117 protein-coding genes (1 of these 117 running past the window's edge) are annotated in these 110,519 nt (G+C 66.0%); 39 read left to right on the top strand and 78 right to left on the bottom strand.

Translation table 11 applies throughout. The annotated features are described in order from the left end of the window. The 14 genes from ACP15K_RS09615 to ACP15K_RS09550 form a co-directional block, all read right to left on the bottom strand. Nucleotides 1-216: the 5' end (the start) of an NADH-quinone oxidoreductase subunit J gene (locus tag ACP15K_RS09615; RefSeq protein ID WP_193141761.1), read on the bottom strand. It extends 399 nt beyond the left edge of the window; the window shows 216 of its 615 coding nt (coding positions 1-216); its start codon is at nt 214-216; its stop codon lies off the left edge, out of view. 20 nt (nt 217-236) lie between these two features. Beyond that, nucleotides 237-731: an NADH-quinone oxidoreductase subunit NuoI gene (nuoI, locus tag ACP15K_RS09610; protein ID WP_193141762.1), complete on the bottom strand. Its 495-nt coding sequence runs from the start codon at nt 729-731 to the stop codon at nt 237-239. 1 nt (nt 732) lies between these two features. Continuing rightward, the gene (nuoH, locus tag ACP15K_RS09605; RefSeq protein WP_193141763.1) at nt 733-1,770 is read right to left on the bottom strand and encodes an NADH-quinone oxidoreductase subunit NuoH; all 1,038 of its coding nucleotides are present in this window, start codon (nt 1,768-1,770) and stop codon (nt 733-735) included. Between the two features lie 138 nt (nt 1,771-1,908). Further along, a complete protein-coding gene (gene nuoG, locus ACP15K_RS09600; RefSeq protein WP_424990386.1) occupies nt 1,909-3,927 on the bottom strand; it encodes an NADH-quinone oxidoreductase subunit NuoG in 2,019 nt (672 codons plus the stop codon). A 4-nt stretch (nt 3,928-3,931) separates the two neighbouring features. Further along, a complete protein-coding gene (locus ACP15K_RS09595; RefSeq protein WP_193141765.1) occupies nt 3,932-4,426 on the bottom strand; it encodes a DUF3291 domain-containing protein in 495 nt (164 codons plus the stop codon). Nucleotides 4,427-4,514: 88 nt separating this feature from the next. Continuing rightward, nucleotides 4,515-5,810, bottom strand: coding sequence for an NADH-quinone oxidoreductase subunit NuoF (nuoF, locus tag ACP15K_RS09590; RefSeq protein ID WP_193141766.1), 1,296 nt, complete (start codon nt 5,808-5,810; stop codon nt 4,515-4,517). A 10-nt stretch (nt 5,811-5,820) separates the two neighbouring features. Next, nucleotides 5,821-6,063, bottom strand: coding sequence for a DUF5337 domain-containing protein (locus ACP15K_RS09585; protein WP_193141767.1), 243 nt, complete (start codon nt 6,061-6,063; stop codon nt 5,821-5,823). Further along, nucleotides 6,056-7,075: an NADH-quinone oxidoreductase subunit NuoE gene (gene nuoE, locus ACP15K_RS09580; RefSeq protein WP_424990385.1), complete on the bottom strand. Its 1,020-nt coding sequence runs from the start codon at nt 7,073-7,075 to the stop codon at nt 6,056-6,058. The genes ACP15K_RS09585 and nuoE overlap by 8 nt, the downstream gene beginning before the upstream one ends. A gap of 102 nt (nt 7,076-7,177) precedes the next feature. Beyond that, on the bottom strand, nt 7,178-8,389 hold the full coding sequence (locus ACP15K_RS09575; RefSeq protein WP_424990384.1) for an NADH-quinone oxidoreductase subunit D: 1,212 nt from the start codon (nt 8,387-8,389) through the stop codon (nt 7,178-7,180). Nucleotides 8,390-8,403: 14 nt separating this feature from the next. Then, nucleotides 8,404-8,565, bottom strand: coding sequence for a hypothetical protein (locus tag ACP15K_RS09570; protein WP_193141770.1), 162 nt, complete (start codon nt 8,563-8,565; stop codon nt 8,404-8,406). After that, nucleotides 8,565-8,990 carry a thioesterase family protein gene (locus ACP15K_RS09565; RefSeq protein WP_424990383.1) on the bottom strand — a complete coding sequence of 142 codons (426 nt, stop codon included), beginning with the start codon at nt 8,988-8,990 and terminating at the stop codon, nt 8,565-8,567. Before ACP15K_RS09565 ends, ACP15K_RS09570 begins: the two co-directional genes overlap by 1 nt. Next, the gene (locus ACP15K_RS09560) at nt 8,990-9,592 is read right to left on the bottom strand and encodes an NADH-quinone oxidoreductase subunit C (protein WP_424990382.1); all 603 of its coding nucleotides are present in this window, start codon (nt 9,590-9,592) and stop codon (nt 8,990-8,992) included. Before ACP15K_RS09560 ends, ACP15K_RS09565 begins: the two co-directional genes overlap by 1 nt. A gap of 27 nt (nt 9,593-9,619) precedes the next feature. Next, on the bottom strand, nt 9,620-10,153 hold the full coding sequence (locus ACP15K_RS09555; RefSeq protein WP_193141773.1) for a NuoB/complex I 20 kDa subunit family protein: 534 nt from the start codon (nt 10,151-10,153) through the stop codon (nt 9,620-9,622). Further along, nucleotides 10,144-10,509: an NADH-quinone oxidoreductase subunit A gene (locus tag ACP15K_RS09550; protein WP_193141774.1), complete on the bottom strand. Its 366-nt coding sequence runs from the start codon at nt 10,507-10,509 to the stop codon at nt 10,144-10,146. The genes ACP15K_RS09555 and ACP15K_RS09550 overlap by 10 nt, the downstream gene beginning before the upstream one ends. Nucleotides 10,510-10,794: 285 nt before the next feature. Between ACP15K_RS09550 and ACP15K_RS09545 the strand changes: the two genes are divergently transcribed. After that, the gene (locus tag ACP15K_RS09545) at nt 10,795-12,108 is read left to right on the top strand and encodes a glycosyl hydrolase 108 family protein (RefSeq protein ID WP_424990380.1); all 1,314 of its coding nucleotides are present in this window, start codon (nt 10,795-10,797) and stop codon (nt 12,106-12,108) included. A gap of 6 nt (nt 12,109-12,114) precedes the next feature. Here the strand turns inward: ACP15K_RS09545 and ACP15K_RS09540 are convergent, their stop codons facing one another. The 3 genes from ACP15K_RS09540 to ACP15K_RS09530 are packed head-to-tail and all read right to left on the bottom strand — an operon-like array spanning nt 12,115 to nt 14,552. Further along, a complete protein-coding gene (locus tag ACP15K_RS09540; protein ID WP_193141776.1) occupies nt 12,115-12,600 on the bottom strand; it encodes a lysozyme inhibitor LprI family protein in 486 nt (161 codons plus the stop codon). 8 nt (nt 12,601-12,608) lie between these two features. Then, nucleotides 12,609-13,829 carry a DegT/DnrJ/EryC1/StrS family aminotransferase gene (locus tag ACP15K_RS09535; protein ID WP_193141777.1) on the bottom strand — a complete coding sequence of 407 codons (1,221 nt, stop codon included), beginning with the start codon at nt 13,827-13,829 and terminating at the stop codon, nt 12,609-12,611. 48 nt (nt 13,830-13,877) lie between these two features. Beyond that, nucleotides 13,878-14,552, bottom strand: coding sequence for an HAD-IA family hydrolase (locus ACP15K_RS09530; RefSeq protein WP_424990379.1), 675 nt, complete (start codon nt 14,550-14,552; stop codon nt 13,878-13,880). 128 nt (nt 14,553-14,680) lie between these two features. Here ACP15K_RS09530 and moaA point away from each other — a divergent pair, with 128 nt between their 5' ends. After that, entirely contained in the window at nt 14,681-15,688 is a 1,008-nt protein-coding gene (gene moaA / locus ACP15K_RS09525; RefSeq protein ID WP_193141779.1) for a GTP 3',8-cyclase MoaA, read from the top strand. A gap of 7 nt (nt 15,689-15,695) precedes the next feature. Here moaA and ACP15K_RS09520 read toward each other — a convergent pair whose 3' ends face one another. The 4 genes from ACP15K_RS09520 to ACP15K_RS09505 form a co-directional block, all read right to left on the bottom strand. Beyond that, nucleotides 15,696-16,622, bottom strand: a complete 927-nt coding sequence (locus ACP15K_RS09520) for a sulfotransferase domain-containing protein (RefSeq protein ID WP_424990378.1) — start codon at nt 16,620-16,622, stop codon at nt 15,696-15,698. 13 nt (nt 16,623-16,635) lie between these two features. Beyond that, on the bottom strand, nt 16,636-17,799 hold the full coding sequence (locus ACP15K_RS09515; protein ID WP_424990377.1) for a M20 aminoacylase family protein: 1,164 nt from the start codon (nt 17,797-17,799) through the stop codon (nt 16,636-16,638). A 74-nt stretch (nt 17,800-17,873) separates the two neighbouring features. Beyond that, entirely contained in the window at nt 17,874-19,145 is a 1,272-nt protein-coding gene (locus ACP15K_RS09510; protein WP_193141782.1) for a DUF3422 family protein, read from the bottom strand. 64 nt (nt 19,146-19,209) lie between these two features. Then, complete coding sequence (locus ACP15K_RS09505; protein WP_226925871.1) at nt 19,210-19,668, bottom strand: phasin family protein; 459 nt, start codon at nt 19,666-19,668, stop codon at nt 19,210-19,212. 211 nt (nt 19,669-19,879) lie between these two features. Between ACP15K_RS09505 and selD the strand changes: the two genes are divergently transcribed. Next, the gene (gene selD, locus ACP15K_RS09500; RefSeq protein ID WP_424990376.1) at nt 19,880-22,087 is read left to right on the top strand and encodes a selenide, water dikinase SelD; all 2,208 of its coding nucleotides are present in this window, start codon (nt 19,880-19,882) and stop codon (nt 22,085-22,087) included. Here selD and mnmH read toward each other — a convergent pair. The 3 genes from mnmH to ACP15K_RS09485 form a co-directional block, all read right to left on the bottom strand. Then, a complete protein-coding gene (mnmH, locus tag ACP15K_RS09495) occupies nt 22,068-23,138 on the bottom strand; it encodes a tRNA 2-selenouridine(34) synthase MnmH (protein ID WP_424990374.1) in 1,071 nt (356 codons plus the stop codon). The genes selD and mnmH overlap by 20 nt on opposite strands. A 189-nt stretch (nt 23,139-23,327) precedes the next feature. Continuing rightward, on the bottom strand, nt 23,328-25,862 hold the full coding sequence (locus ACP15K_RS09490; RefSeq protein WP_424990373.1) for an ABC transporter permease: 2,535 nt from the start codon (nt 25,860-25,862) through the stop codon (nt 23,328-23,330). Further along, entirely contained in the window at nt 25,859-26,554 is a 696-nt protein-coding gene (locus ACP15K_RS09485) for an ABC transporter ATP-binding protein (RefSeq protein WP_193141787.1), read from the bottom strand. Before ACP15K_RS09485 ends, ACP15K_RS09490 begins: the two co-directional genes overlap by 4 nt. Here ACP15K_RS09485 and ACP15K_RS09480 point away from each other — a divergent pair. The 15 genes from ACP15K_RS09480 to ACP15K_RS09410 all read left to right on the top strand — a co-directional run bounded on the left by ACP15K_RS09480 (nt 26,553) and on the right by ACP15K_RS09410 (nt 40,206). After that, nucleotides 26,553-27,248: an arylesterase gene (locus ACP15K_RS09480; protein WP_193141788.1), complete on the top strand. Its 696-nt coding sequence runs from the start codon at nt 26,553-26,555 to the stop codon at nt 27,246-27,248. The genes ACP15K_RS09485 and ACP15K_RS09480 overlap by 2 nt on opposite strands. An 86-nt stretch (nt 27,249-27,334) precedes the next feature. Further along, nucleotides 27,335-27,991 (top strand): ABC transporter ATP-binding protein, encoded by a 657-nt coding sequence (locus ACP15K_RS09475; RefSeq protein WP_424990372.1) that lies wholly within the window; start codon nt 27,335-27,337, stop codon nt 27,989-27,991. After that, nucleotides 27,988-30,405, top strand: coding sequence for an ABC transporter permease (locus ACP15K_RS09470; protein ID WP_193141790.1), 2,418 nt, complete (start codon nt 27,988-27,990; stop codon nt 30,403-30,405). Before ACP15K_RS09475 ends, ACP15K_RS09470 begins: the two co-directional genes overlap by 4 nt. 94 nt (nt 30,406-30,499) lie before the next feature. Beyond that, complete coding sequence (locus tag ACP15K_RS09465; RefSeq protein WP_394355466.1) at nt 30,500-31,594, top strand: lipocalin-like domain-containing protein; 1,095 nt, start codon at nt 30,500-30,502, stop codon at nt 31,592-31,594. Beyond that, nucleotides 31,587-32,144, top strand: coding sequence for a pyridoxamine 5'-phosphate oxidase family protein (locus ACP15K_RS09460; RefSeq protein WP_424990371.1), 558 nt, complete (start codon nt 31,587-31,589; stop codon nt 32,142-32,144). Before ACP15K_RS09465 ends, ACP15K_RS09460 begins: the two co-directional genes overlap by 8 nt. Before the next feature lie 92 nt (nt 32,145-32,236). Then, nucleotides 32,237-33,238 (top strand): ester cyclase, encoded by a 1,002-nt coding sequence (locus tag ACP15K_RS09455; protein ID WP_193141792.1) that lies wholly within the window; start codon nt 32,237-32,239, stop codon nt 33,236-33,238. A gap of 183 nt (nt 33,239-33,421) precedes the next feature. Continuing rightward, a complete protein-coding gene (locus ACP15K_RS09450; RefSeq protein WP_424990370.1) occupies nt 33,422-33,907 on the top strand; it encodes an MmcQ/YjbR family DNA-binding protein in 486 nt (161 codons plus the stop codon). 75 nt (nt 33,908-33,982) lie between these two features. Further along, nucleotides 33,983-34,747 (top strand): SDR family NAD(P)-dependent oxidoreductase, encoded by a 765-nt coding sequence (locus tag ACP15K_RS09445; protein ID WP_424990369.1) that lies wholly within the window; start codon nt 33,983-33,985, stop codon nt 34,745-34,747. Next, entirely contained in the window at nt 34,744-35,646 is a 903-nt protein-coding gene (locus ACP15K_RS09440) for a 2-dehydro-3-deoxygalactonokinase (RefSeq protein ID WP_424990368.1), read from the top strand. Before ACP15K_RS09445 ends, ACP15K_RS09440 begins: the two co-directional genes overlap by 4 nt. Then, entirely contained in the window at nt 35,643-36,251 is a 609-nt protein-coding gene (locus ACP15K_RS09435) for a 2-dehydro-3-deoxy-6-phosphogalactonate aldolase (RefSeq protein WP_424990367.1), read from the top strand. The genes ACP15K_RS09440 and ACP15K_RS09435 overlap by 4 nt, the downstream gene beginning before the upstream one ends. A 36-nt stretch (nt 36,252-36,287) precedes the next feature. Beyond that, a complete protein-coding gene (locus tag ACP15K_RS09430) occupies nt 36,288-37,304 on the top strand; it encodes an aldose epimerase family protein (protein WP_424990366.1) in 1,017 nt (338 codons plus the stop codon). A 206-nt stretch (nt 37,305-37,510) separates the two neighbouring features. Continuing rightward, a complete protein-coding gene (locus ACP15K_RS09425) occupies nt 37,511-38,008 on the top strand; it encodes an ureidoglycolate lyase (RefSeq protein WP_193141798.1) in 498 nt (165 codons plus the stop codon). Nucleotides 38,009-38,019: 11 nt separating this feature from the next. After that, nucleotides 38,020-38,625: a flavin reductase family protein gene (locus tag ACP15K_RS09420; protein WP_193141799.1), complete on the top strand. Its 606-nt coding sequence runs from the start codon at nt 38,020-38,022 to the stop codon at nt 38,623-38,625. Between the two features lie 71 nt (nt 38,626-38,696). Next, nucleotides 38,697-39,575: an S-methyl-5'-thioadenosine phosphorylase gene (locus ACP15K_RS09415; RefSeq protein WP_193141800.1), complete on the top strand. Its 879-nt coding sequence runs from the start codon at nt 38,697-38,699 to the stop codon at nt 39,573-39,575. A gap of 97 nt (nt 39,576-39,672) precedes the next feature. Next, the gene (locus tag ACP15K_RS09410; protein WP_193141801.1) at nt 39,673-40,206 is read left to right on the top strand and encodes an adenine phosphoribosyltransferase; all 534 of its coding nucleotides are present in this window, start codon (nt 39,673-39,675) and stop codon (nt 40,204-40,206) included. Between the two features lie 111 nt (nt 40,207-40,317). Here ACP15K_RS09410 and ACP15K_RS09405 read toward each other — a convergent pair whose 3' ends face one another. From ACP15K_RS09405 to coxB, 11 genes are all read right to left on the bottom strand, one after another. After that, the gene (locus ACP15K_RS09405) at nt 40,318-41,739 is read right to left on the bottom strand and encodes an FAD-binding oxidoreductase (RefSeq protein ID WP_424990365.1); all 1,422 of its coding nucleotides are present in this window, start codon (nt 41,737-41,739) and stop codon (nt 40,318-40,320) included. Further along, nucleotides 41,732-42,559, bottom strand: coding sequence for an MBL fold metallo-hydrolase (locus ACP15K_RS09400; protein WP_424990401.1), 828 nt, complete (start codon nt 42,557-42,559; stop codon nt 41,732-41,734). The genes ACP15K_RS09405 and ACP15K_RS09400 overlap by 8 nt, the downstream gene beginning before the upstream one ends. Before the next feature lie 58 nt (nt 42,560-42,617). After that, nucleotides 42,618-43,205, bottom strand: a complete 588-nt coding sequence (locus ACP15K_RS09395) for a GNAT family N-acetyltransferase (protein WP_226925857.1) — start codon at nt 43,203-43,205, stop codon at nt 42,618-42,620. Then, on the bottom strand, nt 43,202-44,464 hold the full coding sequence (locus ACP15K_RS09390) for a M16 family metallopeptidase (RefSeq protein WP_424990363.1): 1,263 nt from the start codon (nt 44,462-44,464) through the stop codon (nt 43,202-43,204). The genes ACP15K_RS09395 and ACP15K_RS09390 overlap by 4 nt, the downstream gene beginning before the upstream one ends. Then, a complete protein-coding gene (thrC, locus tag ACP15K_RS09385; RefSeq protein WP_424990362.1) occupies nt 44,461-45,852 on the bottom strand; it encodes a threonine synthase in 1,392 nt (463 codons plus the stop codon). The genes ACP15K_RS09390 and thrC overlap by 4 nt, the downstream gene beginning before the upstream one ends. Before the next feature lie 3 nt (nt 45,853-45,855). Next, complete coding sequence (locus ACP15K_RS09380; protein ID WP_193141806.1) at nt 45,856-46,533, bottom strand: SURF1 family protein; 678 nt, start codon at nt 46,531-46,533, stop codon at nt 45,856-45,858. Nucleotides 46,534-46,617: 84 nt separating this feature from the next. Beyond that, nucleotides 46,618-47,418 (bottom strand): cytochrome c oxidase subunit 3, encoded by an 801-nt coding sequence (locus ACP15K_RS09375; RefSeq protein ID WP_193141807.1) that lies wholly within the window; start codon nt 47,416-47,418, stop codon nt 46,618-46,620. A gap of 29 nt (nt 47,419-47,447) precedes the next feature. Then, nucleotides 47,448-48,026, bottom strand: coding sequence for a cytochrome c oxidase assembly protein (locus tag ACP15K_RS09370; RefSeq protein WP_193141808.1), 579 nt, complete (start codon nt 48,024-48,026; stop codon nt 47,448-47,450). Next, nucleotides 48,023-48,211: a hypothetical protein gene (locus tag ACP15K_RS09365; protein WP_193141809.1), complete on the bottom strand. Its 189-nt coding sequence runs from the start codon at nt 48,209-48,211 to the stop codon at nt 48,023-48,025. The genes ACP15K_RS09370 and ACP15K_RS09365 overlap by 4 nt, the downstream gene beginning before the upstream one ends. Then, a complete protein-coding gene (gene cyoE, locus ACP15K_RS09360) occupies nt 48,211-49,152 on the bottom strand; it encodes a heme o synthase (RefSeq protein ID WP_424990361.1) in 942 nt (313 codons plus the stop codon). The genes ACP15K_RS09365 and cyoE overlap by 1 nt, the downstream gene beginning before the upstream one ends. 61 nt (nt 49,153-49,213) lie before the next feature. Then, nucleotides 49,214-50,074: a cytochrome c oxidase subunit II gene (gene coxB, locus ACP15K_RS09355; protein WP_193141811.1), complete on the bottom strand. Its 861-nt coding sequence runs from the start codon at nt 50,072-50,074 to the stop codon at nt 49,214-49,216. 176 nt (nt 50,075-50,250) lie between these two features. Here coxB and tldD point away from each other — a divergent pair, with 176 nt between their 5' ends. The 6 genes from tldD to ACP15K_RS09325 all read left to right on the top strand — a co-directional run bounded on the left by tldD (nt 50,251) and on the right by ACP15K_RS09325 (nt 57,857). Continuing rightward, nucleotides 50,251-51,672, top strand: a complete 1,422-nt coding sequence (tldD, locus tag ACP15K_RS09350; RefSeq protein ID WP_424990360.1) for a metalloprotease TldD — start codon at nt 50,251-50,253, stop codon at nt 51,670-51,672. A gap of 152 nt (nt 51,673-51,824) precedes the next feature. Beyond that, entirely contained in the window at nt 51,825-52,985 is a 1,161-nt protein-coding gene (dprA, locus tag ACP15K_RS09345; protein ID WP_193141813.1) for a DNA-processing protein DprA, read from the top strand. 107 nt (nt 52,986-53,092) lie between these two features. After that, complete coding sequence (gene topA, locus ACP15K_RS09340; protein ID WP_193141814.1) at nt 53,093-55,819, top strand: type I DNA topoisomerase; 2,727 nt, start codon at nt 53,093-53,095, stop codon at nt 55,817-55,819. 241 nt (nt 55,820-56,060) lie between these two features. After that, nucleotides 56,061-56,765 carry a CoA transferase subunit A gene (locus ACP15K_RS09335; protein ID WP_193141815.1) on the top strand — a complete coding sequence of 235 codons (705 nt, stop codon included), beginning with the start codon at nt 56,061-56,063 and terminating at the stop codon, nt 56,763-56,765. Between the two features lie 5 nt (nt 56,766-56,770). Further along, nucleotides 56,771-57,208: a DUF1801 domain-containing protein gene (locus tag ACP15K_RS09330; RefSeq protein WP_193141816.1), complete on the top strand. Its 438-nt coding sequence runs from the start codon at nt 56,771-56,773 to the stop codon at nt 57,206-57,208. 22 nt (nt 57,209-57,230) lie between these two features. Beyond that, the gene (locus tag ACP15K_RS09325) at nt 57,231-57,857 is read left to right on the top strand and encodes a 3-oxoacid CoA-transferase subunit B (protein ID WP_193141817.1); all 627 of its coding nucleotides are present in this window, start codon (nt 57,231-57,233) and stop codon (nt 57,855-57,857) included. A gap of 2 nt (nt 57,858-57,859) precedes the next feature. Here ACP15K_RS09325 and ACP15K_RS09320 read toward each other — a convergent pair whose 3' ends face one another. After that, nucleotides 57,860-58,603 (bottom strand): hypothetical protein, encoded by a 744-nt coding sequence (locus ACP15K_RS09320; protein WP_424990359.1) that lies wholly within the window; start codon nt 58,601-58,603, stop codon nt 57,860-57,862. A 103-nt stretch (nt 58,604-58,706) separates the two neighbouring features. On the opposite strand from ACP15K_RS09320, the gene ACP15K_RS09315 reads away from it, so the two are divergent. From ACP15K_RS09315 to ACP15K_RS09305, 3 genes are read left to right on the top strand one after another with little or no spacing between them, the layout of a single operon-like run. Then, nucleotides 58,707-61,109, top strand: coding sequence for a ligase-associated DNA damage response DEXH box helicase (locus tag ACP15K_RS09315; RefSeq protein ID WP_424990358.1), 2,403 nt, complete (start codon nt 58,707-58,709; stop codon nt 61,107-61,109). A 49-nt stretch (nt 61,110-61,158) separates the two neighbouring features. Next, nucleotides 61,159-61,842, top strand: a complete 684-nt coding sequence (pdeM, locus tag ACP15K_RS09310) for a ligase-associated DNA damage response endonuclease PdeM (RefSeq protein ID WP_424990357.1) — start codon at nt 61,159-61,161, stop codon at nt 61,840-61,842. After that, complete coding sequence (locus ACP15K_RS09305) at nt 61,839-62,276, top strand: PaaI family thioesterase (protein WP_193141821.1); 438 nt, start codon at nt 61,839-61,841, stop codon at nt 62,274-62,276. The genes pdeM and ACP15K_RS09305 overlap by 4 nt, the downstream gene beginning before the upstream one ends. Before the next feature lie 109 nt (nt 62,277-62,385). On the opposite strand, the gene folD is transcribed toward ACP15K_RS09305, so the two are convergent. The 18 genes from folD to ruvC form a co-directional block, all read right to left on the bottom strand. Next, nucleotides 62,386-63,288 (bottom strand): bifunctional methylenetetrahydrofolate dehydrogenase/methenyltetrahydrofolate cyclohydrolase FolD, encoded by a 903-nt coding sequence (folD, locus tag ACP15K_RS09300; protein ID WP_424990356.1) that lies wholly within the window; start codon nt 63,286-63,288, stop codon nt 62,386-62,388. A gap of 81 nt (nt 63,289-63,369) precedes the next feature. Next, a complete protein-coding gene (locus ACP15K_RS09295; RefSeq protein WP_193141823.1) occupies nt 63,370-63,672 on the bottom strand; it encodes a chorismate mutase in 303 nt (100 codons plus the stop codon). A 74-nt stretch (nt 63,673-63,746) separates the two neighbouring features. Further along, complete coding sequence (locus ACP15K_RS09290) at nt 63,747-65,423, bottom strand: formate--tetrahydrofolate ligase (protein WP_424990355.1); 1,677 nt, start codon at nt 65,421-65,423, stop codon at nt 63,747-63,749. A 207-nt stretch (nt 65,424-65,630) separates the two neighbouring features. Next, nucleotides 65,631-67,550, bottom strand: a complete 1,920-nt coding sequence (gene ftsH / locus ACP15K_RS09285) for an ATP-dependent zinc metalloprotease FtsH (protein WP_193141825.1) — start codon at nt 67,548-67,550, stop codon at nt 65,631-65,633. Nucleotides 67,551-67,620: 70 nt separating this feature from the next. Further along, entirely contained in the window at nt 67,621-68,886 is a 1,266-nt protein-coding gene (gene tilS, locus ACP15K_RS09280; RefSeq protein WP_193141826.1) for a tRNA lysidine(34) synthetase TilS, read from the bottom strand. After that, on the bottom strand, nt 68,883-69,695 hold the full coding sequence (locus ACP15K_RS09275) for a tetratricopeptide repeat protein (RefSeq protein ID WP_193141827.1): 813 nt from the start codon (nt 69,693-69,695) through the stop codon (nt 68,883-68,885). The genes tilS and ACP15K_RS09275 overlap by 4 nt, the downstream gene beginning before the upstream one ends. Next, on the bottom strand, nt 69,692-70,180 hold the full coding sequence (gene pal / locus ACP15K_RS09270; RefSeq protein WP_424990353.1) for a peptidoglycan-associated lipoprotein Pal: 489 nt from the start codon (nt 70,178-70,180) through the stop codon (nt 69,692-69,694). Before pal ends, ACP15K_RS09275 begins: the two co-directional genes overlap by 4 nt. Nucleotides 70,181-70,256: 76 nt before the next feature. Further along, a complete protein-coding gene (gene tolB / locus ACP15K_RS09265) occupies nt 70,257-71,591 on the bottom strand; it encodes a Tol-Pal system beta propeller repeat protein TolB (RefSeq protein WP_424990352.1) in 1,335 nt (444 codons plus the stop codon). Continuing rightward, nucleotides 71,588-72,592, bottom strand: coding sequence for a hypothetical protein (locus tag ACP15K_RS09260; RefSeq protein ID WP_424990351.1), 1,005 nt, complete (start codon nt 72,590-72,592; stop codon nt 71,588-71,590). The genes tolB and ACP15K_RS09260 overlap by 4 nt, the downstream gene beginning before the upstream one ends. 5 nt (nt 72,593-72,597) lie before the next feature. Further along, nucleotides 72,598-73,086, bottom strand: coding sequence for a protein TolR (gene tolR, locus ACP15K_RS09255; protein WP_193141831.1), 489 nt, complete (start codon nt 73,084-73,086; stop codon nt 72,598-72,600). A gap of 2 nt (nt 73,087-73,088) precedes the next feature. Continuing rightward, on the bottom strand, nt 73,089-73,757 hold the full coding sequence (gene tolQ / locus ACP15K_RS09250) for a protein TolQ (protein ID WP_193141832.1): 669 nt from the start codon (nt 73,755-73,757) through the stop codon (nt 73,089-73,091). Nucleotides 73,758-73,844: 87 nt separating this feature from the next. Further along, nucleotides 73,845-74,255 (bottom strand): tol-pal system-associated acyl-CoA thioesterase, encoded by a 411-nt coding sequence (gene ybgC / locus ACP15K_RS09245; RefSeq protein WP_424990350.1) that lies wholly within the window; start codon nt 74,253-74,255, stop codon nt 73,845-73,847. Then, nucleotides 74,252-75,226, bottom strand: a complete 975-nt coding sequence (locus tag ACP15K_RS09240) for a cation transporter (RefSeq protein ID WP_424990349.1) — start codon at nt 75,224-75,226, stop codon at nt 74,252-74,254. The genes ybgC and ACP15K_RS09240 overlap by 4 nt, the downstream gene beginning before the upstream one ends. A 66-nt stretch (nt 75,227-75,292) precedes the next feature. Next, nucleotides 75,293-76,879, bottom strand: coding sequence for a hypothetical protein (locus ACP15K_RS09235; protein ID WP_424990348.1), 1,587 nt, complete (start codon nt 76,877-76,879; stop codon nt 75,293-75,295). Further along, nucleotides 76,876-77,502, bottom strand: a complete 627-nt coding sequence (locus ACP15K_RS09230) for a hypothetical protein (RefSeq protein ID WP_193141835.1) — start codon at nt 77,500-77,502, stop codon at nt 76,876-76,878. The genes ACP15K_RS09235 and ACP15K_RS09230 overlap by 4 nt, the downstream gene beginning before the upstream one ends. A gap of 106 nt (nt 77,503-77,608) precedes the next feature. Beyond that, nucleotides 77,609-78,637 (bottom strand): Holliday junction branch migration DNA helicase RuvB, encoded by a 1,029-nt coding sequence (ruvB, locus tag ACP15K_RS09225; RefSeq protein WP_424990347.1) that lies wholly within the window; start codon nt 78,635-78,637, stop codon nt 77,609-77,611. A gap of 4 nt (nt 78,638-78,641) precedes the next feature. Continuing rightward, a complete protein-coding gene (gene ruvA / locus ACP15K_RS09220) occupies nt 78,642-79,310 on the bottom strand; it encodes a Holliday junction branch migration protein RuvA (RefSeq protein WP_424990346.1) in 669 nt (222 codons plus the stop codon). Next, nucleotides 79,307-79,813 carry a crossover junction endodeoxyribonuclease RuvC gene (gene ruvC, locus ACP15K_RS09215; RefSeq protein ID WP_193141838.1) on the bottom strand — a complete coding sequence of 169 codons (507 nt, stop codon included), beginning with the start codon at nt 79,811-79,813 and terminating at the stop codon, nt 79,307-79,309. The genes ruvA and ruvC overlap by 4 nt, the downstream gene beginning before the upstream one ends. A gap of 329 nt (nt 79,814-80,142) precedes the next feature. On the opposite strand from ruvC, the gene ACP15K_RS09210 reads away from it, so the two are divergent. Then, the gene (locus ACP15K_RS09210) at nt 80,143-80,349 is read left to right on the top strand and encodes a DUF1127 domain-containing protein (RefSeq protein WP_193141839.1); all 207 of its coding nucleotides are present in this window, start codon (nt 80,143-80,145) and stop codon (nt 80,347-80,349) included. A 67-nt stretch (nt 80,350-80,416) separates the two neighbouring features. On the opposite strand, the gene ACP15K_RS09205 is transcribed toward ACP15K_RS09210, so the two are convergent. The 4 genes from ACP15K_RS09205 to ACP15K_RS09190 all read right to left on the bottom strand — a co-directional run bounded on the left by ACP15K_RS09205 (nt 80,417) and on the right by ACP15K_RS09190 (nt 84,927). Further along, on the bottom strand, nt 80,417-81,289 hold the full coding sequence (locus tag ACP15K_RS09205; protein ID WP_424990345.1) for a 50S ribosomal protein L11 methyltransferase: 873 nt from the start codon (nt 81,287-81,289) through the stop codon (nt 80,417-80,419). Nucleotides 81,290-81,320: 31 nt separating this feature from the next. Beyond that, on the bottom strand, nt 81,321-81,872 hold the full coding sequence (locus tag ACP15K_RS09200; RefSeq protein ID WP_424990344.1) for a sugar O-acetyltransferase: 552 nt from the start codon (nt 81,870-81,872) through the stop codon (nt 81,321-81,323). Continuing rightward, entirely contained in the window at nt 81,865-82,515 is a 651-nt protein-coding gene (gene msrA / locus ACP15K_RS09195) for a peptide-methionine (S)-S-oxide reductase MsrA (RefSeq protein ID WP_424990343.1), read from the bottom strand. Before msrA ends, ACP15K_RS09200 begins: the two co-directional genes overlap by 8 nt. Before the next feature lie 216 nt (nt 82,516-82,731). Beyond that, nucleotides 82,732-84,927 carry a primosomal protein N' gene (locus ACP15K_RS09190; protein ID WP_193141843.1) on the bottom strand — a complete coding sequence of 732 codons (2,196 nt, stop codon included), beginning with the start codon at nt 84,925-84,927 and terminating at the stop codon, nt 82,732-82,734. A 153-nt stretch (nt 84,928-85,080) separates the two neighbouring features. Between ACP15K_RS09190 and ACP15K_RS09185 the strand changes: the two genes are divergently transcribed. Together ACP15K_RS09185 and ACP15K_RS09180 are read left to right on the top strand one after the other, a co-directional pair. Next, nucleotides 85,081-85,794, top strand: coding sequence for a DUF484 family protein (locus ACP15K_RS09185; RefSeq protein ID WP_193141844.1), 714 nt, complete (start codon nt 85,081-85,083; stop codon nt 85,792-85,794). Further along, nucleotides 85,791-86,711 (top strand): tyrosine recombinase XerC, encoded by a 921-nt coding sequence (locus ACP15K_RS09180; RefSeq protein WP_193141845.1) that lies wholly within the window; start codon nt 85,791-85,793, stop codon nt 86,709-86,711. The genes ACP15K_RS09185 and ACP15K_RS09180 overlap by 4 nt, the downstream gene beginning before the upstream one ends. Nucleotides 86,712-86,739: 28 nt before the next feature. Here the strand turns inward: ACP15K_RS09180 and ACP15K_RS09175 are convergent, their stop codons facing one another. The 5 genes from ACP15K_RS09175 to folK all read right to left on the bottom strand — a co-directional run bounded on the left by ACP15K_RS09175 (nt 86,740) and on the right by folK (nt 91,338). Then, entirely contained in the window at nt 86,740-87,483 is a 744-nt protein-coding gene (locus ACP15K_RS09175) for a pyridoxine 5'-phosphate synthase (protein ID WP_424990342.1), read from the bottom strand. 57 nt (nt 87,484-87,540) lie between these two features. Further along, nucleotides 87,541-88,149, bottom strand: coding sequence for a DUF2062 domain-containing protein (locus tag ACP15K_RS09170; protein WP_319022472.1), 609 nt, complete (start codon nt 88,147-88,149; stop codon nt 87,541-87,543). A gap of 33 nt (nt 88,150-88,182) precedes the next feature. Beyond that, nucleotides 88,183-90,303, bottom strand: a complete 2,121-nt coding sequence (locus ACP15K_RS09165; protein ID WP_193141926.1) for a RelA/SpoT family protein — start codon at nt 90,301-90,303, stop codon at nt 88,183-88,185. 37 nt (nt 90,304-90,340) lie between these two features. Then, entirely contained in the window at nt 90,341-90,694 is a 354-nt protein-coding gene (gene rpoZ / locus ACP15K_RS09160) for a DNA-directed RNA polymerase subunit omega (protein ID WP_193141848.1), read from the bottom strand. 77 nt (nt 90,695-90,771) lie between these two features. Further along, the gene (gene folK, locus ACP15K_RS09155) at nt 90,772-91,338 is read right to left on the bottom strand and encodes a 2-amino-4-hydroxy-6-hydroxymethyldihydropteridine diphosphokinase (protein WP_193141849.1); all 567 of its coding nucleotides are present in this window, start codon (nt 91,336-91,338) and stop codon (nt 90,772-90,774) included. 156 nt (nt 91,339-91,494) lie between these two features. On the opposite strand from folK, the gene ACP15K_RS09150 reads away from it, so the two are divergent. After that, nucleotides 91,495-92,073, top strand: coding sequence for an NYN domain-containing protein (locus tag ACP15K_RS09150; RefSeq protein WP_193141850.1), 579 nt, complete (start codon nt 91,495-91,497; stop codon nt 92,071-92,073). A gap of 72 nt (nt 92,074-92,145) precedes the next feature. On the opposite strand, the gene ACP15K_RS09145 is transcribed toward ACP15K_RS09150, so the two are convergent. Next, entirely contained in the window at nt 92,146-92,742 is a 597-nt protein-coding gene (locus ACP15K_RS09145) for a cytochrome P460 family protein (RefSeq protein ID WP_193141851.1), read from the bottom strand. 171 nt (nt 92,743-92,913) lie between these two features. On the opposite strand from ACP15K_RS09145, the gene ispH reads away from it, so the two are divergent. Genes ispH through ACP15K_RS09120 form a run of 5 tightly spaced genes read left to right on the top strand, consistent with a single transcriptional unit; the run spans nt 92,914 to nt 95,995 of the window. Next, nucleotides 92,914-93,864 (top strand): 4-hydroxy-3-methylbut-2-enyl diphosphate reductase, encoded by a 951-nt coding sequence (ispH, locus tag ACP15K_RS09140; protein ID WP_193141852.1) that lies wholly within the window; start codon nt 92,914-92,916, stop codon nt 93,862-93,864. After that, entirely contained in the window at nt 93,861-94,313 is a 453-nt protein-coding gene (locus ACP15K_RS09135; protein ID WP_193141853.1) for a DUF3429 domain-containing protein, read from the top strand. Before ispH ends, ACP15K_RS09135 begins: the two co-directional genes overlap by 4 nt. Continuing rightward, entirely contained in the window at nt 94,310-94,909 is a 600-nt protein-coding gene (locus tag ACP15K_RS09130; protein ID WP_424990341.1) for a class I SAM-dependent DNA methyltransferase, read from the top strand. The genes ACP15K_RS09135 and ACP15K_RS09130 overlap by 4 nt, the downstream gene beginning before the upstream one ends. Next, on the top strand, nt 94,902-95,372 hold the full coding sequence (gene rnhA / locus ACP15K_RS09125; protein WP_193141855.1) for a ribonuclease HI: 471 nt from the start codon (nt 94,902-94,904) through the stop codon (nt 95,370-95,372). Before ACP15K_RS09130 ends, rnhA begins: the two co-directional genes overlap by 8 nt. Further along, entirely contained in the window at nt 95,369-95,995 is a 627-nt protein-coding gene (locus ACP15K_RS09120) for a trimeric intracellular cation channel family protein (RefSeq protein ID WP_193141856.1), read from the top strand. The genes rnhA and ACP15K_RS09120 overlap by 4 nt, the downstream gene beginning before the upstream one ends. Here the strand turns inward: ACP15K_RS09120 and fmt are convergent. The 3 genes from fmt to def (ACP15K_RS09105) all read right to left on the bottom strand — a co-directional run bounded on the left by fmt (nt 95,992) and on the right by def (ACP15K_RS09105) (nt 97,982). Beyond that, nucleotides 95,992-96,891: a methionyl-tRNA formyltransferase gene (gene fmt, locus ACP15K_RS09115; protein ID WP_193141857.1), complete on the bottom strand. Its 900-nt coding sequence runs from the start codon at nt 96,889-96,891 to the stop codon at nt 95,992-95,994. The genes ACP15K_RS09120 and fmt overlap by 4 nt on opposite strands. 9 nt (nt 96,892-96,900) lie before the next feature. Beyond that, entirely contained in the window at nt 96,901-97,398 is a 498-nt protein-coding gene (gene def / locus ACP15K_RS09110) for a peptide deformylase (RefSeq protein ID WP_193141858.1), read from the bottom strand. Nucleotides 97,399-97,460: 62 nt separating this feature from the next. Then, complete coding sequence (gene def / locus ACP15K_RS09105) at nt 97,461-97,982, bottom strand: peptide deformylase (RefSeq protein WP_424990340.1); 522 nt, start codon at nt 97,980-97,982, stop codon at nt 97,461-97,463. A 98-nt stretch (nt 97,983-98,080) separates the two neighbouring features. On the opposite strand from def (ACP15K_RS09105), the gene ACP15K_RS09100 reads away from it, so the two are divergent. After that, nucleotides 98,081-99,277, top strand: a complete 1,197-nt coding sequence (locus ACP15K_RS09100) for a MalY/PatB family protein (protein ID WP_193141859.1) — start codon at nt 98,081-98,083, stop codon at nt 99,275-99,277. Between the two features lie 15 nt (nt 99,278-99,292). Here ACP15K_RS09100 and ACP15K_RS09095 read toward each other — a convergent pair whose 3' ends face one another. The 6 genes from ACP15K_RS09095 to ACP15K_RS09070 form a co-directional block, all read right to left on the bottom strand. Then, entirely contained in the window at nt 99,293-100,039 is a 747-nt protein-coding gene (locus ACP15K_RS09095; RefSeq protein ID WP_226925858.1) for a DUF4344 domain-containing metallopeptidase, read from the bottom strand. Continuing rightward, entirely contained in the window at nt 100,039-100,818 is a 780-nt protein-coding gene (cobM, locus tag ACP15K_RS09090) for a precorrin-4 C(11)-methyltransferase (RefSeq protein WP_424990339.1), read from the bottom strand. The genes ACP15K_RS09095 and cobM overlap by 1 nt, the downstream gene beginning before the upstream one ends. A 49-nt stretch (nt 100,819-100,867) precedes the next feature. Next, a complete protein-coding gene (locus ACP15K_RS09085) occupies nt 100,868-101,722 on the bottom strand; it encodes a D-amino-acid transaminase (protein ID WP_424990338.1) in 855 nt (284 codons plus the stop codon). Between the two features lie 96 nt (nt 101,723-101,818). Next, nucleotides 101,819-102,250 (bottom strand): thioredoxin family protein, encoded by a 432-nt coding sequence (locus ACP15K_RS09080; protein WP_226925859.1) that lies wholly within the window; start codon nt 102,248-102,250, stop codon nt 101,819-101,821. 126 nt (nt 102,251-102,376) lie between these two features. Beyond that, nucleotides 102,377-102,985, bottom strand: coding sequence for a DNA-3-methyladenine glycosylase I (locus ACP15K_RS09075; RefSeq protein ID WP_193141862.1), 609 nt, complete (start codon nt 102,983-102,985; stop codon nt 102,377-102,379). A gap of 68 nt (nt 102,986-103,053) precedes the next feature. Continuing rightward, nucleotides 103,054-103,899 carry a transcriptional regulator gene (locus tag ACP15K_RS09070; protein WP_193141863.1) on the bottom strand — a complete coding sequence of 282 codons (846 nt, stop codon included), beginning with the start codon at nt 103,897-103,899 and terminating at the stop codon, nt 103,054-103,056. 119 nt (nt 103,900-104,018) lie between these two features. Here ACP15K_RS09070 and ACP15K_RS09065 point away from each other — a divergent pair, with 119 nt between their 5' ends. Continuing rightward, on the top strand, nt 104,019-104,273 hold the full coding sequence (locus tag ACP15K_RS09065; RefSeq protein ID WP_319022473.1) for a DUF2061 domain-containing protein: 255 nt from the start codon (nt 104,019-104,021) through the stop codon (nt 104,271-104,273). On the opposite strand, the gene parA is transcribed toward ACP15K_RS09065, so the two are convergent. The 4 genes from parA to ACP15K_RS09045 form a co-directional block, all read right to left on the bottom strand. After that, a complete protein-coding gene (gene parA / locus ACP15K_RS09060) occupies nt 104,231-104,869 on the bottom strand; it encodes a ParA family partition ATPase (protein ID WP_193141865.1) in 639 nt (212 codons plus the stop codon). The two genes, ACP15K_RS09065 and parA, sit on opposite strands and share 43 nt — an antisense overlap. A 141-nt stretch (nt 104,870-105,010) precedes the next feature. Further along, nucleotides 105,011-105,721 carry a hypothetical protein gene (locus ACP15K_RS09055; RefSeq protein WP_193141866.1) on the bottom strand — a complete coding sequence of 237 codons (711 nt, stop codon included), beginning with the start codon at nt 105,719-105,721 and terminating at the stop codon, nt 105,011-105,013. Continuing rightward, nucleotides 105,706-106,350: a glycine zipper domain-containing protein gene (locus ACP15K_RS09050; protein WP_424990337.1), complete on the bottom strand. Its 645-nt coding sequence runs from the start codon at nt 106,348-106,350 to the stop codon at nt 105,706-105,708. The genes ACP15K_RS09055 and ACP15K_RS09050 overlap by 16 nt, the downstream gene beginning before the upstream one ends. 283 nt (nt 106,351-106,633) lie before the next feature. Beyond that, nucleotides 106,634-108,157 (bottom strand): hypothetical protein, encoded by a 1,524-nt coding sequence (locus ACP15K_RS09045; protein ID WP_424990336.1) that lies wholly within the window; start codon nt 108,155-108,157, stop codon nt 106,634-106,636. 95 nt (nt 108,158-108,252) lie between these two features. On the opposite strand from ACP15K_RS09045, the gene lepA reads away from it, so the two are divergent. Further along, a complete protein-coding gene (gene lepA / locus ACP15K_RS09040) occupies nt 108,253-110,052 on the top strand; it encodes a translation elongation factor 4 (protein ID WP_193141869.1) in 1,800 nt (599 codons plus the stop codon). A gap of 38 nt (nt 110,053-110,090) precedes the next feature. On the opposite strand, the gene ACP15K_RS09035 is transcribed toward lepA, so the two are convergent. Continuing rightward, the coding region (locus ACP15K_RS09035) for an IS5 family transposase (protein ID WP_424990092.1) at nt 110,091-110,519 on the bottom strand (429 nt) is incomplete at its 5' end.

Below are 110,519 nucleotides of genomic sequence, written 5' to 3'. Positions count from 1 at the left end.
GAACAGGAACAGCACGGCCACCGCGCCGACGTAGACGATGATCAGCAGCATGGCGACGAATTCCGCGCCCAGCAGGACGAACAGCCCCGCCGCGCTGAGAAACGCCAGGATCAGCCACAGCACCGAATGCACCGGGTTTTTCGAAATGACGGTGAACAGCCCGCCGGTGATGACGGACAGGGCGAAGCCGTAGAATGCGATATCAGCGACGGTCATGGTCGGATCCTTCCTTCGGCTCAGCGATAGGGCGCGTCGAGTTCGAGATTGCGTGCAATCTCGGCCTCCCAGCGTTCGCCGTTGGCGAGCAGCTTGTCCTTGTCGTAGTACAGCTCTTCGCGGGTTTCAGTGGCGAACTCGAAGTTCGGGCCTTCAACGATGGCATCCACCGGACAGGCTTCCTGGCAGAAGCCGCAGTAGATGCATTTGGTCATGTCGATGTCATAACGCGTGGTCCGGCGCGAGCCGTCCTCGCGTGGTTCGGCATCGATGGTGATGGCCTGCGCCGGGCAGATCGCCTCGCACAGCTTGCAGGCGATGCAACGCTCTTCCCCGTTGGGATAGCGGCGCAGCGCGTGCTCGCCGCGAAACCGCGGGCTGAGCGGGCCTTTTTCATGCGGATAGTTCAGGGTGGCCTTGGGCGCGAAGAAGTACTTCAGCCCCAGCTTCATGCCCACAAGGAAATCCTTGAGCAGGAAATACTTGCCGGCGCGGGTCCAGTCGATTGACGACATCTCAGCCTCCCACAACCCAGCGGGCATAGGCGCCGCCGAAAAGTTCGAATTTCGCGAAGAACGCCACAAGAACGACCCAGCCCAGCGACAGCGGCAGGAACACTTTCCAGCCCAGGCGCATCAGCTGGTCATAGCGGTACCGCGGCACGATGGCCTTCACCATGGCGAAGAGGAAGAAGAAGATCGCCATCTTGCCGACCATCCACAGCGCCCCGTCGGGCAGGCCCGGAATGGGCGACAGCCAGCCGCCGAAGAACAGCAGCGAGTTCAGGGCGCACATCAGGAAGATGGCGATGTATTCGCCGGCCATGAACAGCAGGAACGGGGTCGAGGAGTATTCGACCTGATAGCCCGCCACCAGTTCGGATTCCGCTTCCGGAAGGTCGAAGGGCGGGCGGTTGGTTTCCGCAAGGCACGAGATGAAGAAGATCACCGCCATCGGCAGATGCGGCAGCCAGTACCAGTTGAAGAAGCCGAAACTGCCATCCTGCGCGGCCACGATATCGCCGAAGTTCATCGAGCCGGTCGAGATAATCACCCCGATGATGATCAGGCCGATCGACACCTCGTAGGAGATCATCTGCGCGGCAGAGCGCAGCGAGCCAAGGAAGGGGTACTTCGAGTTCGACGCCCAGCCGCCCATGATCACGCCGTAAACCTCAAGCGAGGAGACCGCGAAGACGAACAGGATCGCCACATTCAGATCGGCCAGCACCCAATTGTCGGTGAAGGGAATGACGGCCCAGGCCAGCATGGCCAGCACGAAGCTGGTCATCGGCGCCAGCATGAACACCGTGCGGTCGGCCCCGGCGGGCACGACGATTTCCTTGACCACGTATTTCAGGGCATCGGCCACGGTCTGCAGCAGGCCGAAGGCGCCCACCACGTTGGGCCCGCGGCGCATCTGCACGGCGGCCCAGATCTTGCGGTCGCCATAGACCAGAAACAGCAGCGAAATCATCACGAAACCAAGCACCGCAAGGCACTGGGCCACGATGATCACCGCAATCCCGGCGTTGGTCGAAAAGAAGTCATCCATCGGTGGTCACCTCCGGGGTCAGGGCAGCGGCGCGGCACGCGGATGCCTCGTGGTAAACAGCTTTTGCGACCTCAAAGCCAGCCGCCACAAGGGCGCTTGTGCGAGTATGTCGCGGGAGTTCGAAACGCGGCATCCGGGTCACTCCGCCGCGAGGGACGACGCGCCCCGCGCCTTGGCCGCCGCGCTGAGTTCGGCCATCAGGGCCGAGGCGCGGGCGATCGGGTTTGTCAGGTAGTGATCCTTGATCGCATTGCGGAAATCGGCCGATGCGGGGGTGTCCAGTTCGGGCAGAACCCAGTCGTTTTCCGGCACGGTGTCGATCTTCTTCAGATGCGGCACGTCCTTGACCAGGTGCTGGCGCAGTTGTGCCAGGCTGTCATAGGGCAGCGTCGCGCCAAGCTGCGCCGACAGGGCGCGCAGGATCGCCCAGTTCTCTTTCGCCTGTCCCGGCGGGAAACTGGCGCGGGCGGCCAATTGCGGGCGGCCCTCGGTGTTCACGAACAGGCCCGATTCCTCGGTCCAGGCGGCCCCCGGCAGGATCACGTCGGCGCGATGCGCGCCCCGGTCGCCGTGGCTGCCCTGGTAGATCACGAAAGGTCCGGCATCGATGTCGACCTCATCGGCACCCAGGTTGTAGATCACCTCGGCCCCGTCGATGGCGGCCAGCAGACCACCCTCGGTCACGGCACCCACATCCAGCGCACCGACGCGGGCGGCGGCGGTGTGCAGCACCAGGAATTTCGACTCGGTGGTTTCGGCGAATTTCATCGCCTGCGCCAGTACGGCAGCCCCATCGGCCTCGCGCAGCGCGCCCTGCCCGATGATGACCACGGTGTCCTTGCCGATGGCGCCGGTATGATCCTCTTCCATCAGGCCCATCAGACCATCGCGGCCCGTGCCCAGATGCGCGTAGTCATAGGTCAGATTGACGGCTTCGCCGATCACGCCGACCTTGGCCCCGGCCAGCCACGCCTTGCGGATGCGCGCGTTCAGCACCGGCGCTTCGTCGCGCGGGTTGGTGCCGATCAGCATGATCGCCTTGGCGGTGTCGATGTCCTCGATCCGGGCGGTGCCCACATAGGCCGACCGGTTGTCGGCGGGCAGACGCGCGCCATCGGTGCGGCATTCGACGGTGCCGCCCTGCCCTTCGATCAACTGCTTGAGCGCGAAGACCGCTTCGACGGGGGCCAGATCGCCCACAAGGCCCGCAACCTTCTTGCCCTTCATCGCGGCAGCCACGGCGGTCAGGGCTTCATCCCAACCGGCTTTGCGCAGCTTGCCGTTTTCACGAATGTACGGCGTGTCCAGACGCTGGCGGCGCAGCCCGTCCCAGACGAAGCGCGACTTGTCGCTCAGCCATTCCTCGTTCACGCCATCATGGTTGCGCGGCAGGAAGCGCATCACTTCCCGGCCCTTGGTATCGACGCGGATGTTGCTGCCTAGCGCATCCATCACGTCGATGCTTTCGGTCTTGGTCAACTCCCACGGGCGGGCGGTGAAGGCATAGGGTTTCGACACCAGCGCGCCCACCGGGCACAGGTCGATGATGTTGCCCTGAAGGTTCGAATCCAGCGTTTCGCCCAGGTACGAGGTGATCTCGGAATCCTCGCCGCGCCCGGTCTGGCCCATCTGGCTGATGCCCGCCACCTCGGTGGTGAAGCGCACGCAGCGGGTGCAGGAGATGCAGCGTGTCATATGCGTTTCGACCAGCGGGCCGAGATCCAGATCGGTGGAGGCGCGCTTGGGCTCGCGGAACCGCGAGAAATCCACGCCGTAAGCCATGGCCTGATCCTGAAGGTCGCATTCGCCGCCCTGGTCGCAGATCGGGCAGTCCAGCGGGTGGTTGATGAGCAGGAACTCCATCACCCCTTCGCGGGCCTTCTTGACCATCGGCGAGTTGGTTTTCACCACAGGCGGCGCGCCCTCGGGACCGGGACGCAGATCCTTGACCTGCATCGCGCAGGAGGCCGCCGGCTTGGGCGGACCGCCCACAACCTCGACAAGGCACATGCGGCAGTTGCCCGCGATCGACAGGCGCTCGTGATAGCAGAAGCGCGGCACTTCGATGCCGGCCTGCTCACAAGCCTGGATCAGGGTCATGGCCGGATCGACCTCGACCTCCCGGTCGTCGATGATGATCTTGCGCAGGTCACTCATCCGCTTACTCCGCTGCGATGGGCGCACAGCCGCGGGATTTCCACAGCTTGGCGTCTTTCAGATGGGACCAGCCGAACGCGTGGTCGCTGTCCCCATGGGTTTCCTTGTGCTCCAGCCGGGCCAGAGCCTCTTCCAGTGTCGGGTGATGCCCCGCAGGCACCCACCACATGACGAAATGCTGTTGTCCGAGGATCTCGAACCACTCGGCGCGGCGCTCATAGAACTGCCGGTGCACGGTGTTGAACACGAAATGCTCAAGGCTGGGTGCGTCCTGCCAGACGGTCAGGTTGGTCACGAACTGCGGGTCATCGCCGATGCTGGTCTCGGTGTTGCCGGTGCCCGGTTCGCCCGAGCCTTCCATCATCCAGACAAATCCCGGCGAGCGTTTGCCCAAACCGTTGACCCGGTCCAGCGCAGTCATGAAATCGGCCACACGCGGATCATCGGTGGGCGCCAGAAGACGCCCGATGTTCAGCTCGGCAAGATGCTGCTGCGTCATGACAGGCCCCCGCACCACACGGGTCGCGCGACCCGAACCGGGTCGCGGACAGGCGGCAGGGCCGCGCGCGATATGTGGGCTGCGCGGATCACTCGGCCGCCACGGCACTCAGCCGGCCGGATTTCTGTGCCTTGATGCGATCTTCGATCTCGTCGCGGAAATTGCGGATCAGGCCCTGGATCGGCCAGGCCGCCGCATCGCCAAGGGCGCAGATCGTGTGACCCTCGACCTGCTTGGTGACCTCGAACAGCATGTCGATCTCTTCGACCTCGGCCTCGCCCCTCACCAGGCGCTCCATCACCCGCATCATCCAGCCCGTGCCTTCGCGACAAGGCGTGCACTGGCCGCAGCTTTCGTGCTTGTAGAACTTGGCCAGACGCCAGATCGCCTTGATGATGTCGGTTTCCTTGTCCATCACGATCACCGCCGCGGTGCCAAGGCTGGAGCCTTTTTCCTTCAACGCGTCGAAATCCATGATCGCGTCGCGCATGTTCTCGCCGCGTACACAGGGCACCGAGGATCCGCCGGGAATCACCGCCAGCAGGTTGTCCCAGCCGCCGCGGATGCCGCCGCAATGTTTTTCGATCAGCTCCTCGAAGGGGATCGACATGGCCTCTTCGACGACGCAGGGATTGTTCACATGGCCCGAGATTGCATAAAGCTTGGTGCCCGCGTTGTTGGTGCGGCCAAAGCCCGCGAACCATTCCGGGCCACGGCGCAGGATGGTCGGCACGACGGCGATGGATTCGACGTTGTTCACCGTGGTCGGGCAGCCGTAAAGGCCCGCGCCTGCCGGGAACGGCGGTTTCATCCGGGGCATGCCCTTCTTGCCTTCAAGGCTTTCGATCAGCGCGGTTTCCTCGCCGCAGATATAGGCGCCAGCGCCGTGCGAGAGATAGAGGTCGAAATCCCAGCCCGAACCAGCCGCGTTCTTGCCCAGAAGGCCCGCGTCATAGGCCTCGTCGATGGCGTTCTGCAGAGCTTCGCGTTCGCGGATGTACTCGCCGCGAATGTAGATATAGGCCGCATGGGCGCCCATCGCGAACGAGGCGATCAGGCAGCCTTCCACCAGGGTGTGCGGATCGTGGCGCATGATCTCGCGATCCTTGCAGGTGCCGGGCTCGGATTCGTCGGCATTGACCACAAGGTAATGCGGGCGGCCATCGCTTTCCTTGGGCATGAAGGACCATTTCAGACCGGTGGGAAAGCCCGCGCCACCGCGTCCGCGCAGGCCGCTGGACTTCATCTGGTCGACGATCCAGTCGCGGCCCTTTTCAAGGATGCCCGCGGTGCCATCCCAATGGCCCCGCGCCTGCGCGCCCTTCAGGCTGCGGTCATGCATGCCGTAGAGATTGGTAAAGATGCGATCTTCATCTTTCAGCATTGCCGTCTCCTTACTTCCCGCCGCTTCGGGCGGCCCGGCGCGCACGCCAGATCTGTGTCGTCACGACGAGCGCCCAGATGAGCCCCGCCATCGCCGCGAAATCGAACAGGAACACATAACGATCCGGCAGTCCCAGGATCGGACCCAGCAGTTGGGCCCCCATCCAGAGCAGCATGGTGCCCGCAATCACCAGCGCCACGAGGCGCGATTGGCGGGCCAGATGCCGGTCGGTGTCGTGCTCCTTGTCAGCCATCCGCGTCCTTGATCAGTTCTTTCGCCTGCGCGACCCAATCATCGCGCGAGACACGGCCCTTGAAGGCGATCAGGTTCTCGTCCACCCAGGCAACCTCGGACTCGGTCCAGCTGGCGATCTGGTCGAAATGGTAGACGCCGATCTCGTTCAGCGCGTTTTCCAGTTTCGGGCCGATGCCCTTGATTTTCTTCAGATCATCCGCGCCGGTGTCGCGCGCACCGGTCAGCAGCGCCGGCTTGTCGCCGACCTGCGGATCAGCGGCGGGCGCCGGGATCGGGGCGCTGGGGGTGGGCAGCTTGAATTCGCGGTCGCTCCAGGGGGCGCGCAGGGGCACCTCGGTGCCGTCGATGCGTTTCACCGTGTCGCCGATGTCCGTGGCCAGCGCGACAGACGCATTGGCGGGCAGCTTGTCGGCCTCGTGTGCGGTCAGCGAGGTCAGGCCCTTGAGCGGCTCCGACGCATAGCGGCCATTCTGCGGACCCGGCACCGGCACCTTGCCCGCGCGCAGGTCGTCCAGCAGTGCGGCGAAGCTCTCGGCGGTCAGATCTTCGTAATAGTCCTTGCCGATCTGGGCCACGGGCGCGTTGGCGCAAGAGCCGAGGCATTCGACCTCTTCCCAGCTGAGCTTGCCATCTTCGGACAACTCATGGGCGTTGGGGGCGATCTTGTCCTTGCAGACGGCGATCAGATCCTCGGCCCCGCAGATCATGCACGACAGGGTGCCGCAGACCTGCACATGCGCCACCGAGCCGACCGGCTGCAACTGGAACATGAAGTAGAAGGTCGCGACTTCGAGCGCCCGGATGTAGGCCATGCCCAGAAAGTCCGCCACATGTTCGATCGCCGGGCGGGTCAGCCAGCCTTCCTGCTCCTGGGCACGCCACAGAAGCGGAATGATCGCCGAAGCCTGACGGCCTTCGGGGAACTTGGTGATCTGCGCCTCGGCCCAGGCCTGGTTGGCAGGGGTGAAGGCGAAACTGTCGGGCTGGTCGGGATGAAGACGACGAAGCATGTCAGACGCGGTCCTTCGGAATCGGGCGGGAGGCTGCGCGGCCGCGGGGGACGCCTCCGGCGGGAGTGTTTTGGCCAAGAAGAAGGGGCAGGACGGCGCGCATCAGCGATCGATCTCCCCGAACACCACGTCGAGCGAGCCGATGATGGCGGCCACATCGGCCAGCTGGTGGCCGCTGGCCATGTAGTCCATCGCCTGCAGGTGCAGGAACCCCGGTGCGCGGATCTTGGAACGGTAGGGCTTGTTGCTGCCGTCGGCCACAAGGTAAACGCCGAATTCGCCCTTGGGCGCTTCGACGGCGGCATAGACCTCGCCCTCGGGCACGTGGAAGCCTTCGGTATAGAGCTTGAAGTGATGGATCAGGGCTTCCATCGAGGTCTTCATGTCGCCGCGTTTCGGCGGCGCCATCTTGCCGCGGGCCATGACCTCGCCGGGCTCGTTGCGCAGCTTCTCGCAGGCCTGCTTGATGATCTTCAGGCTTTCGCGCATTTCGGCCATGCGGACGAGGTAGCGGTCGTAGCAGTCGCCGTTCTTGCCGATGGCGATCTGGAAGTCGAACTCGTCATAGCATTCATAGGGCTGGCTGCGGCGCAGGTCCCAGGGCAGGCCCGAGCCGCGTACCATGACGCCCGAGAACCCCCAGTCGAGGATGTCCTGTTCGGTTACGATGCAGATGTCGGCGTTGCGTTGCTTGAAAATGCGGTTCTCGGTCAGCAGACCGTCGATGTCGTCCAGCACGCGCGGGAATTCATCGGCCCATGTGTCGATATCCTCGATCAGTTCGGGCGGCAGATCCTGGTGCACGCCGCCGGGGCGGAAATAGGCCGCGTGCAGGCGGGCGCCGCAGGCACGCTCGTAAAACACCATGAGCTTTTCGCGTTCCTCGAAACCCCAGAGCGGCGGCGTCAGCGCGCCCACGTCCATGGCCTGCGTGGTCACGTTCAGCAGGTGGTTCAGGATGCGGCCGATCTCGGAGTAGAGCACCCGGATCAGCGAGCCCCGGCGCGGCACCACGGTGCCGGTCAGCTTCTCGATCGCCAGGCACCAGGCATGTTCCTGGTTCATCGGCGCCACGTAGTCGAGGCGGTCGAAATACGGCAGGTTCTGCAGGTAGGTGCGGCTTTCCATCAGCTTCTCGGTGCCGCGATGCAGCAGGCCGATGTGGGGATCGCAGCGTTCGACGATCTCGCCGTCCAGTTCCAGCACCAGGCGCAGCACGCCGTGGGCCGCGGGGTGTTGTGGCCCGAAGTTGATGTTGAAGTTGCGGATCTTCTGTTCGCCTGTCTGGGCGTCGTCGAAATTCGTTCCGTCCATGTCCTCGCCCTCTCCTAGTCTTCGGCCCGGGCGGCCATCACCCAAAGCAGCACGATCAGCCCGAAGGGGATCAGCGCCGTCAACGCCCAATACGGGTTCACCCGGTAGTGGGGCAGCAGTTTGAAAAGCGGCACGATGGTCAGCGCGCTGAGCACCAGGAACCAGAGCATCTGCATCAGGCACCCTCCCCCGGACGCTTGGCGGCGACGCGTTTTTCGAAACGCTCTTTCCCGATCAGGCCGCGCAGGTGCCGGCCCTCGCCGATCAGGTCGTGACCATCGTGGCCGCGCACCTTGAACCAGATGAAATTGCCGTCGATCGACTGCACCTCGGTGTCCACCGTGACCGTCAGCCCCGGCGGGGTCGGTGCGCAATGGGTCAGATCGAAGGCGGTGCCCAGCGAGCATTCGCCGTCTTCGTAGAACGGCGCCAGCTGTTCGACGCAGGCCCATTCGAACAGGCCGATCATATAGGCGCTGGCCAGCACGGCGGGCATGTCGTCCATGACCCGTGCATCCGGGAACAGCCGCGGCACCACTTCTTCAGGGCGGATCACCCGGCTGAAGGTGGCGCGGGCACCTATTTCGAGACCGGGCTTCATCAGGCGTCCTTTTTCTCGTCGCCGGGAAGGATGTATTCGGCCCCTTCCCAGGGCGACATGAAGTCGAACTGGCGGTATTCCTGAACGAGGTTCACCGGCTCATAGACCACGCGCTTTTTCTCTTCGTCATAGCGCACCTCGGTATAGCCGGTGGTCGGAAAGTCCTTGCGCAGCGGATGGCCGCGGAACCCGTAGTCGGTCAGCAGGCGGCGCATGTCGGGGTGGCCGGAAAAGATCAGCCCGAACATGTCGAAAACTTCACGCTCGAACCAGTTCGCCGCCGGATAGACCGACACCAGCGAGGGCACCATCTGATCCTCGCGCACGGCGAACCGTACGCGGATCCGCTGGTTCTGGTACATCGACAGGAAGTGGTAGACCACGTCGAACCGCTTGTCGCGCGCGGGATAATCCACGGCGGTAATGTCCACCAGCGACGAGAAGCGGCAGGTCTGGTCGGTCTTAAGATAGTCGCAGAAGGCCAGCAGCGAGGCCGGGGTCACGGTCACGGTCAGTTCGTCGAAGGCGATCTCGGTGCTGACCACGCAATCGGGGCGTGCCAGCTCGATATGCGCCGCCAGTTCCTGAAGCTGTTCGGTCATGTCCTTGGTCCTCTGGGCGATGCGCGGTTAGCGGATAAGGGTGCCGGTGCGGCGGATCTTCCGCTGCAACTGCAGGATGCCATACAGCAGCGCCTCGGCCGTGGGCGGGCAGCCCGGCACATAGACATCCACCGGCACCACGCGGTCGCAGCCACGCACGACGGAATAGCTGTAGTGATAATAGCCGCCGCCATTGGCGCAGGAGCCCATGGACACCACGTAGCGTGGCTCGGGCATCTGGTCATAGACCTTGCGCAGCGCCGGGGCCATCTTGTTGGTCAGCGTGCCCGCGACGATCATCAGGTCGGACTGGCGCGGCGAGGCACGCGGCGCTGTGCCGAACCGCTCCATGTCATAGCGCGGCATGGCGGTGTGCATCATCTCGACGGCGCAGCAGGCCAGCCCGAAGGTCATCCAGTGCAGCGAGCCGGTGCGCGCCCAGTTGATGATGTCCTCGGTCGAGGTCAGCAGGAAACCCTTGTCTTGCAGTTCCTTGTTCAGGCCCTGCGTGGCGACTTCGCGGTCCGGGCCCGCGGCGTTGGCTGCGGTGCTCACTCCCATTCGAGCGCCCCCTTCTTCCATTCATAGGCAAAGCCGATGGTCAGAACCGCAAGGAACACAATCATCGACCAGAACCCCACCATCGAGATGTCCTTGAAGGCCACCGCCCAGGGGAACAGAAATGCCACTTCCAGGTCGAAGATGATGAACAGGATCGCGACCAGGTAGAAGCGGACATCGAATTTCATGCGCGCATCGTCGAATGCGTTGAAGCCGCATTCATAGGCGCTGACCTTTTCGGGGTCGGGATTCTGCACCGCCAGCAGGGCGGCGGCCAGGATCAGGACCAGACCTAGTGCCACGGCAATGCCCAGAAAAACAAGGATGGGCAGGTACTCTCGAAGCAGTTCGTCCATACCGGATTGCCTCCCGCGTAGCTTTTACGACCGTTGTGGCCTTGGACTTACTCCCCCCCATCGGGGCGGTCAACTCGCCACCCAAATGGATATCCAGCTAAAATCACTATTAATCAATACCTTGTCGTTCGACCTTGGTGCTTAGCGCCGTAATGACGCAGGACCTTGAACCAATATCCCCGCGCGACTCGCCGTGCGCAGCCCAGGGCAAGCCCGCAACACCTGACGTTGACTCGGTTACGATGTGAAACCCACAGTGGTTAACAGGCTGCGCCCGGAGGTCCCATGAGCCCGCTACTCGGAATTGCCGTCAATATGCTTCCCGGACTGGCCAAGCGCCTGACGCGAGGTTCCAGACCCGAAACCCAGGATCTTGTAGAGACCGTTGTACGCGAGGTGCTGAACACGGACGATCCGCAGGAAGCCGCCCTGCGGTCGGAAGATCCGCAGCTGTCGGGCGAGTTGCGCCTGCGGCTGGCCGAAATCGAAGCCGCCGCCGACAAGGCCGATCAGGAGGCGCAGGAAAAACTGCGCCAGGCCCAGCTTGAAAAGCTGCGCCTGGATATCCAGGCGGCGTCGGAACAGCGCGCCGGACAGCTGGACGAACTTGAAAAGCGTCTGGACGACAAGCAGGACGCGCGATCCACCATGGTGGATCTGAACAAGTCGGGCAGCTATCTGGCCTGGGGTCCGGTGCTGGTGTCGACGGTGGTGGTGGTGGGGTTCTTCGTGACCCTGATCTCGCTGGTGTTCCTGGTGAAGAACGGCACCGCCAACGCCACCGAGGGCGCGGGACAGTTGATCCTGCAGATCCTCAACATCGCCGTGGGCGCGCTGACAGCGGGCTTTGCCACGGTTATCAGCTTCTGGCTGGGATCCTCGAACGGATCCCAGAAAAAGGACATCAACGCGGCGCAGGCGCAAAACACCGTGGCACAGATCCAGAAGGACAATGTGCGGGCCACGCAGGCGATGGTGGATGCGCAGAACAGGCAGACGGCCGACCTGATCCAGCGCATGTCCACCGCGGCGAACCCGGCCCCGGTCATGGCTGCGGCCGCAGGCGGCCCCAAGGCCAAGGACGCGCGCCAGTTCGTCAAATGCCTGGACATCATCTTCATGCACGAAGGTGGCTATGCAGATCATCCCGAGGATCCGGGCGGCGCCACCAACATGGGCATCACCCACAAGACACTGGCAGCATGGCGCGGTCAGCCGGTCACCAAGGACGACGTGCGCGACCTGACTCGCGAGGAAGCCGGAGAGATCTACCGGGCCAACTACTGGAACGCGCTGAGCTGTGACGGCCTGCCCGCCGGGGTGGATCTGGTGGCTTTCGATTTCGGCGTGAACGCTGGGGTTCGGCGGTCAGCCAAGCTGTTGCAGAAGCTGGTGCATGTGGAACAGGATGGTCAGGTCGGCCCGATCACCGTGGGCGCCGCACAGACGCTGGAGGCCGAACACATCATCAACGCGTTCAGCGACGGCCGGATGGAGCATTACCGCAGCCTGAAAACCTGGGACACCTTCAAGAAGGGCTGGACCCGGCGCACCACCGAGACCCGCGCCACGGCTTTGGAAATGTCCAAGAACGGCTGAACCGCGTCACGGCGCGTCAGCCAACCATTCCCGGAAGTCCAGCACCCGGTCCGCGGTCATGCCCAGCTTGCAGTCGGCACCGATGAGGCTTCGGATCGTGCCCGAGCTGAAGCGCTGATACTGCCAGGCACACTCGGCATCACGATAATCCACCCAGGCCCGCTGCGCTTCCAGCAAGCGCGCGCTGTAGCCGCCCTCGGCCCCGGCATCCTGCGCATCCTGCGCCTCGGCCAGCGCCTGCACCTCGGGCCAATAGGCGTTCAAAAGCGCCTCCCAGGCCTCGATTTCCTTTCCCAGACATTCGACGTCTCCGGCGGTGGAGCTATCGCCGCTGGCCTCGGAACAGGCTGCGTAGACCGTTTCGACACAGTCTTGCTGATCGTCTCGCAGATCGCTGGCCTCGACGCAGGCGCGCAGGTCGCCCACGGCATCGGCATGGGCTGGGACGGCAAGACCGGCCAGAAGGGCGGCAAGGGCTAGGGGGGAGCGCATGGGCGACCTCACGGGGCTGTGGGTTCAAGGGGATGGCGGGCGGTGGATTGCACCGCGATCACCTCATCGCGGATGATGCGGGCAATCAGGGTGCAATCGTCAAGGCTGAAGGTCAGGGGCAGGCGCATGTCCAGAAGCCCCGCCAGTATCCGATCCGTTGCCGGTTGCCGAACGGGATCGGAATAGCTCCAGTGCTCATATCGCGACGTGAAGCCCGTGGGTTGCGGTGCGCCGAACCATTTCAACTCCACCCCCCGCGCCTTGCAGCGGGACAAGACCGCCGCGATGGCCTCGGGCGGCCAGTCCGGCAGGCGGAACTGGATCGATGAGCCGACATAGGCCTCGGCCTCGGGACGGGCGATCAGGGTCAGGCCGGGGGTGTTTCGCAAGCCGTCTTCCACCCTGCCATAGCGCGCGTTCCAATCAGCACAACTGGCATCCAGCGTAGCCAGCTGCGGGCGCAGAAGTGCGGCGCGCAGGTTGTCCATGCGGCACGACATGTTGGGGATTTCGGCCGGGTTGTCGGGATAGGCATCGCGCGATGGTCCCGCCGGGTGCCGGTCGAAGAACATATAAGCCCCCGACAGGATCGTGGCGCGGGCCATCAGGGTCGCATCGTCGCTGGTCAGAAAGCCACCCTCGCCCGAGTTCATGTGCTTGTAGGTCTGGGTCGAGAAACAGGCCACGCGGCCATGCTGGCCCGAGCGCACGCTGTTCCAGCGCGCCCCCATGGTGTGGGCGCAATCCTCGATCACCGTGACCCCGGCGGCGTCGCAGATCTGCATCAGCCGGTCCATGTCGCCCAGATGGCCGCGCATATGCGACAGCAGCAGCACCCGCGCCTGCCCGATCTTGGCGGACAGATCGTCCAGATCGATCACCAGGTCCCCGGTCACTTCGACGTACACCGGGCGGGCACCGACGGCAGCCACGGCACCCGGCACCGGCGCCAGGGTGAAGGCGTTGGTCAGCACCGCCTCGCCCGGCTGCACGCCTGCAGCCCGCAGCGCCAGCGCCATTGCCGCCCCGCCCGAGGCCACCGCCAGACAATAGCGCGCGCCCTGCCAGGCGGCGTATTCCTGTTCCAGCAGCCCCACCTCGCCCGGTTCCGCGCCCACAAGGTTGTAGCGGTGCAGTCGCCCCGATTGCATGACCCGCAGCGCCGCCTGCTGCGCGGCCTCGGGGATCGGGGTTTGCTGGGTGAAATTGCCGGTGAAGATTTCGGTCATGGCAGAACGCTCGCCCATGCGGCCGGGTCGGTCAAGGGTTGGCCGCGCTTACGCGGGGGCGGGCAGAAGCGGCGCCAGCACCGTTTCCAGATCGCCATAGCCGCTCAACAACGCCTCGGGCGCAAGATCGGACACCGCCATGCCGTCCGGGCCAAAGGTCACCAGAATGCAGGGAATGCCGGCCGCCCGCGCGGTGTCGCGGTCGGTCTCGGTATCGCCGATCAGCACCGCGCGCGCCGGATCGCCGCCGGCCAGACGCACCGATTCCCGGAACGGCAGCGGGTCGGGCTTGCGCACCGGATAGGTGTCGGCCCCCACCAGCGCGTCGAACAAATCGGCCACCCCCAGACGATCGAGCAATTGCCGCGCCAGCCCCTCGGGCTTGTTGGTGCAGATGGCGGTGCGATAGCCCGTGCTGCGCAACCGGGTCACGGCCTCTACCGCGCCGGGATACAGGCAACTGTGCGTGTCGATGGCCGCGCCGTAAGCCTCGAGCAGGATCGGGTATCCGGCCTCGATGTCAGCCGCGCCATAGCCCAGCCCGGCCCGGTCGAAGCCAAGCGACAGCATCGCCCGGCCACCGCGAAAGGCGGTGGCTTGATCGGCCTCGGGGCTGAGCAGATCACCAAGGCCCCGGGAACGGAACACGGTGTTGGCGGCAGCGATCAGATCGCCCGAGGTATCGGCAAGCGTGCCATCCAGATCGAAAACCACGGTCGGCATAGGCAACTCCTTCGTTGGTCCTGCGTGCGATACCGCGTGGCGGCCGTGATGGAAACAGCCCTGGGTTAATCTTCACGTTATACAACACAGGACTTGCCCAAGACGGCCATCAACAATACGTCTTTGGCATGACAGCCCCGTTGATAGATCCCTTCGCCCGCCCGATTTCATACCTCCGGGTCTCGGTCACCGACCGCTGCGACTTCCGCTGCGTCTATTGCATGGCCGAAAACATGACCTTCCTGCCGAAGAAAGAGCTTCTGACGCTGGAGGAGCTGGATCGCATGTGCACCGCCTTCATCGGGCTTGGCGTGCGTAAGCTGCGCATCACCGGGGGCGAGCCGCTGGTTCGGCGCGATATCCTGACTTTCTTCCGCGAGATCTCGCGCCATCTGGACAGCGGCGCACTGGACGAGCTGACGCTGACCACCAACGGCTCGCAACTGGAACGTTATGCATCCGATCTGGTGGCCTGCGGCATCAAGCGGATCAATGTATCGCTCGACACGCTGGACGAGGCGAAATTCGCCCGTGTCACCCGTTGGGGCCGCCTGCCCCAGGTGCTGCGCGGCATCGATGCGGCCCAGAAGGCGGGGCTGCGGATCAAGATCAACACCGTGGCGCTGAAGGGCTTCAACGAGGACGAATTGTTCACCCTCGTGGACTGGTGCGCCGCGCGCGACATGGATCTGACCTTTATCGAAGTCATGCCGATGGGCGATCTGGGCGACGAGGATCGCATCGGTCAATACTGGTCGCTGGAAGATGTGCGGGCGCAACTGGCCACCCGCAGCCCGCTGACCGACCTGGCCGAGCGCACCGGCGGCCCCGCCCGCTATGTGCGCCTGGAAGAGAGCGGCCAGAAGATCGGGTTCATCACGCCGCTGACCCACAATTTCTGCGAAAGCTGCAACCGCGTGCGGCTGACCTGCACCGGCGAGTTGTACATGTGCCTGGGGCAGGAAGACTGGGCTGATCTGCGCAAGCCGCTGCGCAACCATCCCAAGGACGACGCGCCGCTGCGGGCGGCCATCCGCGCCGCCATCGCGCGCAAGCCCAAGGGCCATGATTTCGACTATTCCCGGCAGGAAGTCGCGGGCCAGATGACCCGGCACATGAGCCACACCGGCGGCTGAGCCCGGCTCAGACCGCCGCCGCGCGCCCTTCCAGCCAGTCCCGGCAATCGGGCGGCAATTCGCGCGCCGCAACCTGATCGTAAAGTGTCAGGTCGTCCCCGGCCAGCACGTCCTTCCAGCGCCCGTTGGTGCCCTTGTTGATGAAGGTGCGTGCGCCATCCCTGAACACGGCCTCGTTCCCGGTCGAGATCTGCGTGGCGGCGCGGCGCATGGATTTGAAGCTGACCGCTTCGGCAATGTCGCGGCACATCTCGCTGGAACAGGCGATGTTCAGATAGGCGGCGATCCCGGCAATCTCGGCGGATGTGTCGGCCAACAGGTCGTTGAAATGCACGAAGCGGATGTTGGGCAGGTCGCGGAAGGCCCACCATGACCGGATATGGGCCATGTTGCCCCAGAACGGATAGCCTTCGTTTTCCCACGCGAACCAGCCCCGGCTGATCCAGTCCCGAAATCCCTGGCCGATATCCCCGTCACAGCGCGGCAGGGGCGCGCCGACAAGGTTCTCGCACCCGGCAAGCTGTGCCAGCGCCATTTCGGTGTAGTTTGAGTAGTGGTTCCAGAACGACATGAACACATCGCGCGGGTCGCGCCCGATCACCAGATACTGCGCTTCGGGATCGAAGGCCGTGCCATCCGCCGGCAGATGCGATTTCAGGCAGCGCCGGTGAGTCTGGGCCGCCAGTTTCGCGACAAGATCGTCAATCGGCGGCGGTCGGAAATCGACCCATGGCGAAAACTCCCCCAGTTCCCGCGGTTGCAGATCCTGAAAGATCAGGTGCAGCACGATAGTCTGCGTCCAGGTGGTGCCGCATTTGTAGGGCGTGGTGATGATGATGTCGCCCGCGCGCCGATAGATCCTGTCCCAGCGCGTGCTGTCCAGATGGTGATTCTGATAGACGCGCGTGCGCCTTGGCAGGTTGGGCCGGGACATCGTGCTGTTTGGCCTAGGCCAGTGGCAAGCGCGCTTCGGCCAGTTCCGCCCACCACGAGCAGCCCGCCGGGATCGCCTCGTCGTTGAAGTTGTAGTCTGGATGGTGCACCGCCGCGGTATCGCCATTGCCCACCAGCACATAGGCGCCGGGTCGGGCCTGCAGCATATAGGCGAAATCCTCGCCGCCCATGACCAGCGGCGCCTCGCCGCAATCGCCCGACACCTTGCGCGCCGCTTCTGCCGCGAATTCGGTTTCGCGCGCGGCATTGACCATCACCGGGTAGCCTTCGATATAGGCAACCACGGCCCGCGCACCGGCAGCGGCAGCGATGCCTTCGGCCACCGCGATCAGCCGGTCGCGCACCTGCACCCGCACGCCTGCGTCCAGCGTGCGCACCGTGCCGCGCAGATCGACGTGCTGCGGGATCACGTTGTGCGCCTTCGAGGACGACTCGATGCTGGTCACCGACACAACCGCCTGATGCACCGGGTCGGTGTTGCGGCTGACGATGGTCTGCAGCGCCATCACGATCTGGCTGGCGGTAACGATGGGATCCACGGTGTCATGCGGCTTGGCGGCATGGCCGCCCTTGCCCTCCAACCGGATGTTGAATTCATCGGTCGAGGCGAAGAACGGCCCCGGCCGGATCGCGAAACTGCCCACGGGCTGACCGGGCCAGTTGTGCATGCCGTAAACCTCGTCGATGCCGTAACGGTCCATCACCCCTTCCTCGACCATCACCCGGCCGCCACCGCCACCCTCTTCGGCGGGCTGGAAGATCACCACCACGGTGCCGTCGAAATTGCGGGTCTCGGCCAGGTATTTCGCCGCCCCCAGCAGCATGGCGGTATGGCCGTCATGGCCGCAGGCGTGCATCGCCCCCGGCACGGTCGAGGCATAGTCCACCCCGGTGGTTTCCTGGATCGGCAGCGCATCCATGTCGGCGCGCAGCCCGATGACCCGCCCGCGCGTGTCGCTGCGCCCTTTGATGACGCCCACCACCCCGGTCCGGGCGATCCCTTCTTCCACCGTGTCGCAGCCAAAGGCACGCAACTGTTCGGCCACCAGCGCGCCGGTGCGATGGGTGTCGAACATCAGTTCGGGATGGGCGTGAATATCGCGGCGGATGGCGGCGATCTCGCCCAGCATTTCAGAGAAACGGTTCTTGATTGGCATGACGGCAGGCCCCCTTGTTCAGGATCAATCTAGGCCCGCTGCGGCCCGGTTGCCAGTGGGCGCATGGGATGTCCCTAGTGAAAGCGTTTCTTGATCCGTTCCACCATGTACCAGACCAACGCGATGACCGGCGGAGTCACCAGCGCGGCCAGCCAGGTCTTGGACAGCCCCAGCCCATAGCCCAGCGGCCCGACGATATAGAGCGCAAGGTTGATCGCGTAATAGCTGATTGCCACCACCGACAACCCCTCGACCGTCTGTTGCAGCCGCAATTGCACATCGGCGCGCTGGTCCATGCTTTCCAGCAGCTTCTGGTTCTGGGCCGAGCGTTCCACATCGACCCGGGTGCGCAGCAACTCCCCCGCACGGGTGGCACGCTCGGTCATCCGGGTCAGCCGCGCTTCGCAGGACGTAACGGTGCGCATCGCCGGATCGAAGCGGCGCATCATGAATTCGCCCAGCGTCTGTTGGCCTGACCGGCGCTCTTCACGCAGCGCCCGGATCCGTTGGGTCACAAGCGCATCATAGGCGCGCGTCGCGCCGAAGCGGAAGCTGGCCCGCGCCGAGAGGTTCTCCAGGTCGGCCGAGCTTTTCAGCAGCGAATTCAGCGTGCTTTCCGAAGGCCGATCCTCGTTGCTCATATCGGCGATCAGGGTCGACAGGTCGTTCTCGACCGCGTTCATGTGCTGGTTCAACTCGCGGGCCATCGCCAGCCCCAGCATCGACATCGACTTGTAGGTCTCGATCTCGCACAGGCGCTGCACGATGCGGCCGATCCGGTTCGGGCCGGTTTCGGGCCGGGCAAACACCGCCATGCGAATATGGCCCTGCGTGTCGATGCGAAAGTCGCTGGCCACGATCGCCGCGTCGTCGACCACATGGCTGCAGGCGACGCTGTCATTGACGAACCACTCTGCCAGCTTGCCGTCCAGGTCGGTCTCGGGGGTCAGGGTTTCGACCCGCACCAAGGCCGAGGTCACACGCACCCCGGGAATTTTCTCCAGCCAGTCGGCGGGAAACAGGTGGAAATCCTGCCCGGTGAAGGGCACCGCCGCCAGCCCGTCCGAGAACAGGGTGTAGGACACGAACTCGGTATGGCTTTCCCATTTCAGCATGTGCAGGCCGATGGCGCCGAAATAATGTGTGGCGTTGGGCTGCGGATGCTGGGCACCGAAGCGGTCCAGAAGATCCAGCAGATGCGCGCGATCCTCGTCCCGATCCCGCGCGGCGGCGTTGTCGGGACGCTTGAACGCCAGAAACAGCGCACGGCTGGGCGCTTTCAGCGACGGAAACGGGCGCGCGTGCAACTCGTTGGAGAGCGCATAGCGCAGCTCATGATCTTTCATGTCGGGGTTCTCTGGCCTCGGCGGCAATGGCAGGGGCGGCCCCCGAAGGCGCCGCCCGTCCGGATCACTTGGGTTTCTTCAGCTCGGTCATCGCCTCGTCGACCTGACCCTTCAGCTGGGTATAGGCCTCTTCGTTGGCGTCGCGCGCGCTGTCGGCCAGCTTGCGCATCAGCACCAGGGCCTTTTCCACGGCCTCGCCATAGGCTTCGGTGCGCTTGGAAATCGCGTCCGGTCCGGTGGTCTCATCCATCCAGGCCGTATGTTCGCGCGCCGCGCTGGTCATCTGGCCGAAAACCTCCATCTGCTTTTCCAGCAGATCCTTGTAGGCAGCGGCGGCGGCCTTATTGGCGTCAACCATGGCTTCGAAGTTCTTGCGGTTCATGTCGAACACACCCGACATGTCGAAGGCCGGGCTTTTCGCCGGTTCGAACGCCGAGAACATGCGGTTCGGATCGAAATACTTCTGCACGTCGTTCGGGTCGAACATCTTGAACATCTGGCTGAAATCGTATGGATTCTTCATCACGTCGGTTTTCCCCCATTCTTCCACGGGCATTCCGGAACCAGGTTCCGTCCCGCAGTGAACCATAAACAGCTTCGTCCCGCCAAGGCAGAGGAAGGCCCGTAGTGCGACAGAATCACACTGGCGCGAGCCGCCTGTTGCCCGTTTGCGAATTGCCGTATCCGCTGGGGCGGACCGGCCACATCCCGCGACCGGCGCTGGAGATTGCCCGATGATGACACCGCCCCTGCCCCTGACCCGCGACCTTGTTCTGGTCGGTGGCGGCCATACCCATGCGCTGGTTCTGCGCAAATGGGGCATGGCGCCGGTGGCGGGCGTGCGGCTGACGCTGATCAATCCCGGCCCGACCGCGCCCTATTCGGGCATGCTGCCGGGGCATGTGGCAGGGCATTACAACCGCGCCGATCTGGACATTGACCTTGTACGGCTGGCGCGTTTTGCCGGGGCGCGGCTGATCCTGGACGCGGCCACCGGCATCGATCGCGATGCGCAAGAGGTCCATGTCGCCGGGCGGGCGCCGGTGGCCTATGATCTGGTTTCGGTCGGCGTGGGCATCACCTCGGACATGCCGGTGCTGCCGGGGTTTGCCGAGCATTGCGTGCCGGCCAAGCCGCTGGGCCCCTTCGCGCGCCGCTGGGCCGCGTTCGTCGAGCAGACCGAGACGACAGGCACCCCGGCCCGCGTGGCGATCATCGGCGCCGGTGTGGCCGGGGTCGAACTGGCCCTGGCGATGGCCCACCGCCTGCACGCCGCCGGGGTTGCCGCGCCCGAGGTCACGCTGGTCGAGGCCGCCGCGCCGCTGGCCCTTCTGCGACCCAGGGCCCAGGCGCTGTTGCTGGATCGGCTGACCGATGCCGGGATCGCCCTGCGCGACAACTGCCGCATCACCCATGTCACCGAGGGCGCGCTGCATCTGGACGACGGCGTCCCGATCCCCTTCGATTTCTGCGTCGGCACCGCCGGCACCCGGCCGCATCCCTGGATCGCCGGGACCGGGCTGGAACTGACCGACGGCTTCATCAACGTCGGCCCCGACCTGCGCAGCCTGTCCGACCCGCTGATCTATGCGGTGGGCGATTGTGCCCATCTGACCCATGCACCCCGCCCCAAGGCCGGGGTGTTTGCGGTGCGCGAGGCGCCGATCCTCTATGACAACCTCAAGGCCGATCTGACCGGGCAGTCGCGCCGCCGCGCTTATGCGCCACAACGCGACTACCTCAAGCTGATCTCGCTGGGCGGCAAGGACGCGCTGGTCGAGAAAGGCCCGGTGACCCTGGCCGCACCCTGGTTGTGGCGGCTGAAGAACAAGATCGATCAGGACTTCATGGAGAAGTTCCGGACCCTGCCTGCGATGGAAATCCCGCCCCTGCCCCGCGTCACCGCCGCCGGGGTGCGCGAGGCGGTGCAGTCGCGCCCGCCGCTGTGTGGCGGCTGCGGGGCCAAGGTCGGACCGGCGACGCTGGCCCAGGCGCTGGCCCGCCTGCCCGAAACCGGTCGCCAGGATCTGACCTCGCGCCCCGGCGATGACGCGGCGATCCTGGATCTGGGCGAAGGCCGGTTCCAGGTGCTGACCACCGATCACCTGCGCGCGGTGCTGCCCGATCCCTGGCGCATGGCACAGATCACCGCGTTGCACGCGCTTGGCGACATCTGGGCCATGGGCGCGGCACCGCAGGTGGCGCTGGCCAGCCTGATCCTGCCCGCCATGCGGGACGAGATGCAGGCGCGCACCCTGTCCGAAATCACCGAGGCTGCCAGTGCCGTCTTCCGCGCTGCCGGGGCCGACCTGGCCGGGGGCCACACCACGCAGGGTGCCGAGCTCAGCCTGGGATTCACGGTCACCGGGATTTGCGACCGCCCGCCGATCGAGTTGTCCGGCGCGCAGCCCGGCGACGCGCTGATCCTGACCCGCGCGCTGGGGTCCGGCACCCTGCTAGCCGCCGAGATGCGCGGGCTGGCGGCGGGGGCGGATATGGCAGCGCTCTATGCCACGCTGGTCCGGTCGCAGGCGGATGCGGCGGCACTGCTGGCACCGCTGGCCCATGCGATGACCGATGTGACGGGCTTCGGGCTGGCCGGTCACGCGCTGGCGATGGCGCGCGCCTCGGGTGTGGGCCTGACCCTCGATCCCGCGGGGCCGGCACTCTACACGGGCGCCGAGGCGCTGGCGGCCGGTGGTGTGCGGTCGTCACTGTTCACGGCGAACCGGGCCCATGTGCTGCCGTCGATGGAAGGGTTCGATGACGGCCCGCGCAGCGCACTTCTGTTCGACCCGCAAACCTGTGGCGGCTTCCTGGCCGCTGTACCTGCCAGCGCAGCAGAGGGCGTGGTGCACCGCTTGCAGGCCATGGGCCATGCGGCCCGGCAGATCGGATCGGTGGGCATCGCGCCCGCTGGGATCATCCGCGCGGCGCGCTGACTGCCTGCTCCAGTGCCGCCGCGATGCGCGGCAGGGCGTCGGTCAATCCTTCGGGGGTCAGCGTTTCCAGGTCCACACAGGCCGTCGCCGCGCAGTCATGGCGCGCCGAGGACCGCCGGTAGCGCGGATCGTAGTGCTGCGCCATCAGCCCGGCGGCAACCTCGCCATAGGCCCCTTCCGCCACCTGCCCTTGCCAGGACGCGACCTGTGCTGCCCCGTGCAATCGCTGAAGCTTGCCGATGGTGGCGGCGAAACGCGCCGGGGCGGCCAGAAGATCAGCATAGGCGGTGAGGAAGAAGTCGGCCCGTGCCGCCAGGGGCGCCGCCAACCGCACGCGCGGTGCCGCGCACATGGCCGACCAGACCTGCGGCGGCACGATCAGGTTGCCAACCTTTGAGCTTTCGGCCTCGACCACCACCGGGCGGGCCGGATCGAACCCGCAAAGTGCCTGCGCGATGGCGCCTTCAAAGGCCTTCTGGCTGGGCTGCGGGTCCGCCCGTCCGCCGAAGATCGAGCCGCGATGCCGGGCCAGCCCCTCCAGATCCAGAACCTGCCAGCCAGATTGCGCCAGAAGCTGCAGCACCTCGGTCTTGGCGGTGCAGGTCATGCCGTCCAACACCACCAGCGGCGGCGCAATCGGCTGGTCATACAGCGCGCGCACCACCAGCCGGCGATAGCTGCGATAACCGCCCTCCAGCGTTTCGGCGCGCCAGCCGACTTCTTTCAGCAGCCAGCCGAACGTGCCCGACCGCTGGCCGCCGCGCCAACAGTAGACCAGCGGCCGCCAGCCGCCTTCGCGGTTGGCAAGCGGGCCTTCCAGATGCGCGGCGATATTGCGGATGACCAGGGCCGCGCCCATCTTGCGGGCGCCGAAGCGGCTTTCCTGCACGTACATGGTGCCGACCCGGGCGCGTTCTTCATTGTTCAGCACCGGCAGGCTGAGGGCGCCGGGCAGGTGATCCTCGGCAAATTCAGCAGGCGAGCGCGCGTCGATCAGATCGTCGAAGCCCGCCTTGGACAAATCGCGCAGATCATTGAGGAGAAAAGCCATACCTGCGCCTAGCACAGGCTGCCGTGACATGGGAAGCGGATGCGCCCGCCGCCCATTCGCCCATGGGCCGCAAAGCGGCGGGCCGGGCACCGCTTTGCGGCGCGTTTGAGTATTTTTGCCAAGAAGAAATGCGATGGTGCATGCAAGAGACGGGGCGCGCCCTGCGTTGCAGCAGCGCGGCCCCTGTCGCTAGCCCATGGCCCGCAGCACCCGCGCGGGGCGGGCAGCCAGGGGTGGCCAGGAAAAGCTGATCCCGGCCAGCAGGGTGACCCCGATGCCGCCCAGCACGATGGCCAGCGCGTTGCCCGGATCAAGCTGGAACGAACTGTCCATGACGAAGACCATGACCGCCCAGGCCGCGGTGGCCCCGGCGACAAGCGCCACGGCCCCGGCCGCCGTGCCCAGCAGCAGCGCGCGCAGGGCAAAGCCCAACAGGATCTGCGGCCGGGTGGCGCCGAGGGTTTTCAGGATTGCGGCTTCGTAGATCCGGCCGCGCACACCGGCGGCGGCGGCACCGATCAGCACCACGAAGCCGGTCAGCAAGGTGGCCCCGGCGCCATAGGACGTGGCCGCCGCAAGGCTGCGCAACACGCGTGCCACATTGTCGATGGCGTCACGCACCCGGATGGCGGTGATGTTGGGATAGGCGCTGGCCAGGTCGCGCAGGATGGCGGCTTCGGCCTCGGCCTCGGCATAGACTGTCGCGATATGGGTGTGCGGGGCACCCCTGAGGGCAGCGGGGTTCAGCGACAGCACGAAGCCGATCCCGGCGTTGGAGAAATCCACCTCGCGGAAGCTGGCGATTTCGGCCTCGATGTCGCGGCCCAGGATGTTGACCGTCAGCCGGTCGCCCAACGACAGGCCCAACTCCCCGGCCTCTTCGGCGGCGACGCTGGCCAGCGGCGGGCCATCATAGTCCGCCGGCCACCAGTCGCCGGCCACCACCGAGGTGTTGCGCGGCACCTCTTGCGAATAGGTCACACCCCGGTCGCCGCGCAGCACCCAGTGGTCGCCGGCAACCTCGCGCGCGGGCAGGCCGTTGATGCGGGTGACGACGCCGCGCAGCATCGGGGCGCTGTCAACGCGGCTGACGGCGGGGTCGGTTTGCAGGCGGGCGCGGAAGCCCTCCATCTGGTCAGGCTGGATGTCGACGAAGAAATAGCTGGGCGCGATTTCGGGCAGGTCGCGCTGGATGGCGCCGCGCAGGTTGCTGTCGATCTGGCCCACCGCCGCCAGCACGGTCAGACCCAGCCCCAGCGACAGCACCACGGCGGTGGCATCCTCGCCCGCGCCGCCGATGGCGCCCAGCGCGGTGCGCAGGGTGCGATGGTGGCGCAGCGCCTGCCGCTTGGCCAGCCAGCGTGCGCCCCGGCGCAGCCCCCAGGCCGTCAGCGCCAGCACCAGCAGGGCCGCAAGGATGGCGCCCGCCGTCCAGAGCGCCAGGCGCGGCACGTCCGACAGCGCGGTGGCCAGCCCGACAAGGGCCAGCAACAGACCGGCGATGACCAGCAGGTAGCGTAGCCGCGGCAGCCGCGCGCCGGGACCGGAGCCGTCACGGAACAGCGCCGCCGCCCGAACCTCTTCACTGCGCGCCAGCGGCCACAGCGCGAAGACAAGCGCCGTCAGCGTACCGTACAGCGCCGCTTCGGCCAGCGGTCGGGGGCTGAGCCCGAAGGCCACCGGCACCGGCAGGCGCGCCTCGATCAGCGGTGCCAGCGCCAGTGGCAGGGCCGCGCCCAGCACGACCCCGGCCGCAACGCCCAGCGCCGTGACCAGCCCGACCTGCAGAAGATAGATGGCAAAGATCGTGGTGCGATCCGCGCCCAGGGTTTTCAATGTGGCGATCACCCCGGTCTTGGAGGCCAGATAGGCGCGCACCGAGGCCGAGATCCCGACCCCGCCCACCGCCAGACCCGCCAGCCCGACCAGCACCAGGAAGGCGCTGATCCGGTCGACGAAGGCGCGCACGCCGGGCGCGCCGTTGCGGGCATCGCGCCAGCGCACGCCGCTGTCACGAAAGGCGGTTTCGGCGGCGGTTTCCAGTCCGGCCAGATCGGCGCCCTCGGGCAGGTTCAGACGGTAGCGGGTTTCATACAGGGTGCCGTCGCCCAGCAGTCCCGAAGCCTCGAGCGCCGTGCGCCGCACGATGGTGCGCGGCCCCAGTGCGAAACCGGCCGAGGAGGCATCGGGTTCGACCTCCAGCGCGGCCATCAGCACGAAGTCCTGCACGCCGAGTTTGAACCGGTCGCCGGGGGCCAGCCCCAGACGGTCGATCAGCACCTGCTGCATGACCGCGCCGGGAAGAACCGCGTCGCCGTCCAGCGCCGTGGCCAGCGGCATGTCGGGCGACAGCGTCACAGCGCCGACCAGCGGATAGGCGTCGTCCACCGCCTTGACCTGTGTCAGCCCGCGTTCGGTCACGTCACCCCGTTCGACCACCGCCATGGAGCGAAAGTCATAGACTTCGGACAGGCGCAGGGCGCGCTCTTCCATCCAGCGGCGTTCCTCGGGGAAGGCCGGGCGGTAGGTGAAGGTCATCTCGGCATCACCACCCAGGATGACCGCGCCTTCCGAGCGCAGCCCTTCCTGAATGGCACTGCGCACCATGCCGACGGCGGCAATGGCGGTGACACCCAGCATCAGGCACAGCAGGAACACGGCAAAGCCGCGCAATCCGCCGCGCAATTCGCGCCGCGCAATGCGGCTGGCGACGGCCAGGGTCATTCGGCGGCCCGCAATGCGTCTTCGCTTTCGATGCGGCCATCGCGCAGATGCACCACCCGGTCACAGCGGTCGGCCAGGTCCGGCGCATGGGTGACCAGCACCAGCGTCGCGCCATGGCGGTCGCGCAGGCCGAACAGCAGGTCCATGATCGCCGCGCCATTGGTGCCGTCCAGATTGCCCGTCGGCTCATCCGCCAGCAGAATTACGGGACGCGGGGCGGCGGCGCGGGCCAGGGCCACGCGTTGCTGCTCGCCCCCCGACATCTGCGCGGGATAGTGATCCATGCGGGCGCCCAGCCCGACGGCTTCCAACTCGGCCCCGGCACGGTCGAAGGCATCCCGATGCCCGGCCAGTTCCAGCGGTGTTGCAACATTTTCCAGCGCGGTCATGGTAGGGATCAGGTGGAAGGATTGGAACACCACACCCATATGCCCCCTGCGGAAGCGGGCCAATTGGTCCTCGTTCAGCGCCGTCAGATCCTGACCCAGCGCGTGAACCGATCCGCCGGTGGCGCTTTCTAGCCCGCCCATGAGCATGAGGAGCGACGACTTGCCAGATCCCGACGGCCCCACCAGCCCCAGCGTTTCCCCCCGCGCCACCTTCAAGGTGATGCCGCGCAGGATATCCACCGGCCCCGCATTGCCCTGCAGGGTCAGTTTGGCGTCGCGCAGCGACAGGACGGGTTCGGTCATGGGGCGGCTCCGGGGCAAGGGTCGTCTCTTGGCATATGGCGCGCGCAGCCGTGGACGCAAGTTCTTGGGCGCGCTTGTGCTGTCGCTGATCCCATTGGCCGCGGCGGCAGAGCCGGTCGTGGTGGCCGCCCTGGGCGACAGCCTGACGCAGGGGTACGGTCTGCCGGTCGAAGATGGGCTGGTGCCGCAATTGCAGGACTGGCTGGCCGAAAACGAGGTCTCGGCAAAGGTTCTGAACGCCGGGGTGTCGGGCGACACCACCGCCGGCGGGCTGGCCCGCATCGGTTGGACTCTGACCTCGGAAGTGGATGCGCTGATCGTGGCCCTTGGCGGCAACGACCTGCTGCGCGGCATCGATCCCCTCGCCAGCCGCGCCAACCTTGAAGGCATCCTGTCCGAGGCGCGCGGCCGCGGCCTGCCGGTATTGATGATCGGGATGGAGGCTCCCGGCAACTATGGTCCCGGCTACAAGGCCGCCTTCGACAGCATGTATCCCGATCTGGCCATGCGCTACGACGCGCTGCTGGTACCCGACATGCTGGCGCCGCTGAAGGCGCTTCAGGCCAAGGATCCGCAGGCGATGGCGCGCTACATGCAAGCGGATCGGCTGCATCCCAATGCCGAAGGCGTCCGGGTGATCGTCGAGACCATCGGCCCCGAGGTCGCCCGGCTGGTGGCGCGCGCCCAGCCCTGACCCGCGTCCTCCCGACCCCTGTCCGCGCCGCGCCAATGCGCTAGGTTCCCGGTGTCACGACGGCTTTTTCAGGACACCGCCCCGCCATGCTTCTCGACATTCGCGATTTGCGCAAGACCTTTCCCGGCGATCCCGCCCCGGTGACCGTGCTGGACGGCGTGTCGCTGGCGCTGGACGCGGGCGAGACGCTGGCCCTGACCGGGGAAAGCGGCAGCGGCAAGAGCACGCTTTTGACCCTGATCGCGGGGCTGGACCGGCCCGATGCCGGACAGCTGCGGATCAACGGCACCGAGATCACAACCCTGCGCGACTGCGCCCTTGCCGCGCTGCGCCGCGACACGGTGGGGCTGGTGTTCCAGCAGTTCAACCTGATCCCGTCCCTCACCTGCGGCCAGAACCTGAGCTTTCATGCCCGTCTGGCGGGCCGCGAAGACCGCGAGTGGCAGGACCAGATCGCCACACGGCTGGGGCTGGCCCCGCTGCTGGACCGCTACCCCGAGCAATTGTCGGGCGGCCAGCAACAGCGCGTGGCCATTGGCCGGACCCTTGCGGCGCGTCCGGCGCTGATCCTCGCCGATGAGCCCACCGGCAACCTGGACGAAGACAGCAGCGAAGCGGTGCTGCAACTGTTCCTCGACCTGTCGCGCGACAGCGGCGCCGCACTGCTGATGGTCACCCATTCGCAGGTGCTGGCGGCACGGCTGGACCGGCGCGCGCATCTGAGCCACGGGACAATCGAATGACCGGCGGACGAGCGGGGTTGCTGGCGCTGCTGTCGCATTGGCGGCGGCATCCGGGGCAGGCCCTGACGCTGCTTCTGGGTCTGGCGCTGGCCACCGCGCTGTGGACCGGGGTGCAGGCCATCAATGCCGAGGCGCGCGCCAGCTATGACCGCGCCGCCTCGATGCTGGACCAGCAGGGCCGCCCGGTCTGGACCCGCAGCGACGGGGCCCCCGTGCGCCTCGACACCTATGTGACTTTGCGCAAGGCGGGCTATCCGCTGGCCCCGGTGATCGAAGGCACGACGCGGATCGGCGGCCAGACCGTCACGCTTCTGGGTCTCGATCCGCTGTCCGCCCCGATCCTGCCCGAGGCCGACGCCCAGAACACCGACGGCACAGACGGCCTGGCCGCCTTCATCGGCCCGCCCGGCCAGTTCTTCGGCGCGCCCGAAACGCTGGCCCGTCTGGATCAGACCGTCGCGCAAGCGCTGGTGCCCGCCTCAGATCTCGCGCCCGGCCTTCTGGTGGGCGACATTGGCACCGTGTCCCGCCTGCTGGATCAGCCCGACACCCTGTCGCGGATGATCGAGGTGACCGCCCTGCCCGCCCATCTGCCGCCGCTGACCGACCTGGCGCCGCAGTTGACGCGCAGCCAGCCCGACCGCCGCGCCGAGATCGCCGGGCTGACCGGTGCTTTCCACCTGAACCTGACCGCCTTCGGATTTCTCAGCTTCACCGTGGGCCTGTTCATTGCCCATGGCGCCGTCGGTCTGGCTTTCGAACAGCGGCGGGCCATGATGCGCACCCTGCGCGCGCTCGGGTTGCCCGCACGCACCCTGATCGCGCTGATGGCCGCCGAACTGGTGCTGTTTGCGCTGGTCGCCGGAACCCTTGGGGTGCTCCTGGGCTACCTGATCGCCGCCGCCTTGCTGCCGGATGTGGCGGCCACCCTGCGCGGGCTTTATGGCGCACCCGCCACCGGCACGCTCAGCCTGCGGCCGGGCTGGATCGGCGCCGGGTTCGCCATGGCCGGGCTTGGCACCACCATCGCCGCCGCCCAAAGCCTGACGCGCCTGTTGCGCTTGCCGATCCTGGCCAGCGCCCAGCCCCGCGCCTGGCGACTGGCCTCGACCCGCAACCTGCGGCGGCAAGCGGGGGCGGCCATCGGCCTGATCGCCCTGTCTGGTACGTTGGCGTGGCTAGGAGATGGTCTTGCAACCGGCTTCGTCCTGCTGGGTGCGCTTCTTCTGGGCGCGGCCCTTCTGCTGCCCCCACTGCTGGCCGCAGCGCTGGCCCGCGCAGTAAAGGCCGCCCGCCGCCCGCTGCCGCAATGGTTCTGGGCCGACAGCCGCCAACAACTGCCCGGCCTGTCGCTGGCCCTGATGGCCCTGTTGCTGGCGCTGGCGGCCAACATCGGCGTTTCAACCATGGTCGGCAGCTTTCGACTGGCCTTCACCGACTGGCTGGATCAGCGGCTGGTGGCCGAGGTCTATGTGGACACCGGTACACCCGAAATGGCCATGCGTCTGCGCCCGGTACTGGACAGCGCCGCCCGCGAGGTTCTGCCGCGCGTGTTCCACGACACACGGATCAATAACCATCCCGGCGCGGTCCAGGCCCTGAGCCCGGCGGCCAGTTGGCGACAGACCTGGCCCTTGCTCGATGCAACCCCCGATGCCTGGGAGGGTCTTGCGGCAGGCACCGGCGCCTTCATCAACGAACAATTGCACTACCGGCAAACCCTCGCCCTGGGCGACGAGGTGCGCATCGACGATACCGCATATACCGTGCTGGGGATCTATCCCGACTATGGCAACCCGTCGGCCGAGGCGCTGATCGGGCTGAAGGCGTTCCAACAGCAGTTTCCCGAGGTGCCAATCATCCGCTTCGCGCTGCGGATGCCGCCCGGAGATGTGGCGGCCTTCTCCGCCCGTTTGCGCAGCGAATATGGTCTTCCGGCGGCGCAGATCATCGACCAATCCGCGCTCAAGGCCTCGGGCCACGCGGTCTTCGAACGCACCTTCGCGATTACACGGGCGCTGAACCTGCTGACGCTCGGGGTGGCCGCGCTGGCCATGTTGACCAGCCTTCTGACCCTATCGACCCAGCGCCTGCCACAGGTCGCGCCGGTCTGGGCCCTGGGCCTGCAACGCCGACATATCGGCGCGCTGGAACTGCTGCGCAGCGCGCTGCTGGCCGCCATGACGGCGGTTCTGGCGATTCCGGTCGGGCTGTGCCTGGCCTGGGTGCTGCTGGCGGTGGTCAACGTCGGTGCTTTCGGCTGGCGCCTGCCGATGACGGTGTTTCCCGGCGACTGGATCAGGCTGACAGCCCTGGCCATCCTGGCCGCGCTTGCGGCGGCGGCCCTCCCGGCCCGCAAGCTGGCCAGCCAGCCGCCCGTGGTTCTCATGAAGGGATTTTTCAGTGACCGCTGACCCGACGCTGCCAATCGTGCCCCAAGACCCAACAGCGCATGCCGCCAGCCGCCAGCCGGTCCGGCGTCCGCTGCGCACAGGACTTCCATTCTTCTTGGCAAAAATACTCACTGCCCTGCCCCAGGCCATCCGCGCCCTTGTCTGCGCATGTCTGACCCTCGTCCCCCATGCCCTGCCCGCCACCGCCCAGGGATTTGCCGGCATGGGCAGTGACGCCGACGGGTTCCAGCTGCCCGCTCCCGGCCGGGCCTTTTCCTTCCCACAGGACCACGGCGCCCATCCCGGATTTCGCATCGAATGGTGGTATGTGACGGCCAATCTCGAAGACGCCGAGAGCCGCGCATTCGGGGCGCAATGGACACTGTTTCGCGCCTCCCTGTCCCCCGATCCGGGGGAGGGCTGGACGTCCTCGCAGATCTGGTTCGCGCACGCCGGTCTGACCGATGCCAGCCGCCACTTTACCGCGCAGCGTTTTGCACGCGGCGGGATCGGGCAGGCCGGGGTCATGGCCCAGCCCTTCCACGCCTGGATCAACGACTGGGCGATGATCGGCCGGGACAACAGCGCAGAGGCGCTGGACAACTTGCAGATACAAGCCCGCGGCGCGGACTTCGCCTATGATCTGGCACTGGCTGCCGAGGGCCCGTTGGTGACCCATGGCGAAGGCGGATATTCTGTCAAGTCACCGCGCGGGCAGGCCAGCTATTACTACTCGCAGCCGCACTACCACGTCACAGGCATGCTCGATCTGCCCGAAGGCCCGGTCGCCGTGACCGGCACCGCCTGGCTGGATCGGGAGTGGTCGTCGCAGCCGCTGGCCCCGTCCCAGACCGGCTGGGACTGGTTCTCGCTGCATCTGGAGGATGACACCAAGCTGATGGTCTACCGCCTGCGCGATGCCGAAGCGGCGGATTTCGTACCCGGCACCCACATCCTGCCCGATGGCACGGCGCAGCACATTCCCGACGGGGCGATCACGCTGACACCCGAAGGCACGGCACAGGTCGCCGGGCGCGAGATCCCGGTGCGCTGGCGCATCCAGTGGCCGGACAAGGGCTATGACCTGCACACGGCCCCGCTGAACCCGCAAAGCTGGATGGACACCAACGTGCCCTACTGGGAGGGTCCGGTGACGGTGCAAGGCAGTCACAGCGGCAAAGGGTATCTGGAGATGACCGGCTATGAGTGATCCCTGGACCGACCTTGACGCCTATCACCAATGGGTCTGGCAAAAGCTGCAAGACGGGCCAAGGCGTCCCGATGCCCCGGCCCGGCTTCTGGCGCTGGCCACGGCCTCAGCCGACGGGGCCGCCGCGCGCATGGTGGTGCTACGGGCGGTCGACGCGTCCGCGAGGATGCTGGAGATTCACACCGACCTCAGGTCCGCGAAGGTCACCGAGATCCGGGCCGATCCGCGCGCGACGCTGCTGCTGTGGGATCCGGCGGATCAACTTCAGGCACGTCTGAACTGCGAGATCACTCTCGCCACGGGGGCCGAGGTGGCGCCTCTCTGGGCGGCCATTCCGCAACAGGCGCGCCGGATCTATGGCGGTGCTGCGGCCTCGGGGACGCCCTTGACCCGACCAGAACCCTTGCAAGCACCCGATGGGATGGCGCAATTCGCGGTCCTGCGCTGCAGGGTGACCGGCATTGACGCCCTGCACCTGGGGCGCGATCTGCATGCCCGCGCCCGCTGGCGCCACCAGGACGGCTGGCACGGCCAATGGATCGCCCCCTAGCAGCAGACCGGTTTCAGGGAACATTAACCTCGCAGCGTTTAGTTCAAATGCGTGCTGATTTTTCCTGTCCTGATGCGAGCGTGTTGTTCCCCATGTCTGCGCCTGTTGCCCGCCTGACCCGTCCCGCCGCCCCGCCGCCCTTTGCCTGGCTGTCGGCCTATGCCAGCCGCACCGATGTCACCCTGGCGGATGAGGCCTTCCACGCCCACGCCGTGATCCGCCTGCCCGACCGTGTGTTGCGCGGACCGCAGGCGGTGATGGCCGATGCCATGGCGCTGCGGGCGACGCTGACCGGCTGCGCAGTTCTGGGAGAGGAGGCGATCTCGGTCGATACCCGGGCTGGTCCCGGCGCGGACACCGGTGGCATGGCCGTGGCCACGCGCGCCACCCTGCAAGCCAGCCATGGCGGTGCCGGCCTCTGGGGCGCTGCCACGGGCAAGCCGGTGCAGATGCGGGTGTTGGCCGAATGCTGGCAGACCGAGGCCGGGATCCGCGACGCCTGGATGATCCGCGATACCGCGGCCCTGTTGTGCCAGATCGGGGCGGGCGATCCGCGCGGCTGGCTTGAGGCGCAGGTGCAAGCAGGCACCGTGCTGCCCGCGCCCCTGACCCCCGAAACCGACCCGGAACCGGCCTATGGCGACCGCGGCCCCGCCGGGCCAGAGGCGGACGGACTGGCCGAGATCCTGGACCGGGTGCTGGGCGGCGAGATGTCCTGCATCGGCGACCACTATGCCGAGGGTTGCGAGGCCACCTATCCGGGCGGGCATTCCGCGATTGGCCGGGATGCCGTCGAAAGTTTCTGGACCGGGTTGCGCAGCGCCTTTCCGGCGGCCAGTTTTCGCATCGATCATCGCATGGGCCATGCCCCGGCCCGTGGCGCGGCCTCGGCGGCGGTGCGATGGTCGCTCTATGGGCGGCACGACGGGTTCGGTCGCTTTGGGGCGCCCAGCGGGGCCTATGCCTATGTCATGGGTCTGACGCAGGTTGAGTTCGGTCCAAACGGGGTGCGCCGTGAATGGACGCTGATCGACGACGTCGCGATCTGGACCCAGCTTCTGGCCCCCCGCCCCGAGGCGCGTGAGGCCGGCTAATCCGGGCAGCGGATCCAGCGCGACCATCAGTCGGGTTTGCACGGCCTGCGCAGGATGGCTGTGCCGTGAAACGCCATGCCCATCGCGCCATCCTGACACGCGAGCAGCGCTCCGCCCCCCTTGCGCGGGTTTGCTTTCGCGCTGCCCTTGTGAAACGCTGGTTCCCTCACCGGGGGCCACGCCATGACCGACAGCTTTCGCCAAACCGTCAATGCCATCTGCGCCGGGTGTCCGGGTGCCGTATGCTCGGATCCCTGGGGCGGCGGGCATGATGCCTGGAAAGTCGGGGACAAGATGTTCGCCTGCCTCGGTGCCGTCGATCCCGGCGTGTCGGTGAAATGCGCCGATGTCGAAACCGCCGCCATGCTGATCGACGCGGGCGTCGGCACGCGCGCGCCCTATTTCCACAAAAGCTGGGTGCGCCTGCCCGCCGGACGAATTGCGGCACCGGATCACCCTGTCCTACGACCTGATCCGCGCCCGCCTGCCCAAGCGCATGCAGAAAGACCTGCCACCGCGCACCGGCGGCGACTGACCGCGATGGCCCCCGGTACCGCCGCCGGACAACCGCCCGGCTTGGCGCCCGGACCACTAGCGCTAACAAAAACCCGCCCCTCTGGCTGGACGCGCCGGGTTCGGGCCTCTATCACATCCCCATGGACGACTTGAGGCAACATTTCCCTGTCGGATCATTGCATCCGGCCGGTAACAAGCGGGATGTGGCATGACCAAAGCCAAAAACGCATGAGCACGACATTCGACGACCTTCGGGGCGCTTCGGTCTTTCTGACCGGCGGCGGCGCGGGCATCGGCGCGGCCCTGACCGACGGCTTTCTGGCGCAGGGCGCCAAGGTGTTCTTCGTGCAACGCTCGGATGCCTCGGACTTCTGCGCCGCGATGGAGGCCAAGCACGGCATTCGCCCCGGTTTTGCCGCCTGCGATGTCACCGACATCGACCGCCTGAAAACCTGCATGGACACGGCCGCAACCGAAAACGGGCCGATCACGGTTCTGGTCAACAACGCCGCCAACGACCTGCGCCACAAGGCGCTGGAGGTGGATGAAGCCTTCTGGGACCAGACACAGGCCATCAACCTGAAGTCCTATTTCTTCGCCTGCCAGCATGTGCTGCCGGGGATGATCTCGGCGGGCGGCGGGGCCATCGTGAACATGTCTTCGATCAGCTACATGATGGGGGCCGCCAACCTTGTGGGCTATACCACCGCCAATGGTGCGATCACCGCGATGACCCGCTCTCTGGCGCGCGAATTCGGTCCGCTGGGCGTGCGCGTCAATGCGCTGGCGCCGGGCTGGGTCTTTACCGAAAAACAGCTTGAGATGTGGGCCGATGAAGCCAGCGTCACAGCGCATCTGAACCGGCAGTGCCTGCCGCACCGACTGGAGCCTCAAGACATGATAGAGCCCGTGCTTTTCCTGGCCTCTGACGCCAGCCGCGCGATGACCGGACAATGCATTGCCGCCGACGCCGGCGTTGTGGTCAGCGGATGAGCCGAATCGACTGGATCGCCGCCGACTGGGGCACTTCTCACCTGCGGGCCTGGGCCATGGCCGGCACCGAGGTCGTCGCCGAAGCCAAATCGGTCAAGGGCATGGGCAAGCTGACCCGCGACGAGTTTGAACCGGCGCTGCTGGAATTGATCGCGCCCTGGCTGGGCGAGGCCCCGATGCAGGTCATCGCCTGCGGCATGGTGGGCGCACGCCAGGGCTGGGTCGAAGCGCCTTATGCAACGGTGCCCTGCCTGCCCGTTGCCGCGGCCCCGATGAAAGCCCCGGTCAGCGACCCGCGCCTCGACGTGCGCATTGTCGCCGGGTTGCGTCAGGACAAGCCCGCCGACGTGATGCGCGGCGAGGAGACCCAAATCGCCGGGTTCGTGGCGCTCAACCCCAACTTCGACGGGGTGATCTGCCTGCCCGGCACCCATACCAAATGGGCCCATATCTCGGCCGGGGAAGTGGTCAGCTTCCAGACCTTCATGACCGGAGAGATGTTCTCGCTTCTGGGCACCGCCTCGGTCCTGCGCCATTCGGTCGGCGCGGAGGGCTGGGATGACGACGCCTTCGTCGAGGCACTGGACGAGGCCCAGTCCCGCCCCGAACGCATGGCCGCCCGGCTGTTCGGCCTGCGCGCCGAGGCGCTGTTGCACGACCAGCGCCCCGAATCCGCCCGCGCCCGCCTGTCGGGCTTTCTGATCGGCGCCGAACTGGCCGCCGCGCGCCCCTATTGGCTGGGCCAGCAGGTTGCCGTGATCGGCGCCCCCGCCATTGCCGCCCCCTATCTGGCCGGGCTGACACGGCAGGGGCTCGCCCCGATCCAGGCCGCCGCCGACCTCATGACACGCGCCGGGCTGATGGCCGCGCGCAAACTCGCATCGGAGACCCCCTCATGAGCCGCCCGCTGATTGCCATTCTGCGCGGGATCACCCCGCCCGAAGCCCTGCCTGTCACCGAGGCGCTGATCGCGGCCGGGATCGACCGGATCGAGGTGCCGCTGAATTCCCCCGACGCGCTGACCAGCATCGGCGCCATGGCCGCGCGGTTCGGCGCGCAGGCGCTGATCGGCGCGGGGACCGTTCTGGACACCGCCGCCGTGCATGCGGTGCGCGATGCCGGCGGCCGGATGATCGTGTCTCCGAACTGCGATCCCGGCGTGATTTCCGAAACCAAGGCGTTGGGGATGGAAAGCTATCCCGGCGTGTTCACCGCCACCGAGTGTTTCGCGGCCCTGAAGGCGGGCGCCGATGGGCTGAAGATCTTCCCGGCCTTCAAGCTGGGACCGGATGGCCTGTCAGCCCTGCGCGCGGTGCTGCCCGCCGATGCGCCGGTGTTCGCCGTGGGCGGTGTCGGCCCGGCTGATTTCGCCGCATGGCGGGCGGCTGGCGCGGATGGGTTCGGCATCGGCACCGGGATTTACAAACCCGGCCGCAGTGCCGCCGATGTGGCCGCCCTGGCCGCCGAACTGATCGACGCCTGGGACGGCACCGTCCGCGCCTGACACCCGCAACCGGGCAACACAACGGAGAGACCCCTCATGGCCACGACAGACCCCGGTATCGCCCCCTTCGGAACGCTTGCCGACGGCACGGATGTGCAAAAGGTCACCCTGAACGATGGCACGCTGAGCGTGGCGATCCTGACCTTCGGCGCCATCGTGCAGGATGTGCGTCTGGCCGGGGTGCCCCACAGCCTGACCATCGGCACCGAGGATATGGCGACCTACGCGGGGCCCATGGCCAGCGCCGGCGGGCTGATCGGGCCGGTGGTCAATCGCATTTCGGACGGCAGTGCCGACCTGGACGGCAAGACCTATCGGTTCGAGCGCAACCAGGATGGCCAGCACACCTGCCACGCCGGCGCGGCGGGCACCCATCGCAAAGTCTGGACGCTCGCGGAGCGCACCGACACCCATGTCGAGCTGACCCTGACCCTGCCCGACGGTGAGGGCGGGTTTCCCGGCACCCGGACGGTCACCGCGCGCTATGCGCTGACGGCCCCCGGAACGCTGGAGATGCAGGTCACCGTCTCCACCGATGCCGCCACATGGATCAATTTCGCCAATCACAGCTACTGGAACCTGGATGGGACCGACACCTATGCAGGCCATCGCCTGACCATCGACGCGGAGCGCTATTGCGTGCCCGGCCCCGGCGACCTTGCCACCGGGGAGGTGCGGTCGGTTGCGGGCACGCCCTATGATTTCCGGCAGGAGCGCACCCTTGCACCCGGGCAGGATGCCAAGCTGGATCTGAACTTCTGCCTGGCGGAGGCGCGCCGCACGCCGCGACAGGTTCTGACCCTGACCGGCGCAAGCGGGGTGCGGATGGAACTGGAAACAACCGAGCCCGGGGTTCAGATCTATGACGCCGGTGGCATCCGCACCGGGGGCGCGGTGGGCCATCACGGCAAGACCCATGCGGCCTATTGCGCGCTGGCCATCGAAGCCCAGGGCTGGCCCGACGCGCCAAGCCACGCGGCGTTTCCCTCGACCGTGCTGCGCCCCGGAGAGACCTATGCGCAGATCACGCGCTGGCGGTTCGCGCAAACCTGAGCGCGGCGCGTCTGGCGGTCGGAGCGGTTTGAGTATTTTCGCCAAGAAGAAAGTGGCCGGGGATTGCCATTGGTGCGCATTATGGCGTCCGGACCAGTACGGGATATCCGCTAGGGCTTGCGCCCGCAGACCCGGCGACGCAAGGTTTTCTCCATGCAACAGTGGATCGACACAGTGGTGACAGCGGGCCTGGGCGGGCCGGCGTCATGAGCGGGCCGCGCTGGATCACCGCCGAACCGCTGACGCGGGGCGGATTTGCGCGCTACGGCGATGTGCTGGAGGCCAGCGGGGCGCCGGATCGCTGGATCAACCAGGGGCTTTGTGGCCGCTATCACGATCACGCGCTTCTGGACTTCGGCGCGGACGGGCGCGCCGGGATCAGCCTGTTCAAGGCTGTGCCGCGCAACATGCCCTACACGCTGGACCTTGTAGAGCGGCATCCCGAGGGCAGCCAGGCCTTCCTGCCCATGTCGCTGGATCCGTTCCTGGTGACCGTGGCCGAGGATGGCCCGAACGGGCCAGAGGGGTTTCGCGCCTTCCTGACCGAACCGGGACAGGGGGTGAATTTTCATCGCGGTGTCTGGCACGGGGTGCTGACGCCGCTGTCCGGGCCGGGGCTGTTCGCCGTGGTCGACCGCATCGGGCCGGGCCGCAATCTGGAAGAGGTATCGCTGGACCCGCTGGTTCTGGTGACACGCGGCTAGCGGGGGGGCAGATGTTCTATATCCCCTCTGACGGCCACGGCCTGCCACACAACCCGTTCAACGCCATTGTGACGCCGCGCCCCATCGCCTGGGTCTCGACCCGCGACGGTGAGGGCCACGATAACCTTGCGCCCTATTCCTTCTTCAATGCGGTGGCCTATGCGCCGCCTCAGATCATGTTCGCCTCGACTTCGGAAAAGCCCGACCGTGAAGGCACCAAAGACAGCGTCGGCAACATTCGCGACACCGGGGTGTTCTGCGTCAATATCGTGGAACACGCGATGGGCGGCGTGATGAACGCCAGTTCAGCGGCGTTGCCGCGCGGGGAAGATGAATTCGTGGTGGCGGGCGCGAACAAGGCACCTTGTGCCACCATCGATTGCCCACGCGTCGCTGAAGCGCCCGCCAGCCTGGAATGCCGCCTGATCCGGATCCTGCAACTGCCCGGCAAGGCCAACTTCACCGTGTTTGGCGAGGTCACGGGCGTGCATCTGCGCGATGATTGCCTTGTCGACGGGCGGTTCGATGTGACCCGCTACAGGCCGCTGGCGCGGATGGGCTATCGTGACTATGCCGCCATCGACGCGGTCTTCGAACTGGCCCGTCCCGACGACTGATACGCAGCGATTGCCCGCACCCGACCCCGGTGCCATAGTTCCCCCGGAACAGTCAGAAGGGACCCGTCAGGATGAGTGAAACGGTTATCGGTGTGATCGGCGGCTCGGGCGTTTACGAGATCGACGGGTTGCAGGACGCGCGCTGGCAGGCGGTGGACAGCCCCTGGGGGACGACTTCGGACCAGATCCTGACTGGCAGGCTCGACGGGGTGAAGATGGCCTTCCTGCCGCGTCATGGTCGGGGCCATGTGCATTCGCCGTCCACCGTGCCTTACCGTGCCAATATCGATGCGCTGAAGCGGCTGGGGGTCACCGATGTGATCTCGGTTTCGGCCTGCGGCTCGTTCCGCGAGGAGATGGCGCCGGGCGATTTCGTCATCGTCGACCAGTTTATCGACCGCACCTTCGCGCGCGAGAAGTCCTTCTTCGGCACCGGCTGCGTGGCGCATGTGTCGGTTGCCCATCCCACCTGCCCGCGACTGGGCGATGCCTGCGCCACGGCGGCGGAAGCCCAGGGCGTGACCGTCCATCGGGGTGGCACCTATCTGGCGATGGAAGGGCCGCAGTTCTCGACCCTGGCCGAAAGCCGGATGTACCGCGAGGCCTGGGGCTGCGACGTGATCGGCATGACCAACATGCCCGAGGCCAAGCTCGCCCGCGAGGCCGAGCTGTGTTACGCCTCGGTCGCGATGATCACCGACTACGACAGCTGGCATCCCGATCACGGGGCCGTGGAAATCACCGAGATCATCGCCACCCTGACCGGCAATTCCCAGAAGGCCCGCAACCTGGTGGCCGCCCTGCCCGGCCTGCTGGGTGCGGACCGCGCGCCCTGCCCCCATGGCTGCGACCGGGCGCTGGAATATGCGGTCATGACCGCGCCGGACAAGCGCGACCCGGCACTGCTGGCCAGGCTGGACGCGGTGGCGGGCCGGGTGCTGGGCGCATGACACCTGCGACCCTGCCAACGGTTGGCGCAGAAGGTGCCGCCCCTTATCCCGTTCGGGGTGCTTCTGCCCGGGCGCCGAAGAAGCAGAGGATCTGGCGATGACCGAGACCGTGCAAGACTTCATCCGCACCATTCCCGACTTCCCGCATGACGGGATCATGTTTCGCGACGTGACCACCCTGTTTGGCCATCCGCGCGGCTTTCGCATGGCGGTGGACCAGTTGCTGTCGCCCTATGCCGGACAGCGGATCGACCTGGTGGTGGGGCTGGAAGCCCGCGGCTTCATCTTGGGCGGCGCGGTGGCGCATCAGCTTTCGGCCGGCTTCGTGCCGGTGCGCAAGAAGGGCAAGCTGCCGGCCGCGACCCTGTCCGAGGACTATACGCTGGAATACGGCAGCGCCACGGTCGAGATCCACGATGATGCCATCGCCGCGGGCCAGACCGTGCTGATCGTCGATGACCTGCTGGCCACCGGCGGCACCGCCGAGGCCGGGATCAAGTTGGTGGAACGGCTGGGCGGCAACATCATCGGCTGCGCCTTCGTGGTGGACCTTCCCGATCTGGGCGGCCGCGCCCGGCTTGAGAAGATGGGGATGCCGGTGCATGCCCTGTGCAGCTACGCCGGGGACTGACCGGCGCGGTGGCCGCCGGGAAACCTGAAGGCTTGCCATCGCGGACGAAGGGGGCAGCGCACTGGGACAACGCCCAGAAGTCTGAAGCCCCTTGCTGAGGAAGGGAAGCTGCTATTCCGCCGCCAGAACCGCGCCCGGGTTCATGATGCCGCGCGGGTCCAGCGCCCGCTTGATCGCCCGCAGGGCCGCCAGTCGCGCCGGATCGCCATAGCGTTGCAGATCGTCCACCTTCAGACGCCCGATGCCATGCTCGGCACTGACCGAGCCGTCGAATTCGTGCACCAGATCATGGACCGCGCGCATGATGGCGCCCTTGCGGTCCTTGTAGGTCTCGCGCGCCTCGCCCATGGGCGGGAACACGTTGTAATGCAGGTTGCCGTCGCCCAGATGTCCGAAGCAATTGACCCGGAACGGTCCCAGCGCCGCGATCACCTCATCGCCCCGTGCGATGAAGTCGGGCAGCGCTGCCAGCGGCACCGACACATCGTGCGACGAGATCGCGCCGATCTTCTTGTTGGCCTCGGGGATGCTCTCGCGCAGGGTCCAGAACTCGGCCCGCTGGCCATCGGACAGGGCGATGCGGCCATCGCTGACCAGATCGCGCTCGAAGGCGGCCTCAAAGATCGTGGCCAGCGCCTCTTCGGGATCGCCGGGACCGGTGAAGCCAAGTTCGACCAGCACCGACCATGCGGGCGGCGCATCGAAAGGCTGGCGCACCTGCGGCATGGTTTCAGCCAGGAATTCCAGCCCCTGCTGCGACATCAGTTCGAAGGCGCTGATCGCCTCGCCCACCTCGGCGCGGGTCAGGGCCAACAGGTTCAGCGCGGCCTGCGGATCGGGCACCACGAAGATCGCCGTGGCCTCGGCGCGGGGTTTTGGAAACAGCCGCAGCGAGGCCGCCGTGATGACCCCGAGCGTGCCCTCCGAGCCGATCAGAAGGTTGCGCAGATCATAGCCGGTGTTGTCCTTGCGCAGCGCGCTCAGCCCGTGCCAGATCGATCCGTCCGGCAGCACCGCCTCAAGGCCCAGACACAGGTCGCGGGCATTGCCATAGCGCAGCACGTTCACCCCGCCCGCATTGGTGGCCAGATTGCCGCCGATCCGGCAGGAGCCCTGCGCGGCAAGGCTGAGGGGAAACAGCAGGCCGGCGTCGCGCGCGGCGTCCTGCACGTCCTGCAGGATCGCGCCGGCCTCGGCCACCAGCACGCCCGACGGCACATCCAGCGACCGGATCGCGGTCATCCGTTCCAGCGAGAGCAGCAGCGGCGCCGGGCCATCGGCCATCACCTGCCCGCCCACCAGACCGGTGCCGCCGCCGTAAGGCACCACCGGCACCGACAGGTCAGCGGCCGCGCGCACCACTTCGGCCACGCCCTCGACCGTGTCCGGCGCGACCACGGCGCAGGCATGGCCGATGTAGGCCCCACGGGGTTCTTCCAGATAGGCAGGGCCCAAGGGACGAAACGCCGCCTTGGGAAGGGTCCGGTTCAACCTGTCCAACACTTGGCGGGCCGCAGGAGAAATGTCAGTCATCGTCACTCAAATACGCCGGTTGCAAGACCATGACCGTAGGCCGTTGCGGCAAGCTGCGCAACGAGACTTCAAGGTCCGGGCCACCCACCCGTTCGATCTCGAACTTGTCCTGCATTCCGGCAAGGAACACCGACAGGGTGCCGTCGCCGAACCAATGCATGGGGATCACGATCGACGCGCGCAGCCGCGTCAGAACCCGGATCATCGACGGCAGGTCCAGCGTGTTGCCGCCATCCACCGGCGCCATCACCACGTCCAGGCGTCCCAGCGCCGCGAATTGTTCGTCGGTGGGCACGTGATGCAGATGGCCCAGATGGCCGATGCACAGGCCTGCGACCTCGAACACGAAGATGGAATTGCCGTCCTCGCCGCTTTCCACCCCGCCCGACCACGACCTTATGTCGGTGGACACCGACCGGACCAGCATCTCGCCCAGATCCAGGTGATGATCCGCCGGCCCGCCATCGGGGTTCCAGCCCGGCAGCACATGGGGAATGCGCGGATCGGGCAGTGCTGTCCAATGGGAACTGTGGGCGCGATTCATGGTCGCCACGTCGGGCACGAAATCGGTGCTGCCCAGAAAGCCGGTGTAGTCGGTCACCGCTGTCGTCCCGCCCTGCCCCCGGATCAGGAAACTGGCGTGGGCGACATAGCGCAGGCGTACGGTGTAATCCGGCAGCGGATCGGTAAAGGCCGCGCGATACAGGTAGACCCCGCCGGGCAGGTTCTGAACCAGCGAGATGCAATGGCTGGGGCGGCGATCCTGCGCCTGCAGCGGGTTGGCCAGCAACAGGATCAGGGCAAGGGCAAGACGGATCAGGGGCATGGGGGCGACCTCCGGGCTGTATGCCGAAAGGGTAGCACGAATTGCCCCGGCGTCACGTTGCGGAGGAGCGTCCCCGCCGGTCGCCGCGCAGATTGGCGTAAAGCACATGGTTGCGCCAGCGCCCGTTGATCTGCAGATAGCTTTGCGCAACGCCCTCGTACTTGAAGCCCGAAACCTCCAGCACCCGGCGCGAGGCGGCGTTTTCCGGCAGGCAGGCGGCTTCGATCCGGCTCAGGTCCATCTGGGTGAAGGCGTGATGGGTGACGGCGCGGATCGCCTCGCGCATGTAGCCCTGTCCGGCGAATCTCTCGGCGATCCAATAGCCCAGCGTGCCGGCCTGCGCCGGGCCACGGCGGATGTTGTCCAGCGTCAGCGCGCCCAGAAGCGCGCCGCTGTCGCGGTCGGTCAGAAACAGCGGCAGGGCCGTGCCGTTCGAGATGCTGCGCTGCACCCAGTGGATACGGTTGGAAAAGCCGCGCTTGGTCAGGTGGTCGGCGGACCAGGTCGGCTCCCACGGTTTCAGGTAAGCGGCGCTTTGGCGGCGCAACTCGCACCATTCGACAAAATCGGCCATCGCCGGAGGCCGCAGTCGCATCCGTTCGGATTCGATCTGAACCTGACGCCGCGCCAGCCGGATCATGCGGCCAGCCGGGCCCTGAGATCATCCAGGCGCGGCGCATTGCCCACCGGGCCATAGAGCGCCTGCGCCACCGGGGCCTGCGACACCAGACGGTTGCCATAGTCGCGCAGCTTGTCGGCATTCACCCCGTCGATCAGGGCAATGGTTTCCTCAAGATCGGGCACCCGGTCCCAGATCGACACCAGCCGCGCCAGCCGTTCGGCGCGCGACGACGGGCTTTCCAACCCCATCAGCAAGCCCGCTTTCATCTGGGCGCGGGCGCGGTTGACCTCGTCGGGCCGCAGCCCGTCGGCGGCCTTGCGCAACTCGTCGATGGTCAGTTCGGCCAAAGCACCCACGTCGCCTTCGCTGGTGCCCGCATAGATCGTGGTCATGCCGGTGTCGGCATAGGCCGAGGCCTGCGCGAAGATCGAATAGCACAGCCCGCGCTTTTCGCGCACTTCCTGGAACAGGCGCGAGGACATGCCGCCGCCAAGCGCGGTGGCAAAGACCTGCGCGGTGTAGATCTCATCCTCGCGGTAGCTGGGGCCTTCCAGCGCCAGGGTGAAATGCACCTGCTCCAGCGCCTTTTCCTGCCGCTTTTCGCCATAGGCAAAGCGTGCCGGTTCCGGGGTGCTGGACAGAACCGGTGACAGATGGCCGAACAGACGCTCGGCCTCGCGCACGATGGCGTCGTGATCCACCGCCCCGGCCGCCGAAAGGATCATCTGCCCCGGCCCGTAGCGTTCACCCACGAAGCCGAACAGATCCTCGCGCGAGAAGCCTTCCACATGGGAGGTTTCGCCAAGGATGGTGCGGCCCAGCGGCTGGTCGGGATAGGCGGCTTCCTGAAGCCAGTCGAAAACGATGTCGTCGGGGGTGTCCAGTGCCTGCCCGATCTCCTGCAGGATGACGCCGCGCTCGACCTCGATCTCGGCGGGATCAAACACCGGGTTCAGCACGATGTCGGAAATCACGTCCAGCGCCAGCATCACGTCTTCTTCAAGGATGCGGGCGTAATAGGCGGTCATCTCGCGCGATGTATAGGCGTTGATATAGCCGCCCACATCCTCGATCGCCTCGGCGATTTGCAGCGGACTGCGGGTCTTGGTGCCCTTGAACGCCATGTGTTCGAGGAAATGCGCGATGCCATTCTGCTCGGGGCGCTCGTGGCGGCCGCCGGCGGCGATCCACAGCCCCAGCGAGGCTGATTTCAGCCCCGCCATCCGTTCGGTGACGATACGAAGCCCGTTGGGCAAACGATGGATCTGAACAGTCACGCGGAAATCTTCTCCTCAATCAATGCCTCAAGCGCGGCCAGATCATTGGTACAATCGGTCACGCGTTCCGGACGCTCATACAGGTCCGCCATGCGCTTGGGAAGTGCCGGGCTGACGCCGCAGGCGGCCTCGACCGCAGCGGGAAATTTCGCCGGATGCGCGGTGGCCAGGGTGATCATCGGCACCCCCGGCCGAACGGCCTCTTCGGCCACTTTCACACCCACCGCGCTGTGCGGACACAACACCTCTCCGGTATGCACAAAGCTGCGGGCGATGGTGGCGGTGGTTTCGTCTTCCGAGGCGCGACCGCTGTCGAAATGCTCCCTCAGGAACTCCAGCGCGCCCTGGCTGACGCGGAATTCGCCGCCCTGCCCCAGATCGGCCATCTGCTGGGCCACGGCCTCGCCGTCGCGGCCATAGGCATCGAACAGAACCCGTTCGAAATTTGACGACACCTGTATGTCCATCGACGGGCTGATCGAGGGCACCACGGCTTCCTTGGTATAAGCCCCGGTTTCCAGCGTGCGGTGCAGGATGTCGTTCTGGTTGGTGGCGATCACCAGCCGGTCGATGGGCAGGCCCATCTTCTGTGCCACGTAGCCTGCAAAGATATCGCCGAAATTGCCGGTGGGCACGGTGAAGCTGACCTTGCGATGCGGCGCGCCCAGCGAGGTCGCCGACGAGAAGTAATAGACAACCTGCGCCAGCACCCGCGCCCAGTTGATCGAGTTCACACCGGCCAGTTTCACCCGGTCGCGGAAGTCGAAATCGTTGAACATGTCCTTCACGCGGGCCTGGCAATCGTCGAAATCGCCCTCGACGGCGATGGCGTGGACATTGCTTTCCGACGGCGTGGTCATCTGGCGGCGCTGTACCTCGGACACGCGGCCCTGCGGGAACAGGATCACAACGTCGACCGCGTCCAGCCCCCGGAATGCTTCGATGGCGGCGGAACCGGTGTCGCCCGAGGTCGCGCCGATGATGGTCACCCGCTCTCCGCGGCGGCCAAGGGCCACCTCGAAAAGCTGGCCGATCATCTGCATGGCGAAGTCCTTGAAGGCCAACGTCGGGCCGTGGAACAGCTCCAGCAGGAAATGGTCGGGGCCAAGCTGCACCAGCGGCGCGCGGGCGTCATGGCCGAAGCCGTCATAGGCGCGGGCAATGATCTGGCGGAACTCGTCGTCGGTGAAGCTGTCGCCCAGGTAAGGTTTCATCACCCGGAAGGCGATTTCCTCATAGGGCTGGCCGGCCATCGCCGCGATCTCGTCTGCGGTGAAGGTCGGGATGGTTTCGGGCACATACAGACCGCCGTCGCGCGCCAGCCCGGTCAGCATGGCCTCTTCGAAGCTGAGGATCGGGGCCTTCCCCCGGGTTGAGACATACTGCATCGGTCAGTCCTTCTTGGTGCGGCGGCGCTGGCTGGTCACGAAAAACGCGGTCATGGCGATCCAGACGACGGCCAGCAGGAACCAGGTTATGGCGTATTGCAAGTGGTTGTTGGGGATGCCGGTGGCGGTCACCGGCAAGGGGGTCACGGCAACCGGATCTTCGTCGCTGGACCGACTGACCAGCAGCACCGGTTCGGTGTTCAGATGGGCGGCCATAGTCGCGATCTCGCGGGCAAACCACATGCCGCCGGCGATGTCCGGATCCGGGGTGAAGCCGTCAACTTCGTCGGGCCAGTGCAGGTTGCCGGTGATCGTGGCGCTCACGGACGGGCGCACCAGGTCGCGGTCGGTCAGGCGGATGAAGCCGCGATCCAGCAGGATACGGCGGCCCTCGGTCTCGAACGGGGCAATGACACGGAACCCCGGCCCCACCAGTTTCATCGAGGATTGCACAAGGATTTCATCCGGGCCGATCACGCCGGTGGCGGTCACCGGCAGATACTTGTCGCGGGTTTCCTCGGGCTGGGCGGGCAGCGCCACCGGTGCCGCTTCGATGCGCCCTTCGATCTCGGCCAGCACCGATTGCTTCCAGCCCAGCCGTTGCACCTGCCAGACGCCCAGCCCGACCAGCACGGCCGCGCCGGCCAAGCCGAAGATCAGGGGCAGGATCAGTCGTCGCATCGGGCAAACTCCGGAACCGGGAAACGGGACGGGGCGCGAACCCACCGGCCCGCGCCCCGCTTTAGGCGAATGTCACGAGGGGGTTCAACCGCCCCAGATATAGACTGCGGCGAACAGGAACAGCCAGACCACATCGACGAAGTGCCAGTACCAGGCGGCGGCTTCGAAACCGACGTGGTTCTCCGGGGTGAAATGGCCGCGATAGACGCGCATCAGGCAGACGAACAGGAAGATCGTGCCGATCAGAACGTGCATCCCGTGGAAGCCGGTCGCCATGAAGAAGTTGGCACCATAAATGTTGCCCGAGAAGCCAAAGGCCGCGTGGCTGTATTCGTAGATCTGGAACACGGTGAACAGCGCGCCCAGGACAATGGCCAGGATCAGGCCCGACTTCATGTCCTTGCGGTTGTTTTCATGCACCAGCGCGTGGTGCGCCCAGGTGGCGGCACAGCCCGAGCACAGCAGGATCAGCGTGTTGATCAGCGGCAGGTGCCAGGGGTCGAAGGTCTCGATCCCCGCCGGCGGCCAGACACCGTCGATCGCCGGGCTGTCGGGGCCCATCGGGTACAGCGCGTGCTTGAAGAAGCTCCAGAACCATGCGGCGAAGAACATCACTTCGGACATGATGAACAGGATAAAGCCGTAGCGCAGGCCGATGCGCACCACCGGAGTGTGATCGCCGACACCATTTTCGGTCACGGTGTCAGACCACCACCCGAACATCGTGTACAGCACGGTGACGAAGCCGATCAGGAACATCCAGGGGCCCATACCGTGCATCCACAGCACCGCGCCCATCAGCATAATGAAGGCACCGGCTGCGGCCACGAGCGGCCAGATCGAAGGTTGCAGAATGTGGTAGTCGTGGTTCTTTTCGTGGGCCATTTTGAACTCTGTCTTTCCGGTCCGGGTCTTCAATTGACGGTTGACGAGGCGGGGCCGTCAAGACGCGCCTGCACGTCCTCGGGCAAATCGGTTTCGTAGAAGGTATAGGAAAGCGTGATCGTGTGAACGTGTTTTGCGTCCCGATCCGTCACGATTTCAGGGTCGACGTAGAAGGTGACGGGCATCTGCACCCGTTCACCCGGCTCCAGCACCTGCATCTCAAAGCAGAAGCAGTCGATCTTGGTGAAGAAGCCGCCCGCCGAATAAGGCGCGACATTATACGAGGCCGTGCCTGCAACCGGGTGGTCGGTGGGATTGTAGGCCTCGTAGAACGCCAGACCGGTTTCGCCGATCTTCAGGGTCATCTCGCGGGCCACGGGTGTGAACTCCCACGGCATATCACGCTCTTTCGAGGCGTCGAATCGCACGGTGATGGTCCGATCCAGAACCGCGTCAGATCCGGAGTCCGCGACGCCGGTGGTGCCGCCAAAGCCGGTCACCCGGCAGAACCAGTCGTAAAACGGCACCGAGGCCCAGGCCAGGCTGCCCATCAGCACCACCACGCCCACGGTCAGGGCGACGGTCTTCTGCGGGCCTTGCAGGCTCATTTCTCGGACTCCGGCACAAGTTCGGGACGCGGCGCGTGATCGAACGCCTGCACGCCGCCGCCATTGCCGATCTTGGCAAGCGTCAGTCCGAAGACCACCGCGACGAACGCCAGCAGGGTCAGGCCAAGGCCCAGGTTGCGACCACGACGGCGGGTGTGCAGTTCATGTTCCCTGCCCAATGCCATCAGAACACCTCCCATCCGGCGCGCACCAGGCTGGCATCCACCAGCAGGGCGCCGAAATGCGCGAAAAGATAATAGAGCGACAGGCGGAAGAAGGATTTCTCGACCTTGTAGCTGTCGGCCTCGGCCTGTGCCTCGGTCCGCCGCGCGATGCCGATGGCGCCTTTGACGAAGGCGGCGTTCATCACCAGCGCTGTGGCCAGGTACACCGGCCCACCTATCGATGTCAGCGCCAGTCCCAGCGCCACCGGCACCAGCAGCACGGTATAGATCAGGATGTGGCGGCGCGTGGCCGGGCGGCCATGGGTGACCGTCAGCATCGGTACCCCGGCATCCTTGTAGTCGGACTTCATGAACAGCGCGAGCGCCCAGAAGTGCGGCGGCGTCCACATGAAGATCAGCGCGAACATCAGCACGCTTTCGACGGCAATGCCGCCGGTGGCTGCAGCCCAGCCGATCATCGGCGGGAAGGCCCCTGCCGCACCGCCGATGACGATGTTCTGCGGGGTCCAGCGTTTCAGCCACATGGTGTAGATGACCACGTAGAAGAAGATGGTGAAGGCCAGAAACAGACCGGCGAACGGGTTTGCGGCCAGCCCCAGCATCACCACCGAGATCCCCGACAGCGCCAGACCGACGGCCAGCGCCTCGTCCTCGCGCACCTTGCCCGAGGGGATCGGACGGCTGCGGGTCCGGCGCATCACGCGGTCGATGTCGGCATCCCACCACATGTTCAGCGCGCCCGAGGCGCCGCCGCCCAGGGCGATGAACAGGATCGCGGTAAAGGCCACCATCGGATGCATCTGCCCCGGCGCCACCACCAGCCCCACGAACGCCGTGAACACCACCAGGGTCATGACCCGGGGCTTCAACAGCGCCACATAGTCGCCAAAACCGGCTTCGCCGGTTTGGGGAGAGGAGAGAGAGGAAGTCGCGTCGGTCATTCAGGTCTCCGGTATCTGCCCGGACCGCTGCCCGGACAGATCGTTGAAGTCAGGTTTCGGCTCAGCGCGCGGCCACGTTGTAGGTCGCGGGCAGGCCTGCGAACTCTTCCTTCGCGCCTTCCAGCCAAGCGGCATAGGCCTCTTCGCTGACGGCTTTGACGGTGATCGGCATATAGGCATGATCCTTGCCGCAAAGCTCCGAACACTGGCCGAAATAGATGCCTTCCTTCTCGACCGAGAACCACAGTTCGGCCAGACGGCCCGGCACCGCGTCCTGCTTCACGCCGAAGGCTGGCATTGCCCATGCGTGGATCACGTCGGCACCGGTGACCTGCATGACGATGGTCTTGCCGACCGGAACCACAACGGCGGTGTCGGTGGCCAGCAGGTACTCATCCTCGGCATAGCCGTACTCGGCCAGATCTTCCTTGGCCAGCAGCAGCGAATCGAAGCTGAATCCGTCATCAACGTATTCATACCCCCAGTACCACTGATACCCGGTGGCCTTGATGGTGATGTCGGCTTCCGGAATTTCCTGCTGTTTGAACAGGATCGGCAGCGAGAAGGCGCCGATGAAGACCAGAATCAGGATCGGCACGATGGTCCAGGCCACTTCCAGCGGCGAATTGTGGGTAAACCCTGCAGGTGTCGGGTTGGTTTTGGAATTATAGCGCACCATCACGTAGATCAGCAGCGCGGTCACGAAGATCACGATGGCGGTGATGATGACCAGCAGGAACCCGTCCAGCCATTGCAGTTCGCGGGCCAATTCGGTCGCGGCGTCCTGAAAACCGATCCCCCCCGGCGCCGGTTTCCCGATCGTCGGCAAATCGCCCAGAACGTCCTGCGCCTGCGCGGCCGTGGCGCCAAACGCGGCGAAGGCACCAGAAATAAAGCCAAATTTTGGCAAAGAGTTAAGCATGTTCTCTTCCTGTTGATTTCGCACAGAGAGGCTGTTCATGATCGCCCGGCCCTCCCTGCCGCAATCACCCATTGCTGTGACGCATCCAAAAACCATATTTGCATACAGCGAACAAGTCTCGGGCAGTGCGTCATTTCCGACATCTTGATCGGGATCAAATACAGGAATGCTCAGATATGAAAACCGGAAATTTTGAACCCTTCGGAATGCTGCTGGATCAGGATACCGCCCTGCGGCACGTGCAGGCCGCCACACGCGGCGCCGATGACGGCGAGTTGTTTCTTGAACGCAGCCGGTCCGAAGTGCTGAGCTTCGATGACGGTCGGCTGCGCTCCGCAAGCTACGATGCCTCGGAAGGATTCGGCCTGCGCGCCGTGCAGGGCGAAACCGCCGCCTATGCCCATTCCACCGAAATCTCGGAAGCTGCCCTTGGCCGCGCCGTCGAAACCGCGCGGCTGGCCATCGGTGACGGCGGCGGCACGCTGGCCGACGGACCCGCACGCACCAACCGGCGGCTCTATACCGATGACGATCCGCTGACCGAGACCGGCTTTGCCGCCAAGCTGGCCACCCTGCGCGAGATCGACGCCTATGCCCGCGACGCCGATCCGCGCGTGGTGCAGGTGTCTGCCACCCTTGCCGCCAGCCTGCAGGAGGTGGTGATCCTGCGCCCCGACGGCGCGCTGTTGAGCGACACCCGCCCGATGACCCGGCTGAGCGTGTCGGTCATTCTGGAAGACAACGGCCGTCGCGAAACCGGCAGCCATGGCGCCGGGGGGCGCAGCGCGCTGGCGCTGCTGACCGATCCTTCCCATTGGCAGGGGGCCATCGACGAGGCGCTGCGCATTGCCCGCGTGAACCTGTCTGCCGAACCTGCGCCAGCAGGCATCATGGACGTGGTGCTGGGACCGGGCTGGCCGGGGATCCTGCTGCACGAGGCCATCGGTCACGGGCTGGAAGGCGATTTCAATCGCAAGAAAAGCTCGGCCTTCGCCGGGCTGATGGGCCAGCGCATCGCGGCCCCCGGCGTGACCGTGGTTGATGATGGCACCCTGCCCGATCGCCGCGGCTCGATCAGTTTCGACGACGAGGGCACGCCGTCGTCGCGCACCGTGCTGATCGAGGATGGCATCCTTGTGGGCCTGATGCAGGATCGTCAGAACGCCCGGTTGATGGGGGTGCCCCCCACCGGCAACGGACGCCGCGAAAGCTATGCCTGCCCGCCGATGCCGCGGATGACCAACACCATCATGGAGGCCGGCGACGTCGCCCCCGCCGACATTCTGGCCGGTCTGAAGGATGGCATCTATGCGGTGGGCTTCGGCGGCGGTCAGGTCGACATCACCAACGGCAAGTTCGTGTTTTCCTGCACCGAGGCCTATCGCGTCCAGAACGGCAAGATCGGCGCGCCGGTCAAGGGGGCCACACTGATCGGCGATGGCGCCACCGCGCTGCAACAGATCCGCGCCATCGGCAACGATCTGCAACTGGATCCCGGCATCGGGACCTGCGGCAAGGCCGGGCAATGGGTGCCTGTGGGCGTCGGCCAGCCCACCGTGCACATCGGCGGGTTGACCGTGGGCGGTTCGGCCGCCTGATCGCGCCACGGCGGGCCGGGTCGGGAATCCCTGACCCGGTTTTCGTCCATGATGGTCAATAAGTCGGTTTCGAGCCGATTTGTTCCGGCTTTCTTCACCCCACGTTAACTCTGCGGCTTCATGTATGAACCTACCCCTTGGGTGGAGCCGCGATGACGCAAGAGCTGTTTTCTTCCACAACCACACCCCTCACCCCACCAAAGTTGGAAGAAGACAGGTTGTCGTGGCTCCGCCTTTTTCGATCCCGGGGGGTCGGGGTGCACACCTTCTTTCGCCTGATGCAGGAGCATGGCTCTGCCGACCGCGTGCTGGACCGGCTGCCGGACCTTGCCGCCAAGGCCGGGGTGCGCAAGTACCAGCCGGCCTCGGACGCGCTGGTGCGGGCCGAATACCGCGACGGGGTCCGCATGGGCGCGCGCCTGATCTGCTTTGGCGACGCCGACTATCCGCAAGCCCTGTCCGTCATACCCGACCCGCCGCCGGTGATCTGGGTCAAGGGCCGCTGTGAGCTGTTTCATGACCCGATGGTCGCCATTGTCGGCGCCCGCAATGCCTCCTCGCTGGGGGAGCGGATGACGCGCAAACTGGCGCTGGACCTGGGCGCGCACGGGTTTGCCGTGGTCTCTGGTCTGGCGCGCGGCATCGACACTGCCGCCCATGAGGCCGCGCTGGACACCGGCACCATCGCCGTTCTGGGTGGCGGGCTGGACGTGGCCTATCCGCGCGAGAACCAGCGCCTGCAGGATCGTATCGCCAGGGCTGGGCTGCTGGTGTCGGAACAACCCATCGGCACCACGCCGCAATCGCGCCATTTTCCCCGCCGCAACCGGATCATCACCGGCCTGTCGCTGGGCACCATCGTGGTCGAAGCCGCCGCGCGGTCGGGCAGCCTGCTGAGCGCCCGCAATGCCGCCGACCAGGGGCGCGAGGTGATGGCGGTGCCGGGCCATCCGATGGACGGGCGCGCCTCGGGCTGCAACATGCTGCTGCGCGATGGCGCGACACTGGTGCGTTGTGCCGAAGATGTGATCGAAGCCCTCGAAGGCTGCGCGCCGGCGGCCAACACGCCGGTGGCGCCCCGGCCCGCGCAGGACGCCCTGCCGCTGCCCTGCCCGCCCGATCCGGAGCCGGCCCAGATCCCCCACGATGTGCAGTCGGCCTTGCTGAACCGCCTGGGTCCCGTGCCCACGGCCGAGGATCAACTGGTGCGTGATCTGAACCTCGCCCCCGGCGCGCTGGCCGGCGCTGTCCTGGACCTGGAAATTGCCGGCAAGATCCAGCGTCACGCCGGTGGCCTGATCTCGCGCTGCTGAGGGTCCGGCGGGCCAACTGTCCCATATCCGCCTCATTGACAACCCTGCACCCTAGCCCACATCTAGCGGTCATCCTTTGAGTCTGCCCCAGTTTGGAGCCCCCGCGTATGCCGGTCGTTGTCGTCGAGTCCCCTGCCAAAGCCAAGACAATCAACAAATATCTGGGCGATGACTTCACCGTTCTGGCCTCTTACGGCCATGTGCGCGACCTGCCGCCCAAGGATGGCTCGGTCGATACCGACAATGATTTCGAGATGATCTGGGAGATCGGAAGCGACTCGCGCAAGCACGTCAAGGCCATCGCCGACGCCCTGAAGGACGACGACACGCTGATCCTCGCGACCGACCCCGACCGCGAGGGCGAGGCCATCAGCTGGCACCTTCAGGAGGCCCTGACCAAGCGCAAGGCGATCAAGAAAACAACCGCCGTCAGCCGCGTGGTCTTCAACGCGATCACCAAATCGGCCGTCACCGAGGCAATGAAGAACCCGCGCGAAGTGGATGCGCCGCTGGTCGAGGCCTATCTGGCCCGCCGCGCGCTGGACTATCTGGTAGGCTTCAACCTGTCGCCGGTGCTGTGGCGCAAACTGCCCGGCGCGAAATCCGCCGGCCGCGTGCAATCGGTCTGCCTGCGCCTGATCGTCGAGCGCGAGATGGAGATCGAGGCCTTCAAGCCGCAGGAATACTGGTCGGTGCGCGCCATACTGGAAACCCCGCGCGGCCAGAGCTTGGAAGCACGCCTGACCATTCTGGGCGGCAAGAAGCTGGACAAGTTCGACCTTGCCACCGCCGAGGCCGCCGAACTGGCGGTCCACGCGGTGACCTCGCGCAGCCTTTCGGTGCAGTCGGTGGAGGCCAAACCGGCCAACCGCAACCCCTCGGCGCCCTTCATGACGTCGACCCTGCAACAGGAAGCCAGCCGCAAGTTCGGCTTCGGCGCGCGGCAAACCATGAGCCTTGCGCAGCGCCTGTATGAAGCCGGCTACATCACCTACATGCGGACCGACGGCATCGACATGGCCCCCGAGGCGGTGATGGCGGCGCGCGACGCGATCAAGGATCGCTACGGCGAGAACTACCTGCCCAAGTCGCCGCGCATGTACAAGAACAAGGCCAAGAACGCGCAAGAAGCGCACGAGTGTATCCGGCCCACCGACATGACCCGCGATGCGCGTGCGCTGCGCGTCACCGACACCGACCAGCGCCGCCTGTATGACCTGATCTGGAAACGCACCCTGGCCAGCCAGATGGCCGCCGCCCGGATGGAACGGACCACCGTGGACATCGGCAGCGACGATGGCCAGGTCATGCTGCGCGCCACCGGCCAGGTCGTTCTGTTCGACGGTTTCATCAAGGTCTACGAAGAAGGCCGCGATGACGTGGCCGACGACGACGACAAGCGCCTGCCGCAAGTGGCCCAGGGCGACGCCATGAAGCTGTCATCCGCTGCCCTGATCGCCGATTTCGACAAGGCCGCGGGCAACAGCGACGATGTGACCGAGGCCCCCGATGGCCCGCGCCGCGCCAAGAACGCGGTGCTGTCCGAAGACGGCGCGGTTCTGGGCCAGCAGCATTTCACCCAACCGCCGCCGCGCTATACCGAGGCGACGCTGGTCAAGCGCATGGAAGAACTGGGCATCGGGCGGCCCTCGACCTACGCCTCGATCGTCACCACCATTCAGGACCGCGGCTATGTCACCAAAGATCGCAACCGCCTGATCCCCGAGGACAAGGGCCGGTTGGTGACGGCCTTCCTGATGAACTATTTCCGCAAATACGTGGGCTATGACTTCACTGCCGACCTGGAATCGCAGCTTGATGACGTGTCGGCGGGCGAGCGCGCCTACAAGGAAGTGCTCAACCAGTTCTGGCGCGATTTTTCGGCCGCGATCTCGGAAACCGCCGAGTTGCGCATCACCGAAGTGCTGGAGAAGATCAACGAGGTGCTGGAGCCGCATCTCTTCCCGCCCAAGGAAGACGGCACAGATCCGCGCCTGTGCCCCAATTGCGGCGCCGGTCGCCTGTCGATGCGCACCGCGCGCTCGGGCGGGGCGTTCATCGGCTGCTCGAATTACCCCGAATGCCGCTACACCCGCCCCTTCGGCCCGCCGCTGGAAGGCGAGGAAGCCGAGCGCGCCATCCCGCCCGAGGGCAAGCTTCTGGGCACCGACGAAGGGGATGAAATCCGCGTTTTCAAGGGCCGCTTCGGGCCTTACGTCCAGCGCGGGCCGGTGACCGAGGACGTTCCCAAACCGCCGCGCCAGTCGGTGCCCAAGGGCTGGTCGCCCGAAGAGCTGACGCTGGACCAGGGGGTGAAGCTTTTGTCCCTGCCGCGCGAGATTGGCCCGCATCCCGAAGACGGGGTGACGATCTGGTCCAACATCGGGCGCTATGGCCCCTACCTGAAACATGCCGAAACCATCTCGCACAAGGGTGGCACCAACGCCAATCTTGATGATGTGGAGGAGGTCTTCACCATCGGCATGAACCGCGCGGTGGAGGTTCTGGCCTCGAAACCCAAGCGCGGCAAACCGGCGGCCACCAAGCCGCTGAAGGAACTGGGCGAACATCCCGACGGTGGCCCGGTGGCGGTGATGAAGGGGCGCTATGGACCTTATGTCAAATGGGGCAAGGTCAACGCCACGCTGCCCGAAAGCATCGAACCCGACGCCATCACCATGGATCAGGCGCTGGAACTGATCGCCGCCAAGGCCGCGAAATCCGGGGGCCGGAAGCGGGCAACCCCCAAGAAGAAAGCCGCTGCCAAGAAAAAACCGGCAGCGAAGAAGGCTCCAAAGAAGGCCGCAGCGGCCCCGAAGACCGACGAGGGGTGAGCGCGCCTGCAAGGCGCCCTTTGCCCCAAAGTGGCCCTGCCGGCAAAACCACCCGGCGGGTCGCGCCCCGGCCCAACCGCCATTGGGGGTGTTCCGGGCCGTTGTGCTTGGCCCTTACTCTGACACCCAATGCGCTAATATAATTGCGCAACAGACCCGCCGCGGCGCAGCATTGCGTTGACACGCCCCAAGCAGAACGTCACAACGATTGGGAACTGAAGGTGGAAGGGACGTTTTTTCCATGAAGAAAGTCTATGACTCGGCGTCTGAGGCGCTGGATGGGGTGCTGTCGGACGGCATGCTCATCGCCGCCGGAGGCTTTGGCCTTTGCGGTATTCCCGAACTACTGATCGACGCCATCGTCGACAGCGGCGTGAAGGATCTGACCATTGCCAGCAACAATTGCGGCGTGGATGGATTCGGGCTGGGCAAGCTGCTGGACACCAAGCAGATCCGCAAGATGATGAGCTCTTACGTCGGCGAGAACGCGGAATTCATGCGCCAGTATCTTTCGGGCGAGCTTGAGCTGGAATTCAACCCGCAAGGCACGCTGGCCGAGCGGATGCGGGCCGGTGGTTGCGGCATTCCGGGGTTCTACACCAAGACCGGTGTCGGCACCGTCATCGCCGAAGGCAAGGAAGTGAAGACCTTCAATGGCGAGGATTACATCCTTGAAGAAGGCATCTTTGCCGATCTTTCGATCGTCAAGGCGTGGAAGGCCGATGACACCGGCAACCTCGTGTTCCGCAAGACCGCGCGCAACTTCAACCCGCCGGCGGCCATGTGCGGCAAGATCTGCGTGGCCGAAGTGGAAGAGATTGTGCCGCGTGGCTCGCTCGACCCCGACAACATCCACCTGCCGGGCATCTACGTGCACCGGGTCATTCAGGGCGAACACGAAAAGCGCATCGAACAGCGCACCGTGCGCAAGCGCGAGGAGGCCTGAGGCCGGTGCAGATCGACGATCGTCTGGGCACATTCGACGAGATTCTGGCGGCGGCCGCGGCCCATGCCGCCACGCTGACGTCGATTCGCGCCCTGATTGCCGATCTGGACCCTGACGCCACCGAAGCAGCCAGCCGCAAGGAGCGCAGCGTGTGGTGGGGCGCCGGGCCGGGCAAGATGACCCATGGCTACGCCTATGCCATGCCGCACAGCGCCCATGTGAACCTGGGGTTCTTTCACGGAACCAGCCTGCCGGATCCGGATCATCGCCTTGAAGGCACCGGTCAGGCGCTGCGCCACGTCAAGTTAAAGAGAGAGGCCGAGGTTGCCGATCCGGCAATCCGGGCCCTCGTCATCGCGGCCCGGGATGAGCGTCGGGCAACCACTGCCCGCATGGCGCATCGGGCAACCACTGCCCGCGCGCAAAACCGGGCAGCAGATTGATACTTCAACGGAGGGCAAGACAATGCCTTGGGATCGCAACCAGATGGCCGCACGCGCGGCACAAGAGCTTGAAGACGGCATGTATGTGAACCTCGGCATCGGGATCCCGACGCTGGTGGCCAACTACGTGGGCGACAAGGACATCACCCTGCAGTCCGAAAACGGCATGCTGGGCATGGGCCCTTTCCCCTTCGAGGGCGAGGAAGACCCGGACCTGATCAACGCCGGCAAGCAGACCATCACCGAATTGGCGCGCACCTCGTATTTCGACAGCGCGACCTCTTTCGGGATGATCCGCGGCGGCAAGATCGCAGCGGCGATTCTGGGCGCCATGGAAGTGGCCGAAAACGGCGATCTGGCGAACTGGATGATCCCCGGCAAGCTGGTCAAGGGCATGGGCGGCGCCATGGATCTGGTGGCCGGGGTCGGCCGCGTGGTGGTGGTGATGGATCACACCAACAAGCATGGCGACAGCAAGGTGCTGAAGGAATGCACCCTGCCGCTGACCGGTCGGGGTGTTGTGGATCGCATCATCACCAACCTTGGCGTACTGGACGTGGTCGAGGGCGGCCTGAAGATCGTCGAACTGGCCGAGGGCGTTACCGACGACGAGATGCGCGCCGCAACCCAGGCCACGCTGGTCAACTGATCTCAGGCCCGGCGGCGGGCATCCGCCCCGGCCTGCGTTTCGGACGCGCCCCTTGCCGGGCGCGTCTTTTCCGTTTCGCGCATCCAGACCGCGCGTGACGCCAACTGCCCAAGGTTTGGCCCGCAGTCAGTCGCGCCCTGCCCGGCGATCATGGCCATGGGCACCTGCAACGGCAGCCACAGCGGCGGCGGCAACAGGGTCATCCGGCCGCCGTGGGTGCGCAGCCGCCGCTTCATGCGCGGCGCGCCGCCCACCATCCAGCATTCGCGCACGGCAAGGCACAGCGCCTCCCCGCTGCGCCGCCCGCCAATCAGGATAAAGCCTTTCGATCCGAACAGCGCGGGCAGCAGATGCGCCTGCCGGGTCCGGTCCAGCGGCATGTCGGCATCCGATCCCAGCACCTGCGCCTCGATCCCAAGGAAATCGGCCAGCGCCGCCAGCATTCCGGCCTGCGCCTGCCCCATCAGGTAGGTGGTCCCGCCCAGCCTTTGATGCACGGCGATCTGTGACAGCAGGTCCCGGTTCAGCGCGACCGGCACCTCGAGATCGGGCAGCGCCTCGGCCAGTGTGATCGCCGTCAGATCGGCGCGCCGCCCGTGCCAATGGCGGCGCGTCATCCACGGCGCGCGGCGCAGGGTGGTGCGCAGGATGCTGTCACACAGCCCCCGCTGCAACAGCGCGCCATCCACATCCACCACCAGCGGCAGCGGCACGCGCTGACCCATGGATCCCCTGATCCCGAACATTGTCCCACCTTTCTGCGCGTCGGCCCCCGCCGCATCTCGCGCATCACCCGGTCTCAGGGTTAGGGTGCAAGGGTTGTGACTGTCTTACCAAAAGGCGCCGGACATGCTGCCCGCCCCGTTAACGTCATGGTTTGGTAAACGCGGCTGGACCCTGCATCCGCATCAGGCGCGCATGCTGGCACAGGCGTCAGACCCTGCCCTGCTGCTGGTCGCCCCCACCGGCGGCGGCAAGACGCTGGCCGGGTTTCTGCCCACACTGGCCGAGTTGACCCAAGCCCCGCGCACCGGCCTGCACACGCTCTATGTCTCGCCGCTCAAGGCGCTGGCCGCCGACATCAAGCGCAACCTGACCACGCCGATCACCGAAGCTGACCTGCCGATCCGGGTCGAGGATCGCACCGGCGACACCACCACCACGCAGAAAAGGCGACAGCGCGCCGACCCGCCGCATATCCTGCTGACCACACCTGAAAGCCTTGCGGTAATGCTGTCCTACGAGGACGCCCCGCGCATCTTTGCCGGGCTGCAACGGGTGATTGTGGACGAAATCCACGCGCTGGCCGAATCGAAACGCGGCGACCAGTTGATGCTGGGTCTGGCCCGGCTGCAAAGCCTCTGTCCGGACCTGCGCCGGGTCGGCCTGTCGGCCACGGTCGAGGATCCCGCCGCCATTGGCCGCTTTCTGGCCGCGCATCCGCAACCCTGCGAGATCCTGACCGCCGATCCCGGCCCCGATCCGGATATCGCCATGCTGGATCTGCCCGAGGCCCCGCCCTGGGCGGGCGGTGGCGGGCGCTATGCCATCCCGCAGGTGCTGGCAGCGGTGAAGGCGCATAAAACGACGCTGATCTTTCACAACACCCGCGCGCAGGCCGAGATCTTCTTTCACCACCTGTGGCTGGCCAATGACGACGGCCTGCCCATCGGCATCCATCACGGCTCGCTGGCCCGCGAACAGCGCCAGAAGGTCGAGGCCGCCATGGCCGCCGGGGCGCTTCGGGCCATCGTCTGCACCGGCTCGCTCGATCTTGGGATCGACTGGGGCGACGTGGATCTGGTGATCCAGATCGGTGCCCCCAAGAACGTCAAGCGACTGGTGCAGCGGATTGGGCGCGCCAACCACCGCTACAACGCGCCGTCAAAGGCGCGGCTGGTGCCCGCCAACCGGTTCGAGGTGGTGGAATGCCAGGCCGCACTGGCCGCCGTACGCGACCATGATCTGGACGGCGACCCGCGCGGACGCGGCCCGCGCGACGTTCTGTGCCAGCAGATCCTGATCGTGGCCTGCGCGGGCCCCTTCGACGCCGATGCCCTGTATGCAGAAGTCACCCGCGCCGGCCCCTATGCCGATCTGACCCGGCCCGAATTCGACGCCTGCCTGGAATTCTGCGCCACCGGCGGCTACGCCCTGCGCGCCTATGACCGCTGGCAGCGTCTGCAACAACGCCCCGATGGGCACTGGCAACTGCGTGACCCCCGCGCCGCCCGCCAGATCCGCATGAACATCGGCACCATCCAGGATACCGACACCCTGAAGGTGCGCTTCCGGCACAGCCGCGGCGGCCCGCCGCTGGGCGAGGTCGAAGAGGCCTTCGCCGCCACCCTCACCCCCGGCGACACCTTCCTGATCGGCGGGCGCACCGTGCGCTATGAAGGGCTGCGCGAAATGGTGGTCGAGGTCAGCCGTGGCGACGGGCGCAAGCCGAAGCTGGCGGTCTTCTCGGGCACCAAATTCGCCACCTCGACCCAGTTGTCGGCCCGCATCCTGTCCATGTTCCGGCAGGCCGACTGGCCCGAACTGCCGGCTCACACCGCGCAATGGCTGGCCCTGCAACGGCAGGTCTCGGCCCTGCCCGAGGCCGATCGCCTGCTGATCGAGAGCTTCCCCCATGATGGCCGCGCCCATACCTGCGTCTACGGCTTCGCCGGGCGCAACGCCATGCAGACGCTGGGCCTGCTGCTGACCGGCCGGATGGAGGCCATGGGCCTCGCTCCCATGGGCTTCGTCGCCAGCGACTACGCGGTGTTGATCTGGGGGTTGGACCCGCTGACCGACCCCGCCCCGCTGTTTCAGGGCGACAACCTGCGCGCCGGTTTCGAGACATGGCTGGCGGGAAACGCGGTGATGAAACGCACCTTCAAGGCCAGCGCGGTAATCTCGGGCCTGATCGACCGCCAGACCATGGGACAGCGAAAATCCGGCAGGCAGGCGACGTTTTCGTCCGATATCCTGTACGATACCCTGCAAAAATACGACCCCGACCATCTTCTGATGCAAATCACCCGTGAAGAGGCCCTGCGCGGGTTGGTGGACTTCGGCCGTATCGAGGAGATGATCGCGCGCACGCACGGTCGTATCGACCATCGCATGCTGGACCGGATCACCCCGCTGGCAGCCCCCCTGCTGCTGGAGGTTGGCAAGGTGCCGGTGCAGGGCGCCGCGCAGGACCGGCTGCTGGCCAGCGAGGCCGAGAAGCTGCTCAGCGCGGCGGGGCTGGTGCCGTGAGCACATCGAATCTCTTGCACAAGACCCTGCGCCGATGTCAGAACGAAGCATGAACGATCATCACTTCTCCTTCCATGGCGCGGCCCTGCGCGCCCGGCCGTCTGGCGCGCTCTGGTGGCCCGCCGAACACCTGCTGGTGGTCTCGGACCTGCATCTTGGCAAATCCGACCGCATCGCGCGGCGCGGCGGCTCGATGCTGCCGCCCTATGAAAGCCACGACACGCTGGCACGGCTGGAAACCGAGCTGGACCGCACCGGCGCCCGCCGGGTGATCTGCCTGGGCGACAGTTTCGACGACCGCACCGCGGCGCGGGATCTGGAAGAAGATCTCACCCTCTGGCTCACCCGCCTGATCGCCGGGCGCGACTGGACCTGGGTCGAGGGCAACCACGACCCCGGCCCGCTGGACCTGCCCGGCACCCATCGTGCCGAAACCAGCCTCGGCTCCCTCAGCTTTCGCCATATCGCCACCCCCGCCACCGGCGAGGTCTCGGGCCATTACCATCCCAAGGCCCGGCTGGGGCTGCGCGGCACGTCGGTTTCGCGGCGCTGCTTTCTGGTCGACAGCGTCCGGATCATCATGCCGGCCTTCGGCACCTACACCGGCGGCCTGCCCAGCACCGCGCCGGAACTGGCGCGGTTGATGGGCCCCGACGCCCGCGCCATCCTGACCGGCAGCGCCGCCCATGCCGTTCCCATGCCCCGCCACAAACAGAAGGCTTGCCCCGCATGACCACCACCCTGCCCCCGGCCGTCGCAGAGGCGATCCGCGCCAGCTTCGTTCGCCAGACCCTGATGCAGAACTTTGGCGCGCAGCTGACCGGCCTCGCCCCCGGCCACTGCGAAATCACCGCGCCGATCCTGCCGACGGCGCTGCAGCAGCACGGGCACGGCCATGCCGGGCTGACCTTCGCGCTTGGCGACAGCGCGGCCGGCTATGCGGCCCTCGGCATTCTGCCCGAAGGCAGCGAGGTGATGACGGTCGAGATGAAGATCAACCTGCTCGCCCCGGCGCGCGGCAAGGCCCTGATTGCCACCGGCAAGGTCATCCGCGCGGGCCGCCGGCTCACCGTGGTACAGGCCAGCGTGGCCGCCCTGCGCGAGGACGGCAGCACGGTCGAAATCGCTCTGCTGCAAGGCACCATGATCCCGGTGCCGCCAGCCTGACGCGCGTCCGCCCTACACTTTCTTCTTGGCAAAAATACTCCCGCCGGAGGCACCTCGGCCCACCAGACACTCCGCACCCCGACCAAAGCGGGCCAACAACGCCACAGGCTCAGGCGGTCAGCCCCTCGGGCTCGGGCAAGCCCGCGGCCCGGCAAGTCGCGGTCAGGGTGTTGGCCAGCAGGCAGGCGATGGTCATCGGCCCGACCCCGCCCGGCACCGGGGTGATCGCCCCGGCAACCTCGGCGCAGCTGTCGAACTGGCAGTCACCCACCAGCCGGGTGTTGCCTTCGCTCTTCCCCGGAGCAGGCACGCGGTTGATGCCGACGTCGATCACGCTGGCGCCGGGCTTGATCCAGTCACCCGGCACCATCTCGGGGCGGCCCACGGCGGCAACAACGATATCGGCGCGGCGCACCACATCGGGCAGATCCTTGGTGCGCGAATGCGCGATGGTCACCGTGCAACTGTCGCCCAGCAGCAATTGCGCCATCGGCTTGCCGACGATGTTCGAGCGGCCAATCACCACCGCGTCCATCCCCGACAGCGATCCGTGATGTTCGCGCAGCATCATCAGGCACCCCAGCGGCGTGCAGGGCACCATCGCTTTCTGCCCGGTACCTAGCAGCCCCACGTTCGAGATATGGAAACCGTCCACGTCCTTGGCCGGATTGATGGCGTTCAGCACCGCCTCTTCGTCCAGATGCGCCGGCAGCGGCAATTGCACCAGAATGCCATGCACCGAGGTGTCGGTGTTCAACTGCGCGACCAGCGCCATCAGGGTCTCCTGATCGGTCTCGGCCGGCAGCTTGTGTTCGAAAGAGGCCATCCCGACCTCCACCGTCTGCTTGCCCTTGGAGCGCACATAGACCTGGCTTGCAGGATCTTCCCCCACCAGCACGACGGCCAGACCGGGGGTCAGACCGTGAACCTCTTTCAGCCGTGTCACATGCTCGGCCACCTGGCCCCTGACCTTGGCCGCAAAAGCCTTGCCGTCGATGATCGTCGCTGCCATCTTGCGTCCCTTTCTCGCCACCGCCGGCCTCAGTCCGGCCCGCGTCCAAAAGCGTCGGGGTCGCCCGGCGCCCGTACACTTTCAGCCCGCGTCGCCGCCCAGAACCCGGGCCTCGCGGGCAATCGACCAGTCGATCAACTGCCGCCAGAGCGCCTCCAGCAGATCGGGATCGACCCCGTTGCGCGTGGCCTCGGCCCGCACCTTGGACACCACGTCCTCGACCCGGTCGGGAATGCGGGCGGGCAAACCCTCGGCGGGTTTCAGCGCGATGGCGCGATCAATACAGGCCTGCCGCCGCGCCAGCAGTTGCACAAGCTCGCGGTCCAGCCCGTCGATGACCACCCGCAGCTCGGTCATGGTCTGGCAGTCGGCAGGGTCTTGCATGGGGTCAGCGCTCCGAAACTGGCTTCTGCCCGGTTCTACAACGCTCCCCACCGACGTACCACCGGCCAAATCGCTCAGAACAGCCCGTCGATCTGGCCGGCATCGTTCAGCATGATGGCCTCGGCGCTTGGCACGCTGGGCAGGCCCGGCATGGTCATGATCTCGCCGCAGATGACCACGATGAACCCGGCCCCGGCGGACAGCCGCACCTCGCGCACCGGCAGCGAATGGCCGGTGGGCGCGCCGCGCAGGTTCGGATCGGTCGAGAAGCTGTACTGGGTCTTGGCCATGCAGACCGGGAGGTTTCCGAACCCGGCGTCTTCCCAGACACGCAACTGGTCGCGGATCTTCTTGTCGGCCATCACCTCGTCGGCACGATAGATGCGCTTGGCGATGGTTTCGATCTTCTGGAACAGGCGCATGTCGTCAGGATAGAGCGGCGAGAATTGCGACACGCCGCTGTCAGCAACCTGGGCCACCCGCTTTGCCAGCTCGGTGATTCCGGCCGAACCCTCGGCCCAATGCTTGCACACATGCGCCTCGGAGCCTTGGGTGTTGACGTAGTCCAGCACGGCCTGCACCTCGGCCTCGGTATCGCCGGTGAAATGGTTGATCGCCACCACCACCGGCACGCCGAAGGATTTCAGGTTGCCGATGTGACGGCCCAGGTTGGCGCAACCCGCCTTGACGGCCGCGACGTTTTCGGCCCCCAGGTCGGCCTTGGCCACACCGCCGTTCATCTTCATGGCCCGCACCGTCGCCACCAGCACCACGCAATCGGGTGCCAGCCCGGCCTTGCGGCACTTGATGTTCATGAATTTCTCGGCCCCCAGGTCGGCGCCGAACCCCGCCTCGGTCACCACGTAGTCCGCCAGTTTGAGCGCCGTGGTTGTGGCCACGACCGAGTTGCAGCCATGGGCGATATTGGCAAACGGACCGCCGTGGACGAAGGCCGGGTTGTTTTCCAGGGTCTGCACGAGGTTCGGCTGCATGGCTTGCTGCAACAGCACCGTCATCGCGCCATCGGCCTTGATATCACGGCAGTAGATCGGCGTGCGGTCGCGGGTATAGGCGACGATGATGTCGCCCAGCCGCCGCTGCAGATCGTCCAGATCGGTGGCCAGGCACAGGATCGCCATGACTTCCGAGGCCACGGTGATGTCGAACCCGGTCTGGCGCGGAAAGCCGTTCGAGACCCCACCCAGCGAGGTCACGATGTCCCGCAGCGCCCGGTCGTTCATGTCCATGACCCGGCGCCAGACCACCCGGCGTTCGTCGATCGCCAGCTTGTTGCCCCAGTAGATGTGGTTGTCGATCATCGCTGACAGCAAGTTGTGGGCCGAGGTGATGGCATGGAAATCGCCGGTGAAATGCAGGTTCATGTCCTCCATCGGCACGACCTGTGCATAGCCGCCGCCCGCCGCGCCGCCCTTCATCCCGAAACACGGTCCCAACGAGGCTTCACGGATGCAGATCGCCGCCTTCTTGCCGATGGCGTTCAGCCCGTCTCCCAGTCCCACGGTGGTGGTGGTCTTGCCCTCGCCCGCCGGTGTCGGGTTGATGGCGGTGACGAGGATCAGCTTGCCGTTCGGGCGGTCATGTACCCCGGCGATGAAGTCCGCCGCGACCTTGGCCTTGTCGTGGCCGAAGGGGATCAGACTGGTCTCGGGAATGCCAAGCCCTGCCCCGATCTCCTGAATGGGTTTCTTGCTGGCTTCCCGTGCGATTTCGATGTCGGTCTTGAAACCCATGTCCTGTTCTCCGCCCTGATCACTCCGGCGCATGCGCGCCCTTGCGTCCAACCATAGAGCCACTGGCATCCAGCACGGAAGTACATTTCCGACATGGCGAAATTGGGATGCGCCAGAATTGCCCGCCACGCCCGGCGCCGGCGCAAAAAAAGACCCCCCGCGGACCGGCAGGGCAGCGAGGGGTCGAACTTCGGGATCCGGCGTCGATCAGCTGGAGGGTTCAGGCTCCATCCCGTTCTCGCCGCCGGGCTTGTTGCGCGGCTTGGTCTTGGGAATGGCGGTGATCGACGGCGCATTGCCGGACGGCGTGTCGTCGTCATCCTCGCCCCGGTTCAGCGGCTCGCCCGCCATCGCCTTGGTGATCTCGGACCCGGTGAGGGTTTCGTATTCCAGCAGCGCTTCGGCCAGACGATGATGCTCTTCGGCATGTTCGGTCAGGATGCGCTTGGCCTCCTCATAGCCTTCGTCCACCAGCTTGCGCACTTCCTCGTCGATCCGCCGCTGGGTTTCCGGCGACACGTTCGACTGGCCCTGATAGGGGCCCAGGAAGCTTTCCTGTTCGTTGGCATAGTCGATGTTGCCCAGGTCGTCCGAAAAGCCGAACTGCGTGACCATGGCCCGCGCAATACGCGACACCTGCTGAATGTCCGAAGCCGCGCCCGAGGTCACGTTTTCCTTCCCGAAGATCAGTTCCTCGGCCACCTTGCCGCCCATCGCCATGGCGATCTTGGACTTGTACTTGGTGTAGGTGACGCTCAACTGGTCCCGTTCCGGCAGCGACATGACCAGACCCAATGCCCGGCCGCGCGGAATGATCGTCGCCTTGTGGATCGGATCATGCTGCGGAACATGAAGCCCCACCACCGCGTGCCCAGCTTCGTGATAGGCGGTCAGCTTCTTTTCATCCTCGCTCATGACCATGGATCGGCGCTCGGCCCCCATCATCACCTTGTCCTTGGCGCTTTCGAAATCTTCCATGGTCACGAAACGCCGTCCGATGCGCGCCGCCATCAGGGCTGATTCGTTTACAAGGTTCGCCAGATCGGCGCCCGAGAAGCCCGGCGTGCCGCGCGCGATGATGCGCAGATCCACGTCGGGGCCCAGCGGTACCTTGCGGGCGTGAACGCCCAGGATCTTCTCACGGCCCTTGATGTCGGGATTGGGCACCTGCACCTGGCGGTCGAAGCGGCCGGGGCGCAGCAGCGCCGGGTCCAGAACGTCAGGCCGGTTGGTGGCCGCGACGATGATGATGCCCTCGTTGGCTTCAAAGCCGTCCATCTCGACCAGCAGCTGGTTCAGGGTCTGTTCCCGCTCGTCGTTGCCGCCGCCATAGCCCACGCCACGGGACCGGCCCACGGCGTCGATCTCGTCGATGAAGACGATGCAGGGGGCGTTTTTCTTGGCCTGTTCGAACATGTCACGCACACGCGACGCGCCGACACCGACGAACATTTCCACGAAATCCGAGCCCGAAATGGTGAAGAAGGGCACGCCCGCTTCGCCTGCGATGGCCCGCGCCAGCAGCGTCTTACCGGTGCCCGGAGGGCCGACCAGAAGGGCGCCTTTCGGAATTTTGCCGCCCAGACGGGAAAATTTCTGCGGATTGCGCAGGAATTCGACGATTTCTTCCAGTTCTTCCTTGGCCTCGTCGATGCCCGCCACATCGTCGAAGGTGACGCGTCCGTGCTTTTCGGTCAGAAGCTTCGCCTTGGATTTGCCAAAGCCCATGGCCCCGCCGCGTCCGCCGCCCTGCATCCGGTTCATGAAATAGATCCAGACGCCGATCAGCAGCAGGAATGGCAGGAACGTCATCAGCAGGGTGGTAAAGCCCGACTGTTCCTGCGGGCGCGCGCTGACGGCCACTTCGTTGACGATCAGCATGTCTGCGACCTGGCTGCCCTGGGGCACGATCGTGACGTAGTCCTGCCCGTCGTTGCCGCGGAACAGAACCTTCTCGCCATCCAGGGTGACAGAGCTGACCTCTTTGTTTTCGACGGCCTGCACGAAGTCGGAATAGCTGATCGACCGCGACGACATCGTCGACTGGCCACCCGAGAACAGGTTGAACAGCGCAAGAATCAGCAGGAACAGCACCACCCAGAAGGCGATATTACGAGCGTTTCCCAAGGGGATCTCCTTTGTGGATGCGGCAATGGCCGCAAGTCTTCCCCTTAAGATAAGGAACCCACGCGCCAGTTCAATCAGGTTTCAGCACTGCAGCGAACGCAGAGACCCTTGATTGGGCCGTAGCGCGCCATTGAGGCGCCCCTGTCCGGGCCCCCGGAACCGCCGGCGCGGCCAGCAGATCGCCGTCCCACCACAGGCCCGGAAGCGCCTGCGCCACGGCGAAGGGAAGCCCCATTTCGCGCCATTGCGGGAAGCGCGCAAGGCCGGGTTCGCCCAGTGGCGCGACGGTGATCTCCGGGTCGAAAGCCCCTTCGATCTTCCAGCGGCCATCCCACAGGCCGACCGGCAGCGGTTCGGGGGCCAGGGCGGCGGGTTCGCGGGTGATCCACAGACGCCCGCGCGCCGGCACCAGAAGGCAGCCGTGCAGCGTCGCAACCCTGCCCGCGGTCGCCTGTGCCTCGGCCTGTTGCAGGGCCGACAGGCGGGGGCGGTAGGCGGTGCCAGCCAGGGTGCACAGCGCCCCGGAGAGCAGCCGCCAGCGGGTCTCGTCGGGCAACCCCGCCAGTCCGGCGGCGTCAAGATGCAGCACCCCGGCCTCAGATCCGGCCAGCCGTTCGGCCGCCGTGACGGCCAGATCCGCCAGAACCGCGCGGGCAGCGGCCATACGGGTGGCGGTTTCGGCCAGCCGATCGACCTCCAGCCCCGGCAGCGGCGGATCGGCCAGCAGCGCCCGCGCCCGCACCCGGTCGAAGCGACGATCGGCATTGCTGGGATCTTCCGCCCAGGGCTGATCGCGCCGGGTCAGTTCATCCCGCAATTCGTCCCGCCGGACCTGCAACAGCGGGCGCAGCCATGTGACACCCCGCGCCGCATCGGGACGGCTTGGCGCCATCGCCGACAGCCCGTCAACGCCCGAGCCGCGCGCCAGCCGCAACAGCACGGTTTCCGCCTGATCGTCGCGGGTGTGGGCCAGCGCCACCTGCGGGATGCCGCGCTGCCGGGCCCAGCCGGCGATCAGGTCCAGCCGCGCGGTGCGGGCGCGCGCCGCCAGATTGCCGCTGTCGCCGTCTGCGTCGGTCCAGCGCAGGATGTCATGGGGAAGGCTCAAATTGCGGGCGGTCTGCTGCACCAGTGCGGCCTCTTCGGCGGCTTCGGGGCGCAACCCGTGATCCACGGTGACCACAGCAAGGTCGCAGGGATGCCCGCGCGCCCAGTCGGCCAGCAGATGCAGCAGCGCCATGGAATCGCCGCCGCCCGAGACCGCCACGCCGATCCGTTGCGGCGCGCCCTGCGGCAGCGCCGCCAGCGCCGCCGCCAGCCGCGCCGCTGGTGTCACGAGCAGCTCAGGCCGCTCAACCGCGTTTCGGCCTGTGTGGCCGCCGTGGTGCCCGGAAACCCGGCCACGACCTGGCCCAGGGTGATGCAGGCCTCAGGCGTTTGGCCCAGCCCGGCCAGCGTATCGCCCAGCTTGAACAGCGCCTCGGCGGCAAGGCCGGGGTTTTCCAACTCGGCCAGCGTGTAGCTTTCCAGATAGGCGCGCCCCGCCTGCGTGGGATTGCCAAGGGCCGCCAGCGCATCGCCCCGGAACAGTTGCGCTTCGGCGGCCAGCGGGCTGCGCGGATAGGTGTCCACGAAACGGTTCAGCGCTTCATAGGCATCGGCGGGGGTGCCCTCCTTGGCCAGCTTCAGCGCGGCGTCGAAATCGGCCTGCTCGCCCACCGCCAGTTCGACTTCGGCGGGCGGCGGCACCGGATCGTTGGGCAGGGGCAGTTCGCCGCCCAGCGGCGGGGTCTGGCCCACGGCGCCCAGATCGCCGCCTTCCAACTCGGTCAGGCGAAACTCCAGATCGCCGATGCGGTTGGTGCCGTCCTGCACGATGCGGTCGATGCGATGCACCATTTCCTCGCTCTGGGCGGTCAGGCGCTGCAACTCGGCCTCGATCGCGTCCAGCCGGGCCAGCGGCCCCTGCCCCAGCCCGCTGCCGCCCATGGCGGTGCCGGTGGTGGACAATTCGCGCTGCAGGCTGTCGATCTCGACCTTCAGCACGGTCAGATGCTGGCGGATGTCGGCCAGCGTTGCCGCCCGATCCTGGGCCAGCAGCACGCCGGGCCAGAGGATCAGGGCCAGCGCGAAGGCGCGGATCATGAGGTGCCCCCGGCGGTCAGCACCGTGACGGCGCGGCGGTTTTTCTCATAGCAGGCCTCTTCCGAACAGACCTCCAGCGGGCGTTCCTTGCCATAGGTCAGGGTCCGAATGCGGCCCGGTGCAACCCCGGCCTCGACCAGCTGGTCACGCACGGCGGTGGCGCGGCGGGCGCCCAGGGCCAGGTTGTATTCCCGCGTGCCCTGTTCATCGGCGTGGCCTTCGACCACGGCGGTATAGGCCCCGTTGGCAGTCAGCCATTTGGCCTGCTGGTTCACCGTGGCACGGGCGCCGTCGGTCAGCACCGCCTGATCGACCGGAAACAGCACGCGGTCACCCACGGTCTGCTGGAAATAGGCCACCGAGCTTGGGTCGGCGGTGCTGCCCGGCGCGGCGTTCTGCCCCGTGCCCGAGCCGCCAAACGGATCGGAACAGGCGGCCAGCGCCACCAGTGCGCAAAGGGGAAGCAGTCGGGCAAATCGGGTCATGGGACAGATCCTGAAATCAAGCGGTGACATTTGGCGGGCAGGCTAGCAGCGCGCGGTGCGGATGCAAATGCGCAGGTTATTCAATAAGCGGCGACCAGGCCGGGTCCGAGGCCGCGCCGGGGGTCTTGACCCGCCGCAGGTTGCGCCCGGTGATATCTACGGAATAGAGCGACGGCTCGCCCCCTGCACCGGCGGTCTCGCGGGTGAACATCACCACGCGGCCATTGGGTGCCCAGGTCGGGCCTTCGTCCAGGAACGAGGCCGTCAGCAGCCGTTCCTCGGAGCCGTCCACCCGCATCACGCCGATGTGGAACCGGCCCCGGTTCTGCTTGGTGAAGGCGATCAGATCGCCGCGCGGCGACCACACCGGCGTGCCATAGCGGCCCTGCCCGAAGGAAATCCGCCGCGGCTCCCCACCGCCCGCCGGCATGACGTACAGTTGCGGGCTGCCGGAACGGTCGGATTCAAAGACGATCTGCGACCCGTCCGGGGAATAGCTGGGCGCGGTCTCGATCGACGGGGCGGTGGTCAGGCGTTTTCTCTCGCCACCGCTCAGGGGCAGCGAAAAGATATCGGTGTTGCCGCCGACGGCCATCGAGAACAGCACGCTTTTGCCGTCCGGTGCATAGCGCGGCGAGAAGGTCATGCCCTCGGGCTGGCCTTCCAGCGGGCGGCTTTCCAGCGTCCGCGTGTCCAGCCGCGTCACCTGCGGAAACCCCGTGGCGTAAGATGTATAGAGCACTTCCGAGCCATCCGCCGAGATCCGCGGTGCCAGCACCAGCGTCTGGCTGTCGGTCAAAAAGCCCTGGTTCTCGCCGTCGTAATCCATCACCGCCAGCCGCTTCTGGCGGGCGTTCTTGGGACCGGTCTCGGACACGAAGACCACGCGGCTGTCGAAATAGCCGCCCTCGCCGGTAATCCGCGAATAGACCTGATCGGCGACCTTGTGGCCCAACCGCCGCCAGGCATTGGCGGTGCCGGTGAATTGCAGCCCCTCGCCCAGGGGCGCCTCGGAAAACGTGTCGAACAGGCGGAACTTCACGGTGATCCGGTCGCCCTGCACCGTCACTGCGCCGACGACCAGACCCTGCGCGTTGATCGCCTTCCAGTCGGCGTATTGCACCGGCGCGTTGAAATTGGTGACCTGCGAAATGAAGGCGGTTTCGGAAATCGGCCGGAACAGCCCGCTGCCCTCCAGATCCGAGGCCACCACGGCGGTGATGTCGCGCGCCAGTTGCGGCGCGGCGTTGCCCTCGACCACAAAGGGGGCGATGGCGATGGGCAGGGGTTCGATCACGCCTTCGGTGATCTCGATCCTGAGCGGCCCTTGCCCGGTCTGGGCGTGGAGCGGAGCGGAGAACAGGGTCAGAAGGGTGGAGGCCAGAACGGCCAGAACACGGGTCCGGGTCATTTGCGGCGCATCCTTTCGGGGTTGAAGGTCATCTCGATGGTTTGCCACTGGTCATACTTCTCGGGCGGCAGTTCGAACGGCTGGCAGCGCAGGATCGCGCGGCGCGCGGTCTCATAGGCTTGCTGGGCCGCCGTTTCCCCGCCCCCCTCGTACGACACCATCCGCAGGTTCGAGGGGCGTCCGTCAAGCCCCATCTCCATCGCGACCACCACCGTGACCTTGGCCGCATCGGTGCCCAGCGAGGAAAAATTCCAGCATTGGCCCACGGCCACGCGCAGTCCTTCCCGCTCGCCCTGCGTCAGCGGTGGGCCGGAGGCGGCGGGGGCCGTGGCGGTCTCGGCCTCGGTTTCCGGCGCGGCCAGCGCCTCGGCCAGGGCTGCAGCGACGGGGTCTTGGGCAGCGGGCTGTTCGGGGGCGGGGTCGGCGGGCGCGGGATCGGGCTGCGGGTCCGGCTGCGGCGGACGGCGGCGCGGCACCTGAACGGTAACCGGCGCCAGCGCGGTCTCCGTGGCCTCGGTTACGATCTCGGGGGCGGCGGCCTGGGGGGCGGTTGCCTCCTGCTCCTCGGCCTCCACAGCCTCGGGCGCGGGGTCGGGCACGGCTTCCACCGCCTCCTGCCGCTCGGGTGCTTCCGGCAGATCCTCAGGCAGTTGCGGCTGCGGCACAGGGGCGACGCGATCCACCGGCGGCGGTGCAGGCAGTTCGGGCAATGGTTCGGCCTCGGGCAGCGGCTCGGGCTCCGGCGCGGGATCGGTGGGCGCGGGCGTTTCGGGCAGCGCGTCGGCGGCAGGCGCCGCGGCGACCTCGGGGGGCGTGGCGGCCTCGATCGGCGCCGGGGTGTCCACCAGCGCGCCGGGGCTGAGGGCCGCGGCATCGATCAGGGTCACGTCCACCGCGCCCAGCGGTTCGGGCGGGGTCTGCCCGGCAAAGGGCCAGCCCACCAGCGCCACGAGGATCAGCGCCCCATGCCCGCCCAGCGAGAGTTTGAGACCGGTCTGCATCGGCCCTACTGGGCGTCCGGAGAGGTGCCGTCCAGCAAGGGCCCGCCGGGATCCGTCACCAGCCCGATCTTGCCGAAACCGGCAGCGTTCAACGCCCCCATGACCTGCATGACCACGCCATAGTCGATACCGCCATCGGCGCGCAGGTAGATCTGGTCATCGCTGCGTTCGGCGGCGATGGCACGCAGCTTGGGGATCAGCTGGTCGGCCGGGGTCTCGGTGGTCTGGATCATCAGGCGGCCATCGCTGGCGATGGTGATGGTCAGCGGTTCTTCGTCCTGCGCCGGCAACGGGGTTGCCGCTGTCTCAGGCAGTTTGATCGGGACGCCAACGGTCATCAGCGGCGCGGCCACCATGAAGATGATCAGCAGCACCAGCATGACATCGACGAAGGGCGTGACGTTGATTTCGGAAATCGGCGCGGCAGAGCGCGCCCGGCGGCGCCGGCCCTTGCGGGCGCTGGGGCCGCCATCGTCAAGAAGCTGGGCGCCCATGCTCAGGCACTCTCGCGCGACAGAAGCGTGGCGAATTCATCGGCGAACACCTCGTAGCCGCCCACCAGCCGCGCGCTTTCCGACGTCAGCTTGTTGTAGAAGATCACCGCCGGGATCGCCGCCAACAGGCCGATGCCGGTGGCCAGCAGCGCCTCGGAGATGCCCGGCGCCACCACCGCAAGATTGGTGGACTGGCTGACCGCGATCTGTTCGAAACTGTGCATGATGCCCCAGACCGTGCCGAACAGCCCGATGAAGGGCGCGGTCGAGCCCACGGTGGCCAGAAACGGCAGGCCCGCGTTCAAACGCTCGGCCTCCCGCGCGATGGCCACATCCATGTTGCGGTCGATGCGCATCGAGGCGCCGGGGATCATCGCGCCGTCGGTCTTGTAGCTGCGCTGCCATTCGGTCATGCCGGCCACGAAGATCCGCTCGGGGGCGTTGCGCGGCTTGTCGGCGACGTCGGAATAAAGCCCGTCCAGCGGCTCTCCCGACCAGAAGGCGCGGTCGAATTTCTTCGCGGCGCGCTTGGCGCTGCGGAACGCAAGATGCTTCTGTATGATGATCGCCCAGCTGTAGACCGAGGCGGCCAGCAGCAGCAGCATGACAAGTTTCACCGTCAGGGTGGCGCGGGCGAACAGCGCCCAGAGCGTGAAGTCGATCGGGTCCATGAATTCTGCCTGTATTCGCGCGGCTCTGCGGCCGGTCGGGTTGCGCCAGTCTACTCGAACCGGGCAGACTTGGCTATGACAAGCGCGTTATTCAAGCACCCGGTCAAGGCGCGCGCAAAGATCCGCCGGAACACGGGTGGGCCTGCCGTCCTCGGTCATCGCCGCAAGGGTGACCTGCGCCTGGAACAACGTCTCGCCGTCGCGCAGCACGGCCTGGGTCATGAAGATGCGCGCGCCCTTGATAGCCGAAAGGTGGGTTTCCACGGTCAGCAGATCGTCGAAGACGGCCGGGGCCAGATAGTCGGCCTCGACCCGCCGGGCGGCGAAGACGACGCCGGTCTGCGCCTTGTAGGCCCCCTGATCGACACCCCGTGCGCGCAGGAACTCGGTTCGCCCGCGTTCGATGAATTTCAGGTAGTTGGCGTAATAGACGATGCCCGCAAGGTCGGTGTCTTCATAGTAGACGCGGATCTGGATCTGGTCGGCGGTCTGGGTCACGCGGAGGCCTCGGTCGGGTCGGGACGGAACTGGGCCAGCGACAGGTCGCGGCCCGCTTCGGTGGGCACCAGAACGCAATCAACGCGCCCCAGCACCGGGTACAGGGCCTTTTTGACAGCATGGGTGGCCGCGTCAACCCGCCGGCCCGTGACCGGCCGGGCGGGCCGCACATACAGGATCATCTGGAATCGCCGACCCTGCTTGATCAGGGATATCTCACAGATGGACAGGCCCAGCGACTCCAGCGCCGGGATGATCGCGGTTTCGGCGGTGGCCAGAACATCCGGCGCGGCGGTGACGCCCGCCAGTTCGGACAACCCGCCACGGAATTCGCGCCAGTACAGGCTGATCGAGATGCCGCACAGGAAGATGACCACCAGCGAATCCATGATCGGCGCCACCCAGGCCAGCGGCGTTGTGGACAGATACGGCCCCAGCGACAGCCCGGCCCCGGCGGCCAGCGTGATGAACCCGTCATAGCGTGCCGCCAGCATCTCCAGCCGCAGTATGTCGCTGATGCGTCCGCTGCGGATCCAGGCGAAGTAGTTGATCCCCGCCAGTCCCAGGCAGGTGGCGCAGATCCCCACGAAATAGACGACGATCACGTCGAAATGCAGCGGCGGCATCTCGGCCCCGGCGGCGTAGCGGGCGATGTTCATGCCCGCACTGGTGATGCCGAACATCACCAGCCCCAGCAGCAGGAGCGAGCGGAAGGTCTGGTAGATGGATTCGTCCACCGCGTAGCCCATGGGCCGGGTGTCATCCGCCCCGCGTCGCGTGTTGCCGCTGATCCGGATCGCGACGATGGCCGACAGGAACCCGACCATCGAGAACAGTCCGTCCACCAGCAGCGCCTGCGAGTTCGACAACCACGCCGCCAACACGCCCGCGATGGCCATGCCGAGATTGGCCCATTTGCCAACCCGCAAGGCGCGCTGTTCCAGCCGGAAGGCGGCGGTTTCTGCCTGCATGGTGTGTGCTCCCCAAAATTCAGCGCAGGCTACGGGGCGCGGGCCGGGCTGGCAATCTGCGACCGCTCAATCGGACTTGATCAGCCCCGAGAACCCGGCCACCGCCAACAGCGACAAACCCCAGCCCGCGATGATGTGGAGCCAGAGATAGGCCCGTGCCAGCGCCCCGATGGGCAGGCGCTCATCAGGGATCCAGTAGCCCTGCATCTCAAGGTCCACCACCGGCAGCAGCATGTCGGCGGAATAGATCCACGGGTTGAACGTGGGATAGCCAAGGGCCGCCTGTTTCGAGGCAAAGCAATCGAATTGCGATTGCCCCGGCCCGGCCCGCCCGTCGACCGGGTCGCGGCCGCCGGGAAGCATCACCTGCTGATCCGCCTGCGTTGCGCACAGCACCCAGTCCGGCGAGCGCAGAGATACCGCGTCATTGGGCTTCAGCGCCTGCGCGTTGAACGCCGCGCCGAACACCCAAAGGCCCAGACCCCAGAACAGCGCCAGACACAAAAACGCCTGTAAAGGCCGCTGCCCATAGGCCACCGTGTAGCGCAGAACCCAGTCCCAGCAGTGCGCCGCGAAGGCATCTTCAAACAGATTGGCCATTTGCAACCGCTGGCGCCGATCTGCGCGCTGCAACCGCTCTTTCTCGATCAGAACAAGGCGCGCATCGTCCCGGTGGCCCATGTCGCGCAGCACTTTGGCCAGCTGTTCATAGGGTTGGGGTTTAAAGGGTTTCCCTGCCCGGTTCTGGCGGCGCAACCACTCCAGACGGTCCTTGGCCGAGAGCGACGTAGAGTAGATCGCATCATAGCGAAACCCGTCCAAATCCAGATTGCCCGCTTCCGGCCAGCAATGCAGATCATCCACAATCGCAGAGACACGCGCATTCGTCAGAACAAGGCTCTCGGCAACCATCCCATCGCCCCGCAGGATAAAGCCGCCCTTGGCTTCCACCCCCTGTACCATCAAGGCTGCCTTGTTTTTTCCCGTGGTGAATTTCCCGCCGGTGCAGTCAAAATCCCCGCCCAGCGTGGCTCTGTCAAAGCACAACAGACCTTTAATTGTCACGTCTCGAAGAAAGACGCCGCCTTTAGCCTCCAGCCCAGCTGCGATAAGAGCGTTCCCACTGTTTCCCGCCGAAAATTGCCCGCCGGTACAAATCAATTGCCCGCCCAGCGTTGCCCCCAAAATGGTCATCTCGCCTGTGCTGGTCACGTCCTGCAAAAAGATGCCGCCTTTGATCTCGAGACGATCGGCGCGCAATCCTTGTGCCAAATGGCTGCCGCTCAACCCCAGATTGGGGAGCGTTGCATCCCTTGCAATCACAGGGTCGGGGAACCGGCAGTGATGCAGCAACAAATCACCCTGCAAGTTGCAGCCTGTCAGATCCAGCCCCGCAGTTTCGGCCTCGGGCGTTGGGTCATCCCCGTCGATGAAGGCCCCGGAAATCCACAACCCGCGGGGACTGAGCCGACATTTTTTACAGCCCCCCAGGGCAAGATAGGCAATGAAACTGGCGCGGATGCGCAGGGCATGCGGGGCATCCTCGGGCGGCAGCTTGTCCGAGATGATCACCACATGCCCGGTGTGCACCTCGTCCCGCAGTTTCTGTTCTGCGGGCCACAGGTCTCCGAATTCCGCCAGTGTCCGTTTCACCGGGTCTGCATCCGGGCGAACAGGCGCAGGGCGTGGCTGGGGTCCTGGGCTGTGGCAGGCAGCACCGGGTCATAGGCGGCGCGCAGCAGGGCGCCGATCTCGGGGCGCAGGATGGTGTGGCCGGTGTCGGGCACCACCGCCAGCGGCGACATTTGCCGGAACGCGGTGTCGGACCACAGCAGCATCGATTGCACCACCTGGCTGAGCGCCAGGGTCTCCGCCGGCACCGCCGAAAGCTCCGCATCCATGCGCAGGAAGACGAAGCACGCCTTGATCGCGCCGTCCGTGTCGAAGCGGAAGATGCGGTACTGGTTGGCGCCGGTCTTTTGCAGCCTATCGACCAGCGGGCCGAGGTCGGGGATCATCTTGTCGAGGTTGGGCGTCTCGACCAGTTCTTCCCAGTCGCGGAAGAAGAAGAACATCAGGTTGGCGCCAAGCTCGGGATCGGTCTCGGCCAGCCTGTGATCGGCCAGGGCAACCACGGCCTCCAGCGCGCCTTTCAGCACCGGCAGGGTCTCTTCGGTCACGCCGAAGATCACCGGCGCGATGGGGCGGCCCCAGCGGGCGAAGGCAAAACTGTCGTCGGAACGGGTGAACAGGGCGGTCAGGGCTTGCGGTGTCATGGCCGCGTTATGCGAAGGCGGGCGCGGTCTGGCAAGCGGGGTGATCTTGGATTTCGTGCCTCCGGCGGGAGTATTTCCGTCAAGAAGAAGAGACGCGGGGCGCGCGTCAGATTTCCAGCAGGCCCTGATCGGGGTCGCGTGGGGCTTGCAGGCCCAGATGCTGCCAGGCCCGGCGGGCCAGCATGCGGCCACGCGGCGTGCGCTGGATCAGGCCTTGTTGCAGCAGGTAGGGCTCGATCACCTCTTCCAGCGCATCGCGGCTTTCGGACAGCGCCGCAGCCATGGTTTCGATGCCCACAGGGCCGCCGCCATAGTGCTCGGCGATCAGGGTCAGGTAGCGGCGGTCGGCGCCGTCGAGCCCCAGGTGATCGACCCCGAGGCGGGTCAGGGCGAGGTCGGCGATGGCCCGGCTGAGGCGGCCGTCGCCTTCGACCAGCGCGAAATCCACCACCCGGCGCAGCAGCCGTCCGGCGATGCGCGGGGTGCCACGGGCGCGGCGAGCGATCTCGCGCGCGCCTTCGGGGTCCGAGGGGATGCCCATCAGGCGGGCGCCGCGTGTGACGATCTGGTGCAGCTCGTCCTCGGTGTAGAATTGCAGCCGCGTCGGGATGCCGAAGCGGTCGCGCAGGGGCGTGGTGAGCAAGCCGAGCCGGGTGGTGGCGCCGACCAGGGTGAAGGGCTGAAGTTCGATCCGGACGGTGCGGGCGGCGGGGCCTTCGCCGATCACCAGATCCAGTTCGAAGTCTTCCAGCGCCGGGTAGAGCACCTCTTCCACTGCCGGATTCAGACGGTGGATCTCGTCGATGAACAGGACATCGCGGCTTTCGAGGTTGGTCAGGATCGCGGCGAGATCGCCGGCCTTGGCCAGCACCGGGCCGGAGGTCATACGGAAATTCACCCCCAGTTCACGGGCGATGATCTGGGCCAGCGTGGTTTTTCCAAGACCGGGCGGGCCGTAGAACAGGGTGTGATCCATCGCCTCGCCGCGCTGGCGAGCGGACTGGATGAAGACATGCAGGTTGGCGCGCGCCTCGGCCTGGCCGGTGAATTCGTCCAGCGATTGCGGGCGCAGGGCGCGGTCGGCGTCTTCGGGTTGGGGGTCTGGGCGCAGGGTGGGGTCCGGGGCCTGGGTCACGCGATCACTCCTTCGGGGCCAGCAGGCGCAGGGCGGCGCGGATCAGGGCGGTGGTATCGGCATCGGGCGCCTCGCCACTGGCCTGGGCCACGGCGGAGGCGGCTTCGGACGGGCCATAGCCGAGGTTGTTCAGCGCCGAGAGTGCGTCGGCCTGGGCGGAAGCGTCGATGGACGGCGCGGGGGCTGCGGGCGCGGGGGTTTCTAGCACTGCCGTGTCTGCCGTGGAGGGCGTGGTGGCGGGCTGGGCGCCGGCGCCGCTCATCGCCATCACCGAAGGGGCCTTGTCCTTCAACTCGTTCACCACCCGTTGCGCGATCTTCGGGCCAACGCCGGGGGCGGCCTTGACCGCCGCCGCATCCCCAAGCGCGATGGCCCGGCTGACCCCGTCAGGCCCCAGAGTGCCGAGGATCGCCAGCGCCGCCTTGGCACCCACTCCCTGCACCGTCAGCAGCAAGCGGTACCATTCCTTTTCCACCAGGCTTTCAAAGCCGAAAAGCTGCAGCAGATCCTCGCGCACCAGAAGATCGGTGTAGAGCGACACGAAGGCCCCCCGTGCGGGCAGCGTCGCCAGCGTGCGATCCGAACAATAGACCAGGTAGCCCACCCCGCCGACGTCGATCATCACGTGATCGTTGCCGCGATAGGCCAGTTGCCCCGACAGCCGCCCGATCATGCGGAGGCCTTGCGCAGCGCGGCCTCGAGCCGGCCTGCCGATTGCAGGTGATGGGCGTGACACAGCGCGATGGCCAGCGCATCGGCGGCATCGGGGCCTTCGGGTTCGACGCCGGGAAAATGCAGGCGGATCATCGCGCCGATCTGGTCCTTGTGGGCGTGCCCCACCCCGACCACCGCCTTTTTCACCGCGTTGGGGGCGTATTCGCCGATCGGCAGCCCCGCCTGTGCCGGCACCAGCAGCGCGATCCCCCGCGCCTGCCCCAGCTTCAGCGTGCCCACCGGATCGCGGTTCACGAAGGTCTGTTCGACCGCCGCATGGGTTGGTGCATAGCGCAGCAGGATGTCCGTCAAATCGATGTGCAGGCGCAACAGGCGTTCAGCCAGACTGCCCTTGCCCGAAACCAGCGTGCCGTTGGCCGCGTGGCGAATCCTGGTGCCCTCTACGTCGATGACGCCCCAGCCGAGTCGCCTCAGCCCCGGATCGATCCCCAGAATGCGCATCTGCCTGCCCGCTCGTTGTTATTTTGGCACGCATAGCACGAAACAAGAACATCTGTAAAACGGATTGCCCGCAGGCTTCGACGCGACGTTACCTTTCCGGCGCAGTCTGAAACCGACATCCCGGCGGGAAACCGGGTCTGAAAACGACATTTCCAGACCTGGATTTAGGGCCAGTTTTCAATGCTCTTAGCGCCAGAAACAGCCCTGCCTTTTCTGCATGACGGGCATGCACAAAGCGCCGGTTGCCGGGGTGCGCAAGTTTTCCTATCTGGCGACTCGAGAACGATGAATACCTCACCACTCTGAAAACTCTAGAAGGATGGTCTGTCATGGCCTACGTACAAGCACACGCCCTGCCGCAAGTTTCCGGTTCGATCTTTTCCCTGCCGACACACCTGGTGACCCGTTTCCACGCCTGGAATCAAGCCCGCCAGACCCGCAATGCCCTTATGCAACTGACGGACCGTGAACTGGCCGATGTGGGCCTGACCTATGCCGATATCGAGAAGGTCGCGCGGAACACCGTCCATGTGTGACCGGCTGCACCACACTGATTGCCGGAGACAGGCCGCGGGATAACTCCTCGCGGCCTTTTTCTTTGTCTTACGCCGCGCGTTGCAGTGTCAGGGTGGTCCAATCGCACTCGATGTCGCGCTGGGTCAGGGCAAAGCCTGCGTCCTCATAGGCCTCGATCACCGCATCGGCCTGCGCGTTCAGGATGCCCGACAGGATCGCATGGCCACCCGGCGCCACGGCGCCGCCCATGTCCGGCGCAAGCGCCAGAAGCGGGCCCATCAGGATATTGGCAAAGACCAGATCGAAGGGTGCCTCTGCCGCCAGATCGGGATGATCGAACCCGGCGGCCTCGACGCAGATCACCCGGCCTTCCAGCCCGTTGGACACCACGTTCGCCGCCGCCACCTCGACCGCCACTTCGTCGATGTCCGAAGCCAGCACCGTGATCGGCCAGACCCGGGCCGCGGCCATGCCAAGAACGGCGGTGCCACAGCCGACATCGGCGACCTTCTGGCAGGTCACACCTTGTTCCAGCAGGCGATCCAGCGCCTTGAGGCAGCCCAGCGTGGTGCCGTGATGGCCGGTGCCGAAGGCCATGGCGGCCTCGATCAACAGGCCGATCCGGCCTTCGGGCAACTTGTCGGCATCATGCGAACCGTGCACGAAAAAGCGCCCGGCCTCGACCGGTGCCAACTCGCGCTTCACCTTGGCCACCCAGTCGGTTTCCGGCACTTCCGACACGGTGAAGGGCCGGGCCCCGAAGGCGGCGGCCGCCAGCGCCAGCGCCACATCGTCGGGGGCCTCCAGGAAATAGGCGCCGACCTCCCACAAGCCCGAGCCGTCTTCCATTTCGAACACGCCGACGCCAGTGGGAATGGGGTCGATGTCTTCCAGCATCTCTCCCAGAGCCTGGGCGGCATCGCGGCCCTTCAGGGTGGTCAGGGCGGAATAGGTGATCATGGGGCGCTCCGGTGCGTTGGGGTCAGAGGGGCTATAGCGGGCGGGCCGGTACCCCTGCAACCCGCTGGCCGGGCGCCACATCGCGCGTGACGACCGCGCCCGCACCGACGACGGCACCGTCGCCCACGGTGACACCGGGCAGCAGGGTCACGCCGCCACAGATCCAGACATCTTCTCCCAGCGTGACGGGAAAGGCCCGTTCGATCCCCTCGCGGCGGCAGGTCGGATCGGGGTGATGCTCGGCACAGTAGATCTGCACCCCCGGTCCCAACATGGTGCCTGTGCCGATGCGCACCGGCGCGCTGTCCAGAATGGTGCAGCCCGCGTTCATGTAGACCCGATCGGCCAAATGGATGTTGCGCCCGTACGAGCAATGAAACGGGGCTTCGATGAAGACCCTCTTACCAACCTCGGCGAACAGCGCGCGCAACCAAGGGGCCATGGCGCCGCGTTCATCCGGCGCCAGGGTGGCGTGCTGGTGGCAGGCCCGGCGCGCCTCCTGGCGCAGGGCCTCGAAGGCCTCGCCAAGCGCATTGTACCAGGTGCCATCGGCGACCCGCGCCAACGGCGTGACGTCAGACACCCGTGCCAATCGGGCAGGCAACCCCGGTGCCGCCCAGCCCGCAATAGCCACCGGGGTTCTTGGCCAGGTATTGCTGGTGATAGTCCTCGGCATAATAGAACACGGGCGCGGTCAGGATCTCGGTGGTCACGGCCCCGTACCCGGCCTGGGCAAACCGCGGTGCCACGGCTTCGCGACTGGCCACCGCCGCCGCTTGCTGGGCCGCGCCATAAGTGTAGATGCCCGAGCGATACTGGGTGCCCATGTCATTGCCCTGCCGCATGCCCTGGGTCGGATCGTGGCCTTCCCAGAACACCTGAAGCAGCGCCTCATAGCTGATCACGGCGGGATCAAAGATCAGCCGCACCACCTCGTTGTGGCCGGTCTGGCCGCTGCAAACTTCCTGGTAGGTCGGGTTCGGCGTGTGGCCGCCCGCATAACCGACCATGGTCAGCCAGACGCCGTCAGCCTGCCAGAACAGACGCTCGACGCCCCAGAAACAGCCCATGCCAAACATCGCCTCGGCCATGCCCTCGGGCACCGGCGACTTCAGCGGAATGCCGGACAGGAAATGGGTCTGCGCGGTGGGGATCGGCGTCTCGCGCCCCGGCAATGCCGCCTCGGCGCTGACCATCTCGGACTTCTTGCGGAACAGGTTCATCATCGCGACCTCCCTTGGATCAGCCGTAAGAATAGGGTGCCCGCCCCCCGCCGCCAAGCAGGCGCCGGTCACAGGGACGTGTGCTCGCTCCGCCGCCAACGTGGCAACAGATGCGCCTCGGACAGGGGGACGATGGTCAAACGCATGGCCGCCCCCCGCGTCGGGCGCTTCCGTGCCTTCTTCTTGGCGAAAATACTCCCCGCCGGAGGCGTCCTGCCCTCACAGAAAGCTCTGCGGATCGATATCGATGCGCAGCCTCAGATCACCCTTCAACGGAAACTGTCCGGCCCATTGCGCCACCGCCGCCTGCAAGGGCGCGCTGCGCGCCGCCTTGACCAGCAGCCGCACCCGGTGCCGCCCCCGGATCCGGGCAATGGGCGCGGGCGCCGGCCCATACAGTTCCGCCCCGATGGCCGCCAGCGGCCCGTTCTGCCGCGCCAGCGCGTTGCCCAGGTCGAACACCTGCGCCAGGTCGGGGCCCGAGATCACGATCCCCGCCATGCGCCCGAACGGCGGCATGGACAGGGCCTGTCGTTCCGCCGCCTCGGCCCGCCAGAACGGCTCATCCGCGCCCGACAGGATCGCCTTGATGACCGGGTGCTCGGGCTGGAAGGTCTGCAACAGCGCCTGCCCCGGCCGGTCTGCCCGCCCGGCCCGGCCCGCCACCTGCCGGATCAACTGGAACGTCCGCTCCGCCGCGCGCAGGTCCGAGCCCTGAAGGCCAAGGTCGGCGTCGATCACCCCGACCAGCGTCAGCAGCGGAAAGTTGTGCCCCTTGGCCACCAGCTGGGTGCCGATGATGACGTCGGCCTCCCCCGCCGCGATGGCGCCGATCTGTTCCTTCAGCGCCCGCGCCGAGCCATACAGATCCGACGACAACACCGCGACGCGGGCGTCGGGAAAGGCCGCGATGGCCTCTTCGGCCACCCGCTCGACCCCCGGACCCACCGCCGCCAGCTTGCCCTCGACATTGCACGACGGGCAGGCGTCGGGCAGCGGACGGCTTTCACCGCATTGATGGCAGATCAGCCGTTTCTGGAAGCGGTGTTCCACCATGCGCGCGTCGCAATGCTCGCAGCCGATCTGCTGGCCGCAGGCCCGGCACAGGGTCACCGGGGCATAGCCGCGCCGGTTCAGGAACAGCAGCGCCTGTTCCCCCGCCGCCAGCCGCGCCTGCACCGCCTGCCGCAGGCTGGGCGACAGCCATGTGGAGGGCGCCAGATCCTCGGCCCGCATGTCGATCGCCGCCATCTCGGGCAGCACGGCGGCGCCGTAGCGCGCCGTCAGCACCAGCTTGTCGTATTTGCCGGTCTCGGCATTGACCCAGCTTTCCAGCGACGGCGTGGCCGAGGCCAGCACCACGCGCGCCCCGCAGATCGCCGCCCGCAGCACCGCCATGTCACGGGCCGAATAGATCGCGCCGTCCTCTTGCTTGTAAGACGTGTCATGTTCCTCATCGACCACGATCAGCCCCAGATCACGGAACGGCAGGAACAGGGCCGAGCGCGCCCCCACCACCAGTTGCGCGCCGCCCTGCCCGACCATCTTCCAGCAGCGTCGCCGCTCGGTCTGGGTGATGCCGGAATGCCATTCGGCGGGCCTGGCGCCGAAACGGTCCTCGACGCGGGTCAGGAATTCGGCGGTCAGCGCAATCTCGGGCAGCAGCACCAGTGCCTGCCGCCCGGCTTTCAGACAGGCGGCGACGGCTTCCAGATAGACCTCGGTCTTGCCCGAGCCGGTGACCCCTTGCAGCAGCGTCGTACCGTATTCGGCCTCGGCCAGCCCGACCGACAGCTTTGCTGCGGCATCGGCCTGATCCCCGGTCAGCGGCTTGCCGGGGCGGGTGGGATCCAGCACCGGATAGGGCAGGTCGCGCGGGGTTTCGGTTTCTTCCAGAACCCCTTGTTTCACCAGCCCCTTGATGACCGAGCCGCTGACGCCGGCGGCCTGTGCAATCTCGCTCTGGGTCAGGGCGGCCCCGCCGAAATCCTCCATCGCATCCAGCACCCGCGCGCGGGCATCTGTCATCCGGTCCGGTTCGCCATGGCCAAGCCGATAGACCTTGCGGCGGCTTTCGGCATGCCCCAGCCCCGGCGCGCGGGTGGCCAGCGACAGCATCGCGTGCATCGGTGTCAGGGTATAGTCGCCGGCGCGGGTCAGGAAGGTCTGCATGTCCTCGGTCATCGGCGCCACGTCCAGCCGACCGAAGATCGGGCGCACCTTTGCCAGATCATAGCCGCCCTGCCCCGGCCCCCAGACCACGCCCAGAACCCGACGCGGGCCCAGCGGCACCTCGACGAAATCGCCCACGCTACAGCCGCCCTCGGGCGCCTTGTAGTCCAGAAACCGGTCCAGCGGCTGGGTCGTCAGCACCGAAACCAGCGCGCCGGGGGGAAAGATGTCTTGCCGCGTCATGCCCTTTCCTTAGCCCCGCCCGTGCGGCGCGGAAAGCCCACATTGGCGCGGCGGCCCCCGCCAGGGACCAAGGCCCGACGGAATGCCGGGAAAAGGCGGGACAGGGGATTTGGGGATGTGCTACCTTGCTGCAAAACAAGACGAGGCAGACATATGAGCACCGACACCCTGGCCAGCGCCGAAACGGCGCTGCGCGACCTTATCGTGGCCGATCCCGAACGCGTCCTGAACGATCCCCATATCCTGCAGGCGTTGCTGCGGGCCGAGGATCAGGCCCGTGGCGGCAACGTGGTGGACATGCGCGGCATGACCATCTCGCGACTGGAAGACCGGCTGGCGCGGCTGGAACAGACCCATCAGTCGGTGATCACCGCCGCCTATGACAATGTGGCCACCACGGCACAGGTGCATCGCGCCATCCTTGCCATGATCGAGCCGCTGGACTTCGATGCCTTCCTCGGCACGCTGGACACCACCGTCGCCGAAACCCTGCGCCTGCGCGCGGTGCGGCTGGCGCTGGAAAGCGAGGATCGCACCCCTGACAGTGATCTCAACCCGCTGACCGGCACGCTCAGCCTGCTGCCGCCGGGCTATCTGGACAGTTTCGTCACCGAGGGCCGCCGGATGCGCAACCGCCCGGTGATCCTGCGGCAGGTGACGCAAGGCGCGGTGTCGGTCTATGGCACGGCTGCCGCCGACATCCGCTCCGAAGCGCTGGTCTGGCTGGATCTCGGTCCCGACCGGGTGCCCGGCCTGCTGGTGCTGGGCGCGCAGGAGCCCGAACATTTCGCACCCGGACAGGCCACCGACCTTCTGGAACTGTTTGCGCGGATCTGCGGGCGTCTGGTCCGGGGCTGGCTGGGGTGAGCCTGATCAGCCCCGGCGTTTCGGATCTCATCGCGACATGGCTGGACAGCCTGCGCGCGCTGGATGATGCCTCGCCGGCCACGATCACCGCCTACCAGGGCGATCTGCTGGGATTTGCCGCCTTCATGGGCAGCTATCACGGCGCGCCCGCCAGTCCCGCCACCCTGCGCGGCACCGATCTGACCGCCATGCGGGCCTGGATGGCCCATGAACGCGCCCGTGGCCTGTCGGCCCGGTCGCTGGCCCGCGCCCTGTCAGCGGTCAAAAGCTTCTTTGGCTGGTGGGCGGAGCGGGACGGGTTCGACCCGTCCAACGTGCTGTCCACCCGATCCCCCCGGCACCGCCGCAAACTGCCGCGACCGCTGGTCGAGGATGCGGCCAAATCGCTGATCTCGCAGGTGGAATTGCAGGCTCCGCAGGACTGGGCGGCGGCCCGTGACGTGGCGGTGGTGACGTTGCTGTACGGCTGCGGGCTGCGCATTTCCGAGGCCCTGTCGCTGACCGGCCGCGATGCCCCCCTGCCCGAGATGCTGCGCGTCGTCGGCAAGGGCCGCAAGGAACGGCAGGTGCCGGTCCTGCCGGTGGCGCGTCAGGCGGTGGAGCACTACCGTCGGCTCTGCCCCCATGATCTGCCCCCCGACGCACCGCTGTTCCGTGGGGTGCGCGGCGGCGCGCTGTCTGCCGGGATCATCCAGAAAGCTGTGCGCGCGGCGCGGCAGCAACTGGGCCTGCCCAGCACCGCGACCCCGCACGCGCTGCGCCATTCCTTCGCGACCCACCTGCTGAACAAGGGCGGCGATCTGCGCACCATCCAGGAATTGCTTGGCCATGCCTCGTTGAACACCACCGAGGCATATACCGCGGTCAACGCGGCGCGCTTGATGGATGTCTATCGAAAGTCACACCCGCGCGCCTGACCTGACGCCACCGCCGGACTGCGGGACGTCAGCGCGCCGCGTCCATCAGGCGGCGCATCTCGCGAATGGCCGGCTCCAGCCCCAGGAAGATGGCCTCTCCGATCAGGAAATGACCGATGTTGAGCTCCATCACCTCGGGCAGCGCCGCGATGGGCTGCACGGTGTCATAGGTCAGCCCGTGGCCGGCGTGAACCTCCAGCCCCTGCGCCTTGGCATAGGTCGCCATCTCGGTCAGGCGGGCCAGTTCCGCGTCGCGTTCGGCAATCCGGCCTTCGGCGTGAAAATCGCAATAGGCTCCGGTGTGCAGTTCGATGACTTCGGCGCCGATGCGCTGCGCGGCCTCGATCTGGGCGGCGTCGGCGGCAATGAAGATCGACACCCGGCTGCCTGCAGCGCGCAGCGGCGCGATATACGCGGCCAGCCGCGCCTCTTCGCGCCGCACATCCAGCCCGCCCTCGGTGGTGCGTTCTTCGCGCTTCTCGGGCACGATGCAGACCGCGTGCGGCTTGTGGCGCAGCGCGATGGCCTGCATTTCATCGGTCGCGGCCATCTCGAAGTTCAGCGGCACGGTCAGGCGATCGGCCAGCGCCGCAATGTCGGCGTCCGAAATATGGCGGCGATCCTCGCGCAGATGCGCGGTGATGCCATCCGCGCCCGCCGCTTCCGCCAGAAGTGCTGCCCGCAGCGGATCGGGATAGGCACTGCCGCGCGCGTTCCGCACGGTGGCCACATGGTCGATGTTCACGCCAAGGCGCAATGGGGTCCGGGACATGGGATCCTCCCTCTGTGTCGAGTTCCCTTTTGAGGGAAATCAGCCGCGCCTGAAAGACTAGAGTTGCCGGCGCGGCACGCCATAGACGCGACGGGCGCGGCGTTTTTGATAAGCCGCGATCACCGGGCGGGACAGAAAATAGGCCAGCAGAGCTGCGACCAGACCGGGGATCAGCCCGCCCACAAGATAGGGCAGGAACACACCTTCGAAGAACAGCATCAGCCGGTCCCAATGCGGTTCGCCCCCGCTGACCAGAAGGCGCAGGTTGGTCCACAGTTCGGAAAAGGCGCGCGAGAAGGTCTTCAGCACCTGCGGCAGCGGCACGCGGGATTCGGACCCGAAGAGCAATTCTCCGGTCTCGATCGACAGGGCGGCGATCAGTGGAAAGGTCAGCGGGTTGCCCACGAAGGTGGACAGCAACGCCGCCAGAACATTGGCGCGCAGCAGAAAGGCCAGCAGGGCGGCGATGAACATGTGCAGGCCGAAGAACGGTGTGAAGGTGACGAAGACCCCGGCGGCAATGCCACGGGCAATGCGGGCGGGCGGATCGGGAAGACGGCGCAGGCGGTGCGAGATATAGCTGATGGCCCGGCTCCACCCCCCGCGGGGATAGACCGAATCCTGGGCTATTCGCCAGATGCTTCGCTTGTTCCGCCGTTTGAACACCAACAGACGGCTCTCCCCAATCGTCTCAGATGGTCACGCATCGATCCCTGCGCGATACCGGGTGATGGCCGCGACGTTGCTTTCTGCCTCCAGCGCGGTCATGACCCTGTGCAGATGTTCGGTATCGCTGAGTTCCACCTCCATCCGCATCCGATAGTAGTCCGGCTTTCGGTCTACGAAAACGAGATTCGAGATGTTGGCTTTCTGTTCGCCGATCAAGGTGCAGATCCGTCCCAGAACCCCGGCATCATTGCTGAGCGTGACGTCGAAGGCCGACGGGTGTACCGCCGCATGGGGGCCGCTGTGCCAGCGCAGGTCGATCCAGCGATCCATCTCGTCCTCGAATTCCACCAGACAGGGGCAGTCGATGGCATGGACGACGACGCCCCGGCCCGGCCGCGTGATGCCGACGATGCGTTCGCCGGGCACCGGTTGGCAGCAGGGGCCGCGATCCCAGTTCTGGTCCGGGCTGAGACCGATGACCGCGCGCCGGGTCTCGATCTCGTCGCCGCGATATTCGCTCAACTCGGGATAGAGGATTTCGACGACGCGGCGGGCGACGATCTCGCCGCTGCCCAGACGCGCCAGAAGCTCTTCGCTATCGCGCCCCAGTCCCAGCCGCTGCGCGGCGGTGGTCAGGGCCTTTTCGGTAACCCGCTTGTCGACCTGTTCGAAGGCCACGCGGGCCAGTTCGCGGCCCAGCTTGACAAAGCGCGACCGGTTCTCGGCGCGCAGCGCCCGGCGGATGGCGGATTTGGCCTTGCCGGTGACGGCGATGTCGATCCAGGTGGCTTGCGGGCTCTGGCCCTCGGCGGTGATGATCTCGATCGACTGGCCGTTGCGCAACTGGGTCCACAGCGGCACCCGCTGGCCATCGACCTTGGCACCGACACAGGCCGAACCGATGCGGGTGTGGATGGCAAAGGCGAAATCCAGCGGCGTCGCCCCGCGCGGCAGTTTCACCACATCGCCCTTGGGCGTGAAGCAGAACACCTTGTCGGGGTACATCTCAAGCTTCACCGCCTCGAAGAACTCGTCATCGTCGGCGGAGGCTTCGAAATGTTCGGCCAGTTGCGCGATCCACGACTGCGGATCGACGGCAAAGGGGTTCTCGGCGCGCTGGCCATCCTTGTAGGCCCAATGGGCCGCGACCCCGGCCTCGGCCACATCGTGCATCGCGCGGGTGCGGATCTGCACCTCGACCCGCTTGCCGTCGCGGCCCAGCACCGTGGTGTGCAGACTGCGATAGCCGTTCTGCTTGGGCTGGCTGATATAGTCCTTGAACCGGGTCGGCACCGCGCGCCAGCGATGGTGGATCGCGCCCAGCACGCGGTAGCAATCCATCTCGTTGCTGGTGATCACGCGGAAGCCATAGATGTCGGACAGGCGCGAGAAGCCGATTTCCTTCTGCTCCATCTTGCGCCAGATCGAATAGGGCTTCTTGGCGCGGCCGATGACCTCGGCCTCGATGCCGTATTCGGTCAGTTCGGCAACCATGTCCTCGTAGATCTTCTCGATGACATTGCCGGCTTTCTCGCGCAGCTTCAGAAAGCGGCGGATGATGGCGGTCCGCTGTTCGGGGTTGAGCACCTGGAAGGCCAGATCCTCAAGCTCGTCCCGCATCCCCTGCATTCCCATGCGGCCGGCCAGCGGCGCATAGATGTCCATGGTCTCGCGGGCTTTGCGCGCCTGCTTTTCCGGCGGCAGCGACTTGATGGTGCGCATGTTGTGCAGGCGGTCGAACATCTTGACCAGCACCACGCGCAGATCCTTGGACGTCGCCATGAACAGCTTGCGGAAGTTTTCGGCCTGCTTGGTCTCGGTGGAACTGAGCTGCAGGTTGGTCAGCTTGGTGACGCCATCGACCAGCTCGGCAACCTCGGCCCCGAACAGACGGGTGATGTCGCCGTGGGTGGCCTCGGTATCCTCGACCGTGTCGTGCAGGATGGCGGTGATGATGGTGCTGTCGTCCAGATGCTGACGCGCCAGCATGTCGGCGACGGCGACCGGGTGCACGATATAGGGTTCGCCCGAGCGGCGGAACTGCCCTTCATGCACCTTGCGCGCATAATCATAGGCCAGACGCAGCTTGGCTTCATCCGTCCGCGGATTGTATTCCTTGACACGCGCGACAAGATCGTCGACCGGGATCAGACTTTCCTGCACGACGCGCGGTGTCCTGTTGTAAGTGTCAGCCGTTTTCCTGCGCCTGCATCAGCGCGCGCAGAAGCTTTTCTTCCGACATGTCTTCTTCTGCGGGTTTGTCGGCTTCGACCCCCATCAGCAGCGACATCTGATCGTCTTCCGGCTCATCGACCTCGATCTGGGTCTGATGGCTTTCGATCATCCGCTCGCGCAGATCGTCGGTATTCTGGGTTTCCTCGGCGATTTCGCGCAGGCTGACCACCGGGTTCTTGTCGTTGTCCCGATCGACGGTCAGCGGTGCGCCGCTGGCGATTTCGCGGGCGCGATGCGCGGCGAGCATGACCAGTTCGAACCGGTTGGGAACTTTGTCAACGCAGTCTTCGACAGTGACGCGAGCCATCGGAATCTCCTCGGGGGCATTTCGGCAAGCCTGTAACCTATGCAAGATCGCAAGGGGTTGCAAGCGCAAAGGAACGGTCAGTCTGTCCAGCCGATCGGCGTGATCCCGGCCCTGCCCTGCGGGCCCAGATCGGACAGCATCCGGGCCACGCTGCGGCCCAGAACCGGGTGTTGCCAGTCAGGCGCAATGTCGTGCATCGGCACCAGAACAAAGCCGCGATCCTGGATGCGCGGATGCGGCAGCACCAGACGATCGGGCGCGGCCTGCGCCTGCAGGTCCGGCGACAGGCCCGACCAGTGCTCAAAGGTGGCGCGATCCGGTAGAATACTGTCGTCATATGCAAGTAGATCAAGATCGATACCCCGCGCACCCCAGCGCTCATCGCGCGTTCGACCATAACGGGATTCAATCTCGTGCAGTCGCGCCATAAGCGAGTTTGCGCTCAAGCGGGAATTCACTTTTGCGACAGCATTGACATAGTCCGGACCAGCCCCATCTGGGAAGCACGGAGTTTGATAACAATCACTTAGCGCCTCTAATTGCGTGAAACCACTGTCAATTTCCCGCAAGGCCGCCTGCAAGGTCCGCCGTGGCGAACCGGCGGTCGACGGCAGGTTGGCACCAAGAGCGACGAAGATATTCATGACGGTATTGTGAAGTTCGACTTGCGGCGCTACCATTTTTCGCTACCTGTTCAGAGGGTGCCTTCGGACACCTGTTACTCAAACGAAGTCACTATAGAATATGCGGGCAGGCGACCAGCAACTGCCATTCCGCATCAATTTTGGGAAGGAACTATTATGTTCTATCGCGATGAACGGCTTGCCTTGTTCATTGATGGTTCGAATTTGTACGCCGCTGCCAAGTCCTTGGGCTTCGACATCGACTACAAGCTGCTGCGGCAGGAATTCATGCGCCGTGGCAAGCTTCTGAGAGCTTTCTACTATACCGCGCTTCTGGAAAACGACGAATACTCGCCGATCCGCCCGCTGGTGGACTGGCTGCACTACAATGGCTTCTCCATGGTGACCAAGCCCGCCAAGGAGTACACCGACTCGATGGGGCGCCGGAAGGTCAAGGGCAACATGGACATCGAACTGACCGTCGATGCCCTGGAACTGGCCCCGCATGTGGATCACATCGTGCTGTTTTCCGGCGATGGCGATTTCCGGCCGCTGGTCGAGGCCCTGCAGCGCAAGGGCGTGCGAGTGTCGGTCGTGTCGACGATCCGTTCGCAGCCGCCGATGATCTCGGACGATCTGCGCCGCCAGGCCGACAATTTCATCGAACTGGACGAGTTGAAGGATGTGATCGGCCGCCCCCCGCGCGAGCCTCGGGAAACCGGCTTTCAGGACGCGGCCCAATCCGAAGACGCCTGATCCCGCCCCCTGACCAGAAAAACGCCCGGCACCAGCACCGGGCGTTTTTTTTCGTTCCGCCGCACCCTTCGGTCAATTGGAAATACGCGCGTCTTCCACCGGGTAGCCCAGCCCGCCCTGGAAGTCATAGCCCAGGTGGCATTCGTTGCAGGCGGTCATCACGTCCAGCCCCATGGGCGCCCCGGATGGCGCGACGGCCATATAATACCAGTCCAGCGTTTCAGGCGAGGTGCCCGCCGCAACCTTCTGCATCAGGAACAGCGGTCCGGGCGTGACCTTGCCCGCCTCGCTGACCGAAAAGCTCTCCTTGGCAATCACCGTGCCCGCCGGGATCACCGGATCTTCGGCATATTGCATGTAGGCCTCAGCGCCGGTGTCGTTGACGAAAGTCAGCAGGAACCGCTCGCTGTGCATTCCGGGCGCGGCGGGAAAGGCCGACGCCGCAGTCCAGCCGCGATAGTCCGCCACGAACTCTGCCGGGATCCAACGTTTCGGGCCGCTGTCATAGCCCGCCTTCAGCCCCTCGGCGATGCAGTCATAGACTTCCGCCGCTTCCTCGCCGGTCAGGTCATAGCCGGATTTCCCCGGATCGCAGTCTTGCGCCCTGACCCCGCCGGACAGCCCCAGCACTGCCAGCCCTGCCACCGTCATCACCTTGATCGTCGCCATCGGTCATCCTCCAGTTTCCCCTTGGTCAAGGCTCTGCCCCTGTGGCCGTTTCCGCAAGTCACGCCGGATCACAACCAGTTGCCTCCAGGCCCCCGCGCACGCCGCCCCGGCACCTGTCGTGCTGGACGCGCGCGGCGCGGGGGCCTACATGAAAGAAAAACGGAGTCCGCGATGACCAAGCCCCCCCTGACCATCCTTCTGGCCGCACCGCGCGGTTTCTGCGCGGGCGTGGATCGCGCCATCAAGATCGTCGAGATGGCGTTGGAGAAATGGGGCGCGCCGGTCTACGTGCGCCACGAGATCGTGCACAACAAATACGTGGTCGACGGGCTGCGGGCCAAGGGCGCGGTCTTCGTGGAAGAACTGGACGACTGTCCCGACGACCGCCCGGTGATCTTCTCGGCCCATGGCGTGCCGAAATCGGTGCCCGCCGCCGCCGCCAAGCGCGAGATGATCTTCGTGGATGCCACCTGTCCGCTGGTCAGCAAAGTGCATATCGAAGCCGCCCGCCACGCCGAGACCGGCCTTCAGATCATCATGATCGGCCACGCCGGCCATCCCGAGACCATCGGCACCATGGGCCAACTGCCCGACGGCGAGGTACTGCTGGTGGAAAACGTCGAACAGGTCGCCCATGTGACCCCGCGCGACCCGTCGCAATTGGCCTTCGTGACCCAGACCACACTGTCGGTGGATGACACCGTCGACATCATCGCCGCCCTGCGCGCCCGGTTCCCGGCCATCGTCGGGCCGCACAAGGAAGACATCTGCTATGCCACCACCAACCGGCAGGAGGCGGTGAAGGCCGCCGCCCCGCGCGCCGATGCGCTGCTGGTGGTGGGGGCGCCGAATTCCTCCAACTCGCGACGGCTGGTGGATGTGGGCGCGCGCGCGGGCTGCGCCTATGCGCAACTGGTACAGCGCGGCAGCGACATCGACTGGCGCGCGCTGGACGGCATCCGCACGCTGGCCATCACCGCCGGGGCCTCGGCCCCCGAAGAACTGGTGACCGAAGTCATCGACGCCTTCCGCGACCGTTTCGATGTCACCGTCGAACAGGTGGAAACGGCGCGCGAGGATGTCGAGTTCAAGGTGCCGCGCGTGCTGCGGGAACCTGCATGAACACCATCCCCCGCTCTGCCCTGATCCTTGGGCTTGCCGGGGTGCTGCCCTTTGCCTGGGGCGCGCTGACCGAGATCTTCCCGGCGCTGTTCGACTGGGGCCAGTCCGCGCTGGGGCCCCGTTTCGTGGGCCAATACGTGCTGGTGTTCTACGGCACCATCATCCTGTCGTTCATGTCCGGCGTGCTGTGGGGGTTTGCCACCCGCGCGCAGGGCGGCACGGCGATGCTGGGCTATGGCCTCAGCACCCTGCCCGCGCTCTGGGCGTTCTTCTTCGTCGGCGGCGGGGCCGAACGCGCCACATGGTTCCTGATCGCGGGCTACCTGGGCCTGCTGGGGCTGGATCATCTGTTTTCCCGCTGGGGGCTGACGCCGGACTGGTGGACCCGGCTGCGCAACCTTCTGTCCGCGCTGGTTCTGGCCTGCCTGACGCTGGGCCTGCTGTTTTGACCGGAGGGCCCGACCCGGAAACCCTGGCGGTCTATGACGACAAGGCCGAAGACTACGGCACCCGCTTTACCTGGGACAAACCCTATCCGCGCCTCGATGCCTTTCTGGACGAGGTTGCTCCGGGCGGGCGCATTCTGGATCTGGGCTGCGGCGTCGGCACCGCCTCGGCCCGCATGCGCGACCGGGGGTACGACGTGGTGGCGCTGGACCCCTCCGAAGGCATGGCGCGGGTGGCCCAGGAACGGCACGGGCTGACGGTGTTGCAAGGCGATTTTGACCATGTGCCCGACCTGGGCCGGTTCGATGCAGTCTGGGCGCATTTCAGCCTGTTGCACGCCCCGCGCGCCGATCTGCCCCGTCACCTGGCCGCGATCCACGCCGCCCTGCCGCCCCAAGGCCCCTTTCTTGTTGCCATGAAAACCGGTACCACCACGGCCCGCGACCGGCTTGGCCGTCGCTATACCTATGTGACGGAGACCGAATTGACTGGCTTGCTGACAGACGCAGGATTTGCCCCGTCCCAGATCGCCCATGGCGCCGACGAAGGCCTCGATGGCACCGTTGCCCCCTGGATCATGGTGACCGCCCATGCCTGAGATCTTCGCCTATACCGACGGCGCCTGTTCCGGCAATCCCGGCCCCGGCGGATGGGGCGCGCTGCTGATCGCCCGCGATGGCGACACGGTGGTGCGCGAGCGTGAACTGACGGGCGGCGAGGCCGACACCACCAACAACCGGATGGAGCTTCTGGCCGCGATCCACGCGCTGGAAGCCCTGTCGCGGCCGTCGAAGGTCACGGTGATCACCGACAGCGCCTATGTGAAAGGCGGCATCACCCAGTGGATGTTCGGCTGGAAGAAGAATGGCTGGAAGACCTCGACCCGCAAGCCGGTGAAGAACGAAGACCTCTGGCGCCGCCTTGACGAGGCCCGCACCCGTCACGACGTGACATGGGAATGGGTCAAGGGCCACGCCGGGCATCCCGAGAACGAGCGCGCCGACGAATTGGCCCGCGCAGGCATGGCGCCCTACAAGCCGGCCCGGAAGGCCCGGACGTGACGCCCCCGGCGCTGCTCGACCTGGCCTCGGTGGCGGTATTTGCCCTGACCGGCGCGCTGGTGGCCAGCCGGGCGCAACTCGACATCGTGGGGTTCCTTTTCATCGCCTGCCTGACAGCGGTGGGCGGCGGCACGGTACGCGACCTGCTGATCGGACACGACGCGGTGTTCTGGATCGCGTCGCCAAGGCCGATCCTCGTGGCAAGTGCGGCGGCGGTGCTGGTGTTCTTCACCGCGCATCTGCTGGAAAGCCGATACAAGGTACTGATCTGGCTGGATGCGCTGGCCCTGTCGGTGGCGGTCTCGGCGGGCATCGCGGCGGCCAAGGCCACCAGCCAGCCGACGCTGATCCTGCTGTTGATGGGCATCACCACCGGCTGCATGGGCGGGTTGATGCGCGACGTGGTCTGCAATGAGGTGCCGCTGGTCCTGAAGGCCGGAGAGCTCTATGTGACCGCCGCCTTCGCGGGGGCGCTGGCCTCGGTGGTGACGGCGGAACTGGGCGGCACCGGCTGGGCACCGCTGGTGGCCTGCACCGTGGTGACCTTCGCGCTGCGGGCCGGCTCCATCGCCTTCGGCTGGCGCCTGCCGGCCTACAAGCCGCGCGCCCCCAAAGGACCCTAGCTCAGCACCTCCGGCAACGGCGCCCCGCGCAGGAACTCATCGGCCACCATCGCCCGCTTGCCCTGCCGCTGCGCTTCCAGCACCTCGATGGCGCCGGTGCCGCAGGCCACGGTGAATCCGGACAGAACCTGCCCCGGCGCGCCCTGCCCCGCGACAACCCGGCTGCGCAGCAATTTCACCCGCGCGCCCGCGACGTCGCACCACGCACCTGGAAACGGCGACAGCCCCCGGATCTGCTGATCCACCTCTGCTGCCGGACGGTGCCAGTCGATCCGCGCCTCGGCCTTGTCGATCTTGGCGGCATAGGTGACCCCCGCTTCCGGTTGCGGTACCGGGACCAGGTCCGGCAGACGCTCCAGCGCCTCGACGATCAGCCGCGCGCCCATCCCGGACAGTCGATCATGCAGATCCGCCGTGGTCTCCTCGGCGCCGATGGGGGTGGCGTCACGCAACAACACCGCGCCGGTGTCCAGCCCTGCATCCATCTGCATGATGCAGATACCGGTCTCGGCATCCCCCGACAGGATCGCCCGATGGATCGGCGCGGCCCCGCGCCAGCGCGGCAAAAGCGAGGCATGGATGTTCAGGCATCCCAGCCGGGGCGCGTCCAGAACCGCCTGCGGCAGGATCAGCCCGTAGGCCACCACCACCGCCACATCGGCGTTCAGCGCGGCAATCGCGGCCTGCGCCTCGCCCCCCTTCAGGCTGACCGGATGGCGCACCTCCAGCCCCATCTCCACGGCCCGCGCATGGACCGGCGTGGGGCGATCCTTCTTGCCCCGGCCCGCCGGGCGCGGCGGCTGGCAATAGACGGCGGCCACCTCGTGCCCGGCCTCCACCAGCGCCTCCAGCACCGGCACCGAGAACTCCGGCGTTCCCATGAAGATCACCCGCATCCCAGTCTCCTATCCGGCGCGCTTGCCAGCGCGTTTCAACAGCATGGACCGTTTGGTCCGGCTCAGCCGATCAAAATACATTTGCCCCGCCAGGTGATCGATCTGGTGCTGGACCGAAGTCGCCCAAAGCCCCACGAAATCGCGTTCCTCGACAGCGCCTTCGGCATTCAGGAAGCGCACGGTCACCGCACGCGGCCGCGAAATCGTCGCCCAGACACCGGGCAGGTTGGGGCTGGCCTCGTCGTGCTGACGCGGCTCGACGCTGGCGTGCAGCACTTCGGGGTTGGCCATGCACACCGCCTGCCCGCGCGCTTCCGAGGCATCCACCACCGCCAGCCGCTGCATCACCCCGATCTGGCAGGCCGCCAGCCCGACCCCGGGCATGGCGTCCATGGTCTCCACCATGTCCGCCCAGATCGCGCGCACCGCCTCGGTCACTTCGGGCACATCGGCACAAGGGGTGCGCAACCGCTTGTCCGGCCACATCACGAACGGTCTGACAGCCATGCGCCCCTCCATTTCTTCTTGGAAAAAATACTCACAGCCCGACGCGGACCGCCGGCACGGCGCTAGAACCGCGCGCGTTCCCGCTTCAGCTTGACCATCTTGCGGGTGATCAATTGCCGTTTCAGCGGCTTGAGATAGTCGATGAACAGCTTGCCATCCAGATGATCGATCTCGTGCTGCACGCAGGTCGCCCACAGCCCGCCGAAATCGCGGGTCTGCTCAGCCCCGTCGCGATCGATCCAGCGCACGGTGACCTCGGCGGGCCGCGCCACTTCGGCGAATTGCTCGGGGATCGACAGGCAGCCTTCCTCATAGGTGTTCAGCTCGTCCGAGGCCGCCAGGACCTCGGGATTGAACATCACCGTGGGCTGCGGTGCAGCACCTTCTTCCTTGACGCAATCCATTACGATCAACCGCGTCAACTGGCCGATCTGCGGCGCGGCCAGACCGATGCCCGGCGCGTCATACATGGTTTCCAGCATGTCGTCTGCCAGCTGGCGCAGCTCGTCCGACAGGTCGGCCACGGGGGCGGCCAGCTTTTTCAGGCGCGGGTCGGGATGGATCAGGATCGGCTTGATGGTCATGACGCTCATTTAGGACAAGGTGCCCCGGCGTGCAATCGCCCTTGCGCCCGCGCGTCAGATCCCTAGCTTGCGCGCATCACCCGACCGCCGAGGATCCCATGCCAGACGACCACGCCTTCGACCCGCACTTTGACACCCTGATTGACCGCCGCGGCACCCATTGCGCCAAATGGGACGGGATGGAAAGCGCCTATGGCGTCTCCCCCGACGACGGGTTGGCGATGTGGGTTGCGGACATGGATTTCGCCTCTGCCGACCCGATCCAGGCCGCGGTACAGCGCATGGCCGACCATGGCGTGTTTGGCTATTTCACCGATGACAGCGCCTATCGTGCGGCCATCTGCTGGTGGATGGAAAACCGCCACGGCTGGTCCATCGATCCGGCGGCGATCCTGACCACCCATGGCCTGTGCAACGCGGTGGGTCTCTGCGTCGATGTCTGGAGCGATCCGGGCGACGCGGTGATCCTGTTCACCCCGGTCTACCACGCCTTCGCCCGCGTCATCGCCGCTGCCGGACGCCAGGTCACCGAATGCCCGCTGGTCCAGGAAGACGGCCAATACGTCATGGACTTCGACGCCTACGAGTCCCTTTTGACTGGCCGCGAGAAGATGCTGATCCTGTGCTCGCCGCACAATCCCGGTGGCCGGGTCTGGACGCGGGACGAGTTGCGGCAGGTGGCTGCCTTTGCCGAAAAGCATGACCTGCTGGTGATCTCGGACGAGATCCACCACGACCTCGTGTTCCCCGGCGCCGAACATGTCGCCTTTCCGCTGGCCGCGCCCGGGCTTCAGGCGCGCACGGTGATGCTGACCGCCGCCTCCAAGACCTTCAACACCGCCGGTGCCGAAACCGGCAATGTCATCATCGCCGATCCAAAGCTGCGCGCCGATTTCCAGGCCCGTCAGAAGGCGCTCAGCCTGTCGCCCAACGCCTTCGGGCTACACATGATCACCGCCGCCTACAGCCCCGAAGGGGCGGCATGGGTCGATGCGCTGGTGCCTTATATTGATGAAAACCGCCGCATTTTCGATGCCGGCGTCAACGCCATTCCGGGGCTGGTGTCAATGCCGATGCAGGCCACCTATCTGTCGTGGGTGGATTTCTCGGGCACCGGCATGAGCCGCGCGGAGTTCACCGACCGGGTCTACAAGCAGGCGCGCATCGCGGCCAATCAGGGCACAACCTTCGGCACCGGCGGAGAGAGCTTCCTGCGCTTCAACATCGGCACCCAACGTGCGCGGGTGGTCGAAGCGGTCGAACGCCTGCAGGCGGCCTTTGCCGATCTGCAATGAGCGCTGCGCCGGGTGTCACAGATGCCCGGCCAGTTCCTCCAGATGGGGGATGAATTCGACACAGAAGATCAATTCGATGGTGTCGGGATCGTAGAAGGCATTGGCCTCTTCGCAGACCATGACCCAGACGTCGATATCCTGCTTCAACCCGAACAGCGCGTTGAATTCCGCAACCTCGGAGCCGATGACCTCTGCCATCCAGCCCTCGCTGCCGTCCTCGATATGCAGCTGCAGTTGCCCCGGTCCGTCGGCGATTTCCTCCAGCGCGACGCCCCAGCTTTCGGCGGCCATGTCGAACTCTTCCACGCAATATTCGGCTCGTTCTTCCGGCAGAGCCAGATCGCGGGCCAGATCGTCGCGCACCTCTGGATTGGCGCCGTAGAACAGGCAGGTGGTGGTGTAGAATCTTTGCTCATCCACCCCGTGGACATCCCACCAGGCGATATCGTCGCCGGTCGCGTCGCGCAGTTCCGCCTCGGCCAGGAACCCCAGCGCCGCGTCATAGGCGATGGCCTGGGCGCTGTCTTCCTCGAACAGCGCGTCGATCATCAGGATCGAGAACACATCGGCCGCATCTTCCTCTTGCCCGAAGATCGGCAGCGCCAACTGATCGATCAGGGCATGACCGATCTCGTGGTAGAAAATGCTGATGAGATTGGCCTCGACGAAGGCCGCAACAGCCGAATCCGCGGAATCCGCTCGCGCCGCCCCCCCGCCAAGCAAAGCCGAGGCCAGCGCCGCCGCTGCCAGCACCGCCTTCATCAGGCCGCCCCCGGCGTCCGGACCCGCGGCCGCAGCACATGCGGCACGTCCGGATCATACAGGGCGCTGTCCTTGAAATCGGCGACCTCGCCCAGCACCGGGCCGACCATGATCAGCGCGGTGCGGGTGATCTTCTCGGCCCGCACCTTCTGCTGGATGTCCGCCAGCGTGCCGCGAATGAACATCTGGTCGGGCCAGCCGACGCGATAGGCCACGACCACCGGGCAATCAGACCCGTAGTGCGGCGTCAGCACCCGTTCGATCTCGCGCAGGGCACGCACGCCCAGATGAATGGCCAGCGTCGCGCCGGTGCGGGCGAAATTCTCCAGCGTTTCGCGCGGCGGCATCGAGGTCGATTTCATCGACACCCGCGTCAGCACGATGGATTGCGCTACCTCCGGCACCGTCAACTCCTGCCCCAGCGCCGCGGCCGCAGCGGCATAGGCGGGCACACCGGGGATCACCTGATAGTCGATGCCATCGGCGCGCAGCCGCCGGATCTGTTCGGCAATCGCCCCATAAAGCGACGGATCGCCGGAATGCACCCGCGCCACGTCCTGACCCTTTTCATGGGCCGCGACGATCTCGGCATGGGTGTCGTCCAGCGTCATCGGCGCGGTGTCCAGAACCCGCGCGCCCTTGGGGGCATTGGACACCACCTCGGCTGGCACCAGCGAGCCCGCGTAGAGGCATACCGGGCAGGCGGCGATCAGGCGTTGCGCCTTCAGCGTCAGCAGCTCGGGATCGCCCGGCCCCGCGCCAATGAAATAGACGGTCATCTGTCGGTTCTCCCGGCTGAAGGGCGTGCAAGGACGCTTGGCGCTGCGCTCAGATCGCCTTGGCGCGCGCTTCGTCCATGTAGATCTCGCGCAGGCGCTTCGCGATCGGCCCCGGCGCGCCATCGCCCAGCGCGGCGCCGTCGATCTCGACCACCGGCGTCACGAAGGTCGTGGCCGAGGTGATGAAGGCTTCGGCGGCGTTCTGGGCTTCCTCGATGGTGAAGGGGCGTTCCTCAACCACCATCTGGGCCTCTTCGGCCATGCGCAGAACGGCGGCGCGGGTGATGCCGTGCAGGATGGCGTTGGAGAGTTGCCGGGTGACGATCTTGCCGTCTTTGGTGACGATATAGGCGTTGTTCGAGGTGCCCTCGGTCACCACGCCCTCTTCCACCATCCAGGCATCATCGGCCCCGGCGGCCTTGGCCATCATCTTGCCCATCGACGGGTACAGAAGCTGCACGGTCTTGATGTCGCGGCGGCCCCAGCGCTGGTCCTCGATCGAGATCACCTTTAGGCCGGTTTCGGCCTTGGGCGAGCCCGAGATGTTCATCACCAGCGTGAACAGCACGATGGTCGGCTTCGGATCGGCGGGATAGGCGAAATCGCGATCCGCGGCGCCACGGGTGATCTGCAGATAGACGCCGCCCTCGTCCAGACCATTGCGGGCGATCAGCTCGCGATTGATCTCAAGCAGTTCTTCGGTGGTGACGGGATTGGGCATGTCCAACTCGTCCAGCGAGCGTTGCAGCCGCCTGGCGTGGCCATCGAAATCCACCAGCTTGCCATTCAGCACCGAGGTGACTTCATACACCCCGTCCGCGAACAGGAACCCCCGGTCGAAAACCGAGATTTTCGCGTCCTCTTCAGGCAGGTATTCGCCGTTGACATAGACGATGCGACTCATGGGGTCCTCCGGGATCTGTGTGGGCCGTTGCGTCGGGTTACCGTGGCAGCGCCACAGCGTCCAGCCCCTGCAGAGCGCGAAGCGGCGGATGCATGGTCAGAGCGCCCCGACCCAGGCCGCGATCCGCTCGGACGGCTCCGCGCCGACATGGCGGGCCGCCTCGCGGCCACCGTGGAACGCAATCATTGTTGGCAGACCCTGGATACGAAACCGCCATTCCGTGGCGGGGCTGGCCTCGGTGTTCAGCCGCACCATCCGCACCCGCCCGTGCACCGCTTGCGCAGCCGAGGCGAATTGCGTCTGCATCGTCGCGCAGGGGCGGCACCAGGGTGCCCAGAAATCGACCACGATCGGCAGGGTGTCGCGGCGCACGGCCCGCTCCAGCGTGCTCAGATCAACCTCGCGCACGCCATCGGGCATCAGCATGTCACCGCACAGGATGCAGCTGGGGGCACGGTTCAGGGCTGCGGTGGACAGCCTGTTGAGATGGCTGCAGCTCAGACAGGTCAGTTGCATCGAATGCGGCATGAAATTGTCCTTGGGTCAATCTCTAACCTAGATGCGAATTGGGGCATGCCATTCAATCGCGCTTAGGTATTGTTGGCCTATCCATTCGAATAGTCCCGGCACCCGGACCTTCGGCCCGGCAGCATCCTATTCGGGCGGGGTGAACCTGTCCCGCGCCGCCGTCACCTCGGCCCGCGTGACACAAGCTTCCAGATGATCGTTGACCAGCCCCATCGCCTGCATGAAGGCAAAGGCGGTGGTCGGGCCGACGAACTTCCAGCCGCGCGCCTTCAGTGCCTTCGACAGCGCCACCGATGCCGGACAGGTGGTCACCGATTGCGGCGGCCAGACCTCGGCGCGGGGCGGCTCGAACCGCCAGAAGAACGCGGCAAGACTGCCCTCGGCAGCCACCATCTCGCAGGCGCGGGCGGCATTGTTGATGACCGCCTCGATCTTGCCGCGATGGCGGATGATGCCCGCGTTGTCCAACAGGCGTTCGATCTCGGCGGGGCCATAATCGGCCATCTGGTGAAAGTCGAACCCGTCGAAGGCGGCGCGGAAATTCTCGCGCTTGTTCAGGATGGTGCGCCAGCTCAGCCCCGACTGGAAGCTTTCCAGGCACAGCTTTTCGAACAACCGCCGATCCTCGACCACCGGAAAGCCCCATTCGCGGTCATGATAGGGAAAGAACTCGGCCACCGTGCCGCACCAGCCGCAGCGTGGGTGGCCATCGGGGCCGGGAACGGTCTGGGGCATGACACCTCGCACAGCGATACAGGGAACTGCCGCATCCTGCGGCGCGACGGGTTGGGCCGCAAGCGGCTTCAGACCTCTGCCGACAACTGTCGTGCCACTGCGGCAAAGCCACGGGCATCGACCACCGCCTCGCGGACCAGCCAGTCGAAATGCCGGGTCAGGCTGCGCATCCGTTGCCGTTCGCGGAACGCCAGATAGAACCGGCCCACATAGAGCACCGCCAGATGCGGGCCGAATATGGTCATCGGTGCACTGAACACCCGGCGGGCATCGAAAAGATACACCCGCAGCGACGGAAACAGCGTGTCGCAGCGATCCGCCATATGCGCCAGCAAGTCACGGCGCAGGTCTGGCGCCAGCCCCGCGTAATAGCCGGTGCCGCTGGCCAGACTGCGCAACTCGTGCTCGGGGATCGCGATCTCATAGTCCGAGCCGGTCTCCTCGGCCCAGGTCAGGAACTCCGAGGCGATCTGCACCGCCTGCTCCGGGGTCTTTCCCATCTGGGTGTCGTACTCCCACCGCAACACGGCTTCGGTCTTGAGCATGTCCGGCAGGGTGGCGGGCACATGGCGGATCTTGAAGCCGCGCGCCTCGCGATGCCACGCCATGATCTGATCGTCCGCGACCGAGCGTTCCGCCCCGGTCATCGCCATCGCCGCATCCAGCAGATCCCCGGGGCGTTCGGGATGATCGCTGAGCCCCAGCAGCCAGTCGCAACTGACCCGCAGCACCGCCGCAAGATCGGCCAGCAACGCGCCCGAGGGCAAGCGCGCCTCCCCCTCTTGCAACAATTGCCCGATGGTGGAGCGATCCGCCGCGACCGCCCGCGCCAGCGACGATCGGTTCAGACCGTCGCGCGCCATGGCCTCTTGCAGGCGGGTGCGAAACAGGGCGGCGCGGTCACGTTTGTCCATTTTCCTCAACCTTGGTGATTTCCATCCCCATCCTGAGGGTTTTGCAGACAACCGCAAGAATTCCCGGCAGCACTGCCGCGCGCTACTCTGGCCCGGTATTCTGCTTCATGAGGTTCCCCGTGTCCGACACCCCCCTGCGCACGCTTGCAAAAACGCTGACATGGCAAGGTCTTGGCCTGCTGTCCATGACCCTGATCGGTCTGGCCATCACTGGCTCTGTCGCGGCTGGCGGCACCATCGCGCTGATCGGTGCCGGGGTTGGTACGGTGTGCTACGTGTTGCACGAACGGCTTTGGGCGCGGGTGCGCTGGGGCCGTAGCGAGGCCGGGTCTCAGCCCTGCAACATCGCCCCGATCTCGTCCAGAAGCGCCTGAATTTCCTGTGCGGCGGGGCCAGAGGCCGTCTTCTCGGTCACGCCGGTGCCTTCGCCCAGAACCTCGGCAAAGATCACCCGGTTGGCGATGACGGTTTCGGCGCGCGGCGCCGACAGGGCGCTCAACTCTTCCGAAACCTCTGCCGTCAACCGCGCCCGCGCGGCGGCGCGGTTCAGCACCAGCATCACAGGGCGGTCCACCCGTTCGGCCAGTTCGAGAATGCTTTCGGTCGCCCACAGGTCCACATGGCTGGTTGCCACCGGCACCAGCACCAGATCGCTTTCGCGCAGCGCCGGGCGCAGATCGCTGTCGATCTTGGGGGGTGTGTCGATGATGACGAAATCGTTGCGGTCGCGCATTTTCTCGGCTTCGTACCCGACGCCCCAGGCACTGGCGGTGCCAAAATCCAGCCCCGCCTCGCCGCCCATCGCCTCGCGCCGGGTCATGAACCAGCGGCCCAGCGAACCCTGCGGATCGGTGTCGATCACCGCCACGCTGTGCCCGCGCCCCACCAGCGCAATGGCCAGATTGGCCGCCAGCGTGGTCTTGCCCGACCCGCCCTTCTGCTGCGCCACCGTGATGACCGTTCCGACCATGCCTGCCCCCCTGATCCCGGCCCTGTCTGCGCGGGCCTTTCCTCAATGATTAGGGACAGAAACCGCACAGGTCTACCCTGGTGGTGCGGTCAGGGGCGGCCAATGCTTGGGGTGGGAAAACAAGCCACTTATGACACCCACCTACTTGGCGTACTTGCAGGCCCGATCCTCGGTGGCATGTTCGACCTTGCCATGACCGGGCTTGAAACCGGGGCGAGGGCCGCCGCCCGTGTTCACCACATTGTAGTGCAGCATTTCCTGAGCCGTCAGCCAGTAGATGCACACATGCGGAACCTTTACGGTGAAAGAGATCAGCGATGGCGCCACGCCCATTTCCATCATGTAGTCGATCCAGCGCGCGGTCGCGGACGCCGCGTAGTTTTCCATCTGGAAGATGACCTCGGTCACCTTTCCCTGGGCCACCTGCTCTTCGTATTTCTTCTTCAGCTTGTCGGACCGAAAGACGGAAAACATGTGCACGCCGACGGAAAGCGGCGAATCCACGAAGCGGACCGGGGCGCCCAGGAACGCGTCCACACAGGCGCTGGCGCAGATGGCGCCGTCCGGCACCCGCCCGATCAGCCCGCGTTGCCGCATCAGCCGGCCGATCCCCTGCCCCGCGTCGACCGACCCGCCGCCGGAATCGAACCAGACCTCGTCGACGGGCCCCTTGCTCAACTCGGTTGCGAAACGGTCGTCGTCGCCCGAGCTGAACGACCCGTCGAGATACAGGATCCGCACGCCGCCGCCGACCTGACGGCGCTCGAACTCCAGCGCCGCCGCCGGTCCCGCACCCAGACCGGCCACAAGCAGCGCGACGGCGGCAAACTGCTGGATCAGACCGCGCGCCATCCGCCGCCCTGTTTGCAATAGCGCTGGTTCTGCACGATCTCGCCCTTGCCCGGCACAACCGCCACTTCGCGCACCATGTAGCAATTGTCGCCGGCCCCTGACGTGACCTGAGAGCCGCCGCTGGCCCCCGTGCCGCTGCTGCTTTTCCAGGTGGTCTTGGCCGGGGCCGCGGCACTTTGGCTTTCCAACTGCTTGGCGCGGTCGCTGGCCTGCTTGGCGGCGCGTTCGGCGGCGGCCGCTTCCTGCGCGGATTTCTGCGCCCGCGCGGCGTCGGCCCTGGCCCGTGCCGCGTCCGCCTCGGCGCGCGCGGCGCGGGCTTCGGCGGCGGCCTGTCCGGCGCGCGCCTCCTGCAGGCTGAGCGCCGCCTGCGTGGCTGCCGCCGCCTGCTGCCGGTCGCGTTCGTCCAGCCGCGCGCCGATCTGCCCGCCGATCTGGGCCCCGGCCAGCGCCCCGAAGGTGGCCCCGATGGCCCGAGACTGGTTGTCGCCGCCCACCGCATCGCCCAGCAGAGCCCCAAGGCTTGCCCCCGACACACCGCCAATCAGCGCGCCGGTCTGCTGCTGGTTCTCGCAGCCCGCAACAGCCGCCACAAGCACCCCTGCAATTCCGATCCGGTAAAATGACAACATCTTTCAATATCCTGTTCTGATGACGAAGCGTCAGCCGAGTCCGCCACAAGTGATTTGAAAAGTAAACAGGGCGCGGCGTGCTGGGTCTGTTTCAGAGCGATCGCGCCCGCGCAGCCCCCTGTCCCGCCAGCATCCACAGGTTGCGCGCGGGTTCCAAGGCGGCAGCCCCAGGTTCAAGGCACGCTCCGCTCAACCGGCACGCCCGGCGGCACCGCCGGGCAGCCCCCGCCCGCCCCCAGGCGGGGGCTGCGCCCCCACCTCGGGCAGGCACTGCCCTTGGTGCTTATCCGCCGCCCATTGCAGCCATGAGACGTGTGGCAAAACCGATCAGCCAGTCAGCACTTTGCAACAAGCCAATGAGCGAAAAAGGCACACTGGCCTCTACCCGCTGGATAGCCGCCCCTCCAGCACGAAGCGCCAAACCAATTTTTGCGACAGTCCCAAATAGCCTTCGAGCAGCAATTTGTTGATGTTCGCCAGACTCAGTCGCAGTCGTTTGCGCATCTAGTTCCAAACGCTTTGCCAAATCCGACAAGGTTGCCGAGGCAAGAATCTGTGTACGTTCGACCATTTCCTGCTTTGCACCAGCGGTGGCATGAGCAAACTGATGGGCAACACGTTGACCCCAAGCCTCGGCAACCACTGAATGGTTGGCCCGCATGTCCAGAACCCCGCGATCTAAAACCGATTTAAGCGCCTCTAGCCGTGGATCTTCCAGAAACTCGCCATTCTCCATCCCAGAGGCGATGTCGTTTCTGGCGATATCCAGATTCTGCTCTATAGCATTGGGATCATTCCGGCATTCTTCCAAAGTATACGTGATATAAAGCGCCGCTGTACAACGAGAGTTGTAGCCGCTGATATTGCTACTCATGGCTGTGCGGTTGGCAAATTCGACCTGACGAAGGGTGGTTTCAACTATTGCGTGATCGTCCAAAACTGTGGGCACAGCACAGAACTTGTTCTCGTTCTCGTGAACAATAATTGTCTCTGGTTGCGGCAGCTTTTCGGCAAGCCGCTCCGCCTCGATCCCACGGATCAGTTCCGCAATCCGCTCCGGCCCCTTATCCCACTCCTCAGGCGCGATCATTGCAATCTCGTGGCACAGGTCCCAATCGGTCCAGATGCCGCCCCACAGGCCCTCGTACCAACGCAACCAGAAAGCCCAGTCTTGCGAACGCGAAGAAAGCAATGTCCGTAGTGCTTCCCAGCCCTCGGCAATGTCCGTGTGCGGCGTCGATTTTGCCCACAACTTGAGCCCTCTGAGCTTCGAAGCGGCTCCATTCTCCGAGGCCAACGACAAGCCATACTCCGTATCCGCCCTTAGCTCCGACGACGCGTCATAGAGGTTTGCACGAACAACAGTTTGATCCAAAGATGCAATTGGACTGTCATCCAGAAAGGCAGCCGCCGCCACATGGGCCGCCACAACAGCGTTGTGCGGTATGTCATAGGTATCGACCATGGCTGTTCTGTTTCGGCCATGCATCGCTCGGTCTTTTATCCCGGCATCCACAGCACCGTCAATTTCAACGGCACCGACAAGCGCCACCAGAACATTCCGGAAACAAGCCAGAGCGAGTTCCTCGGCCTGTTCTCCGGTCAAGCGAGGATGCTTTGTTGATCCAAGCAGAGGCAGCAAGCGTGCCGCGTTACGCGCTACAACCAAGCGCGTCAGCCAAACGGGTTGAGTTTTAAAGAACTTTGGGACTTGTTCCCGATTGGTATAATCAACTTCTGAAATGTTCACGAAAAATTCCTTTGCGCCATAACTGAACACATTGCCCCGCTGGCTGAGAAGCCACAACCTGTTCCCTCTGGAATCTCCCGCCAGATCGGCTATGTCAGGGCAGATTTGCGGGCGCAGCCTCCGCACCCCCTCTCAGGACTGACCCGACGCCGATGACCGAGCTTTCAAAGATCCGCAACTTCTCCATCGTGGCCCATATCGACCACGGCAAATCGACCCTTGCCGACCGGCTCATCCAGATGACCGGCACGGTGGCCGAACGCGACATGCAGGAGCAGCTTCTCGACAGCATGGATATCGAGCGCGAGCGCGGCATCACCATCAAGGCCAACACCGTGCGCATCGAATACCCGGCGCAGGACGGCCAGACCTATGTTCTGAACCTGATCGACACGCCGGGCCATGTGGATTTCGGCTATGAGGTCAGCCGCTCGATGCGGGCCGTCGAAGGCTCTCTGCTGGTGGTGGATGCCTCGCAAGGGGTCGAGGCGCAGACGCTGGCCAATGTCTATCAGGCGATCGAGGCGGATCACGAGATCGTGCCGGTGCTCAACAAGGTCGACCTGCCGGCGGCCGAACCCGACCGCGTGCGCGAGCAGATCGAGGACGTCATCGGGATCGAGGCCCATGACGCGGTGGAGATCTCGGCCAAAACCGGCCTCGGCATCCCCGACGTTCTGGAAGCCATCGTCCAGCGTCTGCCCGCCCCCAAGGGCGACCGCGACGCGCCGCTGAAGGCGATGCTGGTGGACAGCTATTACGACGCCTACCTCGGCGTTGTCGTCATCATCCGCGTCATCGACGGGGTCATCAAGAAGGGCGACCGCATCCGCATGATGCGCACAGGCGGCACCTATGGCATCGACCGGCTGGGCGTCTTCAAGCCCGCCATGCAGAACATCGCCGAACTGGGTCCGGGCGAGATCGGCTTCCTGACCGCCTCGATCAAACAGGTGCGCGACACCCGCGTCGGCGACACCATCACCCACGAGAAAAAGCAATGCGCCACCGCCCTGCCCGGCTTCAAACCGGCGCAACCGGTGGTCTTCTGCGGCCTGTTCCCGGTGGACAGCTCGGAATTCGAGGACCTGCGCACCGCGATCGAGAAACTGGCCCTGAACGACGCCTCCTTCAGCTACGAGATGGAGACCTCAGCCGCCCTCGGCTTCGGCTTCCGCTGCGGCTTTCTCGGCCTGCTGCACCTTGAGGTCATCCGCGACCGGATCGAGCGGGAATATGACATCGAGTTGATCACCACCGCGCCCTCGGTGGTCTACCACATCTACACCCGCGACGGCGCAATGAGCGAGTTGCACAACCCCGCCGACATGCCCGACCCGGCCACCATCGACCACATCGAGGAGCCGCGCATCAAGGCCACCATCCTGGTGCCCGACGAATACCTCGGCGACGTGCTGAAACTCTGCCAGGACCGGCGCGGCATCCAGTTGGACCTGACCTACGCCGGCTCCCGCGCCATGGCGGTCTACGACCTGCCCCTGAACGAGGTCGTCTTCGACTTCTACGACCGCCTGAAATCGGTGACCAAGGGCTATGCCTCCTTCGATTACCAGCTGGAAGGCTACCGCCAGGACACCCTCGTCAAGATGCAGGTGCTGGTGAATGACGAGCCCGTCGACGCCCTGTCGATGATGGTCCACCGCGACCGCGCCGAGACCCGGGGCCGCGCCATGTGCGAAAAGCTGAAAGAGCTGATCCCCCGCCACATGTTCAAGATCCCGATCCAGGCGGCCATCGGCGGCCGCGTCATCGCCCGCGAGACCCTGTCGGCCATGCGCAAGGACGTGACCGCCAAATGCTACGGCGGCGACGCGACGCGAAAGCGCAAGCTGCTGGACAAACAGAAGGCGGGCAAGAAGAAGATGCGCCAGTTCGGGAAAGTGGAGATCCCGCAACAGGCGTTTATTTCGGCGTTGAAGATGGATGAGTGAGGGGCCCGCAGCTTCCAAATATTTTCTGGAGAACTAGGTCATGTTGACAAAAGGCGGACCCAGAGGCGGATTGACGTGATGTCTATGAAACCGAGGAAGCTCTCAGCCGTTTTGTCGTAGCGTGTGGCGACGCGGCGGGCATTCTTGAGCTTGTTGAAGCATCGCTCGACCAGGTTGCGTAGGGAATACAGAGAGTGATCCACGCCGACGCGCATTTTGCGGGATTTGCGCATCGGGATCTGGGTTAAAACATCCCGCGCGCCCATTGTTTTGCGAATGCTGTCAGCATCATAGCCCTTGTCGGCCAACAGGACGCTTGGCTCGGACAGATTGTCAGCCATGACCAGATCAAAGCCCATGTAATCGGACGTCTGGCCCGGCGTGATTTCGGTTCTCATGGGCAGGCCTGCCGCGTTGACGCGGAGGTGGATCTTGGTCGTGAACCCACCTCTTGAGCGCCCAAAACC

This window comes from Fluviibacterium sp. S390 (assembly GCF_049800695.1).
Taxonomy (GTDB): domain Bacteria; phylum Pseudomonadota; class Alphaproteobacteria; order Rhodobacterales; family Rhodobacteraceae; genus Meridianimarinicoccus.
This window is presented reverse-complemented; position numbering and strand designations above follow the sequence as displayed.

Coding starts and splice junctions, on each gene's coding strand:
- ACP15K_RS09150 (WP_193141850.1), top strand. CDS start 91,495: ATGTTCTATCGCGATGAACGGCTTGCCTTGTTCATTGATGGTTCGAAT.
- ACP15K_RS09510 (WP_193141782.1), bottom strand. CDS start 19,145: ATGAAAGATCATGAGCTGCGCTATGCGCTCTCCAACGAGTTGCACGCG.
- ACP15K_RS09275 (WP_193141827.1), bottom strand. CDS start 69,695: ATGATCCGCGCCTTCGCGCTGGCCCTGATCCTCTGGCCCGGCGTGCTG.
- ACP15K_RS09095 (WP_226925858.1), bottom strand. CDS start 100,039: ATGAAGGCGGTGCTGGCAGCGGCGGCGCTGGCCTCGGCTTTGCTTGGC.
- ACP15K_RS09050 (WP_424990337.1), bottom strand. CDS start 106,350: ATGTTGTCATTTTACCGGATCGGAATTGCAGGGGTGCTTGTGGCGGCT.
- lepA (WP_193141869.1), top strand. CDS start 108,253: ATGACCGAGCTTTCAAAGATCCGCAACTTCTCCATCGTGGCCCATATC.
- ACP15K_RS09530 (WP_424990379.1), bottom strand. CDS start 14,552: ATGCCGACCGTGGTTTTCGATCTGGATGGCACGCTTGCCGATACCTCG.
- ACP15K_RS09560 (WP_424990382.1), bottom strand. CDS start 9,592: ATGACCGAACAGCTTCAGGAACTGGCGGCGCATATCGAGCTGGCACGC.
- ACP15K_RS09490 (WP_424990373.1), bottom strand. CDS start 25,862: ATGACCCTGGCCGTCGCCAGCCGCATTGCGCGGCGCGAATTGCGCGGC.
- rnhA (WP_193141855.1), top strand. CDS start 94,902: ATGCCTGAGATCTTCGCCTATACCGACGGCGCCTGTTCCGGCAATCCC.
- folD (WP_424990356.1), bottom strand. CDS start 63,288: ATGGCAGCGACGATCATCGACGGCAAGGCTTTTGCGGCCAAGGTCAGG.
- coxB (WP_193141811.1), bottom strand. CDS start 50,074: ATGCTTAACTCTTTGCCAAAATTTGGCTTTATTTCTGGTGCCTTCGCC.
- def (WP_193141858.1), bottom strand. CDS start 97,398: ATGGCTGTCAGACCGTTCGTGATGTGGCCGGACAAGCGGTTGCGCACC.
- ruvC (WP_193141838.1), bottom strand. CDS start 79,813: ATGCGCATTCTGGGGATCGATCCGGGGCTGAGGCGACTCGGCTGGGGC.
- ACP15K_RS09335 (WP_193141815.1), top strand. CDS start 56,061: ATGAAGAAAGTCTATGACTCGGCGTCTGAGGCGCTGGATGGGGTGCTG.
- ACP15K_RS09365 (WP_193141809.1), bottom strand. CDS start 48,211: ATGGCATTGGGCAGGGAACATGAACTGCACACCCGCCGTCGTGGTCGC.
- ACP15K_RS09545 (WP_424990380.1), top strand. CDS start 10,795: ATGAGCCCGCTACTCGGAATTGCCGTCAATATGCTTCCCGGACTGGCC.
- ACP15K_RS09425 (WP_193141798.1), top strand. CDS start 37,511: ATGAGCGGGCCGCGCTGGATCACCGCCGAACCGCTGACGCGGGGCGGA.
- ACP15K_RS09075 (WP_193141862.1), bottom strand. CDS start 102,985: ATGCCCCAGACCGTTCCCGGCCCCGATGGCCACCCACGCTGCGGCTGG.
- ACP15K_RS09520 (WP_424990378.1), bottom strand. CDS start 16,622: ATGTCCCGGCCCAACCTGCCAAGGCGCACGCGCGTCTATCAGAATCAC.
- rpoZ (WP_193141848.1), bottom strand. CDS start 90,694: ATGGCTCGCGTCACTGTCGAAGACTGCGTTGACAAAGTTCCCAACCGG.
- def (WP_424990340.1), bottom strand. CDS start 97,982: ATGACCATCAAGCCGATCCTGATCCATCCCGACCCGCGCCTGAAAAAG.
- ACP15K_RS09475 (WP_424990372.1), top strand. CDS start 27,335: ATGCTTCTCGACATTCGCGATTTGCGCAAGACCTTTCCCGGCGATCCC.
- selD (WP_424990376.1), top strand. CDS start 19,880: ATGATGACACCGCCCCTGCCCCTGACCCGCGACCTTGTTCTGGTCGGT.
- pal (WP_424990353.1), bottom strand. CDS start 70,180: ATGACCCGATTTGCCCGACTGCTTCCCCTTTGCGCACTGGTGGCGCTG.
- ACP15K_RS09240 (WP_424990349.1), bottom strand. CDS start 75,226: ATGCAGGCAGAAACCGCCGCCTTCCGGCTGGAACAGCGCGCCTTGCGG.
- ACP15K_RS09315 (WP_424990358.1), top strand. CDS start 58,707: ATGCTGCCCGCCCCGTTAACGTCATGGTTTGGTAAACGCGGCTGGACC.
- ACP15K_RS09595 (WP_193141765.1), bottom strand. CDS start 4,426: ATGACGCAGCAGCATCTTGCCGAGCTGAACATCGGGCGTCTTCTGGCG.
- nuoI (WP_193141762.1), bottom strand. CDS start 731: ATGTCGTCAATCGACTGGACCCGCGCCGGCAAGTATTTCCTGCTCAAG.
- ACP15K_RS09470 (WP_193141790.1), top strand. CDS start 27,988: ATGACCGGCGGACGAGCGGGGTTGCTGGCGCTGCTGTCGCATTGGCGG.
- pdeM (WP_424990357.1), top strand. CDS start 61,159: ATGAACGATCATCACTTCTCCTTCCATGGCGCGGCCCTGCGCGCCCGG.
- tldD (WP_424990360.1), top strand. CDS start 50,251: ATGAAAACCGGAAATTTTGAACCCTTCGGAATGCTGCTGGATCAGGAT.
- ACP15K_RS09515 (WP_424990377.1), bottom strand. CDS start 17,799: ATGCCAATCAAGAACCGTTTCTCTGAAATGCTGGGCGAGATCGCCGCC.
- ACP15K_RS09290 (WP_424990355.1), bottom strand. CDS start 65,423: ATGGGTTTCAAGACCGACATCGAAATCGCACGGGAAGCCAGCAAGAAA.
- thrC (WP_424990362.1), bottom strand. CDS start 45,852: ATGCAGTATGTCTCAACCCGGGGGAAGGCCCCGATCCTCAGCTTCGAA.
- ACP15K_RS09375 (WP_193141807.1), bottom strand. CDS start 47,418: ATGGCCCACGAAAAGAACCACGACTACCACATTCTGCAACCTTCGATC.
- ACP15K_RS09395 (WP_226925857.1), bottom strand. CDS start 43,205: ATGATCCGGCTGGCGCGGCGTCAGGTTCAGATCGAATCCGAACGGATG.
- ACP15K_RS09135 (WP_193141853.1), top strand. CDS start 93,861: ATGAACACCATCCCCCGCTCTGCCCTGATCCTTGGGCTTGCCGGGGTG.
- fmt (WP_193141857.1), bottom strand. CDS start 96,891: ATGCGGGTGATCTTCATGGGAACGCCGGAGTTCTCGGTGCCGGTGCTG.
- ACP15K_RS09325 (WP_193141817.1), top strand. CDS start 57,231: ATGCCTTGGGATCGCAACCAGATGGCCGCACGCGCGGCACAAGAGCTT.
- ACP15K_RS09485 (WP_193141787.1), bottom strand. CDS start 26,554: ATGACCGAACCCGTCCTGTCGCTGCGCGACGCCAAACTGACCCTGCAG.
- ACP15K_RS09445 (WP_424990369.1), top strand. CDS start 33,983: ATGAGCACGACATTCGACGACCTTCGGGGCGCTTCGGTCTTTCTGACC.
- nuoF (WP_193141766.1), bottom strand. CDS start 5,810: ATGCTGAAAGATGAAGATCGCATCTTTACCAATCTCTACGGCATGCAT.
- ACP15K_RS09505 (WP_226925871.1), bottom strand. CDS start 19,668: ATGAAGAATCCATACGATTTCAGCCAGATGTTCAAGATGTTCGACCCG.
- parA (WP_193141865.1), bottom strand. CDS start 104,869: ATGGTCGGAACGGTCATCACGGTGGCGCAGCAGAAGGGCGGGTCGGGC.
- ACP15K_RS09480 (WP_193141788.1), top strand. CDS start 26,553: ATGGGGCGGCTCCGGGGCAAGGGTCGTCTCTTGGCATATGGCGCGCGC.
- ACP15K_RS09565 (WP_424990383.1), bottom strand. CDS start 8,990: ATGAAGCCCGGTCTCGAAATAGGTGCCCGCGCCACCTTCAGCCGGGTG.
- ACP15K_RS09175 (WP_424990342.1), bottom strand. CDS start 87,483: ATGTCCCGGACCCCATTGCGCCTTGGCGTGAACATCGACCATGTGGCC.
- moaA (WP_193141779.1), top strand. CDS start 14,681: ATGACAGCCCCGTTGATAGATCCCTTCGCCCGCCCGATTTCATACCTC.
- msrA (WP_424990343.1), bottom strand. CDS start 82,515: ATGATGAACCTGTTCCGCAAGAAGTCCGAGATGGTCAGCGCCGAGGCG.
- ACP15K_RS09295 (WP_193141823.1), bottom strand. CDS start 63,672: ATGCAAGACCCTGCCGACTGCCAGACCATGACCGAGCTGCGGGTGGTC.
- ACP15K_RS09085 (WP_424990338.1), bottom strand. CDS start 101,722: ATGAGTCGCATCGTCTATGTCAACGGCGAATACCTGCCTGAAGAGGAC.
- cobM (WP_424990339.1), bottom strand. CDS start 100,818: ATGACCGTCTATTTCATTGGCGCGGGGCCGGGCGATCCCGAGCTGCTG.
- ACP15K_RS09070 (WP_193141863.1), bottom strand. CDS start 103,899: ATGGACAAACGTGACCGCGCCGCCCTGTTTCGCACCCGCCTGCAAGAG.
- ACP15K_RS09570 (WP_193141770.1), bottom strand. CDS start 8,565: ATGCAGATGCTCTGGTTCCTGGTGCTCAGCGCGCTGACCATCGTGCCG.
- ACP15K_RS09460 (WP_424990371.1), top strand. CDS start 31,587: ATGAGTGATCCCTGGACCGACCTTGACGCCTATCACCAATGGGTCTGG.
- ACP15K_RS09555 (WP_193141773.1), bottom strand. CDS start 10,153: ATGGGAGTGAGCACCGCAGCCAACGCCGCGGGCCCGGACCGCGAAGTC.
- folK (WP_193141849.1), bottom strand. CDS start 91,338: ATGAATATCTTCGTCGCTCTTGGTGCCAACCTGCCGTCGACCGCCGGT.
- tolB (WP_424990352.1), bottom strand. CDS start 71,591: ATGACCCGGACCCGTGTTCTGGCCGTTCTGGCCTCCACCCTTCTGACC.
- dprA (WP_193141813.1), top strand. CDS start 51,825: ATGACGCAAGAGCTGTTTTCTTCCACAACCACACCCCTCACCCCACCA.
- ACP15K_RS09320 (WP_424990359.1), bottom strand. CDS start 58,603: ATGTTCGGGATCAGGGGATCCATGGGTCAGCGCGTGCCGCTGCCGCTG.
- ruvA (WP_424990346.1), bottom strand. CDS start 79,310: ATGATCGGGCGGCTGTCGGGGCAACTGGCCTATCGCGGCAACGATCAC.
- tolR (WP_193141831.1), bottom strand. CDS start 73,086: ATGGGCGCCCAGCTTCTTGACGATGGCGGCCCCAGCGCCCGCAAGGGC.
- ACP15K_RS09210 (WP_193141839.1), top strand. CDS start 80,143: ATGGCCTACGTACAAGCACACGCCCTGCCGCAAGTTTCCGGTTCGATC.
- ACP15K_RS09585 (WP_193141767.1), bottom strand. CDS start 6,063: ATGGCTGACAAGGAGCACGACACCGACCGGCATCTGGCCCGCCAATCG.
- ACP15K_RS09185 (WP_193141844.1), top strand. CDS start 85,081: ATGAGCACCGACACCCTGGCCAGCGCCGAAACGGCGCTGCGCGACCTT.
- topA (WP_193141814.1), top strand. CDS start 53,093: ATGCCGGTCGTTGTCGTCGAGTCCCCTGCCAAAGCCAAGACAATCAAC.
- ACP15K_RS09405 (WP_424990365.1), bottom strand. CDS start 41,739: ATGACTGACATTTCTCCTGCGGCCCGCCAAGTGTTGGACAGGTTGAAC.
- ACP15K_RS09230 (WP_193141835.1), bottom strand. CDS start 77,502: ATGACACCGCAAGCCCTGACCGCCCTGTTCACCCGTTCCGACGACAGT.
- ACP15K_RS09455 (WP_193141792.1), top strand. CDS start 32,237: ATGTCTGCGCCTGTTGCCCGCCTGACCCGTCCCGCCGCCCCGCCGCCC.
- nuoG (WP_424990386.1), bottom strand. CDS start 3,927: ATGAGTGACCTGCGCAAGATCATCATCGACGACCGGGAGGTCGAGGTC.
- ACP15K_RS09205 (WP_424990345.1), bottom strand. CDS start 81,289: ATGATCACCTATTCCGCCCTGACCACCCTGAAGGGCCGCGATGCCGCC.
- ACP15K_RS09260 (WP_424990351.1), bottom strand. CDS start 72,592: ATGCAGACCGGTCTCAAACTCTCGCTGGGCGGGCATGGGGCGCTGATC.
- tolQ (WP_193141832.1), bottom strand. CDS start 73,757: ATGGACCCGATCGACTTCACGCTCTGGGCGCTGTTCGCCCGCGCCACC.
- ACP15K_RS09080 (WP_226925859.1), bottom strand. CDS start 102,250: ATGCCGCATTCGATGCAACTGACCTGTCTGAGCTGCAGCCATCTCAAC.
- ACP15K_RS09305 (WP_193141821.1), top strand. CDS start 61,839: ATGACCACCACCCTGCCCCCGGCCGTCGCAGAGGCGATCCGCGCCAGC.
- nuoH (WP_193141763.1), bottom strand. CDS start 1,770: ATGGATGACTTCTTTTCGACCAACGCCGGGATTGCGGTGATCATCGTG.
- ACP15K_RS09575 (WP_424990384.1), bottom strand. CDS start 8,389: ATGGACGGAACGAATTTCGACGACGCCCAGACAGGCGAACAGAAGATC.
- ACP15K_RS09420 (WP_193141799.1), top strand. CDS start 38,020: ATGTTCTATATCCCCTCTGACGGCCACGGCCTGCCACACAACCCGTTC.
- ACP15K_RS09055 (WP_193141866.1), bottom strand. CDS start 105,721: ATGGCGCGCGGTCTGATCCAGCAGTTTGCCGCCGTCGCGCTGCTTGTG.
- ACP15K_RS09430 (WP_424990366.1), top strand. CDS start 36,288: ATGGCCACGACAGACCCCGGTATCGCCCCCTTCGGAACGCTTGCCGAC.
- ACP15K_RS09440 (WP_424990368.1), top strand. CDS start 34,744: ATGAGCCGAATCGACTGGATCGCCGCCGACTGGGGCACTTCTCACCTG.
- ACP15K_RS09145 (WP_193141851.1), bottom strand. CDS start 92,742: ATGGCGACGATCAAGGTGATGACGGTGGCAGGGCTGGCAGTGCTGGGG.
- ACP15K_RS09410 (WP_193141801.1), top strand. CDS start 39,673: ATGACCGAGACCGTGCAAGACTTCATCCGCACCATTCCCGACTTCCCG.
- nuoE (WP_424990385.1), bottom strand. CDS start 7,075: ATGCTTCGTCGTCTTCATCCCGACCAGCCCGACAGTTTCGCCTTCACC.
- ACP15K_RS09415 (WP_193141800.1), top strand. CDS start 38,697: ATGAGTGAAACGGTTATCGGTGTGATCGGCGGCTCGGGCGTTTACGAG.
- ACP15K_RS09550 (WP_193141774.1), bottom strand. CDS start 10,509: ATGGACGAACTGCTTCGAGAGTACCTGCCCATCCTTGTTTTTCTGGGC.
- ispH (WP_193141852.1), top strand. CDS start 92,914: ATGACCAAGCCCCCCCTGACCATCCTTCTGGCCGCACCGCGCGGTTTC.
- ACP15K_RS09190 (WP_193141843.1), bottom strand. CDS start 84,927: ATGACGCGGCAAGACATCTTTCCCCCCGGCGCGCTGGTTTCGGTGCTG.
- ACP15K_RS09435 (WP_424990367.1), top strand. CDS start 35,643: ATGAGCCGCCCGCTGATTGCCATTCTGCGCGGGATCACCCCGCCCGAA.
- ACP15K_RS09380 (WP_193141806.1), bottom strand. CDS start 46,533: ATGCGACGACTGATCCTGCCCCTGATCTTCGGCTTGGCCGGCGCGGCC.
- ACP15K_RS09540 (WP_193141776.1), bottom strand. CDS start 12,600: ATGCGCTCCCCCCTAGCCCTTGCCGCCCTTCTGGCCGGTCTTGCCGTC.
- ACP15K_RS09535 (WP_193141777.1), bottom strand. CDS start 13,829: ATGACCGAAATCTTCACCGGCAATTTCACCCAGCAAACCCCGATCCCC.
- ACP15K_RS09370 (WP_193141808.1), bottom strand. CDS start 48,026: ATGAGCCTGCAAGGCCCGCAGAAGACCGTCGCCCTGACCGTGGGCGTG.
- cyoE (WP_424990361.1), bottom strand. CDS start 49,152: ATGACCGACGCGACTTCCTCTCTCTCCTCTCCCCAAACCGGCGAAGCC.
- ACP15K_RS09100 (WP_193141859.1), top strand. CDS start 98,081: ATGCCAGACGACCACGCCTTCGACCCGCACTTTGACACCCTGATTGAC.
- mnmH (WP_424990374.1), bottom strand. CDS start 23,138: ATGGCTTTTCTCCTCAATGATCTGCGCGATTTGTCCAAGGCGGGCTTC.
- ACP15K_RS09450 (WP_424990370.1), top strand. CDS start 33,422: ATGACCGACAGCTTTCGCCAAACCGTCAATGCCATCTGCGCCGGGTGT.